The 96,161-nt window shown below is 41.6% G+C and carries 68 protein-coding genes and 1 pseudogene; 33 read left to right on the top strand and 36 right to left on the bottom strand.

What is annotated here, in order from left to right:
• Positions 1–137: 137 nt before the first annotated feature.
• Positions 138–1,535: an amidase gene (locus tag RMZ41_RS22480; protein ID WP_322645134.1), complete on the bottom strand. Its 1,398-nt coding sequence runs from the start codon at positions 1,533–1,535 to the stop codon at positions 138–140.
• 209 nt (positions 1,536–1,744) lie between these two features.
• On the opposite strand from RMZ41_RS22480, the gene RMZ41_RS22475 reads away from it, so the two are divergent.
• Positions 1,745–3,196 (top strand): hypothetical protein, encoded by a 1,452-nt coding sequence (locus RMZ41_RS22475; RefSeq protein WP_322645135.1) that lies wholly within the window; start codon positions 1,745–1,747, stop codon positions 3,194–3,196.
• Between the two features lie 138 nt (positions 3,197–3,334).
• Here the strand turns inward: RMZ41_RS22475 and RMZ41_RS22470 are convergent, their stop codons facing one another.
• From RMZ41_RS22470 to RMZ41_RS22445, 6 genes are all read right to left on the bottom strand, one after another.
• Positions 3,335–3,979, bottom strand: a complete 645-nt coding sequence (locus RMZ41_RS22470; protein WP_322645136.1) for a hypothetical protein — start codon at positions 3,977–3,979, stop codon at positions 3,335–3,337.
• A gap of 485 nt (positions 3,980–4,464) precedes the next feature.
• The gene (gene map / locus RMZ41_RS22465; protein ID WP_322645137.1) at positions 4,465–5,292 is read right to left on the bottom strand and encodes a type I methionyl aminopeptidase; all 828 of its coding nucleotides are present in this window, start codon (positions 5,290–5,292) and stop codon (positions 4,465–4,467) included.
• Positions 5,293–5,561: 269 nt separating this feature from the next.
• On the bottom strand, positions 5,562–6,086 hold the full coding sequence (locus RMZ41_RS22460) for a cupredoxin domain-containing protein (RefSeq protein WP_322645138.1): 525 nt from the start codon (positions 6,084–6,086) through the stop codon (positions 5,562–5,564).
• A 100-nt stretch (positions 6,087–6,186) separates the two neighbouring features.
• A complete protein-coding gene (locus RMZ41_RS22455; protein WP_322645139.1) occupies positions 6,187–9,027 on the bottom strand; it encodes a pitrilysin family protein in 2,841 nt (946 codons plus the stop codon).
• Positions 9,028–9,149: 122 nt separating this feature from the next.
• Complete coding sequence (locus RMZ41_RS22450) at positions 9,150–9,593, bottom strand: VOC family protein (RefSeq protein WP_322645140.1); 444 nt, start codon at positions 9,591–9,593, stop codon at positions 9,150–9,152.
• Between the two features lie 151 nt (positions 9,594–9,744).
• Positions 9,745–10,257, bottom strand: a complete 513-nt coding sequence (locus tag RMZ41_RS22445) for a TIGR02652 family protein (protein WP_322645141.1) — start codon at positions 10,255–10,257, stop codon at positions 9,745–9,747.
• A 239-nt stretch (positions 10,258–10,496) separates the two neighbouring features.
• On the opposite strand from RMZ41_RS22445, the gene RMZ41_RS22440 reads away from it, so the two are divergent.
• The 3 genes from RMZ41_RS22440 (at position 10,497) to RMZ41_RS22430 (ending at position 12,925) form a co-directional block, all read left to right on the top strand.
• A complete protein-coding gene (locus tag RMZ41_RS22440; RefSeq protein WP_322645142.1) occupies positions 10,497–11,024 on the top strand; it encodes a gamma carbonic anhydrase family protein in 528 nt (175 codons plus the stop codon).
• 337 nt (positions 11,025–11,361) lie between these two features.
• Complete coding sequence (locus tag RMZ41_RS22435; protein WP_174708224.1) at positions 11,362–11,487, top strand: photosystem II protein Y; 126 nt, start codon at positions 11,362–11,364, stop codon at positions 11,485–11,487.
• Positions 11,488–11,638: 151 nt separating this feature from the next.
• Positions 11,639–12,925 (top strand): folylpolyglutamate synthase/dihydrofolate synthase family protein, encoded by a 1,287-nt coding sequence (locus tag RMZ41_RS22430; RefSeq protein WP_322645192.1) that lies wholly within the window; start codon positions 11,639–11,641, stop codon positions 12,923–12,925.
• Between the two features lie 120 nt (positions 12,926–13,045).
• On the opposite strand, the gene RMZ41_RS22425 is transcribed toward RMZ41_RS22430, so the two are convergent.
• Positions 13,046–14,344: a sugar ABC transporter substrate-binding protein gene (locus RMZ41_RS22425; RefSeq protein ID WP_322645143.1), complete on the bottom strand. Its 1,299-nt coding sequence runs from the start codon at positions 14,342–14,344 to the stop codon at positions 13,046–13,048.
• Between the two features lie 141 nt (positions 14,345–14,485).
• On the opposite strand from RMZ41_RS22425, the gene RMZ41_RS22420 reads away from it, so the two are divergent.
• The 7 genes from RMZ41_RS22420 to RMZ41_RS22390 all read left to right on the top strand — a co-directional run bounded on the left by RMZ41_RS22420 (position 14,486) and on the right by RMZ41_RS22390 (position 22,963).
• Complete coding sequence (locus RMZ41_RS22420; protein WP_322645144.1) at positions 14,486–15,592, top strand: type IV pilus biogenesis protein PilM; 1,107 nt, start codon at positions 14,486–14,488, stop codon at positions 15,590–15,592.
• 4 nt (positions 15,593–15,596) lie between these two features.
• Positions 15,597–16,373 carry a PilN domain-containing protein gene (locus RMZ41_RS22415; RefSeq protein ID WP_322645145.1) on the top strand — a complete coding sequence of 259 codons (777 nt, stop codon included), beginning with the start codon at positions 15,597–15,599 and terminating at the stop codon, positions 16,371–16,373.
• Positions 16,370–17,137 carry a pilus assembly protein PilO gene (locus RMZ41_RS22410; protein WP_322645146.1) on the top strand — a complete coding sequence of 256 codons (768 nt, stop codon included), beginning with the start codon at positions 16,370–16,372 and terminating at the stop codon, positions 17,135–17,137. Before RMZ41_RS22415 ends, RMZ41_RS22410 begins: the two co-directional genes overlap by 4 nt.
• Before the next feature lie 190 nt (positions 17,138–17,327).
• Positions 17,328–19,433: an AMIN domain-containing protein gene (locus RMZ41_RS22405; protein WP_322645147.1), complete on the top strand. Its 2,106-nt coding sequence runs from the start codon at positions 17,328–17,330 to the stop codon at positions 19,431–19,433.
• A gap of 627 nt (positions 19,434–20,060) precedes the next feature.
• Positions 20,061–20,345 carry an HU family DNA-binding protein gene (locus tag RMZ41_RS22400; protein ID WP_010998076.1) on the top strand — a complete coding sequence of 95 codons (285 nt, stop codon included), beginning with the start codon at positions 20,061–20,063 and terminating at the stop codon, positions 20,343–20,345.
• 26 nt (positions 20,346–20,371) lie between these two features.
• Positions 20,372–21,427 (top strand): threonine-phosphate decarboxylase CobD, encoded by a 1,056-nt coding sequence (gene cobD / locus RMZ41_RS22395; protein ID WP_322645148.1) that lies wholly within the window; start codon positions 20,372–20,374, stop codon positions 21,425–21,427.
• An 84-nt stretch (positions 21,428–21,511) separates the two neighbouring features.
• A complete protein-coding gene (locus RMZ41_RS22390; protein WP_322645149.1) occupies positions 21,512–22,963 on the top strand; it encodes an NAD(P)/FAD-dependent oxidoreductase in 1,452 nt (483 codons plus the stop codon).
• Between the two features lie 50 nt (positions 22,964–23,013).
• Here RMZ41_RS22390 and hetF read toward each other — a convergent pair whose 3' ends face one another.
• The 4 genes and pseudogenes from hetF to RMZ41_RS22370 all read right to left on the bottom strand — a co-directional run bounded on the left by hetF (position 23,014) and on the right by RMZ41_RS22370 (position 30,210).
• Positions 23,014–25,515: a cell division protein HetF gene (hetF, locus tag RMZ41_RS22385; RefSeq protein ID WP_322645150.1), complete on the bottom strand. Its 2,502-nt coding sequence runs from the start codon at positions 25,513–25,515 to the stop codon at positions 23,014–23,016.
• A 1,862-nt stretch (positions 25,516–27,377) separates the two neighbouring features.
• Positions 27,378–28,196: a type 1 glutamine amidotransferase gene (locus RMZ41_RS22380; RefSeq protein WP_322645151.1), complete on the bottom strand. Its 819-nt coding sequence runs from the start codon at positions 28,194–28,196 to the stop codon at positions 27,378–27,380.
• A gap of 125 nt (positions 28,197–28,321) precedes the next feature.
• Entirely contained in the window at positions 28,322–29,656 is a 1,335-nt protein-coding gene (locus tag RMZ41_RS22375; RefSeq protein WP_322645152.1) for a Mur ligase family protein, read from the bottom strand.
• Between the two features lie 149 nt (positions 29,657–29,805).
• A pseudogene (locus RMZ41_RS22370) lies at positions 29,806–30,210 on the bottom strand (four helix bundle protein).
• Between the two features lie 210 nt (positions 30,211–30,420).
• Between RMZ41_RS22370 and RMZ41_RS22365 the strand changes: the two are divergent.
• On the top strand, positions 30,421–31,008 hold the full coding sequence (locus RMZ41_RS22365; protein ID WP_322645153.1) for a thylakoid membrane photosystem I accumulation factor: 588 nt from the start codon (positions 30,421–30,423) through the stop codon (positions 31,006–31,008).
• Between the two features lie 196 nt (positions 31,009–31,204).
• The gene (locus tag RMZ41_RS22360) at positions 31,205–31,813 is read left to right on the top strand and encodes a hypothetical protein (RefSeq protein WP_322645154.1); all 609 of its coding nucleotides are present in this window, start codon (positions 31,205–31,207) and stop codon (positions 31,811–31,813) included.
• A 100-nt stretch (positions 31,814–31,913) separates the two neighbouring features.
• Here the strand turns inward: RMZ41_RS22360 and RMZ41_RS22355 are convergent, their stop codons facing one another.
• Complete coding sequence (locus RMZ41_RS22355) at positions 31,914–36,965, bottom strand: PAS domain S-box protein (protein ID WP_322645155.1); 5,052 nt, start codon at positions 36,963–36,965, stop codon at positions 31,914–31,916.
• 362 nt (positions 36,966–37,327) lie between these two features.
• Positions 37,328–39,463: a putative bifunctional diguanylate cyclase/phosphodiesterase gene (locus RMZ41_RS22350; RefSeq protein ID WP_322645156.1), complete on the bottom strand. Its 2,136-nt coding sequence runs from the start codon at positions 39,461–39,463 to the stop codon at positions 37,328–37,330.
• Positions 39,464–39,750: 287 nt separating this feature from the next.
• Between RMZ41_RS22350 and RMZ41_RS22345 the strand changes: the two genes are divergently transcribed.
• Together RMZ41_RS22345 and RMZ41_RS22340 are read left to right on the top strand one after the other, a co-directional pair.
• Positions 39,751–45,912: an AAA family ATPase gene (locus RMZ41_RS22345; RefSeq protein ID WP_322645157.1), complete on the top strand. Its 6,162-nt coding sequence runs from the start codon at positions 39,751–39,753 to the stop codon at positions 45,910–45,912.
• Positions 45,909–46,388: a response regulator gene (locus tag RMZ41_RS22340; protein WP_322645158.1), complete on the top strand. Its 480-nt coding sequence runs from the start codon at positions 45,909–45,911 to the stop codon at positions 46,386–46,388. The genes RMZ41_RS22345 and RMZ41_RS22340 overlap by 4 nt, the downstream gene beginning before the upstream one ends.
• A gap of 147 nt (positions 46,389–46,535) precedes the next feature.
• On the opposite strand, the gene bioF is transcribed toward RMZ41_RS22340, so the two are convergent.
• From bioF to RMZ41_RS22325, 3 genes are all read right to left on the bottom strand, one after another.
• The gene (gene bioF / locus RMZ41_RS22335) at positions 46,536–47,720 is read right to left on the bottom strand and encodes an 8-amino-7-oxononanoate synthase (protein WP_322645159.1); all 1,185 of its coding nucleotides are present in this window, start codon (positions 47,718–47,720) and stop codon (positions 46,536–46,538) included.
• A 147-nt stretch (positions 47,721–47,867) separates the two neighbouring features.
• Positions 47,868–48,500, bottom strand: coding sequence for a Holliday junction branch migration protein RuvA (gene ruvA, locus RMZ41_RS22330; RefSeq protein ID WP_109007998.1), 633 nt, complete (start codon positions 48,498–48,500; stop codon positions 47,868–47,870).
• Complete coding sequence (locus RMZ41_RS22325; protein ID WP_322645160.1) at positions 48,500–49,258, bottom strand: sucrose-phosphate phosphatase; 759 nt, start codon at positions 49,256–49,258, stop codon at positions 48,500–48,502. Before RMZ41_RS22325 ends, ruvA begins: the two co-directional genes overlap by 1 nt.
• Positions 49,259–49,549: 291 nt before the next feature.
• Between RMZ41_RS22325 and RMZ41_RS22320 the strand changes: the two genes are divergently transcribed.
• The 3 genes from RMZ41_RS22320 to RMZ41_RS22310 all read left to right on the top strand — a co-directional run bounded on the left by RMZ41_RS22320 (position 49,550) and on the right by RMZ41_RS22310 (position 57,883).
• A complete protein-coding gene (locus tag RMZ41_RS22320; RefSeq protein WP_322645161.1) occupies positions 49,550–49,846 on the top strand; it encodes a hypothetical protein in 297 nt (98 codons plus the stop codon).
• A gap of 360 nt (positions 49,847–50,206) precedes the next feature.
• Positions 50,207–51,217: a chemotaxis protein CheB gene (locus RMZ41_RS22315; RefSeq protein WP_322645162.1), complete on the top strand. Its 1,011-nt coding sequence runs from the start codon at positions 50,207–50,209 to the stop codon at positions 51,215–51,217.
• 282 nt (positions 51,218–51,499) lie between these two features.
• Positions 51,500–57,883 carry an AAA family ATPase gene (locus RMZ41_RS22310; protein ID WP_322645163.1) on the top strand — a complete coding sequence of 2,128 codons (6,384 nt, stop codon included), beginning with the start codon at positions 51,500–51,502 and terminating at the stop codon, positions 57,881–57,883.
• A 247-nt stretch (positions 57,884–58,130) separates the two neighbouring features.
• Here RMZ41_RS22310 and RMZ41_RS22305 read toward each other — a convergent pair whose 3' ends face one another.
• From RMZ41_RS22305 to RMZ41_RS22265, 9 genes are all read right to left on the bottom strand, one after another.
• Positions 58,131–62,609 (bottom strand): PAS domain-containing protein, encoded by a 4,479-nt coding sequence (locus RMZ41_RS22305; protein ID WP_322645164.1) that lies wholly within the window; start codon positions 62,607–62,609, stop codon positions 58,131–58,133.
• Positions 62,606–63,085 (bottom strand): response regulator, encoded by a 480-nt coding sequence (locus tag RMZ41_RS22300; RefSeq protein ID WP_322645165.1) that lies wholly within the window; start codon positions 63,083–63,085, stop codon positions 62,606–62,608. The genes RMZ41_RS22305 and RMZ41_RS22300 overlap by 4 nt, the downstream gene beginning before the upstream one ends.
• Entirely contained in the window at positions 63,082–65,331 is a 2,250-nt protein-coding gene (locus tag RMZ41_RS22295; protein ID WP_322645166.1) for an ATP-binding protein, read from the bottom strand. The genes RMZ41_RS22300 and RMZ41_RS22295 overlap by 4 nt, the downstream gene beginning before the upstream one ends.
• A 123-nt stretch (positions 65,332–65,454) precedes the next feature.
• Complete coding sequence (xseB, locus tag RMZ41_RS22290; RefSeq protein WP_322645167.1) at positions 65,455–65,688, bottom strand: exodeoxyribonuclease VII small subunit; 234 nt, start codon at positions 65,686–65,688, stop codon at positions 65,455–65,457.
• A gap of 153 nt (positions 65,689–65,841) precedes the next feature.
• Positions 65,842–67,080, bottom strand: coding sequence for an exodeoxyribonuclease VII large subunit (gene xseA, locus RMZ41_RS22285; RefSeq protein WP_322645193.1), 1,239 nt, complete (start codon positions 67,078–67,080; stop codon positions 65,842–65,844).
• 249 nt (positions 67,081–67,329) lie between these two features.
• Positions 67,330–68,295: a hypothetical protein gene (locus RMZ41_RS22280; RefSeq protein ID WP_322645168.1), complete on the bottom strand. Its 966-nt coding sequence runs from the start codon at positions 68,293–68,295 to the stop codon at positions 67,330–67,332.
• Positions 68,296–68,627: 332 nt separating this feature from the next.
• Positions 68,628–69,647 carry an aldo/keto reductase gene (locus RMZ41_RS22275; protein ID WP_322645169.1) on the bottom strand — a complete coding sequence of 340 codons (1,020 nt, stop codon included), beginning with the start codon at positions 69,645–69,647 and terminating at the stop codon, positions 68,628–68,630.
• A 153-nt stretch (positions 69,648–69,800) separates the two neighbouring features.
• Complete coding sequence (gene petJ / locus RMZ41_RS22270; RefSeq protein ID WP_322645170.1) at positions 69,801–70,136, bottom strand: cytochrome c6 PetJ; 336 nt, start codon at positions 70,134–70,136, stop codon at positions 69,801–69,803.
• A 55-nt stretch (positions 70,137–70,191) separates the two neighbouring features.
• Complete coding sequence (locus RMZ41_RS22265) at positions 70,192–70,416, bottom strand: hypothetical protein (RefSeq protein WP_322645171.1); 225 nt, start codon at positions 70,414–70,416, stop codon at positions 70,192–70,194.
• 383 nt (positions 70,417–70,799) lie between these two features.
• On the opposite strand from RMZ41_RS22265, the gene RMZ41_RS22260 reads away from it, so the two are divergent.
• The gene (locus RMZ41_RS22260) at positions 70,800–71,600 is read left to right on the top strand and encodes a histidine kinase (protein WP_322645172.1); all 801 of its coding nucleotides are present in this window, start codon (positions 70,800–70,802) and stop codon (positions 71,598–71,600) included.
• A gap of 319 nt (positions 71,601–71,919) precedes the next feature.
• On the opposite strand, the gene RMZ41_RS22255 is transcribed toward RMZ41_RS22260, so the two are convergent.
• The 4 genes from RMZ41_RS22255 to RMZ41_RS22240 all read right to left on the bottom strand — a co-directional run bounded on the left by RMZ41_RS22255 (position 71,920) and on the right by RMZ41_RS22240 (position 75,390).
• On the bottom strand, positions 71,920–72,111 hold the full coding sequence (locus RMZ41_RS22255) for a YqaE/Pmp3 family membrane protein (RefSeq protein ID WP_229463351.1): 192 nt from the start codon (positions 72,109–72,111) through the stop codon (positions 71,920–71,922).
• 131 nt (positions 72,112–72,242) lie between these two features.
• The gene (locus tag RMZ41_RS22250) at positions 72,243–72,641 is read right to left on the bottom strand and encodes a phage holin family protein (protein WP_322645173.1); all 399 of its coding nucleotides are present in this window, start codon (positions 72,639–72,641) and stop codon (positions 72,243–72,245) included.
• A 228-nt stretch (positions 72,642–72,869) separates the two neighbouring features.
• Positions 72,870–73,217, bottom strand: coding sequence for a 2Fe-2S iron-sulfur cluster-binding protein (locus tag RMZ41_RS22245; RefSeq protein ID WP_322645174.1), 348 nt, complete (start codon positions 73,215–73,217; stop codon positions 72,870–72,872).
• A gap of 13 nt (positions 73,218–73,230) precedes the next feature.
• A complete protein-coding gene (locus tag RMZ41_RS22240; RefSeq protein ID WP_322645175.1) occupies positions 73,231–75,390 on the bottom strand; it encodes a Tex family protein in 2,160 nt (719 codons plus the stop codon).
• A gap of 541 nt (positions 75,391–75,931) precedes the next feature.
• Between RMZ41_RS22240 and RMZ41_RS22235 the strand changes: the two genes are divergently transcribed.
• From RMZ41_RS22235 to RMZ41_RS22205, 7 genes are all read left to right on the top strand, one after another.
• Positions 75,932–76,147, top strand: a complete 216-nt coding sequence (locus RMZ41_RS22235) for a hypothetical protein (protein ID WP_322645176.1) — start codon at positions 75,932–75,934, stop codon at positions 76,145–76,147.
• A 1,408-nt stretch (positions 76,148–77,555) separates the two neighbouring features.
• The gene (locus RMZ41_RS22230; RefSeq protein ID WP_322645177.1) at positions 77,556–77,834 is read left to right on the top strand and encodes an EamA family transporter; all 279 of its coding nucleotides are present in this window, start codon (positions 77,556–77,558) and stop codon (positions 77,832–77,834) included.
• Positions 77,835–77,870: 36 nt separating this feature from the next.
• Positions 77,871–78,227: an EamA family transporter gene (locus tag RMZ41_RS22225; RefSeq protein ID WP_322734424.1), complete on the top strand. Its 357-nt coding sequence runs from the start codon at positions 77,871–77,873 to the stop codon at positions 78,225–78,227.
• A gap of 91 nt (positions 78,228–78,318) precedes the next feature.
• Positions 78,319–79,623, top strand: coding sequence for an NAD(P)/FAD-dependent oxidoreductase (locus RMZ41_RS22220; protein WP_322645178.1), 1,305 nt, complete (start codon positions 78,319–78,321; stop codon positions 79,621–79,623).
• A gap of 40 nt (positions 79,624–79,663) precedes the next feature.
• Positions 79,664–80,488, top strand: coding sequence for a glycosyltransferase family 2 protein (locus tag RMZ41_RS22215; RefSeq protein WP_322645179.1), 825 nt, complete (start codon positions 79,664–79,666; stop codon positions 80,486–80,488).
• A gap of 355 nt (positions 80,489–80,843) precedes the next feature.
• On the top strand, positions 80,844–82,316 hold the full coding sequence (locus tag RMZ41_RS22210; RefSeq protein ID WP_322645180.1) for a TldD/PmbA family protein: 1,473 nt from the start codon (positions 80,844–80,846) through the stop codon (positions 82,314–82,316).
• A gap of 225 nt (positions 82,317–82,541) precedes the next feature.
• The gene (locus RMZ41_RS22205) at positions 82,542–83,882 is read left to right on the top strand and encodes a TldD/PmbA family protein (RefSeq protein ID WP_322645181.1); all 1,341 of its coding nucleotides are present in this window, start codon (positions 82,542–82,544) and stop codon (positions 83,880–83,882) included.
• 67 nt (positions 83,883–83,949) lie between these two features.
• Here the strand turns inward: RMZ41_RS22205 and RMZ41_RS22200 are convergent, their stop codons facing one another.
• The 6 genes from RMZ41_RS22200 to RMZ41_RS22175 all read right to left on the bottom strand — a co-directional run bounded on the left by RMZ41_RS22200 (position 83,950) and on the right by RMZ41_RS22175 (position 88,960).
• Positions 83,950–84,393, bottom strand: a complete 444-nt coding sequence (locus RMZ41_RS22200; RefSeq protein WP_322645182.1) for a pentapeptide repeat-containing protein — start codon at positions 84,391–84,393, stop codon at positions 83,950–83,952.
• A gap of 272 nt (positions 84,394–84,665) precedes the next feature.
• The gene (locus RMZ41_RS22195; RefSeq protein WP_322645183.1) at positions 84,666–85,679 is read right to left on the bottom strand and encodes an aspartate carbamoyltransferase catalytic subunit; all 1,014 of its coding nucleotides are present in this window, start codon (positions 85,677–85,679) and stop codon (positions 84,666–84,668) included.
• 120 nt (positions 85,680–85,799) lie between these two features.
• Positions 85,800–87,152, bottom strand: a complete 1,353-nt coding sequence (gene mgtE / locus RMZ41_RS22190; RefSeq protein WP_322645184.1) for a magnesium transporter — start codon at positions 87,150–87,152, stop codon at positions 85,800–85,802.
• A 727-nt stretch (positions 87,153–87,879) separates the two neighbouring features.
• Positions 87,880–88,308 carry a DUF4112 domain-containing protein gene (locus RMZ41_RS22185; protein ID WP_322645185.1) on the bottom strand — a complete coding sequence of 143 codons (429 nt, stop codon included), beginning with the start codon at positions 88,306–88,308 and terminating at the stop codon, positions 87,880–87,882.
• A 22-nt stretch (positions 88,309–88,330) separates the two neighbouring features.
• On the bottom strand, positions 88,331–88,696 hold the full coding sequence (locus RMZ41_RS22180; RefSeq protein WP_322645186.1) for a hypothetical protein: 366 nt from the start codon (positions 88,694–88,696) through the stop codon (positions 88,331–88,333).
• Positions 88,697–88,816: 120 nt separating this feature from the next.
• Positions 88,817–88,960, bottom strand: coding sequence for a hypothetical protein (locus tag RMZ41_RS22175; RefSeq protein WP_322645187.1), 144 nt, complete (start codon positions 88,958–88,960; stop codon positions 88,817–88,819).
• 373 nt (positions 88,961–89,333) lie between these two features.
• On the opposite strand from RMZ41_RS22175, the gene RMZ41_RS22170 reads away from it, so the two are divergent.
• The 7 genes from RMZ41_RS22170 to RMZ41_RS22140 form a co-directional block, all read left to right on the top strand.
• Positions 89,334–90,356, top strand: a complete 1,023-nt coding sequence (locus RMZ41_RS22170; RefSeq protein ID WP_322645188.1) for a cyclic nucleotide-binding domain-containing protein — start codon at positions 89,334–89,336, stop codon at positions 90,354–90,356.
• A gap of 14 nt (positions 90,357–90,370) precedes the next feature.
• Positions 90,371–91,822, top strand: a complete 1,452-nt coding sequence (locus RMZ41_RS22165; protein ID WP_322645189.1) for an NHLP bacteriocin system secretion protein — start codon at positions 90,371–90,373, stop codon at positions 91,820–91,822.
• Between the two features lie 30 nt (positions 91,823–91,852).
• Positions 91,853–94,090: an NHLP family bacteriocin export ABC transporter peptidase/permease/ATPase subunit gene (locus RMZ41_RS22160; protein ID WP_322645190.1), complete on the top strand. Its 2,238-nt coding sequence runs from the start codon at positions 91,853–91,855 to the stop codon at positions 94,088–94,090.
• Between the two features lie 289 nt (positions 94,091–94,379).
• Complete coding sequence (locus RMZ41_RS22155; RefSeq protein WP_322645191.1) at positions 94,380–94,658, top strand: Nif11 family protein; 279 nt, start codon at positions 94,380–94,382, stop codon at positions 94,656–94,658.
• The gene (locus RMZ41_RS22150) at positions 94,655–94,843 is read left to right on the top strand and encodes a hypothetical protein (protein ID WP_409875766.1); all 189 of its coding nucleotides are present in this window, start codon (positions 94,655–94,657) and stop codon (positions 94,841–94,843) included. Before RMZ41_RS22155 ends, RMZ41_RS22150 begins: the two co-directional genes overlap by 4 nt.
• Positions 94,844–95,160: 317 nt before the next feature.
• On the top strand, positions 95,161–95,538 hold the full coding sequence (locus tag RMZ41_RS22145; protein WP_409875764.1) for a hypothetical protein: 378 nt from the start codon (positions 95,161–95,163) through the stop codon (positions 95,536–95,538).
• Positions 95,535–96,161 (top strand): hypothetical protein (locus tag RMZ41_RS22140; protein WP_409875762.1); only part of this gene is annotated, 627 nt, incomplete at its 3' end. The genes RMZ41_RS22145 and RMZ41_RS22140, both read left to right, overlap by 4 nt.

The raw sequence follows: 96,161 nt of genomic DNA, 5'->3' as shown, positions 1-96,161 counted from the left end.
AGGGCAATGCAACAAAGATGCAGAGCGATGCAACAAACGTGCAGATGCAAGAGATTTGTGTGTACACCGTAGCCAAATTATCGGAGAGGGAAGCCGGAGACAGGGTGAGGTATTTAATTTGATCCACTTACTTAGCCCTATATTGCAAAGGCTGGACGATGATGAATCCAAGGGTTAGCCGCTTCTAATTGTGCTGCTAGGCTGATGAGTGTAGCTTCAGCCGCAGGTTTACCAATTAGCTGCACACTGATGGGTAAACCCTTACTATCAAAGCCTACAGGAATTGCGATCGCAGGTTGTCCAGTTGCATTGGCAGGCGGACAAGGGGCAACCCACTCAACTATATTTTGAAATGTCTCTTCTGGACTCAGCGAAGCCCATTCTCCAACGCGGATAGGTGAATGCAGATAAACTGGTAATACCAGGACATCCACGGTATCAAAAAACGCCACAATCTGCCGTGCCACAATCTGCATTTGAGAAACTGCTTTGAGGTACTCAGCCACAGAACCTGTGCGTGCAAATAGCCAGCGATTTAATGGTTGCAAGGCTTCAACAGGAAGTCCCGCCGCAGCTACTCCAGCTTGCCAAACGATTTGAAATGGTTCAACTAAACCGCTAAAATCTGGGGATTTCTGTTCAACGTGGTGGCCGAGTTGTTCTAATAACTCCACTGTTTTATGGACACCTTGCTGACAGTTGGCATCAGCTTCTCCCAAAGGAAAAATATTAGTATCAAAGGCAATTCGCAAAGCACCCAATTTTGTCCCAGTTGCGGCGAGAAATGATGGTTCAGGATCGGGCAACCAGTAAGGATCGCCTGTGACATAGCCACTGATAGTATCCAAAAGGGCAGCAGCATCAGCAACAGTGCGGGCGATGGGGCCGTTGACGGCAATTCCCGCGAGGCGTTCGCCCACAGGTGCTTTACTAACCCTGCCCCTGGATGGTTTGAGTCCCACCAAACCACAACAAGCCGCAGGGCCACGAATTGAACCGCCGCCATCAGAACCTTGAGCGATCGCACACAACCCTGCTGCTACCGCCGCCGCCGCGCCGCCACTGGAACCACCAGGAGTATATTCTAAATTCCACGGATTTCTGGCTGGAGGAAAACCCGTAGGTTCACTGTATGGCAATGAACCTAATTCGGAAGTGGCAGTTTTACCCAGAATAGTAAACCCAGCTTGTTTAATTCTGGTTACAACCCCATCATCATAATTAGGGATATTGTTAAGTAATGCTGGATTTCCATAAGTACAGGTAACACCGGCTACAGCGTTGAGGTCTTTAATGGAAATTGGCACACCAAAAAATGGCGGTAATTCTGAAGTAGTTGTCAATAATTCTGTTTTGGCTTTGGCATCTGCGATCGCTAGTTCTGCCGTCACCGTAAAATAACTTCCTAATTGCGGATTCAACTCCTCAATCCGCTTTAAATATATTTCTACTACCTCTAGCGGTGAGATTTCCCGGCGATGAATTAATTGCGCCAACTCTAGCGCAGGAGTAAATGCTAAATCGACTTCATTCATAAGTTAGTGAATGGGTAATTTTGTCTTTATTTTGGGATTTTTAAACTGAAATTGTTACTTTAGCAGGATTTAAGGGAATTATACATTTTATAGCTCCTAAGATTTGTTATTTAACTAGGATGCTCAGATGCAACAGATATGGTTATGTTCTTACTCAAGCCATTTTAATTGTTTCGCATAAACTTTCGACAAATCCCCAAGGGGTATTTATGTCTAACCTAGAAGTACTTGTTAGTGAATTGCCAGCACTAATTCAGAGCCTCAAACTGACTATTGGCGATTCTAATGAAATCATGGAGCAAATTATCCTGATCAATAGCGCTCAGGAACAACTACGTAATATCAAAAAATTAGTTGCTCAGGAATTGAAATTTGACCGTGCCAAAAATTCTGCGATCGCTACACTTCCTCGAATAATTACTGTAGCTAGTGTTGGATTAGTAGATCCAGCGATCGCAGAAAAGTTCGGCAACTCAAAATCTCAAATTTCATTAACTGATTTACAATCCAAAATCGATAGTTGGATTGAATGGGGTTATTTTTTGCAAGCAATAGCTACTGATATTCTCAGTGACGATCGTTTAGTCAATCAACTAAATTTTGATATTAATTATCTCAGCTTGTCCGCCCAATTTCAGGTAATTGTTGAAACTTTAAAAATTAACTTAGTCTTTGGAAATTCTAATATTTTAAACAATCAAATTAAAAAAATTATTATTTCTCAAAAGGAATTGCTAGAATTAGAGCAAAAATTAGATTCCATTTTTGATACTATTAAAAATAGTCGTAGTTTATTAGATATTTTATTAGGTGTGTCTGCTTTCTTTGGTAAATCTTGTTTCACCTTAGAATGGTTAGACGATGACCACGAATTAATTATATCAAGTAATGGTAAATTTAAAGAATTAACGGATATTCTTAATGATTGTGATTATTTTAAAGAACAAATTGCTGCTTTAATTATTCAGTGTGACACTTTAAGGCAACAAGCAGAACAAGCCCTAAAAAAGATTGAAGACGAAAGTAGAAACAAACTAACTATTAGGCAGCATGTAGAGAAATTACCAAGCTTTTCGACACCAAAAATAGTACGTTCAGCTTTGATTATAGGCACAAGTTTATTAATTTTAGGTTTTGGTAGTTGGAAACTTAAAGAACAAAGTCCAAAATTGCAGCAGATGAATTTAACTCAAGAAGGAATTGCGTTAGCTAAGTTTAAATCTGCTCAAAAATTCGGTATGGAGGCTGCTTCTCTGGTTCAAACTCCACCGCATCCCCTAAAAGTTTGGCAACAAGCAGAAAACAAATGGCATCAAGCAATAATCTTGTTAGATAGTATTCCTAATGAAACATCAATTTCTGATCGAGCAAAGAAAAAATTGGCTTACTATCAGATTAACTATAAATTTATCAATCAAAGAGTATTAGTTGAAAAAAAGGCTCTAACCAACTTAGAATCAGCCCAAAAACTAGCAATAGAAGCTAATCTTTTTCTCAAGGGTTCACCTCATTCGCTATTAATTCGGAAGCAAGTACAATATAAATGGGCGCAAGCAATCAATTTATTAGAAGCGATTCCAGAGAGGACATCTGTTTCTATACAGGCTAAAGAAATGCTCAATATTTATAAAAAAAATTATGCTGCTATCAGTCAAATATAGCAATTTTAAATTAAATTAGCTACCCGAATTCTTTAAGAATTCGGGTAGCTTTACACCACGAATTTTCACAAATCAGATAGTATTGTTATATGTTGGTTTTCCTTCAGATAAAATACATCTTTAAAAACCACCGCTATTTTACGGATAATTTATTGCATCATTACTTTCATTGCTATAGCAATCTATATATTCAGAATTAATCCACCCCTCTCTTCCTACTATTCTCTTGTTTAAGCTATTAGTAACACGCACATTAACCCAAGGTGTTGGGCGACCTTGAAGTGATACAATATCTGGCTTGAGTAATGTAATATTGTTACCATTATCTAAACCTGCTGTTGATTTTCCGCCAGGTGTGGCACGTAAAGCTAATTGCCCTGATTTCAATCCAGTTACTTCGCAGAGTGCAGGCTTAACCTGAGCTACATTGCCACGACATTTTAGACTGCTACTACTCATCCAACCTTCTAAGCCTTTTTGTTTAGAACTATCTGCATCGATAACGCTAACGTAAATCCAATTTTCAATGCCTTTAGCTAGTACTTTTAACTTTGCATCTTCATATAAATTAATTGCACCTCCATCTTCAAATTCTCCTTGTGGTTTTCTTAGATATAAAAAAAGTGCTTCTTCATGTCCTAGTTTTTTGGTTTGACAAGTCACTTGTCTGTTAGCGCCTTTGGGAGTTGCAGCGCTTGCTATTGGTAACAAATTTAGAGTAGAAATCCACAGATAAAATGCAGCAAAAGAAAGGTGAGGTAGAGATTCAAAAAAGCTTGCCATTTTTGAGTAAATACGGGTGTTTTTTACTACTTTATTCCTGATATATTTTATCGTCCAGCATAAAACTACCTAAATGTATAAGGCAGAATAAGATCCAATACAGTTTATTTAGTTAAGCATTTTTTCTTCTCTCAGTATTCTCTGCGCCTCTGTAGTTCTTTAAAAAACTGACTTTGACAAAAGATTTTAGCCTTAACCCAACCGTATGGAATAAAATCAATACTTGTCGGTTAAAGGGCAATACGGTTCAGTTAAGGACTACTGGTAAAAATTTTGGGTTTTTGAGACGCGATAAATCGCCGTTTCTACAAGTGTTTTGGTCTTATCTGAACTGTATTGGGTTAAAGGGAAAGAAAAAACCTTTAACCCAAACCAAATTTCAGTTTAAAGAGAACTTCCATTAACCTTGGATAAAAAAATAAAGAGGTAAATCGCCCTCTTTTGACGCTTTACCTCTTTTCACAACAAATAATTACAACTAACAATTACACCTTAGAACGGTCAGTCAAAATCTCATAACCAGTCTCTGTCACCAAAACTGTATGCTCAAACTGAGCCGACAAAGAATTATCCACGGTGACTGCTGTCCAACGGTCAGATAATGTTCGGGTGTGTCTAGAACCCGCATTTAAAATTGGCTCAATTGCCAGCGTCATCCCCGCACGAAGTTTAACATTTGGCATCTCGCGGGTACGGTAGTTGAATACTGAAGGTTCTTCGTGCAAGTTACGACCAACACCGTGTCCAGTGAATTCTTCGACTATACTAAAGCCATTAGCTTTCACATGGTCTTCAATTGCTCCAGCTAAGTCAAGTAAGTATACACCAGCTTTTACTTGTTCAATGCCCTTAAATAAAGCTTCTTCTGCTACGCGAATTAATTTAGCAGCTTCTTCTGTCACTTCACCAACAGCAATTGAAATACAAGAATCACCATGAAAACCTTGGTAATAAGCGCCTGTATCTACTTTTAATACATCCCCCACACGAATCACTTTCTTCGGGCTAGGAATGCCATGTACTGCTTCATTATTAATGCTGGAGCAGATAGAACCAGGAAAACCATGATATCCTTTAAAACTCGGTGTCGCACCCATTTCACGGATGCGTTTTTCTGCGTGAGCGTCTAAATCAGCCGTTGTCATTCCTGGCTTTACTAGCTCAGAAATTTCTTTGAGGACAGTTGCCACAATTGCTGATGATTGTCGCATGATTTCAATTTCACGCGAAGATTTAATTTCAATTCCTCGTCCCTTTTTTTTTGATGTTGTAGGCTGAGTTGTTTGAGAAAGTAAGTTACTGAAAATGTTCATAGGAAATGAATAATTACTGATGGCTTTGCCGATGAAGTATGAATGCTTTCTCTAGATTACTTGAGAAATAATATCTATAATTTGAGTTATTGAAATCCCCGATCGGGATTCTTGCAGTTTAGTCGCTAATGTATACAGAATAACATATTCACCCACTTCTGATTTTTTAGACTTCAAGCAAAATCGCCCTAACTTATTTTTTGACCATTTAGCTCAATTATCTTTAATTGAAACATTAGACGGCTATTAAATACTGAGTCAAATAATTTTTAATTTTTAATGGCAATTTTTCCAGTCATCCCTGCTTCTGTATGTCCCACTATTGGACAACGTAAGCTATAAGTACCAGATTTCAGGGGCACAAATACCCATTCTGCCTCAGCGCCTGGTTTGAGTTCCAGTTCGTGAATAGCTCCTTTAATTTCTACTTTGCCTGCTTGGACTTTTTGTGTCCAGATGCCATCAGCAAAGTCTTTAGCAGTAAAATAGTGCTTCAGTTGGCTGGGATTGGTAAGGCGGAGTTGGTAGCGTTTGCCAGCCTCAAATTCTAGATGATTTGGCTCAAATTTGAGTTCGTTAGCTGAATTACCCAAGCTAATTGTAATTTCTGTAGCTGGTTGCTTAAGCAAATCGCCAGACAAATTTTCTGCCATTGCTGGAGTCGCAACGATTAAATTCAAGCTTAGTAACAACGTTAATATTACGTAGCTTAAAGGTAATATTTGCAGCTTAATAGTATTTGAAAAAGTAATAGATGTAATTACAATTTGGTATAAATGGTTGTAAATTTTCATTGTTAGTTTTCAAAAGGCAATGCTGATGAGCAGGAATAATTAATAGGTAGCAGAAAAAACCGTACCTATTCTTTATATTATCCATGCCCAGCGCCCATCTCTACCTAATGCTTTTCTCTGCTAACACAGATGGCCCAGCAGTAACGACTACGATTTGATCTGGGTAGAGTAATTCACGAGCAGCTTGATTAACTTGCTCAAAGGTGACTTTCTGGATTTTGTCAGTAAAGGCGTGCAATTCTACTTTATCTAGTCCGTAGACCTCATTCATCAGAATTCTATCTGTTAATTCTTCTGGGTTTGCTAGGGAAACATTGTAGTTGCTGATGAAAGTGCGTTTAGCTGTCTCTACTTCCAGCGCGGTGACACCTTGTTGATGGATTTGCTGTAGTATTTGACGGGTACTAGCGATCGCTTGATTAGTATCTTCTGGACTAGTTTGCATTTCTATCAAAAATGTGCCTACATTCTTCCCAGCTTGGAAGTAGCTATAAATTCCATAGCTCAAACCTTGGCGATCGCGCACTTCTGCACCCAGTCTACTAGATAAGGTATCGCCTCCCAAAATCTGGTTCAATACTAAGGCTGCGTGAAACCGAGAATCGTAACGCTTAATGCCTGTGAAACCCATATATGTCACAGCTTGAGCTTTACCTGGTAAAACTGGATTGACACTCACTACTTTCTGCGGCATGGATACCGGAGGATATTTCAATGTGGGTGCTTGGCCGCTAACTTCCCAATTACCAAACTCATTTTCAATGAGCGATCGCACTTTGTCTACATCAAAATCTCCCACTAGCGCCAACACTGTCGTATCTGGACGATAATGTTTAGCTTTGAAATCAATCACATCCTGACGCTTAATCTGCTGTAAACTCTTCTCCGTCGGGAAAGTATGTAAGGGATGTTTTTTCGGGTAAATTGACTGCACAAATATTCTTCTGGCTACTTCTGATGGCTCATCTAATTCCAGTTGCAAATCTGTTAAAGTTTGTTGGCGATGCAATTCTAATTCTTGTGCGGGAAAAGTGCTATTTTTAACAACATCTGCCAATATTTCCAGAATTACTGGCAAATCCCCCGCTAAACTATCACCCTCGATATGCACCCCTTCACGATGTACTTCAAAGTTTAGACTCGCCCCTCGTTCTGCCAAGATTTTGGCAATAGTTAAGACATCTTTACTCTTAGTACCATTTAGTAAGTTATCTGCCACAAAAGCAGCCAATCCCGCTCGTTCTTCTGGATCGAATTCTGTCCCAGCTTGAATGTAGCCGCTTAGAGTAACGGTGGGCGTACTACGATCGGGTAACAGTAATATTCGCAGTCCGTTGGTAAGTTTATATTCTTGTGGTAATACTTGAGCAATTGCATCTGTAGCCAAATCCACAGGCGGTAAGTATTTCGCCACCTCAGAAGGAAGCACAGGCACGCCATGAGAAAAATTTTCGGTAGTTTGGGCTGAGTCTGGTTTGTCACTAACCCCTGTTATCTGCTTTTGAGTTGGTTCAAAAAAGCCTACTATCCGGGATTCTTTTGTGAGGTATTTGTTAATGACAGCTATAATATCCGTCGGCTTCACCAGACTAACAGCAGTCAAATAACGTTCTGTGTAGCGATAATCACCAACAGTTGTCTCATCATTGCCCAATCGCATTGCTTGAGAGGTGATATCACGGTTACTCAAAATCACATCTGCTGTTAATTGGGTTTTGGCTCGTTCTACTTCCTCAGTTGTCACGCCTTTTTCTGCTACATTAGCGATCGCGCTACTCAACACTGAGTCAATTTTTTTCAAATCTTTTTTAGATCCAGCCGTCACCAATACCTCGTACCAGCCAGATTCTCGCAAGCTGGCAACGGAGGCTGTAACTTCACTAGCTAAACCTGATTCCACCAATGCCTGATAAAGTCTCGAATTCCGTCCCTCTGTAAAAATGTAATCCATCACATCCAGCGCCGGCACATCTGGTTGATTCGCATCTGGTAGCGGATACACAACTTGTAATAGTTTTCCTGCTCCCGGTTCTCGCAACACTATGGGAGTGGGGAATTGGGAATTGGGAATTGGGAATTCTTTAATTTTGAATTTTGAATTTTGAATTTTGAATTGATTTCTCCCCTGCCTCTTTGATAGTTTGCCAAATACTTCTTTAATTGTTTCAAGGGTATTTGCAGTTTGAAAATCTCCAACAACCACTAAGACGGCATTATCAGGACTGTAAAAATTGCGGTAATATTTCTCGACTTGCTCAACTTCAAATTTCTCGACATCAGCTTTAGTTCCACCTACGGGCAAACCATAAGCATGATTAGGAAACACCACCTGCATAACGGCGCGATTAAGGCGATATTCTGGACTATTTTCGTAACCTTGCAACTCAGAAATTACTACTCGCTTTTCGCTTGCCAGTTGTTCTGGCTCAATCAGGGAATTTTGCATTCTGTCTGCTTCTAGCACTAAGAGCGCTTTTAGCTTGTTTCGTTCCACAGTACCGTAATATGCAGTTTGGTCATAGCTGGTAAAAGCATTGGAATCACTACCTAAAGCACTAAACAAACGGCCAAATTGAATCGGACGATTTTTCGTGCCTTTAAACATCAGGTGTTCCAACTGGTGGGCAATGCCATTCACGCCTGGTTCTTCGTTGCGTGAGCCAACCTTATACCACACCTGCACCGTCACCACTGGCGCAGTATGCACTTCCTTTGTTAGGACAGTTAAACCATTTTCCAGCACTGTCTTACGGACATTTTCTGTCAGTGTTGAGGGCATTATTCTTTTTACTAGCAATGTTGATTGATATTTTTCTTTATTAGATATGAAAGGATTTTGGCTAGTAGCAGTTTGATGGCTGAACAAAAAAACCGCTACTAGCCATAAGCTTAAAATTAATAACGGCAAGGAATATTTATAAAATCTAGACAATCCATACATTTACTTAGCAAATATATCTGTAACTTAGGTTATGTAGTTATTTCGGTAAGTGACAGAGGTAAAAAATCTGTTACCTCGGCAACAATCCAGAAAAAGAATATATTAGCAAGAAAAAAGCTAGATTATGGCAATTTTGCTAAAACCCGAATGAATTCCAGAGGTAAACCATCAGTATCAGCGATGAAAGCGACTTCGTAAATGCGATCGCCTATCTGCTGTTGTGTTGGCTCTAAAAGTACCTTCAACGGTTGTAATTCTTCGGTTTGACTCTCAGCAGCTAGCAACACACGTTCTTGTAAATTTGTCAACCAGGTAGGTAAATCTGGTGTAATTTCAGTTAAATCGAACGAAAGATGATAGTAGCCCACATAATGCTCATCAGCAAAAGCATCTGGGGCTGGCTTTGGTTCAGGGATTTGGATCAGTTCAATTCTGCCACCCAATCCTTCCATCCAGCAAGCTAACGTATAACCGGTAGTAAAGCGTTCCGAAATTGTAAACCCTAAATGTTCGTAAAAGGCGATCGCTCGATGAATATTCGCAGTCCGAATAGAAGCGTGGTGCATAATTTGTCCTTTGTCCTTTGTCCTTTGTCAGTCGTCCTCTCTTAATTAAAGTTACGATCCGAGAAAACCTCCGATCGTAACTTTGCACTTTGTCCTTTGTTATTCACTAACGACAAATGACCAATGACAAATGACTAATGACAAATGACCATTATTCAAACAACCTGAAATAAGGGTAGCGTACAGGGACACCAGGCTCTTTTTCCAAGTCAAAATTAATCACTTCCCAGCAGGGATCTTCTGAGGTATCGGGGCTAAACTCCACGGGTAAGCCATACAAACGAGCAGCTGTAGCTTCCGGTTGTCCAGAACGCCAAGGTGTACTGCGTTCTAAATAGCCACTCATCAATTCCTGATAACGGCGAGCAATAATCACTTTTGTAGCTCGATAACCTTGGGTATAGAGCTTATCTAATGCTTCGTGAATTTCAAACCGAATACCATCGGGATGAGTATGCTGCCTATACCATTCATTATTCCACCTCCGCCAATGACGGCCTGATTGCAAATGGATTAACTCTCCATTTTCAGGATTAGCTTCAAAAGCGCCATGACGCGGACACAAATAGGTATCTGTTAATGTCAGCGCCGGAATAGTCTGGCGACAATGGGGACACTGTATTTCCGGCCCAAACATCGGGTACTGAAAGCCTGGATTCATCATGAAGTGCGTACAAACATAATTTTGTCTTCACCAGCACTAGTGGATTGAATTATACACTTCGGCTCCACTACTTTGGGTTACTTGTTGACTGCTGCACAAGCACAGAGTTGCGGCAGTAACATTGTTTACCAGCATTTTCCTCAGCGTAGAGGCTTGAGGCTATGATATTCTGGTTGTGCAACCAGCCTCAAAGGTTGGAGTTTCTCCAGTGTTCCTGTGTACCATATTCATATTCTATCGTGTCTACCGCTTCTTACTGGACATCTCCTGATTTTTCTCAAGCTGCTTTCATCGCAGATAATGCTGTTGTTATGGGTTCGGTAAATATAGCAGCAGGGGTGAGCATTTGGTATGGAGCAGTAGTTAGGGCAGATGTAGAACGGATTGAAATTGGCGAATGCACAAATATTCAAGATGGTGCAATTCTACATGGCGATCCTGGTTCTCCGACAATTTTAGAAGATCATGTTACCGTAGGTCATCGCGCTGTGGTACATTCCGCTTACATTGAGCGGGGAAGTTTGATTGGCATTGGCGCGGTGATTTTAGACGGGGTACGAGTAGGTGCTGGTAGCATTATCGGTGCTGGCGCAGTCGTAACTAAAAATATACCGCCTTTGTCACTAGTTGTAGGTATTCCAGGCAAAGTGTTACGACAATTAACAGAGGCTGAAGCCGCAGAACTAATTGAACACGCTAAACGTTATCAAAAGTTAGCTTTAGTTCATGCTGGTAAAGGTACCGATCTCGGCTTTAGCAAGGATTAGGGATTAGGGACTGGGGGCTGGGGACTGGGGAGGGCAGGGGGCAGGGGGCAGGGGGCAGGGGGAGCAGAAGAGAAGTTACAGTAAGTCTTTCCCCAATTCCCAATTCCCAATACTTCGGCTTCTCTACGAGACGCTACGCGAATGCTCAGTACAAGTTCCCAATTCCCAATTCCCAATTCCCAATTCCCAATTCCCAATTCCCAATTCCCAATTCCCAATTCCCATAATTTAAACATTCTTTACATATATGTTGGGAAAAGTTACCCACTTCAGCTAAAAATAAAAATGAGAGCAGTTGACAAAACTTTAATTTCTACTTAAGAGAGGGGTTCTAAATATGGATATCGATTACCGTATAGCGATCGTTTTAGCACCAGTTATCATTGCCGCTAGCTGGGCAGTGTTTAATATTGGCGCTGCGGCTTTAAGACAAATTCAAGGCTTTTTGGATCGGGAAGCCTAAATTCATTAATTGGGTATGGGGAATGGGGAATTGGGAATTGGGAATTGAATATTGAATATTGAATATAGTTATTCTCCTTGTCACCCTGCCCCCTGCCCCCTGCCCCCTGCCCCCTGCCCCCTGCCCCCTGCCCCCTGCCCCCACTCCTCCCTTGGATATTGATTCTGTAATACAACCTCTTCAACGCTTTGGTGTTCATCTGGGACTCGATCGCATTGTCAACTTATTGGCAAATCTCGGCAATCCTCATCAGCAAGTCCCAGTAATTCACGTTGCTGGTACTAATGGCAAAGGTTCAGTCTGTGCCTATCTTTCCTCCGTACTCACTGAGGCTGGTTATCGCACAGGACGCTACACTTCACCGCATTTAGTCGATTGGACAGAACGTATTTGTTTGAATGAACAGCCAATTTCCTCTGAGGAATTGAACCAATTATTAGAAAAAGTCCAAGGGGTAATTCGCCCTGATGACGAAGCCGCAACTCAATTTGAAGTAATTACCGCAGCTGCTTGGTTATATTTTGCCCAGCAGCAAGTTGATGTAGCTGTGGTAGAAGTCGGACTAGGAGGGCGCTTAGATGCGACAAATGTCTGCTTGGAACCCTTAGTTACGATCATCACTTCCATTAGTCGGGAACATTGGCAGCAACTTGGCCCTACCGTTGCGGACATTGCTAGAGAAAAAGCAGGTATTCTCAAACCTGGATGTCCCGTTGTGGTTGGGCAATTGCCACAGGATGCAGAAGAAGTTGTGCGATCGCGTGCTTTAGAATTAAGATGCCCAATTTTTACGCCTCAACCCGCCCGTCAAATCACTACAGGATGGGCAGAATATCAAACATTTCAAAATTCCCAATTAATTAAATATCCTCTGCCATTAGCAGGACAAATTCAATTAGCAAATTCAGCTTTGGCAATAGCAGCTTTAGAAATTCTCCAACAACAAGGTTGGCAGATTTCTGAAGAAGCCATAATTAACGGCATGGCAAAAACCCAATGGCCAGGGCGAATGCAATGGACTACTTGGAACAACCATAAAATATTACTTGATGGCGCTCATAATACCGCTGCTGCCCAAGTTCTTCGCCACTATGTCGATAGCTTAGATGCAGTTAATTCCAAACCCGTCACTTGGGTTATGGGAATGTTTGCCGATAAGGATCATGCTGATATTTTTGCCGCCCTGCTGCGCCCAGGCGATCGCCTTTTTTTAGTACCAATACCAGTAGAATCTTGGCCGGGTAGAACTTCCGCCGATCTAGATTCCCTAGCAAGCCTAGCTTATAGCCTCTGTCCCAAATTAAGCGATCGCCAAATCCATCCAGATTTATTTACAGCACTAGAAGCCGCAACCTCAACCACCACAGACAATTTAATAGTTTTATGTGGTTCCCTTTATCTAGTAGGCGATTTTTTACAAATGGGGAGTAGGGAATAGAGAATAGGGAATTGGGAATTGGGAATTGGGATTAATAATTCAAAGTTAAGGAACTTCTGCTTTCTGCAAGAACTGCCTCCTCTTTGCCAATGCCCTATTCCCTATGTCCCATGCCCAAATTTATCTATTGTTCCACTCTTGCGCCGCATCTTCTACAGCTTTATCTACAGTCTTTTGGTCTAACATTGCTGCTTGTAAATTCTCGTAAATTGCTTTTTGCAGTTTGTTGAAATCCTTCAAATTAGGGGTTAATATTTCTGCCTGTTTTAGTTCTTTAGCACTCATCACTCGCGCTTTTTCTATTGTTGGAGCATTAGCAGGAACATTTGTAAAGTAACTATCAGATAATGCCTTGACTGTAGAAGGTAAGACATTTGCAGCTTTCGCAAACGCTAACTGATTTTCGTCATTGGTGACAAATAACGCAAACTTCACTGCGCCATCTGGTTGTTTAGTGTCACGGGGAATAACTATATTCATCACGGCGACATTTTTCTTACCTGTGTCACCAGTGAGTTGAGGTGCAATTCCCGTAGCTTGAGCGATTTTCGGGGCATTATTAGCGATCGTTTTCAGAAACTCTGGCCCTGAAGCTAGAAACACAGTCTCTCCAGATTGGTATAAATCGATCGCATGGCGATGTCCTTGCGTCAAAGCCTCTTTTGGAAGCAACCCTTTTTTATACAAATCTACCCAGTACTGAAAAGCTGCTTTCCCTGGTGCTGAATTAAACGCCGCTTTCCCATCACCATCTATTAGGGTGACTCCCATTTGTACGAAAGATTCCAGCACTTCACCAGAATCTTGGGGTACAAACGTCACAAAAAAAGCATATTTGCCAGTTTTATCTTTAATTTGTTGTGCTACTTGTGCCAATTCTGCGTAGGTTGCAGGGACTTTATTGATACCTGCCTGTTTTAATAAATCAGTGTTATAAATGGTTAGCCGTGTGGTGAGATACCAGGGAATCCCAAAACTCTTGCCATTAAGCGTAGAAGATTCCCAAATATTCGGTAGATAGGAGGAACGGACATCTTTTGACACTTTCGCATCTAAATCTAACCAGGCATTTCGCCCCGCAAGTTGGGAAGCAAAACCCGGATTAAGGTTAACTACATCAGGTGGCGTTTTTGCTGAGACGGCTGTTAAAATTTTGTTCTCCATAGCCGCCCAAGGTACATCGTTCCAGTTAATCTTTATACCTGGATTTTGCGATTCAAAATTTGCAATTAAATTTTTGAAGTAGTCCGTAAATTGAGGTTGGAGTTGCATTGTCCAAAACTCAATAGTTGCTGTTCCTGAATTAGCTTGTTTTGTATTTGTACTAACATTACCTGTGCTGCAACTTACAATCCAACTGGTTAATAAGCCAAGCAGCCCGAAAGCAACAAGTTGTTTAAATTTTCGCAATTGAATCATTTTCCCAGTAATTTTACGCTTGCTCAGTATGAAAAGCTTAGATCAGAATTGTCGAGATTATAGGCTAAATAAATTACTTAGCACCAAGTCCGTTTTTAGTATCATTTAAATTTTCAATTTAGCAGTCCAGCGGGCACAACTGTGGTAAAAAGCTTCAATAGTCTGTTTGGCAAATCGAATAAAGGGGTTGGCATTGAACTTGCTTCAGAAAGGGTAAATGTAGTTCAGCTACGCAAGCAGCGTCAAGGCTTGAAACTAGAAACCTTTACATCGGTAGCTGTTCCAGAAGGCGTAGTTACCGATGGTCAAATTACCGACCCCGCAGCAATGGCGCAATTAATCCAACAGGCGCTAGCTGAAAGCAAAATCAAAACTTCTCGTGTTGCTACTGGTGTACCAGGGCGAGATTCTATCGTTCGGATCATACCAGTACCAGCCGAGTTAGATGACAAAGAACTGCGAGAAATGGTACTCAACCATGAAGCAGGTTTATATTTACCCTATCCTCGTGAAGAGGCTGATGTAGATTATCAGAAACTTGGGTACTTTGTAGATGAAGATGGCATTGAAAAAGTCCATGTACTCCTAGTTGCCACCCGTAAGGAGATCACGGATACCTATATCAGTACATTTGAGCAGGCAGGATTACAAATTGATGTTTTAGAAATTAACAGTTTTGCTCTCATTCGGACTATCCGTGAGCAACTGCGACAATTTGGGCCGCAAGAAGCAGCAGTACTAGTCGATATAGAGTTCGACAGTACAGAAATTGCCATCATCGTTAACGGAGTGCCACAATTTTCGCGCACAGTCCCAATCGGGACTTCTCAAATGCAAACTGCCTTAGCAAGGGCAATGAGTTTACCCACATCACGAGATATGGAACTGTTATATGGAATGATTATTCCCCCGGCTCCCTTAGACGGCGGAAAAACCGGTGTCACCGAACTCGATCCTGGTATGGCAGCCATATTGAGAGTTTTGGGAGAACTAACAGATGAACTGCGCCGTTCCATCGATTTTTACCTCAATCAAAGTGAAAATTTGGAAGTAGCGCAGATTATATTAGCTGGCCCAGGAGGTGGACTCCAACAACTAGATGAATTCTTTACCCAACGATTGAGCTTGCCAACTACCCAAATAGATCCAATCGGGTCTTTGTCCTTGGAAGTTGACACTGATAAATATCCACAGGTGCAACGCTCTGGCTTGGCGATCGTACTTGGTCTAGGAATGCGGGAGGTGTAATAAAATGTATAGCCTAGATGTTAATTTCCTTAAAGATCGCCCAGCATATCAGAAAAAACCTGAGAAAAAAGGAGGAATATCCCTAAGCCTGCCTACGGGGAACTTAACACCAGTGTATATAGGAGTTGCACTAGGTGTAGGTCTTCCAGCTTTATTGGGGGTTGCTTGGTGGTTGTTGCAAGGGAAGATTGTTGAATTAGATACTCAGATAGCACAACTAGACCAAGAAAGTAAAAGATTAGATACAGAGATCGGAAATCTGAACAAAATCAAAGCCGAGACAAGCGCAATCAAAGGGGAAACTCAAGCTCTAGTCACTGTATTTGACCAGATTCGACCTTGGTCAGCAATGCTGCAAGACTTGCGCGATCGCATCCCAACGGCAGTCCAAATCAATACTATCAAGCAAACCCCACCCATTGCAGCAGTAGCAGGGCAGCCGCCAAACAATCCCGCCGGAGGATTAGAAATTACCGGATTGGCTCGTTCTTTTAACGATGTCAATGATTTCTTATTAAGTTTACAACAGTCTCAGTTCTTGAAACCCACAGAAAGCAGGATTGTAACGGCAACATTAGTAGATGCTCCCTTACCACCAGGTACAGGTCAACCTACTAATGGTGTGATAATTAAGCCCCCCCAAGTAGTTCAATACACTATTCAATCGAGTATGAGTGATGTTCCAGCTTCAGAATTAATCCGAGAGTTGGAAAAAAAAGGCACAGTGGGGCTAGTGACTCGAATTCGTAATATGCAACAAACAGGAGTCATTTCAAAATGACGCTGAGTGATGATTTAAATTTTGCCGAACATGGTGGGGAATTCGATTCGGAAACGCCAGCCCACCCCGTGGTTTTTGGTATTGCCTTTACACCAAAAATCATTGGAATCTTAGTAGGGGTAATTGGTTTAGGGGCAGCAGGTTATATTCTGTTAAACCTGCTAATGCCAGCTTGGGAAAGCTATCAGCAGCAGCAAGCAAAAAGCTCTGAACTGCAAGGGCAAATTGAGCAAAAAAAAGCCAATATCAAACAGGTTGACAAAGTTAAAGATGAACTAGCGCAGGCAAAACAGCAAAAAGTTCAGGTTTTAGGTTTATTTGCTAACGCAAAAACCTTGGATACATTGCTGTTAGATTTGAACCGCTTAGTTGAGTCTGGCAATACTGCAACTTCTGTTAATGCAGTCAGAGCCAAACTGAATAAATTTATACCAGCTTCCCCAAAACCAGAACCGATTACTGATGGAAGTCTAGGACTACTAGTTGACGGCAAGCTGCAACGCAGCATTATCAATGCCGAAATTACGGGAACTTATGAGCAAACACAATCGATAATTCGTAACATTGAGCGGTTACAGCCTTTGTTAATAGTTAAAGATTATCAAGCAAGTTTAGCCCCAGTAGTGTCAAGATCCCCGTTAGACAAAACACCAGTACAGGTTGGGCCAGCAGCTATTAATACATCATTCCAATTACAGGTATTGATGCCACTTAGTCCAGAAGAAATAGCCGCCGCCGCCGCTAAAGCTACCCCGAAAAAATAGTTAGGAGTTAGGAGTTAAGAGATAGGAGTAGAGACGCGATTAATCGCGTCTGTATATGGGAGACACGATTAATAGCGTCTGTACACAAGTTGGGAATTATCATTCCTAACTATCCACTCATAATTTCTTACTTTTGGCTCACTACTCAAAATTCTTTGTAAACAAGGTTTTATAAGGTGAGGAATGAACTGTGAAACAGCTTCACGGTAATAGTTTTATATTGGGTACTGCCGCCTTTGTATTTTTGGCAACTCAACCAGTTTGGGCACAAATTAGTCAAGTTACTAATGTACAGCTAAACCCAGTTAATGGTGGAATTAGCGTTGCTTTGAAAACTTCTTCAGGGTCGCGCCCTCAAGTTTTCACTACAAAAAGAGGTAATACTTTAGTCGCAGATATTATTAATACTCAATTACGATTACCACAAGGTAATAGCTTTCGTCAAGATGCTCCAGCCCCAGGAATTGCATCTGTCGAGGTTAATCAGCTGGATGCTAATAGTATTCGGGTGAGGGTAACGGGCAGCAACAATGCACCTGAGAGTCAACCAGTGGTGCGATCGCAAAATGGCATTACACTCAGCTTTAGCCCATCCACAGGCACTACAGCATCAGCACCAACAGTACCAGCGTCAACAGCGCCAACACCCACATCCCCAGTTGCTTCTACTCCAGCCCAAACTGGTCAAAAGCCAGATGTTCTCGTTCCTAACCCAGAAGTGACTATTGACGGAAAACCAGCACAAGCTGCTGGCCCGGGTCAACCTCTGAGTCAGGCTCCACCTTTCTTACCCAGAGCCGTTGCCCCACCAGTAGGAGATATTGCTATTTCCGCTACCGATGCGTCTCCTAGCACCATTGACTTAGGAACTCAGGAACGTGTACCCCGTTTAGTACTGCGAGATGCCCCAGTGCGTGAGGTTTTATCATTACTTGCCCGTGCCGCTAATTTGAACCTAGCTTATATCGGAGGTGAGCAAGGTGGCACAGGTCAACCAGGTGCTGCTGCACAAGCAAGTTCTCAAACCATCTCTTTAGATATAGAAAACGAGCCAGTTCAAGATGTGTTTAACTACGTCTTGCGTTTGAGTGGTTTAGAAGCTAACCGCAGTAATCGTACAGTTTTCGTTGGAACGAAACTACCTAATGCGACCCGTGACATGGTTATGCGTAGCCTGCGACTCAATCAAGTGACAGTGGGAGTCGCCCTGAACTTTTTAGTCGGCTTGGGCGCAGAAAGTGCCGTCAGCCGCGAACGACAAGTTACTAGTGTTGATGCTATACCTGTGGGTACTGGAGTTGCGCCTATCACTCAAACTCAGACGACGACGGAAACCCAAGTTCAACCTCTACGTGTTGATTACAAAGACTCTAGTCCATTACTTAGAGGTTTACAGGCATTAGGAGATGAGCGCACCAACTCCGTTACTTTAATTGGCCCTCCTAGACTCATTGAAATTGCAATGGCTCAACTAACTCAGCTTGATATTCGTCGTCGTCAAGTCGCAGTTAACGTCAAGATTATTGATGTTAACCTTAATAAAACTGATGACTTTAATACCAGCTTTTCCTTTGGTGTTGACAACACCTATTTTTCTAATAGTAACGGTTCTGCAAGTTTAAATTTTAATAATGTAAGCTCCTTCCCCAGAAAATTTCTTGCTAATTTGACGGCTCAGGTGCAAAATCGCAATGCCAAGATTTTGACTGACCCAACCTTAATTGTCCAAGAAGGTCAAACAGCTAATGTCAAGCTGACCCAAGAGGTAATAGGGAACATTAAGAACGAAATAACTCGTGGTTCTGATACTTCTACACAAACGATAACTGCTGAAAAAGCGGAGGTGGGCTTAACTCTGGGTGTCAAAATTGACCGGATTGATGACAATGGTTTTGTTTCTCTATCTGTAGCACCAGTTGTCAAAGCACCGCAGTCTTCAGAACAGATTGCCGTAGGAGAAAACAGCCAAACAATATTTCTAGTATCTGAACGCTCTCTAAATTCTGGTTTAGTTCGTCTGCGAGATGGTCAAACACTTATTCTTAGCGGCATCATTCAAGATGAAGACCGAACGACTGTTAGCAAGATACCTATTCTGGGTGATATTCCACTAATTGGAGCATTGTTTAGAAGAACAAATAAAGATAATCAGCGCAAAGAAGTGATTGTGTTGCTTACACCTCAAATTATGGATGACACAGAGAACTCTTCTTATGGCTATAACTACGCCCCCAGCCCAGAAGTGCGGCAGATTCTTGAGCGTCGAGGCTTAAAGATTCCTACTGGGCAACAATGATGATAGTCACATTGTGTCCCCATAGTTTAGTCAAATAAAAAAACCTCTCCTTGGTTTGAATACGTAAAACCTGTCCCTCTCCGATTTGGCTATGGTGTACACACAAGTCTTTGGCAAGGCGATTTGCAGTTAAGTATTATAGGCCCTAAGAAACCTTACCCTGGTTTGACTAAGTAAAATCTATCCCTCTCCTTAGTTGAGGAGAGGGATGTCCTTTCTTGACAGGGTGAGGTTTTGTTTTGGGTATGAACCTTAATAACTCTTTAACATTGGTAATTAATCCCAACAATATTAATTATGTCTCACTTCCCCAATGCCCTATTATCTTCGCTATTATGGTTTCCACTAAGTATTTTTTCTTACTTTTGGGGTGGTTTTTAGTGAAACAAGTACCCTAAAATGACAAAAAATCCTGAAATCTATATAAATTAATGGTTTCATCTATCCACATCAGGCTACAACGCCTTAGAATGATTCATTGAAAAGTCGAGCCGATGGGATGTACAGCCGTTTTGAGTAAACATACTCCCAAAGGATGATTTTTGTATTCCCGCGAACAAAGATTTTAGTACAGATGCACTATGGTGCATCCGTAAAGAATCTCAAGTAAACCTTCAGGAGTTTGACATGAACAAAGGTGAATTAGTTGATGCCGTAGCTGAAAAGGCTAGTGTTACCAAGAAACAAGCGGATGCAGTCTTAACTGCCGCTTTGGAAACGATCATTGAAGCGGTTTCCTCTGGTGATAAGGTAACATTGGTGGGATTTGGCTCATTTGAATCACGGGAACGTAAAGCCCGCGAAGGTCGCAACCCGAAAACAAATGAAAAAATGGAAATTCCAGCTACGAGGGTTCCTGCTTTCTCCGCAGGAAAACTGTTTAGAGAGAAGGTAGCACCCCCAAAAGCATAGATTCTGTCTTTGGGGACTTTTTTTTAATGCGGCAACCTGCACATGGGGGAAATTTAGCCTGGGCAGCAGCACTGGCTGGCTGTCCCCCTGACGCTATTCTGGATTTTTCTGCTAGCATCAGCCCGTTGGGGCCTCCAAACAGCGCGATCGCTGCTATACTGTCCCAAATTGGTAATCTTAAGCACTATCCAGACCCAAACTATAGTGAACTGAGACTAGCTCTCAGTCACTTCCATCAACTGCCGCCTGAGTGGATTCTGCCGGGTAACGGCTCCGCAGAATTACTCACTTTATTAGGTAGGGAATTAGCTCAATTAGCCGCGACAATTTTAATCACTCCAGCCTTTGGTGACTACTACCGAACCTTGGCAGCATACAACGCTAATGTGCTGGAGTGTTCTTTGTCATTAGTCACTGGTCATTGGTCATTAGTCATTGACCAAGGACAAAGGACAAATGACAAAGGACTATTACTGAATAATCCGCACAACCCAACCGGAAAAATATTTTCACGGGACTCTATTTTGCCCTACCTGAAGCAATTTGCTTTGGTTGTGGTAGATGAAGCATTTATGGATTTTGTGCCGCCTGATGAGGAACAAAGCCTAATTCCGGTGGTGCAGGAATATACGAATTTAGTAATATTGCGATCGCTGACCAAATTTTACAGTCTTCCAGGATTGCGATTAGGATATGCGATCGCACACCCCGACTGTCTAGCTAAATGGCAGCTATGGCGTGACCCGTGGCCTGTAAACACCCTAGCGGCGGCGGCGGCAATTGCAGCCCTCCAAGATACAGAGTTTCAGCAGCAAACCTGGGCATGGCTACCACCTGCACGAAACCAACTCTTTCAGGGTTTGGCTGAAATACCAGGATTTCAACCCCAAGTAAGTGCTGCTAACTTTTTATTAGTTGAGTCCCAAGAGTCAACTTTGCAGTTACAGCAAAAATTACTCAAGCATCACCAGATTTTAATCCGCGATTGCCTTAGCTTTAAAGAACTAGGCGATCGCTTTTTCCGGGTTGCTGTACGTGAAGAGTCCGATAACCAACGCTTACTAACAGCCCTGACTGGGTAGTGGGGAATTGGGAATTGGGAATTGGGAATTGGGAATGGGGAATTGGTTATTCACAAATGACAAATGACCAATGACAAATGACAAATGACAATTGACTACGATGTTGTAATTATTGGCGGCAGTCTTGCCGGATATTATGCTGCCCTTGCTGCAACCAAACTGCGTGCTACAGTTGCCCTGGTGGAATCTAAAGTAGACTACGGGTTGACTACTCACCATGCTCTTACCGAAATTGGTAAACTGGCGCAGAAGTTCAATGATGGTGCTAGTTTTGGTATTCATACCACACACACTGATACCTTAGAAGAATGCCACATATCTATGGCATGGCAAGAAGCGATGCTATATGCTCAATGCGTCGCCTCAAATCTCAAAGAACAGCATTCTCCTGCCATCCTAGCCGCGCTGGGGGTAGATATCATCGTTGGTAATGGTCAGTTTCAATCTTCACCCCAACTAGCTTTTGTTGTTAACAATCGCCTACTACGCGCCCGTAACTATTTGCTGGCCACTGGTTCGCGTCCAGAAATTCCAGAGATTGAAGGATTGGAAGCCAGTGGCTATCTAACCCTATCTAATATTTGGCAATCTTTACAAGGAGGTATATTACCCAAAAATTGGGTAATTATCGGCGGAATTCCCCAAAGCGTTGAAATCGCCCAAATTTTAGCGCGGTTTGGTTGTAGGGTGACACTGGTAGTCAAACATCCATATTTTCTACCCAGTATTGACTCTGAGCTAGCCATATTGCTTCAGGCGCAGTTAGAAGTCGAAGGTGTGCGCGTCTTTACTGATACACCAGTAACTCAAGTGAGGTTAATTGAGGATAAAAAGTGGATTCAAGCGGGAGATAAAGCCATTGAAACTGATGAAATTTTAGTGGCTACTGGACAACAACCAAATATTGAATCCCTAAATTTTGCAAAAGTAGGTGTGAAATGGCATCGGCGTAGTTTGGTAGTGAATGATAAGCTGCAAACTACTAACCACCGTATTTATGCCTGTGGTGATGTAATTGGTGGTTACGACTTTCCTAATATCGCTCATTATGAAGCAAAAATTGCCCTGAACAATGCACTTTTTTTCCCAAGATTACGAGTAAATTATCGCTCTATTCCTTGGGCAATGTTTTCTGTGCCGATGGTGGCGCAAGTGGGTTTGACAGAGGCGCAGGCAAAACGCCTATTTAGTCAAGATGAAATTTTAGTTTTTCGTCAATATTTTAAAACAGTGGCAGCAGCCCAAATTCGGGATGAAACTACTGGTATATGTAAATTAATTGTCCTACGCAACGGCGAAATTTTGGGGGCTGCGATATTGGGGACAGAAGCTGGAGAGTTAATTAATTTGATTGCCTTAGCAATGTCCGAAAAAATTAAAGTCAAGGATTTAGCAAATTTATCTCCTGTTTATCCCAGTTTCTCAGAAATTTTGGAGCAAACTGCAAGGGATTGGAGTCAGCATTTAAATAGGAATACTGGTTTGCAAGAGTTTTTAGAAGGCTTCTTCCATTTCCGGCGCAATTGGAATTTGTGAATTATCAATTAAATTTGAATTTTCATTCCAAACTCTTGTACAGACGCGATTCATCGCGTCTCTTGCTCACCCTTTTCCTGAAGGAGCGATCGCCAATCTTCAATCGCCTTTTCTGTCCACAACCAATTTTTAGCTAATTTATCTACCTGGAAATTGCCCGGATCTGACTTGAGAACCATTTGCCGCAACTTAATTGCTTCATTAAGATACTGTGTCTGCTTACCATTAGATTGACTAAGTGCAGATTTATACAGTCCAAGAGCTAACCCAGCGTAAGAAGTTAAAGCATCTTCAGGTGCTGTCTTGGAATCTGGGTTTTGTTCTTTAAGAGCTAAATTCAAAGCCTTGAACCAAGAGTCATTGGCTCGGTTCAAATTGCTTTCTGCGTAGTAGGCAAATCCTAAAGCATTATTATACAAAGGCGATTCTGGTTTAGCTTTTGCAGCAGTTTCCCAGTAACGACGGGCATCATCAACACTATAATTATTGTCTCCAGTTTGGATGGATTGCCAAGCTAATCGTCCCTTATAAAAGTTGACGGATGGATCGTCAGCTTGCTTATTTGGAATCAGTTTCAGGGCAGTCTCCGCCGCAGTTAGTGCGCCACGATTAAGTAGTTCTTCTACAGCTAATAACCCACTTTGTAAGTCGCCTTGGCTCAATTTTTCGGTAGCAGTCGTAGTGACAATTCTAGTGTCTGCTATCTGTAAGTCGATATTTTGCTGCTTTTGAATGGGTAAAGATTCAGAGGAAATTCCTGGGATCTGAGGTAGATTTACCTGCTGGGAGCGATTTTGCCACCACCAATTTAAAGCGATCGCAGCTGCTAATGCACTAAGTCCCACAATCCCCACAATTGGCCATAGTTTGCGGCGTTGGGTACGAGGTTTTAGTGGGAGTGGTTGCGATGCCTGTAGGGGGCTATGCCTGTGCGAAAAATCAGAATTTTCTAAATTTCCTTCAACTTTTCCAGTAATTGAAGGTGGCGATGCTGGAACTTCTCCCCACAAATCCCCTTCTTCCAGAGAAGTCATTTCTTCTGAAACCTGACTTTGCGGAAAATTATTTTCTGGAATTTGTCGATCCAGTTCAGTTGGAAGTTTTTGGTTATCTAACTGACGAAATAAATCTGAAACTATCGCCGAATCTTCTTCATAACTTGGGTCATCATATTCAATTTCATCTACAAGATCGCCCCAAGTATCCTCACCCAGCCAGTCCAACCCAGAATCACGCGCCAAACCAGAAGGAATCATTTCTTCCATTCCTAAAGGCATATCGCTATCATCTGCCATAACAGAGTACATCGCGGAAGTTATTCCTAAAGGCGAAATATACTGATTCCGTGATTCCGCATCGGATAATTCTGTTTCTTCGCTGAGAAAACCGTCAAATTCTGGTTGGAGATATAAAATCGGTAATGCCCAGTACATCTGGTGCGAACCATAAGCAGAAATTAATCCTTGGCGCACTCGACTAACGCACAAATCTACTGGATATCCTTGGCTCAAGTTGCGGTAAAACAATTGTGTGAGTGTCAATGCCACTTCATCAGGAATTCGTTCTGACATGGCCAAAACGCTTCTAATTCCGCGTTTTACCAGACTTTCTGCCAAATTACGTTCACCAGTATCTCCAGAGGCATCAGATGTAGCTGTGTACGCCCCCAAGCAGGAATTAAACACTGCCATTTGAATATTATTGTTGACGAGCAAGCCTGCTAGATCGTCTCCACTTAAGATTTCTGTTAAGCCAGTTCTGCGACTAACAAGATAAATTTCTCCACCATTACCGCCTAAGTTACTATGACCGGAGTAGTGAAGAACGTGGTATCTACCTTGTTCTAAGGCTTGTGTCAGTTCTTCTCGTCCTGGTTGGTCTAATACAGTGAGTTCAATTTCTGGGAAATAATTGTTACCTTCAGCCAGCCGTGGTATCTGACGGTGAAGTTCTGCTTGTAGTTTAATCGCTTCCTGTTTCTGTAAGTCAAGACGGGCTTGATCTGAGGGAGAAGCAATTACCATTAATACTTTCACGCTACCTTGTTCTTGTGATGTGAAAGTATTTCGCCGCAAAGGAGAACCCCCCAAAATCCCACTTTGGAAGCGAGAAAAAGCCACATAAGGCCCAGTAGCCAGAGGGCGATCGCCTGCGTGCATTACTTCCCAAGGTAGACGAGCTAACCTCGTGTCTTTTAGCCCCAAACGCAAGCGTAGTACTTGTTGGTGATTCTGGGCAATACCTTGGGCAGTAATCCAACTATCTCTGAGAGTGCCTTGAAATAGGGCGTTATAAAATTGTTGACCCAACGCCACCAAATTAACAGAGTTTCTGGCAATATTGCTTTCATGCCCAGCAGAGGTAAATGGATCTCCCTGTAACACCGACTTCAACGGGTCATTCATCAAATGCCCAGCAGCCATTAACCAATCAGCTACAGGCCAAGTCACCAATTCTTCTGCCAATGGTACCCCAGGCGCGACTTGTTCCGTCCGCACCAAGTAGTCATTTTGCCCTACAGGAGTTACCGAAATGTGGAATTCCTGGGTCACAGTTTCTCCTGTCCGCCTCCTAAATCTGGTTTGAAACACGAAAGTTTCAAGTCGATTTGCTCCCTTTGATAACTTAGATGCATCCCACCCCTGAATGTTTCTGATTCGGTGTTGTTTTGCTTTTCCTGCCTTTACAACTTTATCCGGATCGGATTACTTGGATCTAGAACACTTAATTGGTAGATGCACCTTGATCTTCAACTCCCCTAGTTGGCTAACACCCACTGGGGGTTTTTTTTATGTTGGCCAACAACAGCAACTTTTGATGCAGATATTCTCTACCAGAAAATAGTGCTTAATCCTAGAATACTTGATTAATAGATGGATGTACCTCAATACTACTCGGTTAAGGATTTTGAACTTAGAATTGGGTTTGGGGAAAAGGTTAAAGGGGAAAGGTTAAAAGTTTTTTCTTCCCCTTTTCCCCAAAACCCGACAAGTATTGGGATGTACCTTGATTTTTAACTCCCCTAATTGAGTTAATATCTACTAGAGTTTTTTTGGCATACTTTTCTAGTAAATTTATCCGGAGCATGGTGGTTAAACCGAGAACATTTAATTGGTAGATGCACCCTGATAACTAGCTCCCCTGGTTGGCTAACACCCACTGGGGGTTTTTTTATGAAGTAAGCAGCAATCATTTGTGATGCATCAAATTTTTAAGGCATAGCACTGGTTATTTAATTGGTAGATACACCCTGATAACTAGCTCCCCTAGTTATCTAACACCTGTTGGGGGATTTTTCTGGTAAATGCCAATTTATCCGGTAGATTGCTATTTACTAATCTCTGACTTTTAATCCTCATGGAGGCTACTACCTGATGAATTTGCGTCAGTAGCCCAATGAGGATCGTTATTCTTTAGAATTTGAGCTTAAGTTGCACCAATGCCTGATAACTAACCCCTCTGGTTGCCTAACAATTGTTGAGGCTTTTTTCTGGTGAGCAAACAGCAATAACTTCAACCTCTGTTAATTTATCCGGTAGTTACCCATTTACTTTAGAAAAGATGATTGGTAGATGCACCCTGATAACTCACTCCCCTAGATGGCTAACACCCACTGGGGGTTTTCTCTAGTTGCGTAGGCGTAGCTCTTGGTAGAAATTGCTCTCAACCTAATTTTTACAATTTTTCCCGGAAGATACTGGCTACCCCTAGAACATTTAATTGGTAGATGCACCCTGATAACTCACTCCCCTAGTAGACTAACATCATCTGGGGGTTTTTTATTTTAAATAATAACTGACTTTTGTGCAAATTTATCCGGGATATGGCGTTCAACTTGAGAACATTTAATTGGTAGATGCACCCTGATAACTAACTCCCCTAGTAGATTAACATCATCTGGGGGTTTTTTATTTTAAATAAAAACTGACTTTTGTACAAATTTATCCGGAGTATGGCGTTCAACTTGAGAACATTTAATTGGTAGATGCACCCTGATAACTAACTCCCCTAGTAGATTAACATCCTCTGGGGGTTTTTTATTTTAAATAATAACTGACTTTTGTACAAATTTATCCGGAGTATGGTGTTCAACCTGAGAACACTTAATTGGTAGATGCACCCTGATAACTAACTCCCCTAGTAGACTAACATCATCTAGGGGTTTTTTTGGTTGTCGCCATAGCATTCCTTGGTCACTCAATCCCTGAATCGCTTTCTTTTTATTGTGGGCTAGAGATGGCACACCAAAATGATTACTATGATATCTAAATCATATTCTTAATTTTTTTTCTATATTTTAGCAGCAGGGGGCAGGACAATACGGTTCGGTTAAGGCAAGCAAGAGACGCGATAAATCGCCGTCTCTACAATTAGCGGCGTGTTATCCAAAAACCTTATCCGAACCCCTGCTAGGTTAAACTTTTGCCACAGGAACACTTGGTATTACTTTCAACCGCTTAAACATCGCTTCCCGCGCTTGTACAGCAAGATTATCATCTAAGGGTGGCAATACGATCGCTTCCCCATACTTTAACCGCAGTGCTGTTTGAATTAACCAGTCGGCGACGAAAGGATTTTTTGGCAATAAAGGGCCGTGTGAATAAGTAGCGATCGCATTCTGATAAAATGCTCCTTCTGTCCCATCCTCTCCATTATTTCCCAAACCGTACACCACGCGCCCCAATGCTTCCACTTTCCCCAGCTTGGTACGTCCGCCGTGATTTTCAAAGCCTACCAAATATGGTGTGCTACCCGTCATCTCTTTTAAATCTTGCGCTAAACGTGAAGCTGTAACTTCAATTACTAAGTTACCAATACAGCGCTTAGTATTTTCACCAGGATGGACGGAAACTAAATCGAGTATTCCTAACCCATCAATCCGTTGTCCTAAGCCTGGTTCATAATAATGTCCCAGCAATTGGGGTGAACCACAGGTAAAAACGCCTGGTGTGCCATTTTCAATTTTTTCGCGCATTGCATCAGCTTTCGCGCCTTGCAAATCACGCATGACAATTTCTTGCTGACGATCTTGTGCGCCACCACCAACGATGACATCTACAGTTTTAATATCTGCGGCTGTGGCATTTTGATCTAGGGGTAACACTTTAACGTCGTATCCCCGCCACTCGGCGCGACGTTCTATAGTAATTACATTACCGCGATCGCCATAGGTACTCATCAGCGTTGGGTACAACCAACCTATTGTTAATTCCTGTTGAAAACTCACATTCATAATTCGTAATTCGTAATTCGTAATTCGTAATTAAGTTGGGTGTTGAGGAATGAGGAAAAATTTATTTAGTCCTTACTCCTAACTTCTGTACAGACGCGATTAATCGCGTCTCACTACTGCCTAACTTAAAGGATTTTTCGGCCAGTTAGGACTTCTCGAACTTCTAGCATGGCTGAGTAGGTGGGTAGAATGTGCAGAGTTTCATTCTCTGGTGTATGCTCTAATGCTGTAGCGATCGCTTGTCGCAAATCTTCTTCTACAATTAAATTTATGCTACTCTCAGGGGACTTTTGGCTGTAACGTAGACGTAGCGCCATATCATAGACGCGATCGCCACTTACTACTAAAGTCCCGCCACGTTCGACTAATTTCTCGGTATCCACGTCCCAAATCCAGGATACATCAGTGCCATCGGGTGTGCGATCGTTTAGTATCAACAGTGTGGTTTTATCTGTACTTTGAGTTACTACGCGAATGGTTTCATTTGTTCCCACAGGGTTTTTTGATAACAATATTCGCACTCGTTTACCGTTAATTACTAAATCTTCTGCCCGACCAAAAGCGGCTTGGAAGTTGTTAATAGTATCTCTAATTGTTGCTTCATCAACTCCTAACTCAATAGCCGCAGTAGCAGCAGCTAAAGTATTGTATTTGTTATACAAACCAACAAGAATTTGCGACCATTCACTACTTTCTAGAGTTGGTTTACTTTTACTAAAACCGCACTTGGGACAAGTAAAATCTCCTAAATGAGATAAATAAACACCTTTGTAATCTAGAGAATGTCCGCATTTGGGACAATATATAGAATCGACGGCGTGAGGAATAGCTTCTAAATAATGTTCTGGTTCATTCAAGCCAAAGAATAATACCCGTTGCGGTAACTGCTGACCGAGGTTAGATAAAGTTGGGTCATCAGCGTTAGGAATTACTACCGTTTCTGCTGGTAGGGTAGAAATAACTTTTGTCCAGCGCTTACTAATTGTATCTACTTCGCCGTACCGATCGAGTTGGTCGCGGAATAAGTTTAAACAGAGAATAATTCGGGGCTGGAGTGGCGTTAATACTCTTGGGACAATATTTTCATCAACTTCTAAGATGGCATAATCAGTATTTAGCGTGCCTAGTAAGTTGGTGCTTTCTAACAGCGCCGTCATCAAGCCATTTTCTAGATTTGCACCTGTAGAATTATGAGTGACGCGAAAACCCTTGCGTTCTAGGATTGTGCATAAAAGCAGGGCTGTAGTGGTTTTGCCGTTAGTTCCAGCAATTAAAATCACTCCGTTTTTAACTTGCTGACTCAATAATTCTAAAATTCGGGGTTCAATGCGACGAGCAATTGAGCCTGGTAATACACTAGCAGCACCCAGACGGAGCGATCGCACTATAAACGTCACACTTTTTGCCACTGACACCGCGAAACCCAATCGCAGCCTATCTATGAATTGAATTTTTCCCACATCTGTACCCTAGTCTTCTGGCGTTACTAATTGAAAGTATTTAATTGCAAATTTAATATGCGTGAGTTTAGCGAATCCTAGCTGAAAAAGCCAGCCTCTTTATTTTGGGACAGGGGGACAAGGGGACAAGGGGACAGGGGGAGTATGCTTTATTGCCGAATTACCCAAACAGAAGGGTTATTAATTATACTTACCAATCCTCCAAGGACTCGGTTGTAAAGTCCATACAATTCTCGGTCTTGTTCTAAATCTAAATAATTACATTTAACCGCAAACTTTAGCCAGACTTGAGTTTCTGCCGCCTCTGCTTCACAATCATTCAGTTTAGCTACAAAAGCTGCCTTATATCTTCGCTTGCGCCAAGCTACCCTTCGGGAACGCTGCGCGAACAGCTAAATTAGCACACACGGAGCGAGATTGCGAATTTGGTCAGTTAATGAATATCGCTCCTCAACAGGAAATTTTTTAGAGATTTCAAAGATTTTCATTGCTGCGGAGAACGCCAGTTGATAAACCTCTAAATCTTCATGATTCTTGATAGATTCTTTTCCCATCCCCGTGGCCCCGTGTCCCCTTGTCCCCTTGTCCCCTTGTCCCCGTGTCCCCGTGTCCCCTACTCCTCAACTCTATCATCCACTTACGAGAGATAATCTCAGTAGGCGTTATCTTAAAAATATAGTGTCTGGGCGTAATTACATATCCAGCCCAGTTTGCCGAATTCAGCACAAACTCACAACAAGTAGTAGCTTGCAAGGTTCCTTTTGATGAATAGCACAAAATTTCTTTTTTTACATAAACAAATTACTGGCTGGCGAAGGTGGTTCTCAAAATGCCTGTTGTTGCTTGCAAGTCTTTTCATTTTAAGTACGCAACCTGCTTATGCTGGTCTAAATAATGATTTATATGATGGCAACATCTTTGTCGTTTATGCTGGCAATGGTTCATTGGTTCCTCCCAGACAGACACTTGCACAAACTTTAGCGGAACATAAACCTATATTTTTGGCTTTTTATTTAGATGACAGCAGCGATTCTAAAAGGTATGCCATTTCTATCTCACGGGTACAAGAATTCTATGGTCGGGTAGCAGAAATTATGCCGATTAATGTAGATACTATCCCGTCTAAAAAAACTTACGAGCCTACAGAACCAGGATATTACTACTCTGGGACTGTTCCTCAAGTCGTGGTGTTTAATAAATCAGGTGAGGTAGTTTTGAATAAAAAAGGTCAAGTACCTTATGAAGAAATAGACGACCAATTTCGCAAAATCTTTGATTTATTACCACGCACTGAAACAGCACAGCTAAAGCGACGAGCCTTTAATGAGTTCAGTAGTGAGTTAGCTAAGTAACTTATGGGGTAGACCAAATTGGTCTACCCTAATTTTTAGTGCTATCTGTTACCACTTTTCTGCCGATGCCAAAGCATAATATTGAAATATCTGTGTTAACAGATTAAAAAGTTAATCCATAGTCTATAGTCTTTAACTAATGACTAATGACTAATGACCAATGACCAATGACAATGACTAACTAGATTGTATTCTGATGTCAAAGGTTTACACCACGCAGGAGTTAATTCAAGTTTTGGCAGCCGAACGCCAAGCTTGCCTCAATGGAAAACGTCTAAAGTTAGAAATAAAAATCTCTGGCAATCCCGTAATTGACCAGTTTATCAGCACTGATGGGCTGCAACAATTCACAGCTTATCAAGATTTCAAAGCTGCAATTCACGACTATCAAAAAGAAAATCAGGTTTCAGGTATTATCTGGCGGGAGGTGACGGTTAAAGGTAAAAACTTGAGCTATCCCGAAGTAAATACTGACTTAATAGCCCTCCCTAGTGACTTAGAGATATTAAAAGCTGCTAAAAATTCTATTGTAGAATTTTGGTATGAAGTCTCTATGGGGATGGATTTATACTTGAGTTTCAATAATAGTAAACAATATCAACAAATTCTCACTTCTGATGTAGAAAGACTTGTTCAAAGAACAGAATGGGCAAGTTTATGTAAGTGGGAAAATTCTAATTTTTTGGAAATGATTTTGCAGCTAGGATGGGGTAAACCAGAAGAAGCTTACTATAAACGAGGAAGACCGGGATCGGGTAGTGAATATATCCATGCAGTCAATCCTGGTAATCTTCCTATTGGATAATTGGTAATTTTTACACCACGGATAGATACGTTAGTTTTTGAGACGCGATAAATCGCCGTCTCTACAAGTGTTTTGGGTTTTAATCAAAATGAATTACGAATTACGAATTACGAATTATATTGTTGATCGCTGTAGCTAATTCCCCTGGATCTACGGGTTTAGGTAGGTGTTTTTGGAATCCTGCTGCCATTGCTTGGTTGTAGTTGATTTCTCCAGCATAAGCTGTCAGTGCGATCGCCGGAATTTGCCCGCCTTGCTCTGGTGGTAATTTTCTCACTTCGCGCAGCAACATATAGCCATCCATCAAGGGCATTCCAATGTCGCTTAACAGAATATCTGGTTTTGATTGGATTAATATTTCTAGTGCTTCGGCTGCTGATTCAACTGCGGTGACAGTTGCGCCATATTGTTCTAGCGCAAAGCTAAAAAATTCTCGCACATCAGCTTGATCGTCCACAAGCAAGATTTGCACTCCAGCCAGTAATATGTCGTCAGTACTGAGTTCTGCTTGAGAAAGCTCATCACCGCTAACTCGCAACTCAGAATTTTTCAGCAAAGGTAGTCTAACTGTAAAAGTAGCCCCTTGCCCTTCTCCCAAACTTTCTGCCTGAACTGTACCACCATGAAGTTCTACTAGATGGCGGACAATTGCCAGTCCTAATCCCAGTCCACCAAATACTCTGGTTGTTTTAGCATCCGCTTGCCGGAAGTAGTCAAAGACGTAGGGTAAAAATTCCGGGATGATTCCTTTACCTGTATCAATCACCTGGATTTGAGCATCTAAGCCAACTTGCTCTAGACGGATTTGTACAACTCCTTCTGTGGGTGTGAATTTAACGGCATTGGAGAGGAGATTCCACATTACTTGTTGTAAGCGATCGCTATCTCCGAGAACTTTGCCGATATCATTACTTAATACCGTTTTAATTTCAATTGATTTGGCTTCTGCTGCTAAACGCACGGTTTCTAGTGCAGATGCGATCGCTATTTTCAAATCCACTGCATAAAGGTTTAATCTTACCTTGCCTTGCAAAATCCGCGAAACATCAAGTAAATCTCCAATCAATTGGGTTTGTAACTTGGCATTCCGCTCGATTGTTTCCAATGCCCGGATTCTAGTGGCTTCGTCGAAATTGCGGGTTCTGAGTAACTTTGCCCACCCTAAAATCGGATTCAAAGGAGTTCGGAGTTCATGGGAAAGGACAGCGAGAAATTCATCTTTAATCCGGTTGGCTGTCTCAGCTTCTGCCCTAGCAGTTTTCTCGGCTTCGTAAAGTTGAGCGCGAGCGATCGCTTGGGCACACTGCTGCCCCAGTGTCAACATAAATCCTCGGTCTTCTTCGTTAAATATTCGTCCAATAGTAAAGCTTAATCCTAAAGCCCCAATTACTTTACCTTCTGCGATCAAGGGAATGGAAGCCCAGGCATTATTCCCCATAACAGTCACAATATTTGCTAATTCTGGATATCTAGCAATCATGGCTGCTAAATTTTCTAAAAAAATCGGCTGCCCAGTTCTGACTGTTTCTGCTATCTGGTTAGGTGATGTGATGGGAAAAGTTGCCCAGGTATTTATGAGCGTTTGCGGATAGCCAATTGCTTGCACAACTTTTAGGGTAGTATCCCTCTCTGTAAGTAAGACGACAGAACCACCGGTTGCTTCCAATGCAGCAATGCCTTGGTTCACCACTACATTAGCTACCTCTTGGGGAGTTAATGCTTCCGAGAAGGCAGCAGTTATTTTTTGTAAAAGTATGATGCGATTGACAGACCTTTCAGCTGCCTGTTCTGCCTGTTGAGTTTCTTGGTAGAGTCTGGCATTATCAATGGCTGTGGCCGCCCGACGAGCAATATCTTCTGCTAAGGCTAAGTCTGTTTGTTGGTAATATCGACCTGATTCGGCTGTGAAAAAAGAGATTGCTCCAAATAATTGCTTACGGGAACGAACTGGAATGATCATTAAAGAACGAATACTCAGGCTTTGCAGCAATTTTAGATGTTCGTTATCTTCAGCCATCTCTACCAGATTAGAGTCAGATAATTCGGAGTAAAAGGCAGATATTCCTCGCTTTAGCTGCTGTAAAAGCAGTTTGGCTCTAGCTTTGGGTCGATAACGCCGTCGAATTTCGTTTAAAATATTTACTTTGGTGGCATCGGCAATTGCGATCGCAATTTGTTTACTAGACCAATCTTCCTGGAAAACATCGACAATACACCAGTCAGCTAAGGTAGGAACTGCGAGATTAGCCACGTTTTCTAAAGCGATTTCATAATCTAATGAGGCAGCGAGTAAAGTGCTGGCCTCGACTAAAAACTGTTGTGTGGCTTCAACTTGCTTGCGTTCGCTAATATCTTCAATAATCCCTAATGCATACTTTGGTTGTCCATTAGTATCCCAAACTACTGATGAAGTTAGGTTTGCCCAAAGTATAGAACCATCTTTGCGGATGTAGCGCTTTTCTAAGGAATAACCGCTAATTTCTTTTGCTATAACTTGCCGAGCATTATCCAAATCAACCGCTAAGTCGTCAGGGTGGGTAATTTCTTGGAAGTTTAATTGGATTAACTCTTCAGGGCTATACCCAGTAATTTCGCACAGGGCAGGATTAACCTGAATAAATTGTCCATCCAAGGCTACTAGAGCAATCCCGACAGCTGCCTGGTTGAACATTGCTCGGAACTTTTCTTCGCTTTCTCGCAAAGCCACTTCTGTTTGCTTGGCTGCTGTCACATCTGCCAAAATAATCCCAATTCCTACCGTTTCGCCCGTTGCATTGTTGACTGGGTAATAGTTGCCCAGCCAGTAGCCATAACGTGCGGGTTGTTCCCTTGTTTCACCGCTAATTTCGACATTGAGCAGTGGTTCTCCAGTATCCAAAACGTACTGTAAGTGTTGCTCCACCTCAGCCGCCATCACTGGCAACACTTCCCCAAATTTGTGCCCGAGATGTTCTTCTATAGTCAAACCGTTAATGTCAGCAAAAACTTGATTAATTCGGATATATCGTAGTTCTCGATCCAAAAAGCATACGGCAACGGGAGCCGCTTCTAGCAGCGAATCTAAAAGAGATAGAGATTCGGCATAATAAACTAAAGTCTGGTGGCTGTCTCGATAAAGTCGGGAATTTTCTACCGCTAAGGCTGCACGATGGCTAATATCTGTTGCTAAAGTAAGGTCAGTGCGATCGTAGCGACGGTTTGATTCGGCAGTTACAAAGCTGATGCAACCGAGAACTTGCCCTTGTGCAATTAACGGCACAATCATTACAGACTTCATGCCCAATTGCCGAACAATTTCTAAATGTTCTTGATTCTGAGTACTTGCCACTAATAGCGAGTCAGATATCTCTGAAATTAATTCGCTTTGCCCACTTTGCAGTACTCTAGTAATTGCACTTGTACCCTTATAATCTGTCGCATACTCCTGAAGTTTACGCGCCAACTCCGCCTTTGATGGGTCTGCATGGGCAATGGGTAGGCGGCGAATGGAACCATCTTCATTTAAAATATCAACGCTACACCAATCAGCTAGTTGGGGAACTGAAATTTTGGCAATTTGTTCTAAAGTTTCTTCATAATCTAGCGAAGTAGAAAGGACGCTACTAACTTGCGCGATATAGCGGAGCCTTTCTTCAGCCTGCTTGCGTTCTGTAATATTGAGAACAAAGAAAGCTCCTCCATCTACAGTCCCTTCAAAATGGCTACCACCTGCCAAAATCGGCAAGCGTGAGCCGTCTTTACGGATATATTCTTTCTCGAAGGGGGTGCAAAAAGCACTATTTTGCATTTGAATCAGTGCTTGCTCATCGAGTGGCAGGTACTCTGCTGGAGTCAGATTTTGCCAGCGAAGTGTTCCAGTCAGTAACTCTTCACGGCTATAACCCAGCATATTCAGCAAGGCATCATTGGCTTCTGTAATCCTACCGTCTCTATTCCAAAAGCCAATACCAATCATATTTGAATCAACCACGCTGCGAAACTTCGCTTCGCTTTCGCGTAATGCTTCCTCAGTTTGTTTGAGTTGAGTAATATCAATTGCACTAATGCCTACTCCCAATAACTGCCCATCGGGTAAACACACCGGATAGTAGCTAACAAGACCATAACGATACACCCCAGGCGGATAGGTTTCACCGCTTACTTCCTGATTGAGTAAAGGCTGCCGGGTTTCCATCACTTGCTCAAAAACAGGCTCAATTTGTGTTGCCCACTCTGGTAATACTTCCCTAAAAGTGCGACCAATATGCTGACTTTGCGGTACACCATTAATGGCAGCTAACGCTTCATTGGCATAAACGTAGCGCAGTTGAGTATCGAGAAAAGCTAACGCCACTGGTGAACTAGTAAGCCAAGTATTAAGCAACGCCAGAGATTCATCTTTTTGCTGAACGGCTTGTTGAAGTTCCTGATGCAACCTAGATTTTTCTAGTTCTGCCTGCTTGCGCTCAGTAATATTTACAGCTACACAAGTAATACCATGAATACTATTGTCTGTATCTTTGAGTGGTTCAACTAGCAAATCATAGTAACGATCTTCTTCATTAATCGTCAGATAAACCTCTTCACGGCTTGAAACACCTGTTTCTATTACCTTCAGCTTAATTGTCTTCAATTGCTCTGCTACTGAGGCTGGAAATACTTCATCATCAGATTTACCTAACATTTCCTCAGCAGTGTCTAGACCTTGGAGATTATGAATCCACTGATATCGCAAATCTCGATCTTGTTGAAAGACTACAATATCTGAACTGCTTAAGGCTAATCGAAATCGCTCTTCACTAACTCTTTGCTGTTGTAGATTTATATCAGCCCGTTTTTTAGCAGTCTTTAATGCCTCACATAAGATACTAAAGAGTAATCCTTGTAATGCAAATAACCCAATTCGTACAGAATTAGATAGATCAAAACTCAGTTCATAAACTGGCGGGAGAAAGAAGTAATTGCTTAGTAATGCAGACAAGGAAGTTGCTAATAGCCCTGATTTCAAACCACCATACCAAGCACTCACCATTACAGCGCTAAAAAACAGCAAGAAAGGAGTTCCACTCATGCTTAACCAGGGGTCTAGTATCAACATTAACGCTAGCGAGAGTGTAACTATTAATACAACAATGCCATAACGTAGTAACTGAAAATAATGAATCTGGGGCATGAAAATGTTTAAGAACAACCAATACTTATTGCAGCGGCTTTACATACCCTAAGCTAGTTTTCAAGTTTTAGTAATTTATCTCTAGATAGATTTTTTTCAGTTTTCAAATTAATTATATAGTATCAAAAGCTACGACTTGACATAAAATACTAAATATGATTTTTTTGAAAAACTATATCTGTCGTAGGGGCACAGCAGTGCTGTGCCCATACATTGCAGGTATATTTACCATCAAATGATAATTAATAAAAACCTGAAATAAGCTATTTTCGTAAATGCATACCATAATTAATTTGTACCGTGCGTAAGTTTTAGTATAAAACTTACTCATGGGCTAATTGTTCATGAGTGAGTCGCAATAATCAGAGGATATAATGCAAAGTTTTACTTGCCAGAAGTCCTTCTGCTGCTTGATGACTTAGGGGTTTAGAAAACAGGTAGCCTTGACCAAATTCGCATCCTAGTTCCTGTAACCATTGAAGTTGCTGTGGTGTTTCGATACCTTCTGCAATAACGGCTAATCCGAGTTGATTGCTTAAAGCAATGATGGTACTAACCACCTGATAATTACGGTTTCCTTGTTGCATTTGACTTACAAAAGAGCGATCGATCTTCAAATTATCAGCAGGTAAACGATGGAGATAATTGAGTGATGAATAACCAGTACCAAAGTCATCAATACTAATCTGAATTCTTCTAGATTTTAATTGACTTAATAAATCAATTGTCTGACTAATATTCTTAATTAGCATACTTTCGGTAATTTCTAGGGTTATGCAATTACCTTCTAAACCTGTTTGGGCTAGTATTCCATCGATGTCTTCAACTAAGCTACCTTGGCGAATATCTTGAGCAGAAAGGTTAATACTCATTTTGAGCAAGGATTCAGTAGCAAGCGTTTTCCAGTTTGCTAGTTGTTGACAAGCTTTGTAGAGAATCCACCGATCAATTTGCACAATTAGCCCCGTTTCTTCGGCGATAGAGACAAATTCTCCCGGTAAAACTAACCCACGAGTTGGGTGTTGCCAACGCAGTAATGCTTCAAATCCAATCAGTTGGACTGTTTGGCTTTGCTCATCGCCAACTATGTCAACAATCGGTTGGTAATATATAACAAATTCTTCTCGTTCGATAGCTTTGCGAATATCGGTTTCTATAGTTAGTCTATTTACGGCTTGAGTGTGCATTTTGACATCAAAAATTTTGTATGAATTTCTCTTTTGAGCTTTGGCTCGATACATGGCAATATCGGCATCTCGGAGTAAATCGGAGGCTTGAGAATAGTCGTTTGTTCCTAAAACAATACCAATGCTTGTATTGATAACTACTTCAGTATCATTAAGTGTCAATGGTGTTTGAAAATCTGTAAGGATACGCTCAGTAATTTGAATGGCTTTTTCAATATCAACGATATCTTCTATTAAAATTACGAATTCGTCCCCGCCAATTCGAGCGACTAAATCAAATTCCCGAAGATGAATTTTGAGTTTATGAGCAATACTTTTTAACAGTTGATCTCCAGCTAGGTGTCCTAGACTGTCATTGATCACTTTAAATCGGTCTAAATCTAGAAACAAGACGGCGTAACGATAGGTTTCTAGTCGTTTAGATCGGTTAATGGCTAGTTCTAGCCGCTCTACCAAAAGTGTGCGGTTTGGTAAATCTGTTAAGGGATCGTGTAAAGCGTTGTGGATAATTAACTCTTGTGCTTGTTTGCGATCGCGTAATGCAGCTTGTTGTTCGCTCACATCTAATAAAACACCATACCAGACAATATCCCCGTTTTCTCGGCATTCTGGACGAGCGCTTGCTTGTACCCACTTAAGTTTGCCAGAAGGTGTAACTAATCGCCACTCGTAAGCAAATGGTTTTAAAGTTTGAACGCTCTCCTTGGCAGCTGCATAGCATTTTGCGCGATCGTCAGGATGAATTTGTGCAAAGCAAAGAGAGGCATTTTCTAAAACTTGATCTGGCGTTAACTCTAAAAGATCCAGACAGCCCAAACTGATGTACTCAAAGGTAGTAGAATCATCAGAATGCTTAACAAAGCTATAAATCATTCCGGGTATATTAGACGCTAAAGTTTCTAGAAACTTTTGGGCTTGTTTGCGCTCTGCTCGCACCTGTGCATCCCGAAGTTCTCGCCGTACTGCTTCTGGCAAACGATTTAAGTTATCTTTCATCACATAATCATTGGCACCCGCTTTCATCATTTCCACAGCAAATAATTCGCCAATTGTGCCGGAAACCAAGATCAAAGGAATATCTTTATGGCTCTGCTGTGCTATTTCCAGAGCCGCAGGAGCATTGAATCCCGGCAGTCGGTAATCTGAAATTATCAGATCCCAATTAGATGTATCGAGCGCTATTCGTAGCTCATTAGCCGTTTGCACGCGTTGCCAGATTGGATTGAAACCACCGCGACGTAATTCATGGAGTACTAACATGGCATCCTCCTCTGAATCTTCAATAATCAGGACGTTCAAAGGTTCATTCATCCGTGACAACCTCTTTGGTAACTATTGAGTAAACTTGTATAATCAGGTTTGTGAGTCAAGCAACTTTAGATTTTAGATTTGGGATTTTAAATTGGCTTTATAAGGCGGGTATTTTGAGTAAATAATTTTGAATTTTGGCTTGGGCTGCATTTTTAAAGTTACTTGCTATAAAATTTTTATTTTAGATTTACTCCTTTGAACAATTTTATCTAGAATACCAAATTTAAAATCTACATTTTCGTGAACCTCAATTATCTTTATATGTAACAATTGCCAGCACTTTAACCATGTTAGAAATTCCTGGATATCAAATTTGCACAAAAATCTATGAAAGTGCTAATTCACGAGTCTATCGGGGAATTAATCAACAGAAGAATTTGCCTGTAATCTTCAAGGTTTTAAATAAAGACTACCCTACTCCCGAAGAAATTACGCGCTATAAGCTCGAATACGAAATTACACGTAGCTTGTCATTGAAAGGTGTTGTCCAGGCTTATTGTTTACAGCAATATCAAAGTACTTTTGCAATCATTTTGGAGGACTTTGGGGGCGAAGCTTTAACAAACATCCTAGCAAAAAGAAAGTTTACATTAACAGATTTTCTGAAATTAGCCATTCAGATTACTGAAATTTTAAGTGCAATTCACACAGCGAATATAATTCATAAAGATATCAATCCATCTAATATTGTTTTAAATTCAGAAACAAAACAAATTAAAATTATTGACTTTGGTATTTCTACTGTTTTATCGCGTGAGACATTAATTCTCAAAAATCCAACAGTATTAGAGGGAACACTAGCTTATATATCTCCAGAGCAAACTGGCAGAATGAATCGTTCTTTGGATTATCGAACTGATTTTTACTCTTTAGGTGTCACCTTTTATCAATTATTGACCCATCAATTGCCATTTGAATCAAGTGATGCACTGGAGTTAATTCATTATCACCTAGCTTTAGAACCTGTTCCACCCCACTTGATCGACCCAGGAATTCCTGTGATGGTTTCAGAAATTGTTTTGAAACTATTAGCGAAAACAGCAGAAAATCGCTATCAAAGTGCCTGGGGAATTAAAACTGATTTAGAAGATTGTCTGAAACAACTACAACACAGGGGAAAAATTGAGTATTTTTTGTTAGGACAACAGGATATTTCTGATAAGTTTTATATCCCTGAAAAACTCTATGGCAGAGAAAGGCAGGTGGAGATTTTATTAGCGGCCTTTGAAAGAGTAGCAGGTAAAGACAACGCTAATTTAACAGGGTCTACTTCGCAAGTAGAAGTGATGTTGATAGCAGGCTACTCTGGTATTGGCAAGTCAGTTTTAGTGCAGGAAATTTATAAGCCGATTACGCAACAACGAGGATACTTTGTTTCAGGTAAATTCGATCAGTATCAGCGCAATATCCCTTACTTTGCGATCGCACAAGCCTTAGAATCATTGATCGAGCAATTACTGACTGAAGACGAAGTGCATCTGTCTCAGTGGCGAGAGAACCTTTTAGCTGTCCTTGGTTCAAACAGTCGAGTGATTACCCAGGTAATTCCAGCATTAGAATTGATTGTAGGTAATCAACCAGAAGTACCTGTATTACCACCAACGGAAGCCCAAAATCGCTTTCACCAAGTTTTCCAAAATTTCATTCGGGTTTTTACCCAATCAGAACATCCACTAGTAATCTTTTTAGACGATCTCCAGTGGGCAGATAATGCCTCGCTGAAACTGCTGCAACTACTAGCTACTGCTACAAAGGGGCAATCTTTGTTGTTGATGGGGGCATACCGGTATAACGAGGTTAATGCCGCTCATCCCCTGATCCAGATGGTAGAGGAAATTCGGCAGGGTGGAGGAGTGGTAAACGAACTTTCTCTTTTGCCATTGAGCCTACCTGATATCAATCAGTTCATGGCCGATACATTGCACTGTCAATCAGAGGATTGTCTGTCACTGGCTGAACTGGTGCAACGAAAAACTGGTGGCAATCCCTTCTTCATGAATGAATTTTTGAAATCTCTCTACACTGAAGGGCTACTGAAATTTAATTGCCAAACCAAAAAATGGCAATGGTCGATAGAGCAAATTCAAGAGCGGGAAATCACAGATAATATTGTAGATTTGATGGCAGGGAAAATTCAAAAGCTCAACAAAAATACGCAGGAAGTGTTGCAGGTAGCCGCCTGCATTGGCAACTCTTTTGATTTGGAAACCCTGGCATTGACTGCTCAATTATCACAGCGAGAAACCGTGCAGGCATTGGCAGTGGCGATCGCTCAAGGATTAATTCTACCCCTGAGTAATGCCCACAAATCGGTTGAGTTGGATGTACCACTTCCTAGCGATCGCCCAGCCATCGAATACAAATTCATTCACGATCGCATTCAGCAAGCAGCCTATTCCCTGATTGCCGAAGCTGAGCAAAGCCAGATACATTGGCAAGTCGGACAGTGCTTATTACAAATAACTCCAGCAGAACATTTAAAAAACCAAATTTTTGATATCACCAACCAATTGAACCTGGGCAAAAAACTCCTCAAAACTCAATCGGAGCAGGATAACTTGTCTCGGTTAAATCTAATGGCGGGGGAAAAAGCCAAAGCATCAGCTGCTTATGACGCTGCATGGAAATATTTGCAAACTGGTTTGGATCTGCTGACAACCGATAGCTGGCAAACGAACTATGATTTTACCCTTACTCTGTATAGTGCAACAACAGAAGCAGCCTATCTAAGCGGTAATTTTGAGCAAGTAGAGCCACTGTTCCAACAGGTAATTAACCACGCCAAAACCCTACTAACCAGCTTAAAAGTCTACGATGTCAAAATTCAGACTCGTGTTGCTCAAAGTCAATTGCTTGAAGCAATTCAAATTGGTTTACAGCTACTTCAGCAATTAGGAATTCACCTCCCCATCCAGCCAACCTTTGAGGATGTTCAGCAAGCACTCTCAAAAACTGCCTCAAAATTGGCAAATAGACGCATTGAAGATTTAGTTGACTTGCCAATGATGTCTGAGCCAGAGGTACTGGCGGCAATGCAGCTTTTGACAAGTATGTGTGCATCAGCTTATTTGGCAGTTCCTCCCCTATTTCTGCTCGTTGTCCTCAAAATGGTGGATTTGCTGGTTGAGTACGGAAACATGATGTTAGCTCCCTTTGCTTATGCCGCTTATGGGATTATTCTCTGTGGAGTTGTATTCGACATTGAAGCAGGATATCAATTTGGTCAACTAGCCTTAAGTTTGCTCGATCGCTTAGATGCTAAACCCATTCAAGCTAGAACTTTATTCGCGGTTAGCAATCAGATTAATGTTTGGAAGACACACCTAAAATACAGCCTGAAGCCACTCCAGAATTGCTCTCAGGTTGGTGTTGAGCAAGGCGATTTCGAGTTTGCTGGCTACGCTGCCATGTACTTCTGTGGTTATTCATTTGCAGTCGGTCAACCTCTGGCTGAACTCCAATTACATCTAACCAGTTATGCCCAAGCAGTAAAACAAATCAAACACTCGGCGGGGATTCATTTCGTAAAGATTTGCTGGCAAACTGTTTTGAACCTGGTTCAGGAAGTTCCTAATCCTGGTATGTTATCGGGTCAAGCTTACGATGAAGCAACCCGACTACCCCAGATGCAACAAACCAATTTTCACGGGGGTTTGTTCTTTTTCTACCTGAATAAATTATTTCTCTGTTATTTATTTGAGGATGCAAATCAGGCCATTAGCAATGCTGTCCTCGCCCAAGAGTATTTACCAGCCATGACCGGAGCGGCATTGGTTGGCATCTTTCATTTCTACGATTCTTTATGTCGGCTGGCGGTATATTCCAATACAGATGTGGCGAACCAATTCCAGTTGCTGGAGCAGGTAGCAGAAAATCAGGCAAAAATGAAAAATTGGGCGCACCATGCCCCAACGAACTATTTACACAAATGGCATCTGGTAGAAGCAGAACGGCATCGGGTATTGGGTGAAGTAGTAGAAGCAATGGATGCCTACGATCGCGCCATCGCCCTGGCGAGAGAAAACGAATACCTCCAAGAAGAAAGTCTGGCCAACGAATTAGCAGCCAAGTTTCATCTAGCAAACAATCGGATAACGATCGCCAAAGCGTATCTACAAGAGGCGAGGTACGGCTACCTGCGTTGGGGAGCAACCGCTAAAGTCCAAGATTTAGAAAGACGCTATCCTCAACTGCTAGAGGTGCGATCGCCAAGAAGTGAAACACGTAAATTTAACCCTACAGAATCGGCTTTCAGCAACTTAGAAACACTTGATTTAGAAACAGTATTGAAAGCCTCTCATGCGATCGCCAGTGAAATTTTGTTAGATAAACTCCTGGCAAAACTAATGACCATTTTGATTGAAAATGCTGGGGCGCAAACTGGTTATCTGATTTTGCCAACACAAGAGAAATGGCGGATTGAGGCAATGGGAACCATTGGCGATCAGAAAGTAGCTGTTTTGCAATCAATACCTCTGGAATCGAGATCGCAAGACAGCACCCCTTACTTGCCAACTTCCTTAATCAACTATGTAGTTCGCACCAAAGAAACCGTCGTCCTCAACAATGCGACTCAATTCGGCAACTTTCAATCTGAACCCTGGATTGTGCAACGCCAATCGAAATCGATTCTTTGCGCGCCTCTATTGAACCAGGGAAAACTGACAGGAATTGTCCTTTTAGAGAATAATCTTAGCACCAGGGCATTTACCCCAGAGCGAATTGAAATCCTCCATCTACTTTTTACTCAGGCAGCTATTTCCATTGACAATGCCCGTTTATTGAAGCAAGAGGCAGAACTGAATCAATCATTACGGGCTGAAATTGCCGAACGTCAAAGAGTAGAAAAAGACCGCGATCGCATGATTGCTATTCTCGAAGCATCCACCGATTATATCGGCATGGCCACCCCCCAAGGCAATGTCCTCTGGAATAATACTCAGTTTCGGAAACTCCTGGACGTTTCTTTAGATGTAGACCTCTCCAACTTGAGTATCGCAAATTACCATCCCCAGTGGGCATTAGAAATTATTCAAAACCAGGGCATTCCTCTGGCGATTCGAGATGGCACTTGGGTGGGTGAAACTGCTTTATTGGAAAGTAATGGCAGAGAAATTCCGGTTTCTCAAATGATCATTGCTCATAAAGCAACAGATGGCAGTCTGGAATATTTGTCTACCATGATCCGAGATATCAGTGAGGCAAAACGCCGGGAAGAAGCTCTGAAAAGATCGGAAACAACGCTGCAAAACTTGGTTATGGGAACGGCTGCGGTTACAGGAAAAGATTTTTTTGCAGCTTTGGTTGGTCATATTGCCAAAGCTTTGCACGTCCGCTATGCCCTTGTTACCGAACTAGTAAATGGCAAATTAAAAGCTCTGGCTTTTTGGGCACATGGGGCATTACAACCAGAAATATCCTACTTTCCGGCGCGTACACCATGCGAACTTGCCTTGAGAGACGGATTATTTTACTGCAAAAGCTTTGTTCAGCAAATTTTCCCAGAAGACTTAGACTTAGTGGCAATGCAGGCAGAAAGTTATCTGGGTATTTCCTTAAAAAATGCCAATGGCGAACCAATTGGTAATCTTTGTATTCTTGACATACAACCACTGTTAGATACGCAACAAATAGAAGTAATTCTCAGGGTATTTGCTGCCCGCGCAGCAGCAGAATTAGAGCGCAATCGGGCGATTGAAGCCCTGCATCAATTGAACCAGTCTTTAGAAGTCAGGGTCAAACAACGAACTGCCGAATTAGAAGCTGCTAACAAAGCATTAGAGGCGTTTTCCTACTCAGTTTCTCATGATTTACGCGCACCACTGCGGGCGATCGTTGGTTTTTCGAGAATGATGCAAGAAGACTATAGCGAACAACTTGATGCAGAAGGTAATCGTTATCTGAAAATTGTGCGGGACAACGCTAAACGTATGGGTGAATTGATCGACGATCTGTTGAACCTATCCCGCCTAGATCGTAAAGAAATGTCCCAGCGACCTATTTTTATAAATGAGATGATTCAAAAGGTGCTGAGTGATTTAGCCCCAGATTTAGAGGGTCGTGAGATTGAATTTGCGATCGCTGATTTACCCAATTGTCAAGCAGACCCTTCCTTGCTCAAACAAGTCTGGATAAACCTTTTGTCAAATGCCATCAAATACACCCGCTACAAATCCCCTGCGTGTATTGAAGTGGGCTATGAGATTATGAATGGTGAAGGAGTGTATTTTATCAGAGATAATGGGGCAGGATTTGATATGCGGTATGCCGATAATCTGTTTGGAGTATTTCAACGGCTGCACCGCGAACAAGAGTTTGCAGGTACGGGGATCGGACTAGCGATCGTGCAACGCATTATTCAACGCCACAGTGGGCGGATCTGGGCTGAAGCTGCGATCGATCGAGGCGCAACCTTTTATTTCACCCTTCAAGGGTCTATTAACCCATGAGTGACCAAACCATAGATCGGCCCCCCGATCCATCTTCAGAGCAACCACTTTCCATTGTGTTAATTGAAGATAATCCCACTGATGCCGAGCTAACTATCCGAGCATTGCGTCGCGGTAGAATTGGCAACAATATTAAACTACTCGAAGATGGAGCCGAAGCCCTAGATTTTCTCTTTTGTCAGGGAGAGTACGCTCACCGTAGCATGACAAATCAACCCAAAGTCATTTTGCTAGATTTGAAATTGCCAAAGATAAGTGGATTAGAAGTTTTACGGCAGATCAAATCCGATGCACGCACACAAATGATTCCGGTTGTGGTGTTGACCTCTTCTGCTGAAGACCAGGATTTGATCGAGAGTTACCAGCTTGGGGTGAATAGCTACATCGTCAAACCTGTAGATTTTGAACAATTTAATCAAGCTGTTGGACTGCTTGGTTTTTATTGGATGTTATTTAACCGATTACCAGTTTTGTAAAAGGAATGGGGAATTGGGAATGGGGAATGGGGAATTGGGAATTGGAAAATTTTAGGTTCTGAGGTGGATGAACGGAGTTCTGATGTGGATTAACGGAGTTCTCAGGTGGATGGGCGAGTTCCCAATGCCCAATGCCCAATGCCCAATTCAAATAATATCCTTCACCACTGATACCAATTTTTCAATATGTGCTATTTCATGAGTTGCCATTACAGATATTCTGATTCGACTTGTGGGCACTGTAGGGGGACGAATTGCTGGGGCAAAAATGCCCACATCTTTTAGCTGTTTTCCAGCTTTGAGGGCATCTGTGGCATTAGCCAATTGAAAACATAATATTGGTGATTCAGAAGGCAGCAATTTCAAATTAGGTAATTGTTGCAGCAAACTTTTCAAGTAATGTATATTCCCCCACAATTGGGCGCAGTGTTGAGGTTCTTGTTGCACTATCTTGATTGCTGCTAAGGCGGCGGCTGTATCAGCAGGCGAAAGCCCAGTGGTATAAATCCAACTGGCTGCGCGGTTCCGCAAAAAGTCAATTAAGGCGCTACTTCCCGCTACATAACCGCCTAAACTACCCAAAGCTTTACTCAAAGTACCAATTTGAATTAATTGCTTTCCTGTACACCCAAAATGCTCGACACACCCAGCACCAGTTTTCCCTAATACCCCGGTAGCATGGGCTTCATCGACTAGCAGCATACAGCTAAATTCATCAGCAATATCCAACAGCGCGGGCAACGGACATAAATCGCCGTCCATGCTGAAGACGGTATCAGTAAGAATCAAACAGCGTCGGTAATTTTGCCGTTGTTGACTCAACTGAGTTTTTAGTACTTCAACATCGCAGTGCGGATATTCTACAACTGCTGCACCGCTAAGAATCGCTCCATTCTTCAAACTGGAATGATTGTACTGGTCAGATAAAATTAAGTCGCGCTTGCCCACAAGGGCAGTAATTGTACCCAAATTGGCAAGATACCCGGAACTAAATACTAAGGCAGCTTCTGTTTGTTTGGTAGATGCGATCGCCTTTTCTAACTCCCCATGTAATTCTCGATGCCCACTGAGTAATCTAGAACCAGTACTACCAGTACCAAATTCTGCGATCGCAGCAGTTGCGGCTGCCATCAACCGCTCATCCCCAGCCAATCCCAAATAGTCATTGCTGGCAAAATTAATCACCTCTTGCCCAGCTAAAACCACCGTTGCACCCGGACGACCGTTGATAGGTTGTACCGAACGATACCAGTCTGCTCGATGAATTGTTGCTAAGGACTGTTCTAGCCAAGCATAAGGATCGCGTCGCTTCGTTCCGAATTCAAAATTCAAAATTCAAAATTCAAAATTAATGATCCCTATAAATAATAAATAAATTTAGGGACTTGTATCATGAGTTGTTTTCGGTCAGTGGTCATAAGGGGGGACAGGGGGTGAATAAGAAATGACAAATGACCAATGACCAATGACAAATGACAATTAAACTTGTTCGCTACTGAGATGAGCGATCGCTTGTTTAATCCAATCTTCGACGTAGGCATCTTTGGGTAGGCCGATATCTTCGCTCACTACATGGAGGGCGTGACTGACCTCATGGGCAGTGTATCCCAAGGCGAAGAGGGTCATTTGTACCTCTTCGAGAATTCCTGGTGCTGGCCCGCCTGTGGCGACGAAGAACCCGGCTGATTTGCGCCACTCGACTAATTTGCTTTTCAGTTCCAAACAGATGCGCTCTGCGATTTTTTTACCAACACCAGGAGCCTGAATTAGGATTTGTGTATTGCCAGCGATAATTGCTTGGACTAAATCTGGTAGTTCCAGAGTGTCTAAGAGGGCGATCGCTAAGGCTGCACCAATCCCTGTGACAGTCAGCAGGTGGCGAAATAAATCGCGTTCGGCTGGTGAAGCAAAACCATATAGGAACGGCACTTCTTCCCGAATTTGTAAATGGGTAAAAATTTGCGCCACTCCTCCCGACTCTGGTAACTGATTTGCTAGCCGTTGGGGAACTTGCAAATCATACCCCAAGCCATTGACTTCCAGAGTCAGAATCACGCGATTAGCGCCAATTGTTTGGATACCAGCGACTATACCTTTTAAATAACTAATCATTACAAGAGACCAAAATAATTTAAGCCTTCAATAATCCCACCTGCACAAAAACCTTTTGCCAGGTAGCGGTGCGTAGCAGGATGCTCGTTATGCCATTGGAGTAACTCTTTTCGGGCATTCCCGACGATGATTCCCCGTTCGTTGCCTACAGCAAATAAAGCAATATCATTACCCGAATCACCACAGACAACTGTTTGTTCTGCTGCAAATTTCCACTTCTGGCGCAAAAACTGCATTGCCTGACCTTTATCGCTGCTATGGGGTACAATGTCAAGGTCTATTCCGCTACTGTAGATTAACTTTACATTTAATTTAGATTTCTGCAACTCTGCTTCAAGTTGTGGTAGAACATTTGCAGATGCATCTGCCTCTAGAAAAAAACTCACTTTGAAGGGACGCTGTTCTGAATCTGGTTGCCGAACTAACTCACGGTATTTTCGGGTAATAGATAATACAGCTTCCCGCTCCCATCCTGGAGAGAGAATTTCTGACCAATCTGAATCTGGTGTATCATTTCCATTAAGGTAAATCTCAGTACCTACAGAAAGGACGAGGGCATCCGGTTGTAAAAGATTTTTTTGAGCTTGGAGTTCTTTATAAAGTGAAGGCGATCGCCCGGTAGAATAAACAATTTTAGTGCCATATTCTTGGCGATGTCTGTTCAGCAGTTGATTTAGTTCAGGTATTGCGCTGTCATCGCCCACAGTCCGATATACGAGGGTATCATCTAGATCGGTTACAAAAAGAAATGGTTTCATGATTAAAGCTCTTGCAAAATTTCGTTATTTTACCGCGTGAAGAGAATTTTGCAAGAGGTTAAAAAAACAAGTTGGAAACTTGCGTTTACTGATAACTTTATAGACTAAATAGTTATTAGAAAGAATTTGGTCTAGCATAATGGCGCTATGAAAAACTCCACCCACAGGGGGATGGAGAATGGGGAATGGAGAATGGGGAATGGGGAATGGGGAAGAGCCTCTAATGCCCATTCCCCAATGCCCCAAGCGGCGGGGCGGCTGTATACACACAAGTCCTAAAAACTTAGCTTGATGAGGCTTTCCTCATTCTCATACACAGCATTGTCAGTCGATGCAATGGGATTGTTAGTCAATGCAATGGGATTGTCAGTCGATGCAATGGGATTGTTAGTCAATACAATGGGATTGTTAGTCGATGCAATGCAATTGTCAGTCGATGCAATGCGATTGTTAGCCGATGCGATGCGATTGTCAGTCGATGCAATGCGATTGTTAGCCGATGCAATGCAATTGTCAGTCGATGCAATGCGATTGTATGGTCAAGACACTTGTCCCGGATTTCTCACCACACCTCGAATGGAGGAGTAAGGAGTAGTGAGTAAGGAGTAATGAGTAATGAGTTATGAGCGAATACTTCAATATTTTATTTCTTACTCATTACTTCTTATTTCTTACTCATTACTTATTACTCATCATCAAACGCTTTGGAGCTTGTGAGAAATGCGGGTTGTGTATACACCGTAGCCCAAAGAGCGGGGAGGGGTGCAATGACTGTGAGAATCGTAACTAAATTATGCGGACATGATATTATCCGTCTAAAGTCCTATTCCTCAAATGAAGAATAGATCCTCTCAAAGCTAGGTGAGCAAATTCTTTGGTTGCGTTAGTCTCAATACTGGCAGAGAACGGGCTTTTGTTGCTCACGCTGCCATGTAGAGGAAATCATTAATGCTTGAGTACAATATCATCGTCGTTGGAGCATCAGCAGGCGGAGTTGAGGCGCTTAGTTATTTAGTTAAACAATTACCGCCCGATCTCAATGCCGCTATAATGATAGTCCTTCATGTATCAAGTCACGGCATGAGTGTTCTGCCGGATATATTGAGTCGCGCTGGCAAGTTGCCAGTGTCTCACGCTCAGGATGGCGAAGCTATTGTTCGTGGATGGATTTATGTTGCTCCGCCTGACTACCACTTACTGGTAGAACGCGGGTATTTGCGTTTGACGCGGGGTGCAAAAGAGAACCGTCATCGTCCTGCCATTGATACATTGTTTCGTACAGCAGCGCGAACCTATGGGCGGCGCGTGATTGCTGTGCTACTAACAGGTATGCTTGACGACGGCACAGCAGGAGTAATGGCTGTAAAAATGCGTGGGGGTGTGGCAATTGTCCAAAATCCTGACGATGCTTTGTATCCTGATATGCCCCGTAATGCGATCGAGAACGTAGAGGATATTGACCATAAGCTGCCACTTTCAGATATTCCTTCTATTTTAGTAACTTTAGTTAACACGCCAATGGAAGTAGAACCAGAAAATCCCATACCTGACAAGATGGAGTTTGAATCTAAAATAGCGCAATTGGATTTGGAAACAGTAGAAAACGAAGCCAAACGACCTGGTAAACCATCAACCTATGGTTGTCCTGACTGCGGCGGTATTCTCTGGGAAGTTGAGGAGGGGAATTTGTTGCGCTTCCGGTGTCGCACAGGTCATGCTTTTTCAGCAGAAACTCTGCTAGCTACGCAATCAGATAAGCTGGAGGATGCATTATGGATCGCTTTTAGAGCGTTGGAAGAAAAAGCTTCCTTATCATATCGTATGGCTTCAAGGATGGAGGCTCGTAACCAAACTCGAGCAGCACAAAGATGCAAGGAGGAGGCGGAGTCTGCCAGACAGCGCTCCGCCATTATTCGAGAAGTTCTTTTGAAGGTCGATGCAAACACAGATATTGATTGAATTTGTGTATCTGTGTAGATTGGATCGAGTTGGATATCTGAAACGCCTGCCTGCGGAGGATTGCGCCTATGCTAACGTGCAGTTTCTCGTATAGCCGGGGACTGGGGATTGGGTGAAAAGTCTTTTTGTGTCTAAGTTTCATTATCTGTTGATGTCATAACCACCAAGGCTTGTGCTGCTATACAAGCGATACATCAAGAAAGTAAAAAATTACCGAAGCTTGTTACACAATTTTTCGTTTGGGGAATTCTAAATTTACTAGAGAAACTCCCCGAAAAAGTTATGAGTGCAAAAGTAGATGTAACTGTGACACTGGTAGGCTACCAAATTAGAGAGCAACTATATTCAGGTTCACGCACACTCGTATATCGGGCAGTCAGAGAAGCAGATAACCAAGTAGTTGTAATCAAGCTTTTAAAACGGGAATACCCTAGCTTCAGTGAACTAGTACAGTTTCGTAACCAATATGCCCTTGCCAAAAATTTAGAAATTCCTGGGATTATTAAGCCCTACAGCCTAGAACCCTATCACAATGGCTATGCTTTAATAATGGAAGATTTTGGTGGCATATCACTGCGGCAATTTACTCAAGAACAGCCACAAAACTTAGAGCAATTTTTGATTATAGCGATACAACTGACAGATATTCTGCACCAGTTACATCAACAACGGGTGATTCATAAAGATATTAAACCCGCTAACATCTTAATTAACCCAGATACCAAGGTGTTAAAGCTGATAGACTTCAGCATCTCCTCTTTGTTACCCAGAGAAACCACTGAGATCCAAAATCCCAATGTGTTGGAAGGGACTCTGGCTTATCTGTCACCGGAACAGACAGGACGCATGAATCGGGGGATTGACTACCGCAGTGACTTTTATTCATTGGGAGTAAGTTTCTTTGAGATCCTAACAGGAAAACTGCCTTTTGATTCTCAAGATCCGATGGAGTTAATGCATTGTCATATTGCAAAACTTCCTCCTAATGCGTGCGATGTCAACTCTGAGATCCCTTTAGTTGTGGAAGAGATTATTCACAAGTTGATGGCGAAAAATGCCGAAGATCGTTATCAGAGTGCGTTGGGACTCAAATATGATTTGCATCTGTGCATAGAACAACTGAAAAAAATCGGGAAGATTGAGCATTTCCCCATTGGAGGGCAAGATGTAAGCGATCGCTTTGCGATCGCAGAAAAACTCTATGGCAGGGAGCAAGAAGTTAAAATATTGCTAGAAGGATTCGAGCGGGTTGCCAATGGAGCGTCGGAGTTCATGTTAGTGGCGGGATTCTCCGGCATTGGTAAAACGGCAGTGGTGAATGAAGTACATAAGCCCATTGTCAGGCAACGAGGCTATTTTATCAAAGGCAAGTATGACCAGTTCAATCGCAACATTCCCCTGAGTGCCTTTGTCCAAGCCTTTCGTGACTTAATGGGGCAGTTGTTAGGCGAAAATGACGCTCAATTAAAGCAATGGAAGAAGAAGATTCTGACAGCCTTGGGGGAAAATGCCCAAGTAATTATCGATGTGATTCCTGAGTTAGAGCAGATTATTGGGCAACAATCCCCAATGGTAGAACTTTCAGGTAGTGCTTCCCAAAACCGTTTTAATCTGTTATTCCAAAAATTTATTCAAGTGTTCGCTACAGTCACCCATCCCTTGGTGATGTTTTTGGATGACTTACAGTGGGCAGATTCCGCATCACTGAACTTGATTCAAGTGTTGCTCGGACAAAGAGAAAGTGGCTTCATGTTATTGATTGGTGCATATCGTGATAATGAGGTTTCACCCGCTCATCCATTGATATTGACGTTAGAAGAAATTAAGAAAGCTGGAACTCAGATAAATACAATCACACTAGCTCCCTTAAGTCAAGAAAGTCTAAATTCGTTGGTGACAGATACATTGCAATGTTCAGCAGCGATCGCCCAACCTTTGACTGAGTTAGTTTATCAAAAAACCCAAGGAAACCCGTTTTTCAGCACACAGTTTCTCAAGGCACTATATGAAGAGGGAGACATTGAGTTCGATCCTCAAGTTGGACATTGGCAGTGTGATATTAGTTATGTGCGATCGCTCTCTCTCAGAGATGACGTGGTAGAGTTCATGGCAATGCAGTTGCAGAAATTGCCAGTTGCTACTCAAAATGTCTTGAAACTTGCAGCGTGTATTGGTAACTCTTTTGATTTAGCAACGCTGGCCATTGTCTATGAATTGTCTCAAACTGAAACTGCTACTGACTTGTGGAAAGCCCTTCAAGAAGGATTAGTGATTCCCAGTAATGATATTTACAAGTTTTATCAGTCAAAATCAGAGTTGCTGATTGAAGAGAATAAGCAGATGCAAGCAGCACTAACTGATGAAAAACTCCACCCCCTTGTGGGTGGAGTTTTTGGGAATGGGGAAAAGCCTCTAACGCCCAATGCCCAATGCCCAATGCCCCAAGCAGCGGGGCGGCTATCTCTCTCCACCCACAAGGAGATGGAGTTTCCCGCCGCTTTCGATGAAAAAGTGATTGCTTCTTACAAGTTTCTGCACGATCGCGTCCAACAAGCTGCTTATTCGCTCATTCCCGACAACCACAAACAACTGATGCACTTAAAAATTGGGCGATTGCTCTTAAGTGCAATGAATGAGGCGGAAAAAGAGGAAAAAATCTTCGAGATTGTTAATCAATTAAATAAAGGAGCCGATTTAATTGTCTTAGCAACTGAACGGGAGACATTAGCAAAGCTAAATCTAGTTGCTGCACAAAGAGCCAAATCTGCAACTGCTTACGTTGCAGCAATTGAATACGCCACTAAAGGCATACAATTGCTGACAGAAAGTTGTTGGCAGCAATGCTATGATTTAACATTGGCTCTCCATGATTTAGCCGCAGAAGTAGCCTGTCTGAGCAGTGACTTTAGGCTTATGGAGCAGATAGTTGACGAGGTAGTGCAAAATGCTCGTCAACTACTAGACAAAGTGAAGGTCTATGAAGTAAGAATTTTAGCTGATGTAGCTCAGAGTCAGCAGCCCAAAGCCATTAAAACTGCTCTTTCTGCTTTGAAATTGTTTGGAGTGTCATTTCCAGAGCAGCCGACTAACGCAGATATTACTGAAAGTTTGCAACAAACTCAAGATGTATTAAAAGAAAAACCTTTAGAAGATTTGTTGGAACTGCCTGAGATGAAAAACCCGAAAGCTTTGGCAGAGATCCGAATTTTAGCAACTGTGACAGCAGCAGTCTATCAAGCGGTTCCAGAATTACTGCCGTTAATCGTGTGCAAGCAGGTGAAATTATCAGTTGCTTATGGTAATGCGGCGGTATCAGCACAGGCTTATGCTTGGTATGGAGTCATTTTATGCGGTATTGGAGAAATAGATTTAGGCGATCGCATTGGCGAACTGGCAATGGGCTTACTATCACGCTTCGAGAGTAGAGAATTTAAAGCCAGCACGATTAACATGGTTTATCCCTTCGTGAAGCCTTGGAAACATCATATTCAAGATTCACTCGCTCCTCTGCTCGACGGATACCATAGCGGTCTAGAAACGGGTACTTTAGAATACGCAGCCTACTGTGCCTATAATTACTGTTCGCTGTCCTTTTTTCTCGGAAAAGATTTGTCAATTCTAGAACCAGAGATGAAGGTTTACAGTCAGGCATTGGCTCAACTCAAACAGGAAGTTGCTCACAATTATTTAAGAGTCTTTTATCAATCTGTTTTAAATTTACTCGGACAGAGTAAGTGTCCTTGGGAAATTCGAGGTGTGGTTTATGACGAACAAATCATGTTGCCTAAGCATCAGCAGGCTAACGATCTTTATGCGATGGGAACACTGTATATCAATAAACTAATTCTTTGTTACTTGTTTAATGAATGGGAGCAAGCAGTAAAAGTGGCAGTTAATGCCAAACAATATTTGAATGGTGTATCCGGCTGTTTCATGATTCCGGTGTTTCACTTTTATGATTCATTGACTCATCTGGCGATGTTACCCAACGCCCAAGGTAAGGAAGGTAATAGTTTGCCCGAGGAAGTGGTTGATAACCAGAAGAAACTGAAAGAATGGGCAAACCATGCGCCTACAAACCATTTACACAAATTTTATTTGGTTGAAGCAGAACAGTATCGGGTGTTGGGGCGGATGTATGAAGCGATGGATTACTACGATCGCGCGATCGCATCCGCCAAAGCAAATGCATATATCCAAGAAGAAGGATTAAGCAATGAATTAGCAGGCAAATTCTATCTCGAATGGGGCAAAGAAAAACTCGCCCAAGCATATATGCAAGAAGCCTACTACTGCTACGCCCATTGGGGAGCTAAAGCCAAAGTCGCCGATTTAGAACAGCGCTATCCTCAGCTTTTAGCCGCAATTGTGCAACAACGACAACCGTCACTTAGGGCATCTGACACAATTTTTGCCCCAGCTTTTCATTCTACTCAAACCTCTAGCAGCATTATTACAGAATTGCTCGATCTGGCAACCGTTCTCAAAGCCTCTCAAACTCTTTCTGGTGAAATTAAACTAGAAAAACTCCTCATGATGCTGCTTCAGATAGTAATTGAAAATGCTGGGGCAGAAAAATGCGTGTTAATGTTGGTGCGGAACGATTGCTTACTGATCAAAGGAACCGTCAGCGTTAATACTCAACCCATTATTCTGCAAAGAATTCCAGTCGAGGAAAGCCAAGATATTCCTCTGAGACTGATTTATCACGTCAAACATTCCTTACAACCTGTGGTGTTGGTAGATGCAACTACCGATCCAACTTTTGCCAACGATACCTACATTCTCAGCCAACAGCCAAAAAGCATTTTGTGTAGTCCAATTCTCTATCGGGGTGAATTCACAGGTGTTCTCTATTTGGAGAATAACTTGACGACTGGGGCATTTACTAGCGATCGCGTTGAACTGCTTAACCTGTTATGTACTCAAGCCGCTATTTCTCTAGAAAATGCTCGCCTCTATGAGCAGACACAACAAACACTAACAGAACTGCGTGCCAGTGAAGACCGTTTCCAGAAGGTAGTTGACAATATTCCAGGTATGGTATTCCAATTTTGTCTGGCTACCGATGGCTCTTTCTGGACACCCTACGTCAGTTCGGGTTGCTATGACTTGTATGAGGTTGATCCAAAGGAAGTGATGGCAGGGGTATACAACATTCACCTCATGGCGCATCCAGACGATTCCTCAACGCTGGGACAGTTAGTTGCTGATTCTGCCCGAATGTTAACGCCTTTTAGTCATGAGTGGCGAATTGTGACTCCTTCAGGCAAAATCAAATGGATTCAATGTGTTTCTCGACCAGAACTGCAAGCCGATGGCTTGATTGTGTGGGATGGGGTGGTAATTGATATTAGCGATGTCTACGATGAGCTTCGTTTACGCAAACAAGCAGAAGCCGCACTTCAAGAGAAAGAGCAGTTTTTGAGCAGCATTTACAACGGAGCCGAAATGAGCATCTTTGTGGTGGATGTGTCGGAAGATCGTCGCTTCTATTACGCCGGATGGAACGCTCTTTCAGAACGAGCCTGTGGAATTAGTAGTGCTGATGCCGTGGGCAAAACGCCCGCTGAAGTGCTTGAGGCAGCACAGGCTGAAATTATGCAACAACAGCTTACTGAGTGCGTTAGAACGGAAATGCCCGTTTATCATGAGCAGTGTCTAACCTTTGATGGGCAGGAAACTTGCTGGCTGATCAATTTCAACCCACTCAAGAATAATGAGGGACGGATTTACCGGATTATTGGCACAAGCTTTGAAATTAGCGATCGCAAACGCGCCGAAGCTCAATTGAACCAGCGCACGATAGAACTAGAGCAAACCCTACAAGAACTCCAGCATACCCAAATGCAGATGATCCAAGCCGAAAAAATGTCAGGATTGGGGCAATTAGTAGCAGGTGTTGCCCACGAAATCAACAACCCAGTCAACTTTATTTTCGGCAATCTTAGTCACGCAAATGACTATACCAAAAATATTCTAAGACTTTTGGAACTTTATCAGAAATATTACCCAACCCCCCATTCTGAGATTCAAGAAGAAGCCGAGGCGATGGACTTGGAGTTTGTGCTAGAAGACTTACCCAAACTTATGTCTTCTATGCGAATTGGAGCAGAACGCATTCAAAAAATTGTTATATCTCTACGCACTTTCTCTCGTATGGATGAAGCTGAGATGAAAGAAGTCAATATTCATGAGGGAATTGATAGCACATTGATGATTCTGCAACATCGCCTGAAACTGAAATCTGATTCTCCTGGTATTGAGATTGTCAAAGATTATGGGGAGTTACCATTAGTCGAGTGCTATGCCGGACAACTCAACCAAGTGTTTATGAATATTTTAAGCAATGCTATTGATGCGCTAGAAGAAGCTAATACTCAACACCAATTTTTAACTCCTACCATTACGATTACCACTTCCTTGCTACAAAGTAAACAAGTTGTCATTAAAATCGCAGATAATGGCCCTGGAATTCCTGCTAATATCAAGCAACGATTATTCGATCCATTCTTTACTACAAAAGCGATCGGTAAAGGTACAGGAATGGGACTTTCTATTAGTTATCAGATTGTGACTGAAAAACACAAAGGCAAATTGCAATGTGTTTCTGAGCCAGGACAGGGAGCCACATTCTTCGTTATAATTCCGATTTGCCAATCTTGATTTGTCATTGGTCATTTGTCATTTGTCATTTGTCATTTGTCATTGGTCATTGGTCATTGGTCATTGGTATAGCACAAGCCTTGCTGGTTAGGACATCAACAGATGATGAAACTTAGACGCAAAAAGACTTTTCACCCAGTCCCCAATACGGTTCGGTTAAAGGTGAAAGGGAAAAGGGGAAAGGTTTTGAATACATCCTTTACCCTTTTCCCCTTACCCTTTCCCCAGCCCCCAGTCCCTTGCCATATCATTTCGTCTGTGCAAGTGCCACCACAGCCTGAACTAATTCTTCTGGATCGAGGGGTTTGGTAACGTGCCGTTGATAGCCACTGGTTATAGCTCGCTGGTAGTCATCAACACTAGCATAGGCAGTCAAAGCGATCGCCCGAATCTGTCCGCCCTTTTCGGGGGGTAAAGTTCGGATCTGTTGAATCAGGTTATAGCCATCGACTTCGGGCATCCCAATATCACTGACTAAGACATCGGGTTGAAAAGACACCAGGTTTGCCAATACTTGTGCCGCCGAAGTAACAGTCTTTACTGTCGCTCCGTATTCAGTCAGCAATACTGTTAATAGCTCACGGGCATCGGGGTCATCATCGACTGTCAGGACTCGAATTCCCGTAAGTTCGAGTCCTGATTGTGACAACTCATTTATCTGTTTGATTTCCGGCTTGACATTTAGCAGTGGTAACTGGACTGTAAAGGTGGCTCCGAAACCTTCACCTGCACTCTCAGCCGCGATCGTGCCGCCGTGAGCTTCAACCAACTGACGAACGATCGCTAATCCCAATCCTAACCCGCCATACTTGCGAGTAATTGAGACATCTTCTTGACGGAATGATTCAAAAATATGCGGCAGAAAGTCAGGATTAATGCCTTTACCAGTGTCACTCACAATAATCTGTGCCTGCTCGTCAACTCGCTCTAATCGGATTTCTACCCGTCCTCCCTTGGGGGTAAACTTGATAGCGTTGGAAAGTAAATTCCAAACGATCTGTTGGAGGCGGTTGGAATCTCCAGAGACTTGCCCAATATTCGGCAGTATCGGATGCAATGTAATTGATTTGGCAATGGCTGCTGTATTTACCGTGTCGATCGCAGATTCAATCACAAATAACAGATTTACAGGAGCAATATCTAGGCTAAGTTTGCCGCGCAGAATCTTGGCAATATCGAGCAAGTCATCAATCAGTTGAGTTTGCAGTTTAACGTTGCGTTCGATGGTAGCCAAAGCTTGAGCCGTTTTGGTTTCATTAAATTTGCGGCTTTGCAGCATCTTTGTCCAGCCTAAAATAGGGTTGAGAGGCGATCGCAATTCATGGGAGAGAATGGCAAGAAACTCATCTTTGATCCGATTAGCGCGTTCTGCTTCGTCCCGTGCGGTTCGCTCTAACTGAAATAGGCGATCGCGTTCAGCTTCTAGTTGTTTTTGCGCTTCGATATCAGTTGCACTGCCAAACCATTTAACAATTCGACCTTGCCGATCTTTTTGGGGAATTGCTTGGTGCAGATGCCAGCAATATACACCATCTGCCCTAAGCATCCGACCTTCGGCTTGATAAGAAGTACCCTGTTGTACTGCCTTGCTCCACTCTTGACCCAGAATCATTACATCTTCTGGATGGACAACCCCTTTCCAGCCGCTTGTGTGAGCTTGTTCTAGCGTTAATCCTGTGAATTCTAACCAACGTTGATTCACATCTAGTAATGTTCCTTCGGGGTTGGCTGTCCAGACTAATTGTGGAATTAATTCTGCCAAGCAGCGATAGCGTTCTTCACTTTGGCGTAATTCTTCTTCTACCTGTTTGCGATCGGTGATGTCCTGTACGTTGCCTAGCATCCGTACAGCATTTCCTGCTGTATCGTAGAAAACCTGACCTTTAGCCGCTAACCAGCGAATGCCATCGGGATGTAGGATGCGGAAATCATCTTCATAGCGCTCTTGCTGTTGCTGGATGGTGCGATTCACCGTTTCATTGGCTGAGGTGCGATCGTCTGGGTGCAGGCAGCTTAACCACTCTTCATAAGTAATTGCCTCTTTGCTTGGGTCAAACCCGAATAGATGGCAGTACTCTTCAGAGACATGAGCGCTGTTGCGGATAATGTCCCAATCCCATAATCCCGATCGCGTGGCTTTGTAAGCTAGCTTTAACCGGGCTTCGCTCTGCTGCAAAAGGAGTTCTGTCTTTTTGCGATCGGTGATGTCTCGTGAAATTAACAAGATTCGTTCCATCTGCCCACTGGCATCTAGAATCGGGCTAACGACTACTTCCCACCATTTCGGAGTGCCTTTGGTGGTTGGGCAGTATCCACGGAAAATACTGACTTCGCCTGTTTTAACGGCAGCGAGTGCCTGGTCTGCCTGTTGGCGATCGCTGCCTTCCCACAAACAGAGCCATTGAGTATTGAGATAGGAATTTAAGTCGTCAATTTCCATTAAACACAACCCGCCTGTATTCATGTACAGAAGTCGGCCATCAAGGCTTAATACCTTAATGCAGTCAGAACTACTGTCTAAAATACGGTTTTTAAATTCTTCACTTTGGCGCAGGGTTTCTTCAGTTTGTTGGCGAGCGGTGATATCTCGCCAGGTGACAACAAATCCATCTCCAAATTTAGCCACACGGATATCAAATGCTCTAACTAAGCGTTGTTGTCCGTAATCATCTTCATAAACTAGGCTGTCTTTAATCAGCGCTTCCCCTGTTTCTACTACCTGACAGTATTCAGCAAACAATCCACTGCCACGATGCCCTGGTAGTAATTCACACAATCCATGCCCAATCTGCTGCTCATAAGTCATTTGATTGTTGACACAAGCTGCATTATTAACATATTCAGTCCGAAAATCAATAATCTGTCCCTGCTCATTCCGTATCGCTCGGTATACCCCAAAGCAGTCCAGCATATTTTCAACTGATGTGCGGAAGAGTTCTTCGCTTTCTTGCAAGGCTGCGAAAGAGCGTTTGCGTTCGCTAATGTCTTCGGCAATACCTGTGAACCGATAAATCTCTCCTGTGTTATCTCGAAGGGGAAAGCAGCGATCTCTTACCCAGCGAATACTACCATTGGGTAAAATAATTCGGTATTCTTCATCGAATTCACCTGCGACAGCTTTTTCCTGAAATGCTCTCTGGATCAAATCTTGATCCTCCGGGTGAATCCGATCGAGCCATGCTTGTTGTCCTTGATACAATTCCTCTGGGTTCAATCCCCACAGTTTCTCATAAGCCGGACTGACATAACTAACTCGTTTTTCCGCTACCTCTTTAATCCAAAATACCGCATCAATGTTTTCTGCAAGTTGCCGGAAACGTTCTTCACTATCGCGCAGAACTTCGGCTGACTGTTTGCGTTCGGTGATATCTAGATCGATACCCGCCATCTGAATCGGTTGCCCGTGTTGGTCGTAGAAGACCTTGCCCTGGCTCAGTGCCCACCTAATTTTACCGTTGGGATATACTACCCGAAATTCAATGTCATAGTCTTCTCCGGTGGCGATCGCCCGCTCTACGGCTGCCAAAACGCGATCGCGATCGCCAAGGTGCAACCGCGCCAAAAACATCTCGAATGAGCCGTCAAACTCTCCTGGTTCAATTCCAAATAAGGCTTCCAGGTTATCCGACCAGGAAATTTTTCCTGTCTGGATGTTCCAGTTCCACGTTCCCATCCGAGAAGCTGACAGGGCTAATCGCAACTGTTCTTCGCTCTGGCGCAGTTCCGCTTCTACCTGTCGGCGTTCTTTTAGTTCGCGCTGTGCTTGTTGATACAGTTCTGCCTGTCGCAAGGCGATACTCATCTGAGTTGCCAATTCTTTGAGCAAGTCAATTTCTAAAGACTGCCACAATCGTGTGGACGCACAATGATGAGCAATTAGCAATCCCCAAAACTGATTATCTTGTAGAATTGGTACAACCAGATGAGCTTTGACTTGAAACGGAGCCAACAATTCACTGTGGAATGGGTCAATACTAGTATCCTGAATATCAGATATTGCCGTTACTTGCCCCAGATAATAGCGTTCGATATAATTTTTGAGAAAGGCGGGATTATATCTGACAGGTCGCGGTTGATTCCAGGTTACGGAAGGATCGTGGATGTTCGAGGGGAGCAGCGATCGCCACTCTGCCCCAAGTGATTCTGCTACTACTGTGCCATCTCCGTCATGATTTAACTGAAAAACCAGGACGCGATCGGTGTGGAGAAACTGCCGAACTGCGACTACGGTTGTTTGGAGGATATCATCTAGATTCAGGGATTGGTGAATTTGCTGGGTAATCTGGGCAACTACCCGTTCTCGTTCAATGCGTTGTTGCAGTTGAGTGCGTAGCTGCACTGTTTCAATCGCTCCATTGATTGCTGTTTGCAACCTTTCTGGGGTAATTCTCTCTTTGACGATATAATCTTGTGCGCCTGCTTTCATCGCCTGAACTGCGATCGCTTCATTGCCTTGCCCAGCGATCACAATCACAGGTAAGCAGGGCTGTTGGGTTAAGGGTTGCAATTGTGCCAGAAATTCTAGTCCGTCGAGATCGGGCAGTCGATAATCAAGTAAAATTGCATCTGGCTGGTGTTGCCGCCAAAGTTCCAATCCTTGCCGTCCCAGCGTTGCTTCTAAAAGCGTATAAGAATATTCGCGATCGCGCAGCAAATATCGCCGATACAGTTCTCGGTCTTCTGGAGAGTCATCAACAATTAAAACAATGCGCGATCTCTGACTCATGAATAATCCTCTGGGCGATCGGGCAGCGTCGTTACTTCAAACCAATATTCCACGAGTATCTGAATATCTCGTTTCAGTTGAGCAAAATTGATTGGCTTAACAATATAGCTATTGACACCGTATTGATAACATACTTCGATATCTTTGGGATTGTTAGAAGTAGTAAATACTACCACCGGAATCATCTTTAAGTTGTTATCCTGTTTAATTTGGCGTAATACTTCTCGTCCATCGGTTCCGGGTAGGTTCAAGTCAAGGACAATCAAGTGGGGACGGGGCGAACTTTTGCGATCGACATAGTTGCCAGTCCGATAAAGAAACGCCAAGGCTTGTTCTCCATTCACACACCGTTGAATGGGGATCGTAATGGAAGACCGACTTAGAAATCGTTGCAGTGCTTCAAAGTCTTCGTTGCTATCTTCCACAATTAAAAGCAGTGGGGTTTGTTGGATCGCGGAGGCTGAAATAAGAGTCATTTGTTTGCCTCCGCCCACAAGGTAAAGTAAAACGTACTGCCAATAGTTGGGGTAGATTCTACCCAAATTCTACCACCGTGCCGCTCCACAATTTTACGGGCAATGGTTAACCCTACGCCAGTCCCACCGCCAAATTCATCCCGTCCATGTAAGCGGCGGAAGATTTGAAAAATTTTGTCAAGATGTTCTTGTGAGATGCCAATGCCGTTATCACGAACATAGAAAGTCACAGAAGTGGAAGCAACTTTGTTTCCTTCGATGAAACCAATTTCAACCCACTTCTGGGGCTTATCATTATACTTAATGGCGTTGCTGATTAGATTGCTGAAGAGTTCATTAATCTGAGCGCGATCGCATTCTATACTTTTAAGGGGTTGAGGAATGCGAAACTCGACTTCGCTTTGTAGTCGGGCAATGGTCAAAGTAGTGATTACCTGCTGTACTAACTCATTTAGATTTACTGGTTGCCGGATAAGTTCGGCGCGTCCCAAGCCGGAGAAATGGAGGAGTGAGTTTATCAGGTCTTCCATTCGCTGCGTCAACCGCACCATAGTTTGGAGTTTTGCAACACCATCCTCATTTAGTACGTCTGCATAATCTTCGATTAAGAAGTTCGCATAGTTGTGAATGCCGCGCAGAGGTTCTTTCAGGTCGTGGGAAGCAACATAAGCAAAAGAATCTAGTTCTTCGTTACTGCGTTGTAATTCAAAATTCATCGATGCCAATTTGTCTGCCTGCCGCAACACAACACCTACAATCAAGCTTCGCAGTTCAGTAACTGCTTCAACTTCACAGGGTTTCCAAGGCATAGCACAGCCTTGCACCGTTTCTTGCCATAGTTCAAAAGATTTGCGAGGAGACATTCGTAAACTGCCATCACAGAGAACTTCTATCGGTTTGTTGGGGTTGCCACCCCAATTCACAGTTTGAATTACCTCTGGACGAAACCAGAGAATGTAATTGTGATGAACTTTAGAAATTTCTAGGGCTAATACTCCACTGGTGATCGCTTTAAATGACTCGGCAGCAGGATAATTTTTCATGAGCGATCGCGTCTGGAACAAGTTATGATGAACGTGAGGTTTAATCCAATCAACTACAGCCTGAACCTCTAACTCTGATGGCGTTTCCCCGACTCGAATACACTGGTTGCCACTGCAAATTACCGCTCCCGTGGCGCTGACCAAATTGAGTAATTGAGATTTCAGTTGTACCATCCCATCCAAGAAATACTCAGCTTGAGACAACTCTTCAACAAATTGCGTTTGCAACGACTTCAATTGCCTTTTGTAATCAATATCTTCACTCGCTTCTTTATTTACTAATTCCACAGACATCACCTGCCCAATGAACTCGCACACGGTGCGGATATTGTAAGAAACATATTTGGGTGACGAATGATGACAAGCAATCAATCCCCAAAGCTTTTGTTCGTGCATTAGGGAAATAGACATAGAGGCAGTCACGCCCATATTTTGCAGATACTCTAGATGAATCGGAGAAACACTCCGCAAAACTGAGAGACTGAGATCGAGTGGTTGATTTGTTAAAGGATTGTTCGCTGGAATTAAGGTAACAGGCTGGTAGCTGGCATTTGGAATCAGCCGCAGCCAGTTGAGAGTGTATAGCTGTCGGGCTTGCTTGGGAATATCAGAGGGCGGATAGTGTAAGTTCAAATATGGTGTTTCCTGATTTGTGTCTTCAGCGATAACACTGCCTGCCCCTTCGCGATCGAATCGATAGACCATAACCCGTTCAAAGCCAGTGATTCGCCGGACATCTGTAACCACAAGCTGGCACATTTCCAGCAGCGTTGGTGCTTTCTGAATGCGGGTAATAGTTCCTCGTACCTGTTGATAGAAGTCAAAAAAGCCTGTTTGTCCCTTCGCTTTTTTCGGCTCCAATTCCAGAATAATAATAGTATCTAAACGATGTACAATACCATCAAAATATATTGATTTATTCAGACGCTTGATGGACAAATTGAGAGGATTTATGCTCTCAAAATCTTCTGTCAGACATTGTTGAATCAGCTGAATTTGCTTGGTATTGAATAAATTTGCCAGTGGCTGACCTAGCAATTGTTCTGGTTGATAGCCAACAATTTCCTGAGTATTACTGCTCACCTGAAGAATTTCCAAGGTAGGATCTTGCAAAACGAGTAAAACCCCGTGAGGCTGGATCAGACTAGGAATGTGGATCGGTTCGCGATCGCAGTTTGTTAAATCAATCGTCTCATCAGCCATTCTCAGCTTCTCCAACGCCTCATTAGAACTCTGACATAAATTAGAAGAATTCTTTCTTTTTAGCTATTTAGCTTTTAATTATATTTAACTAACTAATTGAACTCACCTTAAACACTCTAGCTTTTACTCTTCACTCAAAGTTTCAATTAACAAATCTACCTGCTGCTGTCGCTGCTGCAAAAAACTTTCGCACTGACGCAAATACTCAACAGCACTTGCAAATTGATCGAACACAGCTTCCAATTCCAACTCACCCGCCTCAATGCGAGTAATAATCCCCTCTATTTCAGCAACCTTCGCCTCATAATTCCAACCTTCCATCGAATCAGAACTAGAAGAACTTTTACGTTTAACCATTAACCTCTCTGTGTCCTCTGCGCCTCTGTAGTAGCCTGCGGCAAGCCCTTCGGTTAACGCTCCTACGTCGCTAACGCTTCTCTACGAGACGCTACGCGAACGCTAACAGCAGTCGCTTATGGGGGAAACCCCCAGGATCGTGCTGCTTCACCGCTATGGGTCTACGTTTACTTCCATAACCTTTACTTTAACCCCACCCAGCCCCAACTGAATCACTAAATCTTCCCCCACAGCCAACTTTGCCGCCGAACGAGCGATCGCCCCATCTTCCCTTCTCACCACCGCATAACCACGTTGTAACACCGCTTTCGGGTCAAGAGTTGCCAACTTTTGCCGTAATAATTCTAAATGCTGCGTTGCTTGCTGCGATCGCCCCGTGGTAATTTGTACCAAATGCTGACGCTTCCAAGCTAACTTTGCTACCTCCTGTTGCACTTGCCGATCTAACCGCAAACGCCGCAAACGATTCCGCAAACCTTGCAGTTTATTCTCAGCATTTTCTCTATAATCATGCACCGCCTCATGTAAACCGACAACTCGCCCCCGATGCTCAGTGTACAACTCGGAAAGTGCTGGTACAACCATTTCTGCCGCCGCAGTAGGTGTATGCACACAGACATCTGCAACTAAATCCGCTAAAGATTCATCTCGTTGATGGCCGATACCAGTAATTACCGGAATCGAACAACTAGCAAGCGATCGCACCACACGTTCATCATTAAAACAGGCCAACTCTTCCACCGCGCCACCACCCCGCGATAAAATTAGCACTTCGGCGCGTCCATCTTTTTCCACCCGTTCAATTGCTTTGACGATAGATTCCGGCGCTTGCTCACCTTGGACTGTCGCCGGAGAAAATAAAACGTGTAAACCTGGATACCTTTGCTTCAGGGTTTTTTGAATATCCCCCCAAGCAGCAGCCGTTGGGGAAGTGACAACAGCGATCGTTTGCGGGTGGATGGGGAGCGATCGCTTTCTTTGCGCGTCGAACAACCCCTCAGCCAGCAAGCGATTTTTTAGTTGTTGATAGCGTAGCGCCTGTAAACCTATACCAGCAGGTAGAGTTTGCCAAACTGATAACTGATATTCTCCCCGTTGCGGATACAGGCGAATACTACCCAAAATAATTATTTGTTCGCCAGCAACTGGCATTTGGGCGAGTTTTGGCAATTGACTATTCCATACCACACATTTAATTCCGGCGGTGCGATCGGTATCTTGCAGCGTAAAAAATAAACCACTGCGATGATGGTTAGCGCTAGAAACTTCGCCAGTTACCCAAACTTGCCGTAGTTGTTCATCTTGCTCTAACAACAAGCGGATATAGTCAGTTAATCCAGATACTGAAAGTGCAGTATTGAGAATGAGTGAGTCGGAAAGGTCGGAAGTCATCAAAGATGCCTGAAAGCATTTGTGCTGAGGCGATTCTAGCATTTTTAACGAAGTCATTAGTCATTTGTCATTTGTCATTTGTGATTCGGGAAAAAAAGAATCTAGTTCCCTGCCCTTTATAAGGTTAGGGTGGGGTAAAACTGACGCAAAAACCAGGTGAGTAAACTGCTTCAGACTTGTGTATACACTGTAGACTCAGCGCTGAGTAAGTACTAAATACTATGTATTTATTTGCTTACTCAACACTCATTAAGCAAAGGCAATTTTCAGAACTGCTAATTTTCTCACGAATACCATCTCTCCGGTGTCGATATCCACAGTAAATAAAGAATTTATTGGCTCACGATTGATATTAGCAATTGCATATAATTTTCCTAGTGGAGAAAAAGCTAAACCGAGCAAGTCATTTTCTAAAACTTTATTATTCAAGTGCAATTCTGACAATTTGATAATTAGTGGTTTCCCAGTAATTCCTGAATAATTTTCCATATCTAACTGCACCAAATGGGCAGGATGCATGTGATCCATGCTTATAGCATAAATTTTTCTATCAACTGGAGATTGAGTGAGATTACTATAGCGTCGGTCTGGTAGTAGGTCTGGTAAAACTAGTTCATCATAATTTACTTTTCCTGTTTCAGAGTCAATAGTTACTAACTCAAAGGGTGGAATACCTCCTCTAATACTAATGATGCCCACAAGCTTGCCATCTTCAGTTTCTAGCAGATTTTCTAAAGTACTATCTTCGTGTTTAAATCCCCACACTTTTAGAGATTTCTGAATTTGACCAGACTCATAACTATTAACAAATAAGAGGCGATTAAAATTGCCTTCCTGTGTGTGTGCTACAGAGCTAATAATGAATGTTCCATTAGACAGAGTATTCAGACTTGTGAGCCGCTCGTAAGGCTCCTGATAGAAGGCTTTAGGTATAACTTTAGTAAGTGCCTGTTGGTTCTCAACAATGTTAGTCGAGATTGTCGAGTGAGATAAGTTTTCACCAGTATCTATATTTAAAGATATTAGAGATATTTCAGGGGTCGTATGGGCTATATTTTCCATTTCGGAAGTATGTAATAATCTTCCTAATGGATTACAAATATTTTTTGCCGTTTCATTGCCGCCAACTAGATTTAAGTTGTTGCTAGTTGCAAAGCTTACTCCGTAAACTATTGAAGCCTTCTGTGCAGTACTTGCTTGGATGTTAGGATTCATGTCAGTTTAAAGAATTGTTTACAGTTTATGAATTTATATAAATTGCTTTGAGAATAAGTCTCAATCAATTTTTATAGTCATATAATACAATATGATTGCATTTTGTAGTCAACCTCATATTTAAAAATTCATCAAACATATTTAGGAGCTAAAAGTCAAAATTATGTACCACTGGCGGATAGCGCAAAAATAGCGAGTCGTGAGTGTCTGAATCAATGACTTCAAGACGCTTGATGACTCGCTATCAGTTGTAGGGTCTGTAATTTTAATCGGGGCCGTTAGGCTTTATCCCTGGTTTTAAGCACGAGTGGACATTAATTTTTCGCTGATAATTATCGCCGATATTCGTCGCCACAATCGCCGATTAGCTGATACAAATCTCGTGATTGGCGAGATACGGCAATAATGCGATCGCGATCGTCATCATCTAAACTAAAACTAAATACTTTGGCGTTATCTTCTATATGTTCAGATACACCAAGTCTGGCTCCAACTATCACACCGCCGACTGTTGGCTGATCTAAAATGTAACGAACTGCTACGTTGGCGATACTCACTTTATGCTTATTAGCAATTTCCTTCAAGATAGCTAGCAACTCTTGAAATAATCGCCAACCACCCCAAGCATCGATCATATTTTTATATTTTTTCAAACTAGCCGTGGAGAGATCAAATCCTCGCGGTTCTGGTTTACCCAAATAGTTTTCTGATAACAAACCACCGCACAGTGTACCGTAAGTAAAAAGTTTGATGTCATGCTCTTGACAAAACTGTACCATATTAACTTCGGGACGGCGGTCAACCAGAGAAAATTGCACTTGGTTAGAAACAATTTTGATGCCTGCTTCAGTAATAATCTTCAGATTTTCTGTGTCAAAATTAGTTAAACCTAGATGCTTTATTTTCCCTTCAGTCTGAAGTTCTGCCATATATTTGAGGGCATCCAGGTAATTTTTATCCTGATATTCCCACCAATGGAATTGCATTAAATCTAACGATTCGACATTCATCCTTCTCAGGGAAATATCAATATTTTCCTCAACCAGCTTTTTGGTCATTTTGCCTGGACGAGGAACCCATTTTGTAAAAGCTTGCACCTGAGATAAAGCATCTTTTCCACGAGTATCAATTAATTGACAACGAAACTCACCAATAAAGTCTTCTGCGGGCCCATAATGGTCTGCTAAATCCCAAGTAGTAAAGCCTGCATCTAAATATTTGAACATAGTCTCAATAGCGGCTGGGGGATTTATCCGTCCGTGTGCGCCGGAGACTTGCCACATACCATTTAAGATGCGGCAGATATTTAAATCAGGAGTAAATTGGAGACGGCTAGCTGTGGGTAAGTTCATTTTCAAGTTTAGGAGTGAGAAGAGTTAATAATTAGTAAGTTGACAAGCGGATTTTTACAGCCTTTTAACTTTTCTACTTTATTATGAATGATTTAGCATTGCTAGAGTTAATAACTACTAATTCTTGTACAGACACGATGAATCGCGTCTCTTCTAACGCCAGCCTTTTTCAGCTTGTTCGAGAACGTAAGCAGCAACGTCTTGAATTTGCTGTTCAGTGAGACGCTCTTTGTAAGCTGACATATTATTTTTACCATTAGTTACTATAGATGTAACTGCCTCTATAGAATCCATACCATACTTTTTCAAAGCTTGCTTTTTGAGATTTTTACCTCGCCTGATGATGTTGCTACCATTGATATGACAACCAGCACATTGAACACTAAATATTTGTTCGCCGTTCACTGTATCTCCTGCACTTGCAGGTAAAGTAAAAGTGCTGATTAATAGCAAAAATGTTACTAGTACTAATGTGAGTATTTTTTTCAATTTACTTTTCCCTATTTTGAGATACAGGTTACAGATATAAATGTTACAAACAAACCTATAAAGATTCAAAATCAGTTATAAATCCGGCGAATTTTGTACAATCTTCTTGAAAAGTTTCTGCATCGCTAACATCTTCAATTTTATAGGACATGATGCGTGTACCGTCTGGCATTTTTTTGGAACTAATCAATTCCCCTTTGTACTTTTCTGCGATCGCTTTAAAATCAGTACCATGAAGTTTCCAGGCATCAGTCGAACAAGTAATATTTACTCGCCACATATTCTTTTCTCAATTACTACCACTAAATATCCATCATCTCATAAATAGGTAACATCTTACCTCCAGCAAGGCAGAGGGTAGGGGACTTGAGGTAAAAGAGAGGTATTATTCCCTCTGCCTTTAGGCTTTAGAGCAAATTTATAAACAAAAATAAAAATGTTTTCTCGATTCAGGTAATATAAGAAACAATTCATCATTCTTAAACTTCCTAAATAAATTTAGGAAGATTTCGGCTTTTACCCAACTTATCAATATCACCTCTTTAGGGTTGTAATTTTCTATCTAAAGGAAGTACCAAGCCTAATTTTGCTACGTCATAATATATATGTTAAGAACATTTCTAGAAAATTTTATCCCAATTAGTTAAACTTCAAGAGTTGAAAATGCCTAACAATATCAAACAACAAATTCAAGCAGACCTGCAACAAGCGAAAGAAACCGGACAGTTAAGAACTGAGCGGATTCGAGAAATAGTAAAATCCGCAGTTTCTCAAGTAGCTTCTGAGTTTAAACAAGGTTCTACTGAAGTTCGTAGCATTGTGAAAGATGCTGTTTCTGCTGTAATTGAAAACTTCCAAGAAAAAGGTAGCGAACTCAAGGATGAAGTGACAGCTTCCATTGAAGGAGCGCTGGAAGGAATTAATAGCAAAAGACATGAAGACATTGCTAAAACTCAAACAGATATTAAGCGGCTACAGGCTCAATTGGATGGTGAAGAAGAACAACTCCAACAAGAGGTTGATATAATTCTGGCAGAAATTGAAGAGACGGGTAAGGAAAAACCTGCCAGTACCAAAACTGCGATTGATTCTGCTGTCAATGCGATTAAAGATAGTGAAGAAGTCGGATTGTTAAAGAAACGTTACGCGCAACTGCAAGCGCAACTAGCCATTGTCCGAGCTAATATGGCTGCACGCTATGGTGGGCGGAATATGGAAGTTCAAGATTATCTAGACGAGGCTAAACACTGGTACGATAAAGCCCGTCCCCAAGCCGAATCTATGGCTGTGCAGGTAGAAGAGAAGCGATCGCAGCTAGAAGATAAACTAGGAGAAGCTGGTACATCTCTAGCAAGAAAAGAGCGTCAAATCAAACAAACATTGCGAGAATTACTCTTAACAGCAGCTGATTTGTTCAAAGATAAGGAACCTGCTAAGAAAGAACGGGAAACCATTCACAAATAGAGCAGAGTGTTTCTTCAAAAAACCCCTGATATATATTTATTTTTTCGTAGTGTGCGTTATGCCAAAGGCTAACGCACCTTTTACTATCAACTAAACCCTGAGAGACATCTAATAATATATTCCGTTATTGCGAGTAAAACGAATTAATCCCAGACACTTTGCGATTGCTTCGCTTCACTTACAATGATACTACCGCGAACATTAGCAATGACATCTTATGGAAATGGTATAAGTTAGTTTTAGTAGGAACTAAAATGGTGCATTACAGCTTTAACCATAACGCACCATTTTTAAGGTTTCTGGAAACTAATCTTGCCTATTAGTAAATACCACCTTCTCGATTCAGTTGTTCATCATGCTTGGCAATAACCCAAATTGCATGAATACTACCGGGTAGCCAACCTAGAACCGTGAGCAAGATATTAATAAACAATGTTGGGCCTACGCCAACTGTCAGGAAAACGCCTAAAGGAGGCACTAACAAACCGAGAAGAAAACGAACTAGTTTCATGATTTTACAACTTTGTAATTTTGTTTAGTCACATTTTTTTGAAGATGCCTAATTAGGAAATCCACCTTCGGATATCTTTTTTGGAGTAGATAATTGATAAAAGTAAATATTCTTTCTACTCCTTTTTATATTTATCTAGAAGGTAATTCACCTTGGGGCTTGACATCACCACTGCCAGCTAAAAGATTTCTTTCAACGAAGTAGTTGTTAATGAAAGTGTTAGCAAAAGTTAAAATCACTGGCCCAAGAAGGAAACCAATAATTCCGCGTACTCCGAACCCAGGAACTAGTACTGCTGCTAACCAAAAACACAAACCGTTGACGACGAGCGAAAATGCTCCAAATGATAGAAAGTTAAGTGGTAGAGAGAGAGTAGATAAAACTGGTTTAACTGAACCGTTAATTAGACCAATTACTAAAGCGGCGATTATAGCTGCGGGGAAATTAGCAATATTAACGCCTGGAACAACTAAATCGACAATCAACAGGCTTAAAGCTGTAGCTAGGGCGGTTAATAATGGAGTTAACATTTTTTTGACCTAATCTTTTTTATTTGTAACTTCTTATCTCATCTTTAACTATCTGCCAGACTTTCACCTCTCTTGCAAGATAGAATTTACTTCTGCCATTAGGTCTATTATTGAGAAAACTATAGTAGTTATCATATTCATACATGACAGCACCCCTACTATGATGTCACGTTTTTAAGGGTGCATTAAATTTGTTTGTTTAACGCACCCTAAAAACTTAAGATTAATTTAATGTAACTCAGATTTTCCAGACTCAGGCTGATAGTAAAGGGCTGATTTATACAAGACTTGTTCTTGATGGGTTTCTAAAGTGCAATTAGACAAAGGGTAAGTTACACAAGTTACAACATAACCAGCCTGTATTTCACTTGGACGCAGAAATTTTTGCTCATTTTGATCGACTTCACCACTAATAAGTTTGGCGATACACGCAGAACATTCGCCTTGTTTACACCCAAATGGTAGGCGGATACCAGCTTCTTCTGCCATATCCAAAATATATTGATCGTCTGGTATTGGAATGGTGCGATCTAATCTAAGTGTAGAATTGATGAATCGAACTTGATAAACTGCCATCTGCTGTTTCTAATTATTGTTTAACTGCTTTCATCGACAAACTAATGCGCTTAAGTTTCTCGTTGATTTCTAACACTTGGACTTTGACTACTTGCCCGACTTTAACAACTTTGTTGGGATCGTCTACAAATCTATCAGCAAGTTGGGATATATGCACCAAGCCATCTTGATGTACGCCGATATCAACAAACGCACCGAAGTTGGCGACATTTGTCACGATTCCCTCTAGTTCCATTCCCACCTTTAAATCGCTGATTTCTGTAATTCCTTCTCTGAAGGTGGCATACTTAAACTCAGCCCGTGGATCTCTACCAGGTTTTTCTAGTTCGCTGAGAATGTCGCGCAGTGTAGGTTCGCCGACGCTATCGGTAACGTATTTCTTCAGGTTGGTCTTTTTGAGTTTTTCGGCAATTTCTGTCACCTGATTTAATGGCACATTTAGATCCGATGCGATCGCTTCTACTACAGAATAACTCTCTGGATGCACTGCTGTATTATCTAATGGATTATCACCGCCGCGAATCCGCAGAAAACCCGCCGCTTGTTCAAAAGCTTTTGGCCCCAACTTCGGAACTTTCAAAAGTTGGCGGCGATTTTTAAAGGCTCCATTCTGGTTACGATAGGCGACAATGTTATTGGCAACTGTTGCCGTAATCCCAGAGACGGAAGTGAGAAGTTCTTTGGAGGCGGTGTTTAAATCCACGCCGACATAGTTCACGCAGCTTTCTACAGTGTCATCCAATTTCTTTTTCAACAACTTTTGATCGACATCGTGCTGATATTGTCCCACGCCAATAGATTTAGGATCGATTTTCACCAGTTCCGCCAAGGGGTCTTGCAAACGGCGACCGATGCTAATAGCACCGCGCACGGTAATATCTAAATCGGGAAACTCTTCTAGCGCTACAGTACTTGCAGAATATATAGATGCGCCGGACTCATTCACCATCACCTTCACTGGTTTGCGTTCTATTGTTTGCAATACTTGCGTCACAAACTCCTCTGTCTCACGGGATGCTGTACCGTTACCAATGGCGATTAATTCAATCTTATATTTTTCAATCAGATTTTTGAGTGTTTGTGCAGCTTTCGCGCGTTGTTCAGCCGCTTGGTGAGGGAAAACCGCTTGGTATTCCAAAAATTTTCCTGTTTGGTCGAGGGCTGCAACTTTACACCCAGTTCTAAATCCAGGGTCTATCGCCAAGGTTGGTTTCATTCCAGCCGGTGCAGACAGCAGCAACTCTCGCAGATTAGTTTCAAATGTCTTGATTGATTCTATGTCTGCGTAGATTTTTTTCTCAGAAATCACCTCTCCCATTAGAGAGATTTTCATTAAACGGTTAAATGCATCCTTCAACATCGCCTGATAAAAATCCCGAATTGTCCGAACTTTGGTTTTAATTTCTTTCGATTCCAGATAGTAAAGTACCGTATCTTCATCGAAAGCGATTTCAAAGCTTAAGATTTTTTCCGCTTCACCCCGACACAACGCCAGCATATTATGGGGTGCAATATTTTTTACCCTAATTTGATAGTTCCGGTACATCTCAAATTTGGTTGTCCCTTCCGGATGATCATCTTTGATGCGGGAGACAAATACCCCTTCTTGGAAAAGATAATCGCGGATATATGCCCGTAATTCAGCTTTTTCAGCCACTTCTTCCGCTAAAATATCAGCCGCACCTTTCAACGCCTCTTCTGCGGTTTTGACTCCGGTGGTTTCAGAAATATACTTAGCTGCTTCTTCTTCCAATGAAGCTGTTGCAGCATTTTTGAGATTTAGCGACTTGATGAATTCTGCTAGTGGTTCGAGTCCTTTTTCTCTAGCGATGGTAGCGCGGGTGCGGCGCTTTGGGCGATAGGGTAGATATAAATCCTCAAGTTCGGTTTTTTGTAAGCAGGATGAGATTTTGGCTTTGAGTTCATCTGTCAGTTTACCTTGCTGTGCGATCGCACTTAAAATTACAGATTTTCGTTCTTCCAGTTCTGTTAAATAAGTATATCGATCGGCCAGTTCGCGTAGTTGCACTTCATTCATCTCATCGGTGCGCTCTTTACGATAACGTGCAATAAAAGGAATTGTTGCACCCTCCGCCAAAAGTTCCAGCGCGTTTTGCACCTGATGGGGTTTGAGGTTTATTTCAGTTGCCAGTAGTTGAGGAATGTTCAGCATTAGGTGTCTAAAATGAAAAAATGAAAATGTTACTTCTAAAGGTAATATGCTAGACCCTTATCTTGGCGCAAGGCCAAAATTTGCAGCTAATTTACCAGATGAGCGATCGCAAAAGTGCAATTAGCGACATAGACAAAATTCACATACCCAAGTTTTAAACCCCTATCAATCCAGATATGTAAAGTAAATTTGTATAAGATACTACGCATCAATGCTCAGGTGAAAAAGCGAGAAAACAACCAACCTAGAATTAAGAGTCTGATTTTATACTTGACATACTTGCTCAAAACATTGCTAGACGTACCGCCATTAAGAAAGAGTTATTCAGCAAGCTTTTGGTGCTTCATCTATCGCAAGAATTATTCCGATTAGTGAAATCTCCAATGTTACTTAGATTTGATTTTCTATAATATTTATTTCGAGCGACTGTTGTGCCTAAAATATTATTGGATATAAAATCAACTACACTTCCAAAAACAAGAAACAATCAATTTTGATTTGTTTTATAAACAAAACAACTTTTAACTCAGAGGTTAGAAATATGCCTTTGTTTTTCTTGATACCACTGTGTACTGCTTTAGCCACTGGCTACCTATTTAAAAAGAGTACCGATGAAATTGCATATCTTGCAGGTGTATTTGCAGCTATTAGCTTGATATTAAGCCTGTTATTAGCACCCTGGCAAATTCAGTTTGGATTGTTGATCATTGTCTTAATGATGACCAATAGGCTTTTGCGGGAGAATGAACCCAAATAAACTGAAACTACAGGACAACAACCTAGATAAATTAAATAATGCCAATCACCACTAATTAATTTCTTCTCAACATTAAACTGCTAGAAATTATCAGACAGCTAGCCCGATAATGTATTTAAAGACGGAGATTGGTATTTTATCTATGGTAAATTATTCCCTGTGAGTAAGGGTTTGGGCACTTTAGACTCATTTTTTAAATGCTTATTTACTAAGAAGATAAGCTTGATTTCAAGTCTAGTCCATAAACTGGAGTTTCCTAACTAGAAATTATTCATAAATCTACAGATAATTTATAATTCTTAAGAATCAAAATTTATAATTCTTAAGAATTAAAACTTATAATAGTCAGTATAGAAAATTTGCGACTTTGTAAAGTTCTTGTTTAAGTAGATTTTCAGTAAATGAATTTTTGATGAAGTGTAGCGATAAATATGCAACATACTTTTCTCGTGGTATTCTAGTAAGTAATTATATGTAGTGATAAATTCTGAGGTAAAACTCTAGTTAAAATTACATGTAGTCAAGAAAAACATAAGCAAGCGTAATATTACAATAATGAAAAGACATTTAAAATCTGCTTAAATCAACGTAACATGCAAGTTGTTTACCAAACGTTAGTTTACATTAGCTATTAGTCTCCTCAAATACTCCATTTGGACATTGAGTAAAACTAGAAACTTATAAGGCTCAGTACTGTAGATTGAATTTATCTGTCTGCGATCTCCACAGCCAATCCAACTTCTGTTATTCATTGTGTTCCCATGTCTAAAAAGAGTATGTATGCATACTTTTTTGGAATACAAATTTTTATTAATTGGCTTAGTTCTCAACTGAAGTTAAAAATAGGTATGTGACCCTAGAGAAATTCTATGGTATCTCATAAAATTAATCACCTTTTTTTGGAGAATAATGAAGAACATTTATCAATCTAGTTAATTTAATTGCTTGAGAAAGTTGAGTAGTGTATTCAATCGAATCCTTGAACTTCCCTAGATATGCATCCACTATGATTTAGAAAAGTATAATCCAGTAAATTAATATAGCTTAATCTACTCCGATAATATCTATCGTCAGTAGATAGAATACAGCAACCCTCACACAAGCTGCATAGTATTGACTTATAAACTTTCAGATATTAACTTCGATAGTCATTTTGATATCAGTCACATCAACATAGCTTTCCTATTTTTATTTAATGATGTGGAAGTCGGATTGCACAGAAGTGGGTAAGATATCCGAAAAATTATAAACCTATGTTTGCTGTCATGTTCATAGCTACTATCTCGATTAAGGCAAATGCAATATGAAATATATAGGGCAAATTTCAAACTTTAAAATAATCCCCTACATTATCTTGTTTGTCAGTATCTTATTGAGTATTTCTGGGCAATTGCTGATGAAATATACTATGAGTCATACAGATGAGGGAGTGTTTACTTGGGAATTTATACAAAAGTTAGCATTAGCTGTTAGTGTTTATTGTTTGGGAATAGTAAATTGGATACTGGCTCTACGAACAGTAAAATTGAGTATTGCTTATCCCTTGACTAGTTTAAATTATGTCGGCATATTTTTCGGCTCATCCTACTTTTTTCATGAGTTGATTACACCAACTCGAATTGCAGGAGTTCTCACTATCTTTATGGGGATTCTTTTAGTGGTTATTCCACAGAAAAAGCCTATATAAATTTATTTATAGGAAATTTACTAAATATCTTGAGAAATGAATATTATTACCTGGCTACTTTTAATGATTGTAGTTTTATTCGGAACAACAGCTAACGTATCACTAAAATATGGACTTCACATTTCTAGTCCTACAAAGGGAGCAAGCGCATCTATTCTGAGTCTATTATTATCTCGTTATTTTACGATTTGGTTTATCTGCTATGCATTGATGACCATATTGTGGCTTTATGTATTGCGGACAATTCCTCTGAGTCAAGCATTTCCAGTTCTAGGATTAATGTATGCATTAATACCTATTGCTTCGCACTATCTTTTAAAAGAGCAGGTTATGTTTAGCCAGTGGTTAGGAATTTCCATTATCATAACGGGTGTAATTCTGGTGGTAAACTAATAGCTAAATCAGCAATTATCGATGTTATTAATATTAGAAGACTCTGAATATAAATTTCAAAACTATCCCTATAAAAATATCAATTAAATTTATGAATATAGGTATCATTGGCGGAGGTATAACGGGGCTAGTATTAGCCCAACGTCTTGCAAATCAAGGACATACCGTAACTGTATTCGATAGTAGTAAACAGCTTGGTGGACTTACCACCTATCATGATTATGGGTTATTTACTTGGGATCGCTTTTATCACGTTATCCTGCCTTCTGATACTCATTTAATCAATTTTCTTAGAGATATTGGTCTTGGAGAAAAACTGCGTTGGCATCGAAGTTTAACAGGGTTTTATGACAATCAAAAATTTTATTCTATTAGTAACACTATAGAGTTTTTGCGCTTTCCTCTATTTGGACTTATAGGCAAAATCAGATTAGCTTTTACTCTACTATATGGGTCACGCCTTAATAACTGGCGGCGCTTAGAAAAAATTTTGGTTGAAGATTGGCTATTAAAACTCGGTGGAAAAAATACATACGAAAAGCTTTGGAAACCCTTGCTTCTATCAAAATTAGGAGATAACTATAAGCGAATATCAGCAGTTTTTATTTGGGCTTATATTAAACGACTATTTTCAGCACGTGATTCTTCATTAAATAAAGAACAACTTGGTTATGTTGCAGGCGGTTACAAAACTGTTTTTGACCATATAGAAAAATTAATTTACGCGGCTGGAGGTAATATTCGCACAGGGGTGACAGTAGAATATATAGCACCTCATCCAGAGGGTGGAATGTGGGTCGAATCTCACAGTAAAAAGGAACATTTTGATAAAGTTATTTTTACTGGCCCAGTTAATATTTTGCAACAAGTTGCTGCTAAGGAACTAGTGAAAGTTTCAGATACCCATGAAACAGTAGAATACCTGGGTGTAATTTGCATGGTACTGATTACTCGTAAGGCTTTAATTCCTTATTACGTAGTAAATATCGCCGATAGAAATATCCCTTTTACTGGCGTTATTGGTATGAGCAACCTAGTTTCTTTGCAAGAGACAGCAGGATATCATATTACATTTCTACCAAAATATATCCTTTCCACTGACCCCTTGTTAAAACAGCCAGATGAGGAATTGCGCCAAATGTTTTTCCAGGGTATACGTTTAATGTTCCCGGAACTTAAATCAGATGACATTGTAGCAGCACATATAAATCGAGCTATTAAAGTACAGCCGCTACAAGTTTTAAATTATTCCAGCCTTGTTCCAAAAGTGAGTACCGAAAATGAAGATTTTTTCGTCGTAAATACCTCGCAGTTGGTCAATGATAGCGTCAACAACAACGCAGTTGTGCGGCAGGTCGATGAATTTCTCAAGAAATCAACATTATTGAATTCTTGAAATTTGAGTAATTTTATTTTAAAAATCACACGAGGTCTTTATGAGTCTTTTTGTTCTTTTACCTGCATACAACGAGCAAGAATCAATTCGCCCCTTGTTCAAAAAATTTCAGACATTGCAGCAAATCTCTAATATGGAGATAAAACTAATTCTTGTTGATGATGGTAGTAGTGATGCAACTGCTCAGACTGCTTTAGAAGAAGCTCAATTCCGAGGAATATTACTTAAATTAGTCCAACATCCCAAGAATGCTGGTTTAGGTGAAGCAATTAAAACAGGTTTTACAACTTTCTTAGAAATTTCTAAAGAAGGTGATTTTTTAGCCGCAATGGATTGCGACAACACTCAACCACCAGAACTGTTAATCAAGATGTATGACACTATGATAGCTGGTAGCTATGATATTGCGATCGCATCTAGATACCGCAAAGGCTCTAAAGTCATAGGTTTATCAAAATTTAGAGAAGTAATGAGTTACGGAGCTAGCTGGCTGTTTAGAATTGCCGCCCGTGTACCAGGTGTAAGAGACTATACTTGTGGTTATCGACTATATAACCGTACTTTTCTTAATAAACTGAATATGCATTATGGCGACAATCTATTTACTGAAAGTGGATTTGCTTGCATGATAGATTTGCTGTTAAAAGCCAAAGTACTCAGACCAAAAATCGCAGAAATTCCAATGGTTTTGAGATATGACCAAAAGCCAACCGCCAGCAAAATGAAAATTATGAAAACTATTGCTCGAACATTGAAGCTCCTGTATAAAAATCTATCATCTACAGGGCAAAGTTCCAATTTCGGTCAGACTTTCAATGAGCAAGAAACACTAATAATTCCACTGAAAATGGCAAATCGTAAATAAACCAAAGACTGATAGTTTAAATTAAATTAAGCGTTTCACCAAACAAGATTGCATATTTAGTAGGAGTTAGTCGATAGTTAGAGCCTATCCTGGCTCGTGACTCTCTTCATTAATAAGAGTGTTAGTTAAATATATATAGGTGTATCTCACATTTCACATCGATACTCTCAAGGATGCGTACTTTCAAAATCTCAGCCCGCATTGGCGGGCTTTTTTATTGATAAGTCTTTTAAAGGAGGGTTAGGGAAATCCACACTACCTTTCTACCGACTGTAGCTTTCACTGATTTGTTAGACTAAACACACCAGGATTTTTCAGTCAAATCTCTGAATTACGCCAGCAGACGAGGCTACCCATGCTTACAAGTACGCTACTTCTCTCGAATCAACTTCCCACTTTACAATATTCCTCCACACCAGAGCGTTTCGATGAAACCTGGGAGGCCCCCCTGGCTACTCTCCTGGGATTAGGACGCGCCGCAGGTGCTGACTTTATCGAATTATTTTTAGAGCGTCGCAACTATATTAGTTGTCTTGCAGAAGAGGATTCCATCACTAGTATTTCACCAAGTCTATCTACAGGTGCGGGAGTCAGAGTATTTCGCGGCAAAGCCGATTGCTACGTCAGTACTAATGACCTTTCATTTTCTGGTTTAAAAGCAGCTTTAGAAAAAGGTCTCTCTATCCTGGGATTGCAATTACCTACTGCTAAAGCTTTCATTCCAGAAATTAACCTAGAATTACTGAGAGATTACGCCACGAAAAGAGGTAAAGATGCATGGCTACCAGGGTGTAGTTCTATTCGCGAAATGGGAGAAGTCCTTCTTGATGGGACTACTCACCTGAAGCAAAAAGCTAGCCACGTCCAATCGCGCCGTGCTACCTATTTTCGGGATTGGCAAGAAGTTTTAATTGCCGCCAGTGATGGTACTTTTGCCCGTGATATTCGTCTTACCCAGTCGGTAGGATTTAACCTATTGTGTGCTGATGGTGCTAATCGTACCTCAATTGGCGATCGCGCAGGTAATACTAGCGATGCCAATTTCTTGAGAACTTGGGATTCTCAACAAGCCGCCGAAAAAATCGCAGAATCGGCTGGAAAAATGCTTTACGCCGATTATGTCGAATCTGGTACTTACCCGATTATTATGGCCAATCACTTTGGCGGCGTAATCTTCCACGAAGCCTGTGGACACCTGCTAGAAACAACTCAAATCGAACGCAATACTACTCCCTTTGCTGACAAAAAAGGCGAAAAAATTGCCCACGAAAGCTTAACCGCCTGGGATGAAGGGCGCTCTGAAAACGCTTTTGGGACAATTGATATGGATGACGAAGGTATGCCTGCTCAAAGAACCCTATTAATTGAAAAAGGCATTCTCAAAAACTTCTTAGCCGATAGGACAGGTTCTGCACGCACCGGACACCCTAGAACTGGAAGTGGTCGCCGTCAAAATTATACCTTTGCTGCTGCCAGCCGGATGCGTAATACTTATATTGATTCTGGTGAATATAGCACTGATGATTTATTTGCCTCTGTTGATAAAGGTATTTACTGTAAAAAAATGGGTGGTGGTAGCGTTGGTGCTACAGGTCAATTTAACTTTAGTGTTGATGAAGCTTATTTAATCGAAAATGGCAAAATCACCAAACCGCTAAAGGGAGCAATTTTGATTGGTGAAGCTAAGGAAATTATGAACAAAATTTCTATGTGTTCCCAAGATTTGGAAATTGCACCAGGTTTTTGTGGCTCTGTTAGTGGAAGTATTTACACCACTGTCGGACAACCCCACATCAAAGTTGATTCTATTACCGTTGGTGGACGATAAGAATTTTAGATTTTGGATTTTGGATTTTGGATTTTGAATATTACAATCCAAAATCCAAAATACCCAAGCTCTCGGATTGTTTCGTGGGTTCAATCTCAGAATATAAAATTGTTGAACTATTTTCTCAGTTAGAACTTTACGATACAAATACAAGCAATAATATCCAAAATCTAATTTTCAAAATAGAATCGCTTCCAATCCAAAATCTAAAATCAAAAATTGACTATGCCAAATATCAATGAAATTGCAAATTCTGCCAAGGATAATGCTAATAAACTTGGCATTAAAAAATTCGACATTTATGGCTCAATAGTAGATGATACAAGCGTACAGGTAGACCAAGGTGAGCCAAAACAGGTTAAAGCATCAAATCGCTCTGGTGTTACTGTTCGTGTGTGGAATGAAGAAAATACAATGGGTGTCACCAGCACCACAGATGTAGACCCCAAGGGATTAGAATTAGCTTTGAAAACTGCTTACGAAGCCAGTTTTTTTGGTGTTAAAGAAAATGTTCCTGATTTTAGTCCAGAAGCTACTGTTCCCATTGCAAACAAAGCTCAAGATAAGACACCCCAAGCACCTGTAGCTGAACTCATCGAAAAATTGTTGGTAGCTGAAAAAGAATTACTGGCAGCCCATCCAGCAATTAAAGGTGTACCTTATAATGGGTTATCGCAAAGAGATATTGACAGATTCTATCTCAATAGCGATGGTGCAGTGAGAACTGAATCTCATTCCTTAGCATCAGTTTATCTTTACACTAAAACTGAAGAAGATGAAAAAAAACCACGCAGTGCAGGTGCTTTTAGAATCAACCAAAGTTTAAGTAATTTAGACATCAAGGGTTGCATTAAAGAAACCGCCGATAAAACTATCAGCCACTTGAACTATGAAAAAATCAAGACTGGTAAATATCGAGTTGTATTTTCACCGGAAGCTTTCTTAAGTCTGTTGGGTGCTTTTTCTAATTTATTCAACGCCCAAAGTATTTTGGATAATCAAAGCCTATCCAGTCCTGATGATTTAGGTAAACAGATTGCTTCCCCTCTACTTTCAGTTTATGACGATGCACTGCACCCAGCTAACGTGGGAGCAGAAACTTTTGATGGCGAAGGAACTCCAACTCGTCAGATTTCGTTGATTGAAAATGGTGTTTTAAAAAGCTTTCTTCATAGTGCAGGTACTGCCAAGAGGTTGAATACCCAGCCCACAGGTAATGCCAGTATTGGTGCAAAAGTCAGTGTTAGTCCGAATTTTTATCATGTTTTCACAACAGCAACTCCTCAAGAAGAGTTAAGTTTAGAAACTGCGGAAAATGTGATTTTCATCGATGATTTACAAGCTCTCCATGCTGGAGTTAAATCCTTGCAAGGTTCCTTTTCTCTGCCGTTTGACGGTTGGCTAGTTAATAAGGGTGTCAAGACGAGTATTGAGTCTGCAACTGTGGCTGGCGACTTCTTGGAACTCTTAAAGTCAATTATTTATGTAGAAAAAGAAGCTGAGTTAACGCCAGGGGGAGTTTGTCCGAAAATCTGGGTTAATGAACTGTCAATTACTGGTGAATAAAGCCTGAAAAGTGCAGAGTTAGGAGTTGCATATAACTCTTAACTCATCACTTTAAAATCATGATTCACTATTCGTATTCCCCACCAATGCTAATGGCAGTGTTAAATACGTCAGCGCCGCTTAAATCAATATTAGCCAAAATTGCGCCATTTACGTCACTGTTATATAAACGGGAATTACTTAAATTAACGTTGGTGAGATTAGCGTTATTTAAGATAGTATCGCTGACGAATGCTTTTGTGAGATTAGCAGACTTTAAGTTTGCGCCCGTTAAATCAGCACCTTCTAAATTAGCACCTTCGAGATTAGCTCCCTTTAAATTTGCGTTTCTTAGGTCAACACCTATGAGGTGAGCGCCTTTCAGGTTTGCTCCTGTTAAATTACATCCAGAACATTCTCTAGTTTCCAACAAGCGGCGGACAGGGGCGGAGCTTTCTGCTTTGACGGAAAGGGGAGCAGCTAAAGATAGCGTGCTGAGTAAGGCTGCTGCCGTCAAAAAGATTGCTTTCATATTTACCTCCGACATTTCTAAAAGTCATTAAATTCTTGACTTCTACGATTCCACTGTCCCAAAATTTGAGAACTATGTCCTCATGCGATCGGAGGAACATATAATTTCTATGAGATTAGGTATTCTTCTGAAAGTTAGTCCGATGGGCTTAATTTGAGTTCTATCTTGGTGAACTGTTTCGCATTTAACTTGCATAAGTTGGACGCTCATATTGCCTACCCCACAAGAGTTTGATTTCATTTGATTATGCGACTTAAATGTTTTTCAGCTTATTAAGCCTTGCCGCTACCTAATAAGTACAGCAGAGCCATCCGAACGGCGATACCGCTAGTAACTTGCGATTGAATCAGACTAAATTCTGGGTCATCCATCAATTCAGAACTAATTTCAACACCCCGATTAACTGGGCCTGGATGCAGAACTTTGACATTAGGTTTACAAAGTTGCAGTTTTGTGCGTGTAATGCCAAACAACTGATGATATTCTCGCAAACTTGGCAGCAAATGAGCCGTCATCCGTTCCTTTTGTAAGCGTAGAGTCATCACAAAATCGGCATCTAGTAAAGCTGGTTCTAGTTGCCAATGTAGAAAAAGTTGGGGAGTAGGCGAATAACTTTTGACTCCTAACTCTTCACAGATATATTCAGCAAATAATTTGGGTAAGAGGGTTGGTGGTGCGGCGAGATGCACTTCGGCACCACTGGCGATTAAACTCCAAATATTCGATCGCGCCACGCGAGAATGAAGGATATCTCCAACAATGGCAATCTTTTTTCCTTTTAAAAGTTCGAGTCGGGGACTAGCTGGGTCAATTAACGTACTTATGGTAAATAAATCTAGCAGTGCTTGGGAAGGATGTTCATGTTGACCATCACCAGCATTGAGGACACTAACTCGTACACCTAAACGATCCATTTCAGCTGCGATCGCATTTGGTACTCCTGCCTCTCGATGGCGGACTACCATAATATCAGTTCCCATTGCCAAATAAGTCTTTGCCGTGTCAAGAATTGTCTCTCCCTTAGTCATGGAAGATGTAGCTGCGGCGAAGTTTAGGGTATCTGCACTTAAGCGTTTCGCCGCGAGTTCAAAACTGCTGCGAGTCCGGGTAGAAGATTCAAAAAATAAATTTGCCACCACCTGCCCCTGCAAAGTTGGCACTTTCTTCGTCCGCCGCGATAGTACCTCTTGAAAAGAGGCCGCAGTTTGCAAAACTGTATCGTATTCAGTGGTGGTGAAGTCAGCTAGGGAAAGAATATGATGACGATTCCAGGTAGTAGTAGGCATATTTGGGGGTTGGGGACTGGGGACTGGGGACTGGGGATTGGGGACTAGAGGAGATTGAGGGAAAAATAATCAATGCCCTATGCCCCATGCCCCATGCCCAATCCCCAATGCCCAATCCCTTCAAGTTGGTAAATGGAAAACATTTAAAGCTAGAGAAATTAGGCTGAGGAACGTTAAAAACCCAATTGTATCTAGCATTGTAGTCACTAATGGGCCACTAACTAAAGCAGGGTCAAGTTTCAGCCGTGTCAAACCCATTGGCAGTAAAGTGCCGAGTGTAACAGCCACAATTGTATTAGTTGCCATTACCATACCGGCAATTAAAGCTACCCATCGCTCTTGGGGCCGCGCCCAAATTAAGGAAAGCAGGAACATCGTTGTGGCTAAAGCTACGGCTGTACCTAAACCAGCGAGAAGTTCCTTGCGGAGAATTTTTAAGGTATCTTTGGATGTTACTTCTCCCACTCCCAAGCCGCGAATTGTCACCGTTAATGATTGAATACCGACAGTACCACCAGTGTTAGAAAAAATTGGCATGATTACTGCTAGAACTGGCACTGCGGCAATTACAGATTGAAAAGGCGCGATCGCGCTGGCTGCACCAATATACAATGCCATAATGCCCAACAGCCAAGGCAAGCGGTTGCGGATGGTGAGTAGAGGAGAAGATAAAGCAGCTTCATCACCACTCACACCCGCCAGTTTTTGGATATCTTCTGTGGCTTCCTCTTCCAAAATATCCATGACATCATCAATGGTGACGATGCCCACCAATCGGTCTTCCCGATCGACGACGGGGATAGCGATTAAGTCGTAGCGCTGCATAATTCGCGCCACTTCTTCTTGAGGCGTTTCGGTTCTAACTTTGATGACGCGATCGCTAGAGATATCCTTAATGAAAACATCGGGAAAGGTAAACAGCAATTGGCGCAGTGAGACTACTCTCACCAGCGTCCGGTTGTCATCGGTAACGTAGGCGTAGTAAATCGATTCCTTATCTTCGTCCTGACGGCGGATTTTACTTAGGGCTTCACCGACAGTCAAACCTTGTCGCAACCGAACATATTCGGTTGTCATCACCCGCCCAGCAGTGCCTTCTGGATAGCCGAGAATCGTTGCGGTTGCTTGCCTTTGCTCTGGACTTAGTTCTTGTAATAGCCGTTTGATTACCCCAGCAGGTAGTTCATCAAACAATTCCGCCCGTTCGTCGGGACTCATGGCTTCTACAAGTTGCACTACTTGGACATCATGCAGAGAATTAATTAGTTCTTCCTGCACCTGTGTGGGCAGATATTCAAATACATCAATTGCCTGAGCTTTGTTGAGTAAACGGAATGCGATCGCCCGTTCTTTCTCTGGCAATTGTGTAATGTAATCTCCTACATCCACAGGTTGTAAGCGATTTAAATCCCATTTCAACTGGTTTAAATCGGTTGTATCAGTCAGCAAATCACGAATATCTTGTGTGAGCATGATATATATCTCCTAAGTCTCCCCCGCGCTGGGAGACTGACTCGCCAGATCAGAGGAGGTTGATACTGCCATCTGGTGGACTATTGCCCATAAAATTTCAACAATTCAATATCGATATCTAAATCAAGGCATCGCTAGTCATCATCCTAACCCGGAATAGTACTCTCCGGTAGCTACTGAATACTAGCATTCAGTCTTTGTAATATTTATGACTACTAAATAACTTAATTGCCATCGGATTTTTAAGTAATTTTTGCGTTATTTAAAGTAGATTTTACTATTGCCACTAGCTATGTGTCTTGCTAATCACCAAATTTACTCGTAAACTTTACAGAGTTAAAATATTTACAAAATTAATAAGTAGTATTTGGTATCAAGCAACTTCATGTATAGTCACCTGGACGGCAGAGAATCAGAAATGTTGGCAGATTTCACCTCATAGTCACGCTAAGGTGTTAGAGCGGCGATCGCTTATGCTCTTTGTAAAAGCCGCATTTTCAAATTTGTTGATGATGTAGAGTTTTATCAAAAAAGGCAGAGGGCAGAAAGCAGTATTCCTTGTGCCTCCTACCCTCTGCCTCCAGCATAGCTGCCTTCTTCGATTACCTGCCAATGAGTCAGTAATTCACCTCTGCTCCACATCTTTGGTGGGAGATTAGACTCTCGGTGTAAACCGCAGATGAAACTAGGAAATTCGTCTAGCTCTGCGTGATTTAAGTATTTGATTTTAGGGATTTCTGATTACTGTATGCTTTATAGTTTCATTATCAGAGTAAAGTTCATCATAAACAACTTCTTGGAGTTTCGGTTCAACCACTGTCAAATGTTGCTCTAAAATTGCCAAATTACGAATATTGGACTTATAGAAAGCATCAAACAAATCACCTACAAAAGGCACAGTACCAACGACTGTTTCCAAACCAACATTAAAAATCATTTTGGCTAACTCTTGACGTGGGATGCCGAAGCGGGTAGCTAAAAATATGATGTAAGCTGAAAACCCTGTACTGATTAAATCACCAGCACCTGGAACTAAACCGATAATTGGGTCTATTCCAATGTGAAATCCTGTTAGAGGGATACGTATTGATGTATCCATCAAGCGGCTAAGTTTGCGGATGCGATTTAGAGTAGCAAGGCGTTTGGCAGCGTCCATAATTTACGATTTTACACTAATCTTAAGTTGCACTATTTTTAGTTCTTTGTCTTGTACCGTTAGAAATAACAACTATGAATAAAAATCTTGACCAAAAAGCAAGACGCAAGCCTCTGGCTTTAGACATGGGGATAAATCGGTAGCGGCTTCGGACGCAGTAACAATATATTAGGACTGAGTAGAGGTAATCACATCCGGCATCACCATAAATACATTTGAGATGGGGAACGGGCAGAGTTTTACCCAATATTCTGATTTGATTCTGCTGCCACTCCAGTTTCAAGCAGTGTTGGTAGAGTTCGTTTCCTTGTTCAAGGCTTAAGAAATCGGGGTAGTAAGTGATTGGTAAAACTGGCGTGTATTCAGAGAAAAGTGTGAGTTGTTGCATAATCTTGTTCTCAAAGTTTTTTGAGTTGTGTAAGCGAGAAATAGTATGCTTATAGAAAGCAACTAACCTTCTAATAGGTTGATATAGTCAAGCGAATGCTCATTTTCCCAGCGTTCGCTTTTAACCTTTCATCAATACCCGTGGCTTCTTGGTAGCAAAAGCACCCGCCTGCCTGAGCGTAGCAGTCGGGTTTGGATGGGTGAAAAACTCCTCAATTGCTTTGGTCAATCCAGATGCAACCATTGGGTCATGGCAGGCGTACATCGCCTTCCCAATCGATTCTCACGAGTGATTACCGAAAGTCCTGCTGATGTGGGCTATTGGAGTGATGGGATGTTGGTGAGAAATCTGACGCGAAGATTTATTTTAAGAGCTTTTGTGTTAGAAAAGCTATTGCTTAGGGAAAGCTTAAAGTAAGACTCTGTTTTGAAGACTTTGATTGTAATTCATCAACCGAACGATACAAATTACACAACAAAAGTGGCAACGCATACATGAGTTGAATGAATAGTATAAAAATACTATTTACTGACAAATAATTACTTGTTGCTATAGATGATTTTTCAAACTAAATCTGAGTGTACAACCTTATTAATTATGTTTCTAAACGAGTTTTTAATTAACAGCCCAAATCAATATGACTCAGATATTCTCTAGCTTTGATAATTTTCGGAATTTACAAGCAAGTGATTTCGAGTGGATAGAGTCAATGGCTCAAGCCGAAACCTATCAACCTGGGACAGTTTTAATAAAAGCAGGTAAATTTTCTCCTTTCATCTATCTCTGTTTAAGTGGCAATCTTACAGCCACTTCTACCCAAGCAGATGACAGCAAGCAATTAATGGAGATATCGGCTGGCGAACTGATTGGCGAAACTTCCTTACTAGACGATCGCCCAGATTTATACTCGGTCAGAGTTACTCAAACTGCCCAATTACTAACCATACCCAAACACAATATCGAACACCGTTTGCAAAGCGATCGCGATTTTGCAGCTAGTTTCTATCATTTATTATCGATTAACCTGTCAGAACGGTTGCGGAAATTAACTAATTTGATGGGCAAACAGAACATCAGAGAAGGAGAACCATTACGGAAAGTTCTGGTTGTATTTGCGGTTCTTAACGACAGCGATATCTCTTGGATGGTAGCTAATGGCAGAGCCGAAAAAGCAGCATTGAATACTGTTCTAATTCAACAAAATCGAGAAGTACCAGCCGTTTATCTTTTATTAGAAGGGTTAGTCGGCATTTACTTACAAATCAACAACAATAATGGAGTGCAAGAAAAAGAGATTGCCAAACGGGTTAAAGGCGAGATTTTAGGCGATATGTCGTTTGTTGATGGCGGTACAGCTTCGGTAACTGTCAAAGCCCTAGAAAATGCCTGGATTCTAGCGATATCAAGACAAACCCTAACTGCTAAGTTAAAAGCAGATCGGGCATTTGCCAGTCGTTTTTATCGTTCTATTGCTTTGACTTTATCCAATCGCTGTTTAGATTTATTAGCAAGGAGCAGCACTGCTATGCTCTCATCCGAGACAGTAGAAATGTTGTCTGCCGATATTGAAGTTGAAGACGAACTCGATTTAGATATGTTGGCAGGAACAGCGATCGCAGGTACTCGTTTCGACTGGATGATTAATCAACTCCGCCGCTAACTAGATCAAAACAGATGCTTTTTAATCGAAATAATAAAAAAGAGAGCATTTTCCGCCAAGAATCTTTAGAACGTCTATCCTCACCGGAACGCTTAGATCGGTTAATGCAAGTAGTTAGCCCGAAAGATTGGCTGGCGTTGGTCGCGTTGAATGGTTTAGCAATTGGTGGCGTAATCTGGAGCATAGTTGGTCGCATTCCCATTACCGTTGACGGTCGAGGTATATTTATTCAACCTCGTCAGGTAGTTGAGTTTCAATCATCTATCGCCGGACAAATTCAAGCTTTAAATGTTGCTAGCGGACAATGTGTTAAGAAAAACCAACTCCTGGCAACAATTTATCCGGCTGACTTGCAAAAACAGTTACAGCTAGCGCGTCAACAGTTAACTCAATTGCAAAGACAAGCTCAAGATACCTTGGTTTTATCCAAACAACAGCTAGAAACAGAAAGAAATATCATTACTGCCAATCGCACCAGCTTGCAACAACGTCTCCAAGATATTAGTGCGCTTGCACCGCGACTGAGAGATAAAGAACTAACCGCGATCGCTCAACAGCGTCAAAGTTTAGAACAGCGTCTTCGAGATGCTCAAACTTTAGTACCAGTGATGCAAACAAGACTTAAGCAACGACAAAATTTAGCAGATGCGGGGGGATTATCAAAAGATTCGCTGTTGCAAGCCGAACAAGAGTACGTACAAACACGTCAAAACCTTGCTGATATTCAAGTTCAACTCAAACAACTAGAAGCTCGCAATAGCGAAGTTGAGCGCACTTATTTAGAACAAATCCGTTCTATGAGCGACGTTCAGATTCAGTTAGGAGAACTGAATGCTAAAAGTAAACGCTTGGATCGAGAAAATTTAGAAACTACAAATCAAAGGAATAAAGAAATTGCCACAGTTAACCGAGATATTGCTAGATTGGAGCAGCAAATAAAAGAGAATAGTCAAATCTTAAGTCCCCAAGCTGGATGTATTTTGGAGTTAAATACAACATTGGGGCAAGTGGTTCAACCTGGAACTCGATTAGGAATATTGCGTATAGGTAGCACTCAGGAGTCAGCTAAGGCGATCGCTTATTTTGCGATTAAAGACGGCAAACAAATTCAGCCTGGAATGTCGATTTTGATTACTCCCGATACAGTCCAAAGAGAGCGATTTGGGGGAATTGTCGGAAAAATTACTCACATTTCGCCACTACCAGTAACTCAAGAAGGAACTGTTTCGGTAATTGGCAATCCAGAAGTTGTGAGAAGTTTGATTGGTGAAACTGGCGCGATCGAAGCAACTGCTAATCTTACTAACGATAGCAACACTGTTACTGGTTATAAATGGTCATCTTCTCAAGGGCCAAATTCAAAAATTACTTCGGGAACTACAGCTTCAGTTCGAGTCACCGTCGAACAAAGAGCGCCAATTACTTTTGTACTGCCAATTTTACGAGAATTTACTGGAATCAAATAATTTATATTTTGCTAATCAAATATATTAACGATGAATTTATTTAAGAGATTTAAAAAATCAGATCCAGAAAACACAAATTCTCAAGTTGACAAATTTCAAAATATTCGCTTTAAAACGCCAACTTTGTTGCAGATGGAAGCAGTAGAGTGCGGGGCGGCAGCTTTGGGAATAGTATTAGCTTATTATGGTCGCATCGTTCCTTTAGCAGAACTGCGGGTTAGTTGTGGTGTTTCCCGCGATGGTTCTAAAGCATCAAATGTTTTAAAAGCAGCTAGAAACTACGGGTTACAAGCAAAAGGCTTTAAAAAAGGATTTAAGCAACTGCAACAATTAAAACCACCTTTTATTGTTTTCTGGAACTTCAATCACTTTTTAGTGGTAGAAGGTTTCGGACAAGAACGGGTTTGGTTGAACGATCCAGCTACGGGGCCGCGCAGCGTAAGTCTGCAAGAGTTTGACGAAGCTTATACAGGCGTAGTTTTACTCATGGAACCAGGTGCAGAATTTAAAAAAGGCGGCAGAAAACCAAGTATTATTAATGCGCTTTATAAACGCTTGCGAGGCTCGTTTGATGAACTTTTTTTCTGCATTTTGGCTGGATTTTTTTTAGTTATTCCCGAATTAGCTATTGCTTCCCTCAGCCAAGTTTTTGTTGATAATATTTTGATTGGAAATCGCTTTGGTTGGTTAAAGCCTTTGGTGTTAGGAATGGGAATTGCAGTATTGTTGCAAGCAATATTAACAATTCTGCAAACCCGAAAGCTGCGGTATTTACAAATTAGATTGTCAATTAGCATGACAGGAAATTTTTTATGGCACGTTCTCCGCTTGCCAATTGGTTTTTATGCTCAGAGATTTGCGGGAGAAATTAGCAATCGTGCCGCTCTTAATTATAAGGTAGCGAAAATACTTTCCGGTCAGTTAGCGCGAACGACTATAGATGCAGTGATGTTAGTTTTTTATGCGGCGGTGATGTTAGCTTACGATTGGATGCTAACAGCGATCGGTTTAATAGCAGTAGCAATTAATATTGGGTTTTTGCAATGGGTAGCGCGAAAACGAATTGATACAAATATGCGCCTAAGTGTAGATTATGGCAAAATTGCTGGCGTAGAAATTGGGGCTTTAGAAAGTATTGAAACCATTAAATCAGCAGCATTAGAATCAGATTTTTTTAGTCGCTGGGCAGGATATTATGCTAAAGCTAATAACTCGCAACAAGAATTGCTGCAAACCGATTTAATTTTGGAAGCTTTACCACCCTTATTAACAGCTTTAACTTCCATGCTGTTACTAGTTGTCGGCGGTTTGCGAGTGATAGATGGCTATATCAGTATTGGGATGTTAGTGGCTTTTCAAACTTTAATGACCAGATTGCAGCAACCAGTTAATAGTTTAGTTGGTTTGGGCAGTACAATTCAAGCGATTGATGGGGATTTGAAGCGATTAGATGATGCTTTAGATAACGCGATCGATCCAAATTTAAACTCAGAATTACAGCGCGATCAAACTCCAATTGAATATGCTAAATTTTCAGAACGATGTCGCTTGCAAGGATATGTCGAACTGCAAAATATTACCTTTGGTTACAGTCGGATAGAAGAACCATTAATTCAAAACTTTAGCTGTCAACTCAAACCAGGGCAAAGAGTAGCATTTGTAGGTACTAGCGGTTCGGGTAAATCTACTCTTTCTAAAATTGTTACGGGACTGTACGAACTTTGGGAAGGAGAAATCTTATTTGATGGCATTCCTCGACAACAAATTCCCCGTGCAGTATTAGCTAATTCCCTCTCAATGGTGGAACAGGATATTTTTCTATTTAGCGGTACAGTACGAGATAATTTGACGCTGTGGGATGAAACAATTCCTAATTCCCAATTATTAAAAGCCTGTCAAGATGCCGCTATTTTAGATGTAGTAATGGCAATTCCTGGGGGTTTAGATGGCAAATTATTGCAAGGAGGTGCTAATTTAAGCGGAGGTCAGCGTCAACGGTTAGAAATTGCCCGTTCTCTAGTTAATAATCCGGCAATTTTAGTGATGGATGAAGCAACCAGCGCTTTAGATGCAGAGACAGAAAAAATTATCGATCGCCACATTCGACGGCGAGGTTGTACTTGCATTATTATCGCTCACCGTTTGAGTACAATTCGGGATTGCGATGAGATTATTGTTTTAGAACGAGGGAAAGTAGTGCAAAGAGGGACTCACGAAGAAATGAAAGATATTGATGGTGCTTATGCTCGATTAATTAAAGCTGAATAAAAAGTATCAATAACTTGTGTAAATATTTTTATACTTCAAACAAAAATAAAAAATATGAATATAATGAAAAGCGTTGAAGAAGAATTCAGAAATCAGAATTCAGGAGTCAGAATCAATCAGTCGGCGATTTCAACCCGCGACTGATTGAAGACTACCAAATCGTAGATTTGGAGTTCTTGTTTTAAACCCGTTTATTCATCCGCCAGTCGCACAGAATTCAATTCTGAATTCTGGCTCCTGACTCCTGAATTCTGTTTGATAAAATCACCTTTCTAGAGGGAGAGATACAATGAGTCTAGCAGCTTGTACAGAATTTTTAGACAAAATCAATAGCGATGCCACTTTGCAACAAGAAGCAATTACCGCCTTAGAAGATAAAGAGCAGATTGAAGAAGCAGCTAATGCTTTTGTATTGCTCGGAGCAAAGCATGGATATGAATTTACCGCCGCCGAAGCTACCCAAAAGTATCAAGAAATTACTGCTGAGGGAGAAGGGGAACTTGATGAGGCGGCATTGGAACAGGTAGCGGGCGGGATACGCTGGCGAAGAGCAAATGAGGGACTTTGAAGAAGAATTCAGAAGTCAGAATTCAGGAGTCAGAATCAAGACGCTCGTTCGCCCTTGGCGTGCCGCAGGCAAGACTCGCTAACGCTGTGCTGTCAGTCGGGGATTCAGACCCGCGACTGATTGTTTTGCACCAATTCGTAGATTTAGTGGAGGTCTTAAACCCAGTTATTCATCCGCCAGTCTGACTTAAATTCATACTGAATTCTGACGACTGACTCCTGAATTCTATCTTGATAAATAGTCTTCTTTTAGTATTTGCTACTTAGACAGGGAAGAAGCGGAAAAACCAACAATTAACTTGTTTCTCCAGTGAAGCTTTTTACTTGTTGGTTTCTTTTTCTCTCGCACTTTTGAGCGCATCCTTTGGAACTCTTGCCGAACTTTTATAAAGTCAGGCTTTTTTTATTAACTAAATATAAGTGTTAGCCAAGGCTAATAACACTCACCACACCTACTCGCCAATAATCCTTACCAAAAAAAGCTAGTGAAGGAAATTGTTAATATGAATTCATGCCAACAGAGCGATTTAGATTTAGTTAAACAATACACCTCTGAAGAACTAATTTCTTCAGAAGCTTGGCAAAAAATTCAACAGTTAGTTCCTAAGTTACCGCCATTTTCTCAATTTATTTTAGAGTGCCGTTTAGTGGCTGATAATCCTCAAGTAGATTTTTCTACGTATATGCAACAGAAATTACCTGTTTGCACAGACATTTTTAAACACCCGCTTTGGCAACGCATTCAAAACTTCTACCAACAATGGTTAAATCCAACTTCTCCATTACAGGATATTTTAGTAGCTGGCCCAGAGTTTGACCTTGAGGACGTTTTACCAGATCCGCCTATTCCTAGTTTTTTTTTGGCTTATACAAAGAATTGACTCAAGAATTTCAGGATAGAAGCGGCAACATAACTGAACAGGTAACGCAAAAAGGACTTGATAATGCTAAAGAAATTCTGACTCAAGTTTGGGGATTAGTGAAACAAGAAAATATACCCCCTGCTGTCGAGCGAAAACTCGAACAATGCTTCGATTTGATGCCTGCGAATACTGACATAAATTTAGTTGGCATGATGTTTGCTCGTCCCGTGCAAACTACCAGACTTCAGTTAGCAGGATTTACCAAAGAACAAACTATTCCCTATTTAGAAAAGATTGGTTGGCAAGGAGAATCAGACCGTTTAGCCGAAATGATGGCGATCGTTCCTGCTAATTTTAGCTCTTTCATACTCACTTTTGATGTAGACGAGCAAGTATATCCGAGAATTGGGTTAAAGTACTTTACTCGCTGCACCACTAAAGACGCTCTGCCTTGGCAGGAATTTTTAGAAATCTTAGTGAGACATCAGTTATGCAGTCCAGAAAAAGGGGAGGCATTACGAAAGTGGCCTGGTTATACGCAAATCAAAGGAAATTCGCCAAGTTTCTTCCAGATAATAGAGAATGCTGCGGCGCTCCGAGAAAATCGACTGCTCAACGTCATGGAGAGAAATTTCGGTCAA

It is taken from the genome of Nostoc sp. DedVER02 (assembly GCF_034530675.2).
In the GTDB taxonomy this organism is placed as follows: domain Bacteria; phylum Cyanobacteriota; class Cyanobacteriia; order Cyanobacteriales; family Nostocaceae; genus Nostoc.
The sequence above is the reverse complement of the archived record's forward strand: the minus strand, read 5'-3'. Positions and strand labels throughout refer to the sequence as shown.

Coding starts and splice junctions, on each gene's coding strand:
- RMZ41_RS22295 (WP_322645166.1), bottom strand. CDS start 65,331: ATGGCTGATGAGACGATTGATTTAACAAACTGCGATCGCGAACCGATC.
- RMZ41_RS22475 (WP_322645135.1), top strand. CDS start 1,745: ATGTCTAACCTAGAAGTACTTGTTAGTGAATTGCCAGCACTAATTCAG.
- RMZ41_RS22255 (WP_229463351.1), bottom strand. CDS start 72,111: ATGAAACTAGTTCGTTTTCTTCTCGGTTTGTTAGTGCCTCCTTTAGGC.
- RMZ41_RS22455 (WP_322645139.1), bottom strand. CDS start 9,027: ATGTATGGATTGTCTAGATTTTATAAATATTCCTTGCCGTTATTAATT.
- RMZ41_RS22310 (WP_322645163.1), top strand. CDS start 51,500: ATGAGTGCAAAAGTAGATGTAACTGTGACACTGGTAGGCTACCAAATT.
- RMZ41_RS22210 (WP_322645180.1), top strand. CDS start 80,844: ATGCTTACAAGTACGCTACTTCTCTCGAATCAACTTCCCACTTTACAA.
- RMZ41_RS22195 (WP_322645183.1), bottom strand. CDS start 85,679: ATGCCTACTACTACCTGGAATCGTCATCATATTCTTTCCCTAGCTGAC.
- RMZ41_RS22315 (WP_322645162.1), top strand. CDS start 50,207: ATGCTTGAGTACAATATCATCGTCGTTGGAGCATCAGCAGGCGGAGTT.
- cobD (WP_322645148.1), top strand. CDS start 20,372: ATGCGGCAACCTGCACATGGGGGAAATTTAGCCTGGGCAGCAGCACTG.
- RMZ41_RS22275 (WP_322645169.1), bottom strand. CDS start 69,647: ATGAACTTACCCACAGCTAGCCGTCTCCAATTTACTCCTGATTTAAAT.
- RMZ41_RS22470 (WP_322645136.1), bottom strand. CDS start 3,979: ATGGCAAGCTTTTTTGAATCTCTACCTCACCTTTCTTTTGCTGCATTT.
- RMZ41_RS22345 (WP_322645157.1), top strand. CDS start 39,751: ATGTTAGAAATTCCTGGATATCAAATTTGCACAAAAATCTATGAAAGT.
- RMZ41_RS22200 (WP_322645182.1), bottom strand. CDS start 84,393: ATGAAAGCAATCTTTTTGACGGCAGCAGCCTTACTCAGCACGCTATCT.
- xseA (WP_322645193.1), bottom strand. CDS start 67,080: ATGACTTCCGACCTTTCCGACTCACTCATTCTCAATACTGCACTTTCA.
- RMZ41_RS22340 (WP_322645158.1), top strand. CDS start 45,909: ATGAGTGACCAAACCATAGATCGGCCCCCCGATCCATCTTCAGAGCAA.
- RMZ41_RS22175 (WP_322645187.1), bottom strand. CDS start 88,960: ATGTACGCCTGCCATGACCCAATGGTTGCATCTGGATTGACCAAAGCA.
- RMZ41_RS22160 (WP_322645190.1), top strand. CDS start 91,853: ATGAATTTATTTAAGAGATTTAAAAAATCAGATCCAGAAAACACAAAT.
- RMZ41_RS22325 (WP_322645160.1), bottom strand. CDS start 49,258: ATGAAACCATTTCTTTTTGTAACCGATCTAGATGATACCCTCGTATAT.
- mgtE (WP_322645184.1), bottom strand. CDS start 87,152: ATGCTCACACAAGATATTCGTGATTTGCTGACTGATACAACCGATTTA.
- RMZ41_RS22445 (WP_322645141.1), bottom strand. CDS start 10,257: ATGATGAATCCAGGCTTTCAGTACCCGATGTTTGGGCCGGAAATACAG.
- RMZ41_RS22250 (WP_322645173.1), bottom strand. CDS start 72,641: ATGTTAACTCCATTATTAACCGCCCTAGCTACAGCTTTAAGCCTGTTG.
- RMZ41_RS22155 (WP_322645191.1), top strand. CDS start 94,380: ATGAGTCTAGCAGCTTGTACAGAATTTTTAGACAAAATCAATAGCGAT.
- RMZ41_RS22230 (WP_322645177.1), top strand. CDS start 77,556: ATGAGTCATACAGATGAGGGAGTGTTTACTTGGGAATTTATACAAAAG.
- RMZ41_RS22415 (WP_322645145.1), top strand. CDS start 15,597: ATGTATAGCCTAGATGTTAATTTCCTTAAAGATCGCCCAGCATATCAG.
- map (WP_322645137.1), bottom strand. CDS start 5,292: ATGAACATTTTCAGTAACTTACTTTCTCAAACAACTCAGCCTACAACA.
- RMZ41_RS22450 (WP_322645140.1), bottom strand. CDS start 9,593: ATGCACCACGCTTCTATTCGGACTGCGAATATTCATCGAGCGATCGCC.
- RMZ41_RS22265 (WP_322645171.1), bottom strand. CDS start 70,416: ATGTGGCGAGTAAATATTACTTGTTCGACTGATGCCTGGAAACTTCAT.
- RMZ41_RS22350 (WP_322645156.1), bottom strand. CDS start 39,463: ATGAATGAACCTTTGAACGTCCTGATTATTGAAGATTCAGAGGAGGAT.
- RMZ41_RS22235 (WP_322645176.1), top strand. CDS start 75,932: ATGCCTTTGTTTTTCTTGATACCACTGTGTACTGCTTTAGCCACTGGC.
- RMZ41_RS22400 (WP_010998076.1), top strand. CDS start 20,061: ATGAACAAAGGTGAATTAGTTGATGCCGTAGCTGAAAAGGCTAGTGTT.
- RMZ41_RS22225 (WP_322734424.1), top strand. CDS start 77,871: ATGAATATTATTACCTGGCTACTTTTAATGATTGTAGTTTTATTCGGA.
- RMZ41_RS22365 (WP_322645153.1), top strand. CDS start 30,421: ATGAATAGCACAAAATTTCTTTTTTTACATAAACAAATTACTGGCTGG.
- RMZ41_RS22380 (WP_322645151.1), bottom strand. CDS start 28,196: ATGAATGTGAGTTTTCAACAGGAATTAACAATAGGTTGGTTGTACCCA.
- RMZ41_RS22360 (WP_322645154.1), top strand. CDS start 31,205: ATGTCAAAGGTTTACACCACGCAGGAGTTAATTCAAGTTTTGGCAGCC.
- RMZ41_RS22460 (WP_322645138.1), bottom strand. CDS start 6,086: ATGAAAATTTACAACCATTTATACCAAATTGTAATTACATCTATTACT.
- RMZ41_RS22410 (WP_322645146.1), top strand. CDS start 16,370: ATGACGCTGAGTGATGATTTAAATTTTGCCGAACATGGTGGGGAATTC.
- RMZ41_RS22220 (WP_322645178.1), top strand. CDS start 78,319: ATGAATATAGGTATCATTGGCGGAGGTATAACGGGGCTAGTATTAGCC.
- ruvA (WP_109007998.1), bottom strand. CDS start 48,500: ATGATTAGTTATTTAAAAGGTATAGTCGCTGGTATCCAAACAATTGGC.
- RMZ41_RS22480 (WP_322645134.1), bottom strand. CDS start 1,535: ATGAATGAAGTCGATTTAGCATTTACTCCTGCGCTAGAGTTGGCGCAA.
- RMZ41_RS22260 (WP_322645172.1), top strand. CDS start 70,800: ATGCCTAACAATATCAAACAACAAATTCAAGCAGACCTGCAACAAGCG.
- RMZ41_RS22185 (WP_322645185.1), bottom strand. CDS start 88,308: ATGGACGCTGCCAAACGCCTTGCTACTCTAAATCGCATCCGCAAACTT.
- RMZ41_RS22205 (WP_322645181.1), top strand. CDS start 82,542: ATGCCAAATATCAATGAAATTGCAAATTCTGCCAAGGATAATGCTAAT.
- RMZ41_RS22145 (WP_409875764.1), top strand. CDS start 95,161: ATGAATTCATGCCAACAGAGCGATTTAGATTTAGTTAAACAATACACC.
- RMZ41_RS22170 (WP_322645188.1), top strand. CDS start 89,334: ATGACTCAGATATTCTCTAGCTTTGATAATTTTCGGAATTTACAAGCA.
- RMZ41_RS22165 (WP_322645189.1), top strand. CDS start 90,371: ATGCTTTTTAATCGAAATAATAAAAAAGAGAGCATTTTCCGCCAAGAA.
- RMZ41_RS22320 (WP_322645161.1), top strand. CDS start 49,550: ATGAGGCTTTCCTCATTCTCATACACAGCATTGTCAGTCGATGCAATG.
- RMZ41_RS22180 (WP_322645186.1), bottom strand. CDS start 88,696: ATGCAACAACTCACACTTTTCTCTGAATACACGCCAGTTTTACCAATC.
- RMZ41_RS22305 (WP_322645164.1), bottom strand. CDS start 62,609: ATGAGTCAGAGATCGCGCATTGTTTTAATTGTTGATGACTCTCCAGAA.
- RMZ41_RS22245 (WP_322645174.1), bottom strand. CDS start 73,217: ATGGCAGTTTATCAAGTTCGATTCATCAATTCTACACTTAGATTAGAT.
- RMZ41_RS22355 (WP_322645155.1), bottom strand. CDS start 36,965: ATGCCCCAGATTCATTATTTTCAGTTACTACGTTATGGCATTGTTGTA.
- RMZ41_RS22300 (WP_322645165.1), bottom strand. CDS start 63,085: ATGACTCTTATTTCAGCCTCCGCGATCCAACAAACCCCACTGCTTTTA.
- RMZ41_RS22280 (WP_322645168.1), bottom strand. CDS start 68,295: ATGAATCCTAACATCCAAGCAAGTACTGCACAGAAGGCTTCAATAGTT.
- RMZ41_RS22425 (WP_322645143.1), bottom strand. CDS start 14,344: ATGATTCAATTGCGAAAATTTAAACAACTTGTTGCTTTCGGGCTGCTT.
- xseB (WP_322645167.1), bottom strand. CDS start 65,688: ATGGTTAAACGTAAAAGTTCTTCTAGTTCTGATTCGATGGAAGGTTGG.
- RMZ41_RS22240 (WP_322645175.1), bottom strand. CDS start 75,390: ATGCTGAACATTCCTCAACTACTGGCAACTGAAATAAACCTCAAACCC.
- RMZ41_RS22215 (WP_322645179.1), top strand. CDS start 79,664: ATGAGTCTTTTTGTTCTTTTACCTGCATACAACGAGCAAGAATCAATT.
- RMZ41_RS22435 (WP_174708224.1), top strand. CDS start 11,362: ATGGATATCGATTACCGTATAGCGATCGTTTTAGCACCAGTTATCATT.
- RMZ41_RS22390 (WP_322645149.1), top strand. CDS start 21,512: ATGACAATTGACTACGATGTTGTAATTATTGGCGGCAGTCTTGCCGGA.